124 protein-coding genes and 2 other annotated features (1 of these 126 running past the window's edge) are annotated in these 115,343 nt (G+C 39.1%); of the genes, 108 read left to right on the top strand and 16 right to left on the bottom strand.

The window, feature by feature from the left end; translation table 11 throughout:
• From M3166_RS16510 to M3166_RS16500, 3 genes are all read left to right on the top strand, one after another.
• Nucleotides 1–1,424: the 3' portion of a sulfatase-like hydrolase/transferase gene (locus tag M3166_RS16510; RefSeq protein WP_251690995.1), read on the top strand. The gene continues 373 nt to the left of window position 1, outside the view; only the last 1,424 of its 1,797 coding nucleotides appear in the window; its start codon lies off the left edge, out of view; it ends in the stop codon at nt 1,422–1,424.
• Between the two features lie 637 nt (nt 1,425–2,061).
• Nucleotides 2,062–2,364 (top strand): DUF4212 domain-containing protein, encoded by a 303-nt coding sequence (locus M3166_RS16505; RefSeq protein ID WP_251690993.1) that lies wholly within the window; start codon nt 2,062–2,064, stop codon nt 2,362–2,364.
• Nucleotides 2,365–2,380: 16 nt separating this feature from the next.
• Nucleotides 2,381–4,048 (top strand): sodium:solute symporter family protein, encoded by a 1,668-nt coding sequence (locus tag M3166_RS16500; protein ID WP_251690991.1) that lies wholly within the window; start codon nt 2,381–2,383, stop codon nt 4,046–4,048.
• A gap of 149 nt (nt 4,049–4,197) precedes the next feature.
• Here M3166_RS16500 and M3166_RS16495 read toward each other — a convergent pair whose 3' ends face one another.
• The 3 genes from M3166_RS16495 to M3166_RS16485 form a co-directional block, all read right to left on the bottom strand.
• A complete protein-coding gene (locus M3166_RS16495; protein ID WP_251690989.1) occupies nt 4,198–5,280 on the bottom strand; it encodes a DUF4179 domain-containing protein in 1,083 nt (360 codons plus the stop codon).
• The gene (locus tag M3166_RS16490) at nt 5,264–5,827 is read right to left on the bottom strand and encodes a sigma-70 family RNA polymerase sigma factor (protein WP_251690987.1); all 564 of its coding nucleotides are present in this window, start codon (nt 5,825–5,827) and stop codon (nt 5,264–5,266) included. The genes M3166_RS16495 and M3166_RS16490 overlap by 17 nt, the downstream gene beginning before the upstream one ends.
• 187 nt (nt 5,828–6,014) lie before the next feature.
• Nucleotides 6,015–7,163 (bottom strand): YhgE/Pip domain-containing protein, encoded by a 1,149-nt coding sequence (locus M3166_RS16485; protein ID WP_251690985.1) that lies wholly within the window; start codon nt 7,161–7,163, stop codon nt 6,015–6,017.
• Nucleotides 7,164–7,293: 130 nt separating this feature from the next.
• Here M3166_RS16485 and M3166_RS16480 point away from each other — a divergent pair, with 130 nt between their 5' ends.
• On the top strand, nt 7,294–7,884 hold the full coding sequence (locus tag M3166_RS16480) for a TetR/AcrR family transcriptional regulator (RefSeq protein WP_251690982.1): 591 nt from the start codon (nt 7,294–7,296) through the stop codon (nt 7,882–7,884).
• Between the two features lie 111 nt (nt 7,885–7,995).
• Here the strand turns inward: M3166_RS16480 and M3166_RS16475 are convergent, their stop codons facing one another.
• Nucleotides 7,996–8,649, bottom strand: coding sequence for a TVP38/TMEM64 family protein (locus tag M3166_RS16475; RefSeq protein WP_251690980.1), 654 nt, complete (start codon nt 8,647–8,649; stop codon nt 7,996–7,998).
• Between the two features lie 222 nt (nt 8,650–8,871).
• Between M3166_RS16475 and M3166_RS16470 the strand changes: the two genes are divergently transcribed.
• Nucleotides 8,872–9,615, top strand: coding sequence for a DUF4230 domain-containing protein (locus M3166_RS16470; protein WP_251690979.1), 744 nt, complete (start codon nt 8,872–8,874; stop codon nt 9,613–9,615).
• 329 nt (nt 9,616–9,944) lie between these two features.
• Nucleotides 9,945–11,213, top strand: a complete 1,269-nt coding sequence (locus tag M3166_RS16465; RefSeq protein WP_251690977.1) for an OFA family MFS transporter — start codon at nt 9,945–9,947, stop codon at nt 11,211–11,213.
• Between the two features lie 117 nt (nt 11,214–11,330).
• Here the strand turns inward: M3166_RS16465 and M3166_RS16460 are convergent, their stop codons facing one another.
• Nucleotides 11,331–15,119 (bottom strand): S8 family serine peptidase, encoded by a 3,789-nt coding sequence (locus M3166_RS16460; RefSeq protein ID WP_251690975.1) that lies wholly within the window; start codon nt 15,117–15,119, stop codon nt 11,331–11,333.
• A gap of 350 nt (nt 15,120–15,469) precedes the next feature.
• Here M3166_RS16460 and M3166_RS16455 point away from each other — a divergent pair, with 350 nt between their 5' ends.
• Nucleotides 15,470–15,694, top strand: coding sequence for a hypothetical protein (locus tag M3166_RS16455; RefSeq protein ID WP_251690973.1), 225 nt, complete (start codon nt 15,470–15,472; stop codon nt 15,692–15,694).
• 123 nt (nt 15,695–15,817) lie between these two features.
• On the opposite strand, the gene M3166_RS16450 is transcribed toward M3166_RS16455, so the two are convergent.
• Entirely contained in the window at nt 15,818–16,405 is a 588-nt protein-coding gene (locus M3166_RS16450) for a hypothetical protein (protein ID WP_251690970.1), read from the bottom strand.
• 356 nt (nt 16,406–16,761) lie between these two features.
• Between M3166_RS16450 and M3166_RS16445 the strand changes: the two genes are divergently transcribed.
• From M3166_RS16445 to M3166_RS16410, 8 genes are all read left to right on the top strand, one after another.
• Nucleotides 16,762–17,184 (top strand): organic hydroperoxide resistance protein, encoded by a 423-nt coding sequence (locus M3166_RS16445; protein ID WP_251690968.1) that lies wholly within the window; start codon nt 16,762–16,764, stop codon nt 17,182–17,184.
• A 383-nt stretch (nt 17,185–17,567) separates the two neighbouring features.
• On the top strand, nt 17,568–18,776 hold the full coding sequence (locus tag M3166_RS16440; RefSeq protein WP_251690966.1) for a glycosyltransferase: 1,209 nt from the start codon (nt 17,568–17,570) through the stop codon (nt 18,774–18,776).
• Nucleotides 18,742–19,485 carry an HAD-IIB family hydrolase gene (locus M3166_RS16435; RefSeq protein WP_251690964.1) on the top strand — a complete coding sequence of 248 codons (744 nt, stop codon included), beginning with the start codon at nt 18,742–18,744 and terminating at the stop codon, nt 19,483–19,485. Before M3166_RS16440 ends, M3166_RS16435 begins: the two co-directional genes overlap by 35 nt.
• A 163-nt stretch (nt 19,486–19,648) precedes the next feature.
• Nucleotides 19,649–19,990 (top strand): CotD family spore coat protein, encoded by a 342-nt coding sequence (locus tag M3166_RS16430; protein ID WP_251690962.1) that lies wholly within the window; start codon nt 19,649–19,651, stop codon nt 19,988–19,990.
• Nucleotides 19,991–20,163: 173 nt separating this feature from the next.
• Nucleotides 20,164–21,246, top strand: coding sequence for a type III polyketide synthase (locus tag M3166_RS16425; RefSeq protein WP_435368092.1), 1,083 nt, complete (start codon nt 20,164–20,166; stop codon nt 21,244–21,246).
• Between the two features lies 1 nt (nt 21,247).
• Entirely contained in the window at nt 21,248–21,790 is a 543-nt protein-coding gene (locus M3166_RS16420; protein WP_427713776.1) for an isoprenylcysteine carboxyl methyltransferase family protein, read from the top strand.
• 199 nt (nt 21,791–21,989) lie between these two features.
• Complete coding sequence (locus M3166_RS16415) at nt 21,990–23,129, top strand: zinc-dependent alcohol dehydrogenase (RefSeq protein WP_251690956.1); 1,140 nt, start codon at nt 21,990–21,992, stop codon at nt 23,127–23,129.
• A 168-nt stretch (nt 23,130–23,297) separates the two neighbouring features.
• Nucleotides 23,298–23,939 (top strand): peptidylprolyl isomerase, encoded by a 642-nt coding sequence (locus M3166_RS16410; RefSeq protein ID WP_251690955.1) that lies wholly within the window; start codon nt 23,298–23,300, stop codon nt 23,937–23,939.
• 25 nt (nt 23,940–23,964) lie between these two features.
• Here the strand turns inward: M3166_RS16410 and M3166_RS16405 are convergent, their stop codons facing one another.
• A complete protein-coding gene (locus M3166_RS16405) occupies nt 23,965–24,717 on the bottom strand; it encodes a DUF2268 domain-containing protein (protein ID WP_251690953.1) in 753 nt (250 codons plus the stop codon).
• Between the two features lie 100 nt (nt 24,718–24,817).
• Here M3166_RS16405 and M3166_RS16400 point away from each other — a divergent pair, with 100 nt between their 5' ends.
• Nucleotides 24,818–25,063, top strand: coding sequence for a hypothetical protein (locus tag M3166_RS16400; RefSeq protein WP_251690952.1), 246 nt, complete (start codon nt 24,818–24,820; stop codon nt 25,061–25,063).
• Between the two features lie 53 nt (nt 25,064–25,116).
• Here the strand turns inward: M3166_RS16400 and M3166_RS16395 are convergent, their stop codons facing one another.
• Nucleotides 25,117–25,962, bottom strand: a complete 846-nt coding sequence (locus M3166_RS16395) for a DegV family protein (RefSeq protein WP_251690950.1) — start codon at nt 25,960–25,962, stop codon at nt 25,117–25,119.
• A 523-nt stretch (nt 25,963–26,485) separates the two neighbouring features.
• Here M3166_RS16395 and mqo point away from each other — a divergent pair.
• The 8 genes from mqo (at nt 26,486) to M3166_RS16355 (ending at nt 34,036) form a co-directional block, all read left to right on the top strand.
• Nucleotides 26,486–27,970 (top strand): malate dehydrogenase (quinone), encoded by a 1,485-nt coding sequence (gene mqo / locus M3166_RS16390; protein WP_251690948.1) that lies wholly within the window; start codon nt 26,486–26,488, stop codon nt 27,968–27,970.
• Nucleotides 27,971–28,071: 101 nt separating this feature from the next.
• Nucleotides 28,072–28,551 carry a methylated-DNA--[protein]-cysteine S-methyltransferase gene (locus M3166_RS16385; protein WP_251690946.1) on the top strand — a complete coding sequence of 160 codons (480 nt, stop codon included), beginning with the start codon at nt 28,072–28,074 and terminating at the stop codon, nt 28,549–28,551.
• A gap of 42 nt (nt 28,552–28,593) precedes the next feature.
• Nucleotides 28,594–29,199: a class I SAM-dependent methyltransferase gene (locus M3166_RS16380; protein WP_251690944.1), complete on the top strand. Its 606-nt coding sequence runs from the start codon at nt 28,594–28,596 to the stop codon at nt 29,197–29,199.
• A 240-nt stretch (nt 29,200–29,439) separates the two neighbouring features.
• Entirely contained in the window at nt 29,440–30,654 is a 1,215-nt protein-coding gene (locus M3166_RS16375; protein ID WP_251690942.1) for an ABC transporter substrate-binding protein, read from the top strand.
• A 76-nt stretch (nt 30,655–30,730) separates the two neighbouring features.
• Nucleotides 30,731–31,606: a branched-chain amino acid ABC transporter permease gene (locus M3166_RS16370; protein WP_251690940.1), complete on the top strand. Its 876-nt coding sequence runs from the start codon at nt 30,731–30,733 to the stop codon at nt 31,604–31,606.
• Nucleotides 31,607–31,615: 9 nt separating this feature from the next.
• Nucleotides 31,616–32,554: a branched-chain amino acid ABC transporter permease gene (locus M3166_RS16365; protein ID WP_014822390.1), complete on the top strand. Its 939-nt coding sequence runs from the start codon at nt 31,616–31,618 to the stop codon at nt 32,552–32,554.
• Nucleotides 32,551–33,327, top strand: coding sequence for an ABC transporter ATP-binding protein (locus M3166_RS16360; RefSeq protein ID WP_251690938.1), 777 nt, complete (start codon nt 32,551–32,553; stop codon nt 33,325–33,327). Before M3166_RS16365 ends, M3166_RS16360 begins: the two co-directional genes overlap by 4 nt.
• Before the next feature lies 1 nt (nt 33,328).
• Nucleotides 33,329–34,036 carry an ABC transporter ATP-binding protein gene (locus M3166_RS16355; protein ID WP_251690936.1) on the top strand — a complete coding sequence of 236 codons (708 nt, stop codon included), beginning with the start codon at nt 33,329–33,331 and terminating at the stop codon, nt 34,034–34,036.
• Between the two features lie 150 nt (nt 34,037–34,186).
• Here M3166_RS16355 and M3166_RS16350 read toward each other — a convergent pair whose 3' ends face one another.
• Together M3166_RS16350 and rluF are read right to left on the bottom strand one after the other, a co-directional pair.
• On the bottom strand, nt 34,187–34,912 hold the full coding sequence (locus tag M3166_RS16350) for a DUF6904 family protein (RefSeq protein WP_251690934.1): 726 nt from the start codon (nt 34,910–34,912) through the stop codon (nt 34,187–34,189).
• A 51-nt stretch (nt 34,913–34,963) separates the two neighbouring features.
• Nucleotides 34,964–35,668 carry a 23S rRNA pseudouridine(2604) synthase RluF gene (gene rluF, locus M3166_RS16345; RefSeq protein ID WP_251690932.1) on the bottom strand — a complete coding sequence of 235 codons (705 nt, stop codon included), beginning with the start codon at nt 35,666–35,668 and terminating at the stop codon, nt 34,964–34,966.
• Nucleotides 35,669–36,021: 353 nt separating this feature from the next.
• On the opposite strand from rluF, the gene adh reads away from it, so the two are divergent.
• From adh to M3166_RS16320, 5 genes are all read left to right on the top strand, one after another.
• On the top strand, nt 36,022–37,548 hold the full coding sequence (adh, locus tag M3166_RS16340) for an aldehyde dehydrogenase (RefSeq protein WP_251690930.1): 1,527 nt from the start codon (nt 36,022–36,024) through the stop codon (nt 37,546–37,548).
• 17 nt (nt 37,549–37,565) lie between these two features.
• On the top strand, nt 37,566–37,922 hold the full coding sequence (locus tag M3166_RS16335) for a DUF779 domain-containing protein (RefSeq protein ID WP_079523523.1): 357 nt from the start codon (nt 37,566–37,568) through the stop codon (nt 37,920–37,922).
• A 116-nt stretch (nt 37,923–38,038) separates the two neighbouring features.
• Nucleotides 38,039–39,013 (top strand): DUF4003 family protein, encoded by a 975-nt coding sequence (locus tag M3166_RS16330; RefSeq protein WP_251690928.1) that lies wholly within the window; start codon nt 38,039–38,041, stop codon nt 39,011–39,013.
• A gap of 31 nt (nt 39,014–39,044) precedes the next feature.
• Entirely contained in the window at nt 39,045–40,475 is a 1,431-nt protein-coding gene (locus tag M3166_RS16325) for an aldehyde dehydrogenase family protein (RefSeq protein ID WP_251690926.1), read from the top strand.
• Nucleotides 40,476–40,539: 64 nt separating this feature from the next.
• On the top strand, nt 40,540–41,028 hold the full coding sequence (locus tag M3166_RS16320; protein ID WP_008407032.1) for an acyl-CoA thioesterase: 489 nt from the start codon (nt 40,540–40,542) through the stop codon (nt 41,026–41,028).
• Nucleotides 41,029–41,085: 57 nt separating this feature from the next.
• Here the strand turns inward: M3166_RS16320 and M3166_RS16315 are convergent, their stop codons facing one another.
• The gene (locus tag M3166_RS16315) at nt 41,086–42,399 is read right to left on the bottom strand and encodes a globin-coupled sensor protein (RefSeq protein WP_251690924.1); all 1,314 of its coding nucleotides are present in this window, start codon (nt 42,397–42,399) and stop codon (nt 41,086–41,088) included.
• A gap of 142 nt (nt 42,400–42,541) precedes the next feature.
• On the opposite strand from M3166_RS16315, the gene M3166_RS16310 reads away from it, so the two are divergent.
• The 7 genes from M3166_RS16310 to radA all read left to right on the top strand — a co-directional run bounded on the left by M3166_RS16310 (nt 42,542) and on the right by radA (nt 49,523).
• The gene (locus M3166_RS16310; RefSeq protein WP_251690922.1) at nt 42,542–42,772 is read left to right on the top strand and encodes an acyltransferase; all 231 of its coding nucleotides are present in this window, start codon (nt 42,542–42,544) and stop codon (nt 42,770–42,772) included.
• Between the two features lie 120 nt (nt 42,773–42,892).
• Complete coding sequence (locus M3166_RS16305; RefSeq protein WP_079523518.1) at nt 42,893–43,198, top strand: DUF4870 domain-containing protein; 306 nt, start codon at nt 42,893–42,895, stop codon at nt 43,196–43,198.
• A 201-nt stretch (nt 43,199–43,399) separates the two neighbouring features.
• A complete protein-coding gene (locus tag M3166_RS16300; protein ID WP_251690919.1) occupies nt 43,400–43,864 on the top strand; it encodes a CtsR family transcriptional regulator in 465 nt (154 codons plus the stop codon).
• A gap of 12 nt (nt 43,865–43,876) precedes the next feature.
• Entirely contained in the window at nt 43,877–44,419 is a 543-nt protein-coding gene (locus M3166_RS16295; RefSeq protein WP_251690918.1) for a UvrB/UvrC motif-containing protein, read from the top strand.
• The gene (locus M3166_RS16290) at nt 44,416–45,513 is read left to right on the top strand and encodes a protein arginine kinase (RefSeq protein ID WP_251690915.1); all 1,098 of its coding nucleotides are present in this window, start codon (nt 44,416–44,418) and stop codon (nt 45,511–45,513) included. Before M3166_RS16295 ends, M3166_RS16290 begins: the two co-directional genes overlap by 4 nt.
• Nucleotides 45,510–47,954 carry an ATP-dependent Clp protease ATP-binding subunit gene (locus tag M3166_RS16285; protein WP_251690913.1) on the top strand — a complete coding sequence of 815 codons (2,445 nt, stop codon included), beginning with the start codon at nt 45,510–45,512 and terminating at the stop codon, nt 47,952–47,954. Before M3166_RS16290 ends, M3166_RS16285 begins: the two co-directional genes overlap by 4 nt.
• Before the next feature lie 195 nt (nt 47,955–48,149).
• The gene (gene radA / locus M3166_RS16280) at nt 48,150–49,523 is read left to right on the top strand and encodes a DNA repair protein RadA (RefSeq protein WP_251690911.1); all 1,374 of its coding nucleotides are present in this window, start codon (nt 48,150–48,152) and stop codon (nt 49,521–49,523) included.
• A 69-nt stretch (nt 49,524–49,592) separates the two neighbouring features.
• On the opposite strand, the gene M3166_RS16275 is transcribed toward radA, so the two are convergent.
• Nucleotides 49,593–50,240: an acetate uptake transporter gene (locus tag M3166_RS16275; RefSeq protein ID WP_251690909.1), complete on the bottom strand. Its 648-nt coding sequence runs from the start codon at nt 50,238–50,240 to the stop codon at nt 49,593–49,595.
• A 285-nt stretch (nt 50,241–50,525) separates the two neighbouring features.
• Here M3166_RS16275 and M3166_RS16270 point away from each other — a divergent pair, with 285 nt between their 5' ends.
• The 26 genes from M3166_RS16270 (at nt 50,526) to M3166_RS19420 (ending at nt 79,403) form a co-directional block, all read left to right on the top strand.
• Nucleotides 50,526–51,599 carry a PIN/TRAM domain-containing protein gene (locus M3166_RS16270; protein WP_251690907.1) on the top strand — a complete coding sequence of 358 codons (1,074 nt, stop codon included), beginning with the start codon at nt 50,526–50,528 and terminating at the stop codon, nt 51,597–51,599.
• A gap of 13 nt (nt 51,600–51,612) precedes the next feature.
• Nucleotides 51,613–52,293, top strand: a complete 681-nt coding sequence (gene ispD, locus M3166_RS16265; protein ID WP_251690905.1) for a 2-C-methyl-D-erythritol 4-phosphate cytidylyltransferase — start codon at nt 51,613–51,615, stop codon at nt 52,291–52,293.
• Nucleotides 52,294–52,414: 121 nt separating this feature from the next.
• A complete protein-coding gene (ispF, locus tag M3166_RS16260) occupies nt 52,415–52,891 on the top strand; it encodes a 2-C-methyl-D-erythritol 2,4-cyclodiphosphate synthase (protein ID WP_251690903.1) in 477 nt (158 codons plus the stop codon).
• Between the two features lie 198 nt (nt 52,892–53,089).
• Nucleotides 53,090–54,550 (top strand): glutamate--tRNA ligase, encoded by a 1,461-nt coding sequence (gene gltX, locus M3166_RS16255; protein WP_251690901.1) that lies wholly within the window; start codon nt 53,090–53,092, stop codon nt 54,548–54,550.
• A gap of 100 nt (nt 54,551–54,650) precedes the next feature.
• Nucleotides 54,651–54,872 (top strand) — a binding site (T-box leader).
• Between the two features lie 90 nt (nt 54,873–54,962).
• A complete protein-coding gene (gene cysS, locus M3166_RS16250) occupies nt 54,963–56,366 on the top strand; it encodes a cysteine--tRNA ligase (protein WP_251690899.1) in 1,404 nt (467 codons plus the stop codon).
• On the top strand, nt 56,367–56,780 hold the full coding sequence (locus M3166_RS16245; protein ID WP_251690896.1) for a Mini-ribonuclease 3: 414 nt from the start codon (nt 56,367–56,369) through the stop codon (nt 56,778–56,780).
• A gap of 137 nt (nt 56,781–56,917) precedes the next feature.
• Nucleotides 56,918–57,646 carry a 23S rRNA (guanosine(2251)-2'-O)-methyltransferase RlmB gene (gene rlmB / locus M3166_RS16240; protein ID WP_251691065.1) on the top strand — a complete coding sequence of 243 codons (729 nt, stop codon included), beginning with the start codon at nt 56,918–56,920 and terminating at the stop codon, nt 57,644–57,646.
• A 4-nt stretch (nt 57,647–57,650) separates the two neighbouring features.
• Entirely contained in the window at nt 57,651–58,163 is a 513-nt protein-coding gene (locus M3166_RS16235) for an NYN domain-containing protein (protein WP_008407006.1), read from the top strand.
• Between the two features lie 94 nt (nt 58,164–58,257).
• Entirely contained in the window at nt 58,258–58,881 is a 624-nt protein-coding gene (gene sigH, locus M3166_RS16230) for an RNA polymerase sporulation sigma factor SigH (protein ID WP_169797433.1), read from the top strand.
• 77 nt (nt 58,882–58,958) lie between these two features.
• Entirely contained in the window at nt 58,959–59,105 is a 147-nt protein-coding gene (gene rpmG / locus M3166_RS16225; RefSeq protein WP_251690894.1) for a 50S ribosomal protein L33, read from the top strand.
• A gap of 41 nt (nt 59,106–59,146) precedes the next feature.
• Nucleotides 59,147–59,332 carry a preprotein translocase subunit SecE gene (secE, locus tag M3166_RS16220; RefSeq protein WP_008407002.1) on the top strand — a complete coding sequence of 62 codons (186 nt, stop codon included), beginning with the start codon at nt 59,147–59,149 and terminating at the stop codon, nt 59,330–59,332.
• 180 nt (nt 59,333–59,512) lie between these two features.
• Nucleotides 59,513–60,052, top strand: coding sequence for a transcription termination/antitermination protein NusG (gene nusG, locus M3166_RS16215; RefSeq protein WP_251690892.1), 540 nt, complete (start codon nt 59,513–59,515; stop codon nt 60,050–60,052).
• 180 nt (nt 60,053–60,232) lie between these two features.
• Nucleotides 60,233–60,658, top strand: a complete 426-nt coding sequence (gene rplK, locus M3166_RS16210) for a 50S ribosomal protein L11 (protein ID WP_008406998.1) — start codon at nt 60,233–60,235, stop codon at nt 60,656–60,658.
• Between the two features lie 132 nt (nt 60,659–60,790).
• On the top strand, nt 60,791–61,489 hold the full coding sequence (gene rplA, locus M3166_RS16205; RefSeq protein ID WP_251690890.1) for a 50S ribosomal protein L1: 699 nt from the start codon (nt 60,791–60,793) through the stop codon (nt 61,487–61,489).
• A 73-nt stretch (nt 61,490–61,562) separates the two neighbouring features.
• Nucleotides 61,563–61,709, top strand: a sequence feature (ribosomal protein L10 leader region).
• Between the two features lie 32 nt (nt 61,710–61,741).
• Nucleotides 61,742–62,242: a 50S ribosomal protein L10 gene (gene rplJ / locus M3166_RS16200; protein ID WP_008406995.1), complete on the top strand. Its 501-nt coding sequence runs from the start codon at nt 61,742–61,744 to the stop codon at nt 62,240–62,242.
• A 72-nt stretch (nt 62,243–62,314) separates the two neighbouring features.
• Nucleotides 62,315–62,677, top strand: a complete 363-nt coding sequence (gene rplL / locus M3166_RS16195; RefSeq protein WP_079523499.1) for a 50S ribosomal protein L7/L12 — start codon at nt 62,315–62,317, stop codon at nt 62,675–62,677.
• Nucleotides 62,678–62,870: 193 nt separating this feature from the next.
• Nucleotides 62,871–63,473, top strand: coding sequence for a class I SAM-dependent methyltransferase (locus tag M3166_RS16190; RefSeq protein ID WP_251690888.1), 603 nt, complete (start codon nt 62,871–62,873; stop codon nt 63,471–63,473).
• A gap of 243 nt (nt 63,474–63,716) precedes the next feature.
• Nucleotides 63,717–67,271, top strand: a complete 3,555-nt coding sequence (rpoB, locus tag M3166_RS16185; RefSeq protein WP_251690886.1) for a DNA-directed RNA polymerase subunit beta — start codon at nt 63,717–63,719, stop codon at nt 67,269–67,271.
• Between the two features lie 147 nt (nt 67,272–67,418).
• The gene (gene rpoC, locus M3166_RS16180; RefSeq protein WP_285848953.1) at nt 67,419–71,099 is read left to right on the top strand and encodes a DNA-directed RNA polymerase subunit beta'; all 3,681 of its coding nucleotides are present in this window, start codon (nt 67,419–67,421) and stop codon (nt 71,097–71,099) included.
• Between the two features lie 180 nt (nt 71,100–71,279).
• Entirely contained in the window at nt 71,280–71,531 is a 252-nt protein-coding gene (locus M3166_RS16175) for a ribosomal L7Ae/L30e/S12e/Gadd45 family protein (protein WP_008406985.1), read from the top strand.
• A 100-nt stretch (nt 71,532–71,631) separates the two neighbouring features.
• Complete coding sequence (gene rpsL, locus M3166_RS16170) at nt 71,632–72,051, top strand: 30S ribosomal protein S12 (RefSeq protein ID WP_008406983.1); 420 nt, start codon at nt 71,632–71,634, stop codon at nt 72,049–72,051.
• Between the two features lie 41 nt (nt 72,052–72,092).
• The gene (rpsG, locus tag M3166_RS16165; RefSeq protein ID WP_008406982.1) at nt 72,093–72,563 is read left to right on the top strand and encodes a 30S ribosomal protein S7; all 471 of its coding nucleotides are present in this window, start codon (nt 72,093–72,095) and stop codon (nt 72,561–72,563) included.
• Nucleotides 72,564–72,644: 81 nt separating this feature from the next.
• The gene (fusA, locus tag M3166_RS16160; protein ID WP_251690884.1) at nt 72,645–74,723 is read left to right on the top strand and encodes an elongation factor G; all 2,079 of its coding nucleotides are present in this window, start codon (nt 72,645–72,647) and stop codon (nt 74,721–74,723) included.
• A gap of 140 nt (nt 74,724–74,863) precedes the next feature.
• Nucleotides 74,864–76,051, top strand: a complete 1,188-nt coding sequence (gene tuf, locus M3166_RS16155) for an elongation factor Tu (RefSeq protein ID WP_079523494.1) — start codon at nt 74,864–74,866, stop codon at nt 76,049–76,051.
• A gap of 203 nt (nt 76,052–76,254) precedes the next feature.
• A complete protein-coding gene (locus tag M3166_RS16150; RefSeq protein ID WP_251690882.1) occupies nt 76,255–78,432 on the top strand; it encodes a malate synthase G in 2,178 nt (725 codons plus the stop codon).
• A gap of 149 nt (nt 78,433–78,581) precedes the next feature.
• Nucleotides 78,582–79,403: a methyl-accepting chemotaxis protein gene (locus M3166_RS19420; protein ID WP_285848950.1), complete on the top strand. Its 822-nt coding sequence runs from the start codon at nt 78,582–78,584 to the stop codon at nt 79,401–79,403.
• Between the two features lie 41 nt (nt 79,404–79,444).
• Here M3166_RS19420 and M3166_RS16140 read toward each other — a convergent pair whose 3' ends face one another.
• Nucleotides 79,445–80,332, bottom strand: a complete 888-nt coding sequence (locus M3166_RS16140; protein ID WP_251690880.1) for a LysR family transcriptional regulator — start codon at nt 80,330–80,332, stop codon at nt 79,445–79,447.
• A gap of 119 nt (nt 80,333–80,451) precedes the next feature.
• Between M3166_RS16140 and M3166_RS16135 the strand changes: the two genes are divergently transcribed.
• From M3166_RS16135 to rpsI, 40 genes are all read left to right on the top strand, one after another.
• Nucleotides 80,452–81,132, top strand: a complete 681-nt coding sequence (locus tag M3166_RS16135; protein ID WP_251690878.1) for a response regulator transcription factor — start codon at nt 80,452–80,454, stop codon at nt 81,130–81,132.
• The gene (locus M3166_RS16130; RefSeq protein ID WP_251690876.1) at nt 81,129–82,103 is read left to right on the top strand and encodes a sensor histidine kinase; all 975 of its coding nucleotides are present in this window, start codon (nt 81,129–81,131) and stop codon (nt 82,101–82,103) included. Before M3166_RS16135 ends, M3166_RS16130 begins: the two co-directional genes overlap by 4 nt.
• Before the next feature lie 97 nt (nt 82,104–82,200).
• Nucleotides 82,201–82,962: an ABC transporter ATP-binding protein gene (locus M3166_RS16125; protein WP_251690875.1), complete on the top strand. Its 762-nt coding sequence runs from the start codon at nt 82,201–82,203 to the stop codon at nt 82,960–82,962.
• Complete coding sequence (locus M3166_RS16120; RefSeq protein WP_251690873.1) at nt 82,952–84,937, top strand: ABC transporter permease; 1,986 nt, start codon at nt 82,952–82,954, stop codon at nt 84,935–84,937. The genes M3166_RS16125 and M3166_RS16120 overlap by 11 nt, the downstream gene beginning before the upstream one ends.
• 125 nt (nt 84,938–85,062) lie before the next feature.
• The gene (locus M3166_RS16115; RefSeq protein WP_251690871.1) at nt 85,063–86,382 is read left to right on the top strand and encodes a Na+/H+ antiporter family protein; all 1,320 of its coding nucleotides are present in this window, start codon (nt 85,063–85,065) and stop codon (nt 86,380–86,382) included.
• A 361-nt stretch (nt 86,383–86,743) separates the two neighbouring features.
• On the top strand, nt 86,744–87,052 hold the full coding sequence (rpsJ, locus tag M3166_RS16110) for a 30S ribosomal protein S10 (RefSeq protein ID WP_008406970.1): 309 nt from the start codon (nt 86,744–86,746) through the stop codon (nt 87,050–87,052).
• A gap of 51 nt (nt 87,053–87,103) precedes the next feature.
• A complete protein-coding gene (rplC, locus tag M3166_RS16105) occupies nt 87,104–87,733 on the top strand; it encodes a 50S ribosomal protein L3 (RefSeq protein ID WP_251690869.1) in 630 nt (209 codons plus the stop codon).
• Nucleotides 87,734–87,760: 27 nt separating this feature from the next.
• On the top strand, nt 87,761–88,384 hold the full coding sequence (gene rplD / locus M3166_RS16100; protein WP_251690867.1) for a 50S ribosomal protein L4: 624 nt from the start codon (nt 87,761–87,763) through the stop codon (nt 88,382–88,384).
• Complete coding sequence (rplW, locus tag M3166_RS16095; protein ID WP_008406966.1) at nt 88,384–88,668, top strand: 50S ribosomal protein L23; 285 nt, start codon at nt 88,384–88,386, stop codon at nt 88,666–88,668. Before rplD ends, rplW begins: the two co-directional genes overlap by 1 nt.
• Before the next feature lie 43 nt (nt 88,669–88,711).
• Complete coding sequence (gene rplB / locus M3166_RS16090) at nt 88,712–89,542, top strand: 50S ribosomal protein L2 (protein ID WP_251690865.1); 831 nt, start codon at nt 88,712–88,714, stop codon at nt 89,540–89,542.
• A gap of 60 nt (nt 89,543–89,602) precedes the next feature.
• Complete coding sequence (gene rpsS / locus M3166_RS16085) at nt 89,603–89,881, top strand: 30S ribosomal protein S19 (RefSeq protein WP_004233637.1); 279 nt, start codon at nt 89,603–89,605, stop codon at nt 89,879–89,881.
• A gap of 22 nt (nt 89,882–89,903) precedes the next feature.
• Nucleotides 89,904–90,248, top strand: coding sequence for a 50S ribosomal protein L22 (gene rplV / locus M3166_RS16080; RefSeq protein ID WP_008406963.1), 345 nt, complete (start codon nt 89,904–89,906; stop codon nt 90,246–90,248).
• A gap of 3 nt (nt 90,249–90,251) precedes the next feature.
• Nucleotides 90,252–90,908, top strand: a complete 657-nt coding sequence (rpsC, locus tag M3166_RS16075) for a 30S ribosomal protein S3 (protein ID WP_251690863.1) — start codon at nt 90,252–90,254, stop codon at nt 90,906–90,908.
• 1 nt (nt 90,909) lies between these two features.
• The gene (gene rplP, locus M3166_RS16070; protein WP_008406960.1) at nt 90,910–91,344 is read left to right on the top strand and encodes a 50S ribosomal protein L16; all 435 of its coding nucleotides are present in this window, start codon (nt 90,910–90,912) and stop codon (nt 91,342–91,344) included.
• Complete coding sequence (gene rpmC / locus M3166_RS16065; protein WP_008406958.1) at nt 91,334–91,534, top strand: 50S ribosomal protein L29; 201 nt, start codon at nt 91,334–91,336, stop codon at nt 91,532–91,534. The genes rplP and rpmC overlap by 11 nt, the downstream gene beginning before the upstream one ends.
• An 18-nt stretch (nt 91,535–91,552) precedes the next feature.
• Nucleotides 91,553–91,816 carry a 30S ribosomal protein S17 gene (rpsQ, locus tag M3166_RS16060; RefSeq protein ID WP_008406957.1) on the top strand — a complete coding sequence of 88 codons (264 nt, stop codon included), beginning with the start codon at nt 91,553–91,555 and terminating at the stop codon, nt 91,814–91,816.
• Between the two features lie 46 nt (nt 91,817–91,862).
• Entirely contained in the window at nt 91,863–92,231 is a 369-nt protein-coding gene (gene rplN, locus M3166_RS16055) for a 50S ribosomal protein L14 (protein ID WP_008406955.1), read from the top strand.
• A gap of 37 nt (nt 92,232–92,268) precedes the next feature.
• Nucleotides 92,269–92,577 (top strand): 50S ribosomal protein L24, encoded by a 309-nt coding sequence (rplX, locus tag M3166_RS16050; RefSeq protein ID WP_191701161.1) that lies wholly within the window; start codon nt 92,269–92,271, stop codon nt 92,575–92,577.
• Between the two features lie 28 nt (nt 92,578–92,605).
• Nucleotides 92,606–93,145, top strand: coding sequence for a 50S ribosomal protein L5 (rplE, locus tag M3166_RS16045; RefSeq protein WP_079523482.1), 540 nt, complete (start codon nt 92,606–92,608; stop codon nt 93,143–93,145).
• Nucleotides 93,146–93,166: 21 nt separating this feature from the next.
• Nucleotides 93,167–93,352, top strand: a complete 186-nt coding sequence (gene rpsN, locus M3166_RS16040; protein WP_008406949.1) for a 30S ribosomal protein S14 — start codon at nt 93,167–93,169, stop codon at nt 93,350–93,352.
• 30 nt (nt 93,353–93,382) lie between these two features.
• Nucleotides 93,383–93,781 carry a 30S ribosomal protein S8 gene (gene rpsH, locus M3166_RS16035; protein ID WP_008406947.1) on the top strand — a complete coding sequence of 133 codons (399 nt, stop codon included), beginning with the start codon at nt 93,383–93,385 and terminating at the stop codon, nt 93,779–93,781.
• Between the two features lie 31 nt (nt 93,782–93,812).
• Nucleotides 93,813–94,352, top strand: coding sequence for a 50S ribosomal protein L6 (gene rplF, locus M3166_RS16030; RefSeq protein WP_251690862.1), 540 nt, complete (start codon nt 93,813–93,815; stop codon nt 94,350–94,352).
• A 42-nt stretch (nt 94,353–94,394) separates the two neighbouring features.
• Nucleotides 94,395–94,754: a 50S ribosomal protein L18 gene (gene rplR / locus M3166_RS16025; RefSeq protein WP_008406944.1), complete on the top strand. Its 360-nt coding sequence runs from the start codon at nt 94,395–94,397 to the stop codon at nt 94,752–94,754.
• 21 nt (nt 94,755–94,775) lie between these two features.
• Complete coding sequence (gene rpsE / locus M3166_RS16020; RefSeq protein ID WP_251690860.1) at nt 94,776–95,276, top strand: 30S ribosomal protein S5; 501 nt, start codon at nt 94,776–94,778, stop codon at nt 95,274–95,276.
• Between the two features lie 14 nt (nt 95,277–95,290).
• Nucleotides 95,291–95,470 (top strand): 50S ribosomal protein L30, encoded by a 180-nt coding sequence (gene rpmD / locus M3166_RS16015; protein WP_008406936.1) that lies wholly within the window; start codon nt 95,291–95,293, stop codon nt 95,468–95,470.
• A gap of 33 nt (nt 95,471–95,503) precedes the next feature.
• A complete protein-coding gene (gene rplO, locus M3166_RS16010) occupies nt 95,504–95,944 on the top strand; it encodes a 50S ribosomal protein L15 (protein WP_008406935.1) in 441 nt (146 codons plus the stop codon).
• Nucleotides 95,944–97,239 (top strand): preprotein translocase subunit SecY, encoded by a 1,296-nt coding sequence (secY, locus tag M3166_RS16005; protein WP_251690858.1) that lies wholly within the window; start codon nt 95,944–95,946, stop codon nt 97,237–97,239. Before rplO ends, secY begins: the two co-directional genes overlap by 1 nt.
• A 62-nt stretch (nt 97,240–97,301) precedes the next feature.
• Nucleotides 97,302–97,955: an adenylate kinase gene (locus M3166_RS16000; RefSeq protein ID WP_251690856.1), complete on the top strand. Its 654-nt coding sequence runs from the start codon at nt 97,302–97,304 to the stop codon at nt 97,953–97,955.
• 413 nt (nt 97,956–98,368) lie between these two features.
• Nucleotides 98,369–98,587, top strand: coding sequence for a translation initiation factor IF-1 (gene infA, locus M3166_RS15995; RefSeq protein ID WP_008406932.1), 219 nt, complete (start codon nt 98,369–98,371; stop codon nt 98,585–98,587).
• 37 nt (nt 98,588–98,624) lie between these two features.
• Nucleotides 98,625–98,738, top strand: coding sequence for a 50S ribosomal protein L36 (gene rpmJ, locus M3166_RS15990; RefSeq protein ID WP_000868344.1), 114 nt, complete (start codon nt 98,625–98,627; stop codon nt 98,736–98,738).
• A 24-nt stretch (nt 98,739–98,762) separates the two neighbouring features.
• On the top strand, nt 98,763–99,128 hold the full coding sequence (gene rpsM, locus M3166_RS15985) for a 30S ribosomal protein S13 (RefSeq protein WP_008406720.1): 366 nt from the start codon (nt 98,763–98,765) through the stop codon (nt 99,126–99,128).
• A gap of 26 nt (nt 99,129–99,154) precedes the next feature.
• On the top strand, nt 99,155–99,544 hold the full coding sequence (gene rpsK, locus M3166_RS15980) for a 30S ribosomal protein S11 (protein ID WP_008406718.1): 390 nt from the start codon (nt 99,155–99,157) through the stop codon (nt 99,542–99,544).
• A gap of 145 nt (nt 99,545–99,689) precedes the next feature.
• Complete coding sequence (locus tag M3166_RS15975; protein WP_008406717.1) at nt 99,690–100,634, top strand: DNA-directed RNA polymerase subunit alpha; 945 nt, start codon at nt 99,690–99,692, stop codon at nt 100,632–100,634.
• Nucleotides 100,635–100,690: 56 nt separating this feature from the next.
• Nucleotides 100,691–101,068 carry a 50S ribosomal protein L17 gene (gene rplQ, locus M3166_RS15970; protein ID WP_108714263.1) on the top strand — a complete coding sequence of 126 codons (378 nt, stop codon included), beginning with the start codon at nt 100,691–100,693 and terminating at the stop codon, nt 101,066–101,068.
• 441 nt (nt 101,069–101,509) lie between these two features.
• Nucleotides 101,510–102,355, top strand: coding sequence for an energy-coupling factor ABC transporter ATP-binding protein (locus M3166_RS15965; protein WP_251690854.1), 846 nt, complete (start codon nt 101,510–101,512; stop codon nt 102,353–102,355).
• Nucleotides 102,331–103,203, top strand: a complete 873-nt coding sequence (locus tag M3166_RS15960) for an energy-coupling factor ABC transporter ATP-binding protein (RefSeq protein ID WP_251690852.1) — start codon at nt 102,331–102,333, stop codon at nt 103,201–103,203. The genes M3166_RS15965 and M3166_RS15960 overlap by 25 nt, the downstream gene beginning before the upstream one ends.
• A complete protein-coding gene (locus tag M3166_RS15955; protein WP_251690850.1) occupies nt 103,200–103,997 on the top strand; it encodes an energy-coupling factor transporter transmembrane component T family protein in 798 nt (265 codons plus the stop codon). Before M3166_RS15960 ends, M3166_RS15955 begins: the two co-directional genes overlap by 4 nt.
• 12 nt (nt 103,998–104,009) lie before the next feature.
• Nucleotides 104,010–104,756 carry a tRNA pseudouridine(38-40) synthase TruA gene (gene truA, locus M3166_RS15950; RefSeq protein WP_251690848.1) on the top strand — a complete coding sequence of 249 codons (747 nt, stop codon included), beginning with the start codon at nt 104,010–104,012 and terminating at the stop codon, nt 104,754–104,756.
• A 233-nt stretch (nt 104,757–104,989) separates the two neighbouring features.
• On the top strand, nt 104,990–105,427 hold the full coding sequence (gene rplM, locus M3166_RS15945; RefSeq protein ID WP_251690846.1) for a 50S ribosomal protein L13: 438 nt from the start codon (nt 104,990–104,992) through the stop codon (nt 105,425–105,427).
• Between the two features lie 29 nt (nt 105,428–105,456).
• Nucleotides 105,457–105,849, top strand: a complete 393-nt coding sequence (rpsI, locus tag M3166_RS15940) for a 30S ribosomal protein S9 (protein ID WP_251690844.1) — start codon at nt 105,457–105,459, stop codon at nt 105,847–105,849.
• Between the two features lie 70 nt (nt 105,850–105,919).
• Here the strand turns inward: rpsI and M3166_RS15935 are convergent, their stop codons facing one another.
• Nucleotides 105,920–106,957, bottom strand: a complete 1,038-nt coding sequence (locus M3166_RS15935) for a C45 family autoproteolytic acyltransferase/hydolase (RefSeq protein ID WP_251690842.1) — start codon at nt 106,955–106,957, stop codon at nt 105,920–105,922.
• Between the two features lie 166 nt (nt 106,958–107,123).
• Here M3166_RS15935 and M3166_RS15930 point away from each other — a divergent pair, with 166 nt between their 5' ends.
• From M3166_RS15930 to M3166_RS15910, 5 genes are all read left to right on the top strand, one after another.
• Nucleotides 107,124–107,408 (top strand): 2-keto-3-deoxygluconate kinase, encoded by a 285-nt coding sequence (locus tag M3166_RS15930; protein WP_251690841.1) that lies wholly within the window; start codon nt 107,124–107,126, stop codon nt 107,406–107,408.
• A 32-nt stretch (nt 107,409–107,440) separates the two neighbouring features.
• Nucleotides 107,441–109,180, top strand: coding sequence for an ABC transporter ATP-binding protein (locus M3166_RS15925; RefSeq protein WP_251690840.1), 1,740 nt, complete (start codon nt 107,441–107,443; stop codon nt 109,178–109,180).
• Complete coding sequence (locus M3166_RS15920) at nt 109,173–110,981, top strand: ABC transporter ATP-binding protein (RefSeq protein ID WP_435368086.1); 1,809 nt, start codon at nt 109,173–109,175, stop codon at nt 110,979–110,981. The genes M3166_RS15925 and M3166_RS15920 overlap by 8 nt, the downstream gene beginning before the upstream one ends.
• 58 nt (nt 110,982–111,039) lie before the next feature.
• The gene (locus M3166_RS15915) at nt 111,040–111,753 is read left to right on the top strand and encodes an N-acetylmuramoyl-L-alanine amidase (RefSeq protein ID WP_251690839.1); all 714 of its coding nucleotides are present in this window, start codon (nt 111,040–111,042) and stop codon (nt 111,751–111,753) included.
• Between the two features lie 73 nt (nt 111,754–111,826).
• Nucleotides 111,827–112,882, top strand: coding sequence for a P-loop NTPase (locus tag M3166_RS15910; protein ID WP_251690838.1), 1,056 nt, complete (start codon nt 111,827–111,829; stop codon nt 112,880–112,882).
• Nucleotides 112,883–112,926: 44 nt separating this feature from the next.
• Here the strand turns inward: M3166_RS15910 and gerD are convergent, their stop codons facing one another.
• Nucleotides 112,927–113,544, bottom strand: a complete 618-nt coding sequence (gene gerD / locus M3166_RS15905) for a spore germination lipoprotein GerD (protein ID WP_251690837.1) — start codon at nt 113,542–113,544, stop codon at nt 112,927–112,929.
• 148 nt (nt 113,545–113,692) lie between these two features.
• Between gerD and M3166_RS15900 the strand changes: the two genes are divergently transcribed.
• Nucleotides 113,693–114,373, top strand: a complete 681-nt coding sequence (locus tag M3166_RS15900; protein ID WP_251690836.1) for a KinB-signaling pathway activation protein — start codon at nt 113,693–113,695, stop codon at nt 114,371–114,373.
• Between the two features lie 71 nt (nt 114,374–114,444).
• Here M3166_RS15900 and M3166_RS15895 read toward each other — a convergent pair whose 3' ends face one another.
• Nucleotides 114,445–115,089 (bottom strand): hypothetical protein, encoded by a 645-nt coding sequence (locus M3166_RS15895; protein ID WP_251690835.1) that lies wholly within the window; start codon nt 115,087–115,089, stop codon nt 114,445–114,447.
• Nucleotides 115,090–115,343: the final 254 nt, after the last annotated feature.

Here is a 115,343-nt window from a genome sequence, read left to right as displayed (position 1 = left end):
GGAAATGGCATGTGAGTCCTCAGGACATTTTGATTCCTGGAACTCAAAATGCATTGCCTAGTTACGATCCAAATACAGGTATTCCTGACCGAAATCTTGAAAAGTTTTACTTGGAATCTGAGCGTCTAAATGAATTTGGCTTTTCAGGCTGGCTTGGTCCAGAACCTCATGGATCCAATCCTCGTAACTCTGCTTCATCTGCTGGCATTGGAACAAGTGGTCGTGATGAAGTGTACTCAAGGGAAGTAGTTGAGTTACTTCATTCACTCGAAGCGGATAGTGTTAATCAAAGTCAACCTTGGTTAATTGTATCTTCATTTTTAAATCCACATGATATTACGTTGTTCGGAGAAACAACTGAATACCATCCGTTATTCAATTTTGAAGTAGACCCTTCTGTTCCTATTATTCCACCTGCTCCTACAGCGGATGAATTATTGCACACAAAGCCAGCTGCACAACAAAGCTACAAAGAGACTTACCACAAAGCCTTCCAGCCAACAAGAGATAGTCTTTTTTATCGTCAGCTTTATTTCTCCCTTCATAAAAAAGTCGATCAAGAAATGGGGAAGGTATACAATAAACTAAAATCCAGCAAATTTTATGATAATACAATTATCATTTTTACTTCTGATCATGGAGATTTATTAGGTGCTCACGGCGGATTATTTCAAAAGTGGTATAACGCATACGAAGAAGCGACTCATGTACCATTTATCGTTCATAATCCAAAATTGTTTCCAAATAGGCAAACTGCGGATATGTTGACTAGTCATGTAGATATTCTGCCAACTCTTTTAGGATTAGCCAAAATTGACGTAAACAAAATTCAACAGGAGTTAAGGAAAAATCATACTGAAGTACATCCACCTGTAGGAAGAAATTTAACGCCGCTTCTCTATGGGGATGAAGCTTTCCTACGGGCAAATGAGCCGATTTATTTTATGACAGATGATGATGTAACGAGAGGATTATCTCAGACTAGTATTTCCGGCCAGCCTTATAATTCTGTTGTCCAGCCAAACCATATTGAATCTGTCATTGCGTATCTTCCAACAGGTCAAAATAGGGAAAGGGAGCTTTGGAAGTTTTCAAGATACTTCGATAATCCGCAATTTTGGAGTGACCCAGGAGTAGAAGATCAAGTAACAGAAATTCAAAGTCAAACTCCTGTTAATGAAGAGATCACTGTTTCTATGTCAAAAATCGTAACGAAAACAGTTTCTGTTCCTGAACAATATGAACTGTATAATCTTACGAAGGATCCTCTTGAAAGAAAAAATCTTGCAAATCCTATCCACGCAAATATTGTAACAAAATTGATTCAATCATTAATGATGAATCTCCTGGAAGAACAGCGGGAACAAAAAAGGCTGACACCAACGAACGGTACTGTTTCATGTTTGGAAAATAGCGGGGATTAATAAAAAGCCGTTGTTTATTGGTGTGAAAAAAATGACATGAAAAAGCTTAGAGGATTAGTTACTATCCTCTAAGCTTTTTAGTATGTTGATCGAATGTAAATTGTTTTGCAACAAAAAAAGGCAGCATCTCACTTGGAGATGCTGCGGTAGAATTCTTTGTTCCTGAAGAACTCTAATGGGTTTGGCACCCAATAATGCTTATTTAACAATCTTAAATTAACATTGTCGATGTCAAAAATATGTTGGTCGTTTACTACTATTCCAATATAACATAGTAAACCGTGGAATCTTTAATAATTATGTATTCTGTGTTTAATTTTTGATGCTTGTCTGTTTTAGTTATCCCTACTCAAATAATTTTTTATTCTATAGTCGTTTTATCCTGGACCTTTTTAACATACATTAAAAAAAAAACTTGGAGACATAGGGGGAATTAGTTGCTTCTATTCATTATTCTTATCTCCATTTGCTGTCTTGCTTATGGACTAATCAAAAAACGTTTCATCGCTCTCACCTTTCCTATAATAGGACTTATTATTTTAATGGTTGTTAAGGTGATTTTAGTACCGCTTCCTTTAAAGGAAACAATTCTTTTTATTTTAGATTTACGATAAAAATTTGAAGAAAGAAGGTCTAGATGAAAAAAATCGACAAAAAAGTTGCTGATGCCTATTTCCGTGAGAAAAATACGTACATGGCTATTTATTTTGCAATTTGGTTTTTAGTGTCTTTTGTTATGGTAGCGCTTGCAGACTCGTTAACTGATGTTCAATTTTTGGGATTCCCGTTCCACTATTTTATGGGGGCAATTGGAGCTTTATTTACTTTCATTGTTTTACTGTTTGTAAATGCGATCGTTGGAGACAAAATCGATAAAAAGTATGGGATCAGTGAAGCGCGAAATGAAGAAATTGGCGCAAACAATATGATAAATCACTAATGGAAGGGGGTAATTTATGGATACTCAATTTATAGTTTCAATGTTAATTATATTGGCTACATTTGCTTTATATATTTGGATTGCGGTTTATAATACTGCTAAACAAACATCTGACTTCTATGTTGCTGGTCGTGGAGTGCCACCAATTTTTAATGGGATGGCAATTGGGGCAGACTGGATGAGTGCAGCATCCTTTATCGGGATGGCTGGTACGATCATGTTACTTGGCTATGATGGATTGGCTTATATTATGGGATGGACTGGCGGATATTTATTTTTAACGATATTACTTGCACCGCAGCTGCGTAAATTTGGCCGTTATACCGTGCCTGAATTTATCGGAGACCGTTTTAATAGTAAAGCAGCACTAATAATAGCAGCTTTATGTACAATTATTATAAGCTTCACGTATTCAATCGGTCAGCTATCGGGTTCTGGTGTAGTAATCGGGCGCCTCTTTGAAATTGATGCGAAAATAGGAACAATGATCGGCGTTGTACTTATTGCATTTTATGCTGCATTTGGTGGTATGAAAGGTATCACTTGGACTCAAGTAGCACAATACATCATTTTAATTATTGCATATTTAGTACCTGTAATTTTTATGTCATTACATTTGACTAGTAACCCTTTACCATGGATTTCGTATGGTGAAATTTTAACGAAAATGGGTGAACTCGACCGGGAACTTGGAATTTCTGAGTATTTTGCACCTTTCACCAACGGAACCAAGTGGCAGTTTTTAGCTCTTATGTTTACATTAATGTGTGGTACAGCTGGACTTCCACATGTAATCGTACGATTTTATACAGTAGGTACTATGAAGGCTGCTCGTTGGTCAGGGGCTTGGGCATTAGTTTTTATCGGACTTTTATATTTTAGCGCACCAGCTTATGCAGCTTTTGCTCGTTTTATATTAATGACGGAAGTTGCTGGTAATAAAATTGCTGAACTACCTGCTTGGACTCAATCATGGATTGATACTGGAAAATTGGGAATAGCCGATGCAAATGGTGATGGCATTCTTCAATGGCCAGAACTGCAAATTGCCAACGATATTGTCGTAATGGCTACACCTGAAATCGCAAATCTAGGTGTATTCGTTATTGGACTCGTGGCGGCAGGCGCAATGGCGGCAGCGTTATCTACAGCTGGTGGTTTAATGATTTCTATATCCTCATCATTTGCACATGATATTTATTACCGCATCATCAATCCACAAGCATCTGAGCAAAAACGCCTGTTAATAGGACGTATTTCAATTGTTGTTGCAACACTATTAGCTGGGATTATTGCATTAAACCCTCCTGGTGCCATTACTCAAATTGTTGCATGGGCATTCGCGCTTGCTACTGGTACCTTCTTCCCGGCACTCGTTTTAGGTGTATGGTGGAAGCGTGCGAATGCAAAAGGAACAATAGCGGGAATGCTTGTCGGCTTAGCGGTAACACTTATTTATATCTTCAGTGCGAAATACGGTGGCTTTACGGTATTAGGCATTATTGATACTGGTGCTGGTGTTTTCGGAGCAATTGCTGCTTTCGCTACTAATATTATTGTTTCGCTTTCAACACGGGCTCCTTCACAAGAACTTCAAGATGCAGTTATAAACCTGCGTTATCCAGAACAAATGGTTTATAAAGACGGCGAAGTTTATTTAAATGACGGATCATCGAAGGAATAAAATATTGAGAGCGCAGTTCAATGTTTTATTACAAAATCACTAATATTCAAAAAGCCAAAACGTTAATTCTACGTTTTGGCTTTTCTATTGGTTGCGTTTCTCCCTAAATCCAAGGAGATCTAGGCAGGTTATTCATTTTAGATGACGTATTACTTAGGAATTTTAATAATAATATCACTAAGTTCGATTATTTCCATTTTTAAATCGCTATCAGGATTTACCCATTTTACGCCGTTTTCATCGATTTCCGCCTCCATCAATTTGAATATGGGAGTGAATATTAAAGTTTTGGCATCCGGGTGTAGTTTTTCATATGTGAATACATATTCCATAAACCCCTGCCCGTTTCCTGTGCCGCCTGTTAACCTTGATGTATACGTATTGCCTAAATTATCCTTTACATTTAAATCGGAAGAAATAACGTCCCATTTCTCTTTTAACATCTCATTTTTTTGCGTTTCTGTATAATTGACGATAAAGGAGATCGGTGTGTATATAACTTCATTTATTTTAATACCTAGATCAGCTTTTTTTGATGCAGGTGCTTCCACAATTTGAACTTTATTCTCAGTAGCTTTGGCATCTATTTCAAAATCCCAACTACCTTGAACCATTTCTTTTGTGTCCCGATTGGAAAGACTGCTAATGTGGAATTCGAAATTCGCCTGTTCCAATTGATTAGATAAGTTCAGAATTGCTGTTGTTAAGCCGGCATATTTGTTTGGTCCGACCTTTTCAATTATATGCTCTGTATGAAAGAGGGCATGCTCACGACCATCCACTTTAAATGTAGTTTCTATTTCCGGATGCTCACCTAAATCTCTGTCTGTTTCGATATAATAGCCAACTAAAAACTTTTTACTGTCAAATAAGCTTTCATTTACCGTAATCGTTGTGCCATTGCTTTCTGCTACAAGATGCTGCTGATCCGCAAACTCCTCATAGCCTGAAATTATCTTGTCCTTGGTCGAGAAGAGTTTGATAATACTGTTTACTATCGGAATATCATGAGCAAAGGTGGTATAGGACAGACCTATAAGTGATGCGGTACCGATACCGAGCGAAAGGCAGACAGCCGCAACTCCTTTCATCCACTTTCTGTTTTTTGTTTTGGATACTTGTCTTTTCAAGTCTCTTTTAAACTGAGCCTTTTCGAATTCTGTTACATCAGCTTCTTCAAATTCATTTACATCAATGTCAATATCATTAAAGTGTTTAAACAGATTTTTCAATGGGCATACCCCCTAAATCTTTTTTTAGTTTTTTTCGACCATGGTAAAGGCGGTTATCTATTGCCGATTTTGTCATCTCCAACTGACGAGCAATTTCTTCTGTATCAAAGTCTAACAAGTATCTCATTATAAAAATTTTCTGATCGACGGGCTTTAAACTAGAGATGATTACCTGAATTTCCTCCTGTTCTTCCAGGAAGGAGTTTTCATACATTATGGATTCGGCCAGTGTCAGTTCTATGTTCAAAGAAGGGCTTTCTTTTTTCTTCATTTCCATCCGGTAATAATCGATTGCTTTATATTTAGCAATAACGCAAACCCATTTCTTAAAATCAGCTGCATCGCCATGGAACTTTTTTGCATTTTTCCAAATAGATAATAGAATATCGTTACAGCATTCCTTTGGGCTTTCATTAATGTCTAGCGGACCTAAAATTTTTAAAACAACACCTTTTATTAATGGAAGATAGTGGTCGATTACGTAATCAAGAGCATGTTCTTTGCCGGCTTGAAGATATTTTATAAAATTTTGCTCATCAATCTTCATATCGTTCTCCTTTTTATAGTATTGTTACTGCAAAAGCTTTTACATTATATATAACGTATGGTGATGACCTTTTTTCGCAATAAAACCAAAAAAGTTAAAATATTGAAATATATATCGGGCTTATCTAAAAGAAGTTAAATAAAAAACGTTATTTTGCACTGAATGCAAAATAACGTTTTTTAATGTGTTAGTTCTGTTGTTTTTTTACTTTTACCGGTTTGAAGATAGAAAGTAAGAAAATTACTAACCCTGCAATACCAATTCCTAAAATTGTGTTGAAGGAAGCGCCTGTGTAGAATCCGCTGCCGAAGTAGAAAATTTCCCGTAAACCTTCAGAAGCAAAGCGAATTGGTACCCATGGACGAATGAAGTTTACGAAGAAACTTGGAAGCATTTCCTGTGGTGTCATAAGAACACCCATACCTAAAAGCATGACAACCATGAATAATGTAATAGCTGGTTTGCCAATCCATGCGGTAATTGCCGATACTAATAAATAGAAACAGAATGCTGCAAATGATACAAAGAAAGCCACCAGGAAGTAGCTTGGCATATTAATACCTGCGATCTGTGCAAGTGTTGCAACAGTGAAGCCTGAAAATAGGGCAATAATTATGCCGAATAAAACTTGCCCGCCAATTAGGCCTAATGTTTGTTTACGTGTTAACAGCTCTTTCTTAAAGATGCTTGATGTTGCTAAAAATACAATGAATCCACCGATTAACGCACCTACCCATGCAGGTACTGCCAATAAAGTTGGGGCACTACCGTTTGCAGTAGAAGCTGTAATAGGATTGTATATTTTTTCTTCAGCAACAATTGGATTTACTAAAATGGAAGCTTGCGTTGCATCAATTTTTTCAGTACCAAGCTGTGCTGAAAAGTTTGCGGAATATTGGTCGTTCACTCCAGATACAAAGCTGTTTAAAGCTGTTTTTGCAAAGTTTGCACCTGTCATATTAAAGCCTTGGTTAATATATATTTGCAGTTTGGCAGCTTGATTATTTGTTAGTGCATTTTGTAGTGTGTCATTGTAACCTTCAGGAATGACAAGTGCTGCATAATACGTTTTATCTGCAAATAGTGATTCAATATTTTCTTCTTTCTCATTTGTAAATGCTATAACTGGTTCTGAACCGTCTACACCTTTACTCATTTGTTCCACAGCCTCGAGAACCATCTCAACGTGTTGTCCCTCATCGTTAACAATAAGAGCAACCGGCAGATTTTTTACTTGCGGATTTCCTTGTGCAAATAAGTTTACCGAAAATAGTGCAATGATTAATATAACAGCAATAGGAGCAGCCCATGCTAATTTTTCTTTAAATAATCTCAAATGAATTACATCCTTTCTAAAATTTCAACATGTTGTTTATTATTACTCGTTTATTTTATAATTTAAGGGAAAATCAAAGCAATCAACAAAATAAACAGATTGTTCAATTTTGATGAAAGATGGTGTTTTTTTGAGCGTTTATACAGAAAAAAACCGAAGAACAAAAGAGCTTATTCAAAAATCATTTATGGAGATGCTGGAAAAGAAAACTTTCGATTCAATTACAGTAGGGGATATTGCGAAAACAGCCAAGATTAATCGTGGAACGTTTTATTTACACTTTATCGATAAGTTTGATTTGCTGGATCAGATTGAATTACAACTATTTGAAGAGCTAGGGGATTATATTGATGAATTGCAATCGAAGTATTCATCTACACATTCGTTTGAAAAAGGGCAGGAACAATTAGCTTCCGCATTATTTAATTCGATAAAAATGCAGGCACCACTTTTAAAAATCTTTTTAAGTGAACATGGCAGAGCGGGTTTTCATCTTCGGTTTAGAGCAGCCTTTTCAGAAAAGGTGCGAGTAAACCTGGAGGGAAATGAAAGCTTCAATGCAAATTTAAATGTCTCGATGGAATACTTTTTAGCCTTTATCACATCTGCTTTTTTAGGATTGATTGAACAATGGGTTCAAAATAATCTAGATAAGACCCCTGAAGAGATGACGGCATTATATATTAATATTATTTCCTTTATTCAAAGGAAGAATACTTAGCCTCTGTAAAGACGGTATGGTCAGGCCCTACTGTTCAGACGAGCCATACGGTATGGCCGACATATAAGCTAATAAACAAAATAAAAAAGAAGGTGCAATGCCTTCTTTTTTTTATATACTGCTTGTACGTTGCTTTTTAATGAATCGAATCGCAACGATAATGGCGACAGTTGCAATAATCACATAAAATAGTTGCCGATATTGCTGTGATACAGAGACAACTCCATAAGAAACAGAGGCTAATACAAGTCCATAAATCATGTTTCCAATTGTAGTAGCTGAGATAAAATACGATATTTTCATTTTGCTTAAGCCGGATACGATATTAATTAAATTCGTAGGAAGGAATGGCAAAATACGCCCCGACAGAACAAATAGAAAGCTGTTTTGATTTATTTGCTGCTCATACTTTTTTAGTTTTTCTGAAGAGAATAAATTAGCGAAAAAGTAGCGAATGGAAAGGAAAATTGATGTACTTCCAATAACACTGCTGAAGGTACTAAAAAAATAACCACGCCAAAATCCAAACAATGCAATATTAATCGTGATGACTAAAATTAACGGGATAAATGTAAATAGATTTTGCAGGAACATTAATAATATCATTATTAAAATAACGATAGTTAGATTGTTATGGGCAAGCTCTAAAATAAGCTGGGGTGACAGATCGGAAACAGAAATACCGCTTTTATAAAGTAAAAAGAATAAACCTGTTAAAATTGCTGCAAATAGAGTCCCTCGTATAAACAACGATTGTTTTTTCATATTGTAACCTCTCTTAATATAATTCCATTCGATAGTTTAAATGTATTTAATGAAAATTGCTATTAACAAGATTTGAAAAATATGAAAAAGGATTACACATTCTCCGATATATCTCGTAGTAACCTTTTTTAATACGGTTTATAATTTGATATGATATTCAAGTATAAATATGGAATTTATAATTTGATTTTCCTCAATAACATCAAGGAGGGGGAAGACGCCATGAGTAAAAAAGATGAAGCATTAACACAAATTGAACAAGTATTGCAGGAGTTGAAAAAGGGTGAGGAAGAAAGTGCTGCCACCGCGGTTATAGGTCAACGCAGTGGAAACACCAATATTTCCGGAGCAATATTCAAGGTTATATTTAAACTTTGGGGATTTAAGATTTTATTAATTGCATTGCTTCTTATCCTTTTCACATTTGGGGGTACTTGGTTATTTTTCGGTAATACATTTAAAAAAGAAAGTACAGTATTTGTAGAACAGGTTCAAGAATTAGCAATGCTTGCAACAGCTGAAGCACATATGAAAGTAATCATTGAGCAAGAGGATAATAAGTTGTTTGGAAATGATATTTCAGTTAATTTACCAGGTACAAAAAGAGAGTTATTATTAATAGTCCCTGCTACAGTCATTGCCGGCGTTAATCTTAAAGAAGTGACATCGGATGATATTAAAATCAATGAAGATGACAAAGAGTTAGAGATCGCCCTGCCCCGAGCAACTTTTATACAGGATCCTGCTATTCAGATGGAAGATGTCAAAACTTTTTCAGATGAAGGGTTATTCCGTGGGGAAGTGAAATGGGATGAGGGATTTGACCTGGCAACGGAAGCGCAGGAAAAGATCAAAGATGAGGCCATTGAAATAGGTTTGTTGGAATCAGCAGAAAAAAGTGCCGAGAAAGTTCTCGCAGGTTTTTACAGAAATTTAGGCTATACTGTGAAAATAACATTTAAATAGATTTTAAATGTATCCGTCAAATAAGAAGGTATATTTTGCTGCTTCAAAACAGTCTAATTACTATGATTAGGCTGTTTTTATTTGCTTATGTACAGAGTAATTTGAATAACTTATGAAACTTTTCTATAAATAAAAAAATTATATTAAAATTATTATTCATTTATTATGAATATTATTATATAATCACTTTGATAATGTTCGTGAAAATAAAATATTTAATCTATAAATTACTAATTATTAATAATAATATAGTTAATATACGAACCATATTTGTTTATTTTTAATTAAAGTTCGTGTTTTGGATTAAATGAATAATGAGGAGTTTTAAAGTGGGGAAGTTTGAAAACAAGTGGATGCGTGCGGTCATTCCAGCTTTATTGATTCACTGTAGTATTGGTACTGTTTATTGCTGGTCGTTGTTTAAGGGAGATATTGCCTCTTATATCGGAAAACCGGTCAGTGAAGTGGAATGGGCATTCAGTATCGCTATTTTTGTTCTTGGTATGTCTGCGGCTTTTGGAGGGAAATTTGTTGAAAAGGATATTCATAAGTCATCCTTGCTTGCGGCAATATTCTTTGTTGCAGGGATGGCAGCAACAGGTTTCTTTATTTATCAAAAATCATTGATCGGTATTTATATTTCTTATGGAGTTGTGATGGGGATTGGCCTTGGAATTGGCTATTTAACGCCTGTAAAAACACTGATGCTTTGGTTTAAAGAACAAAAGGGATTGGCAACGGGTCTTGCTGTTGCGGGCTTTGGCTTAGCAAAAGTTATTGCAAGTCCTTTAATGGAAAAGTTACTCGGTAATCGAAATAGTGAAGGGATTTTAGTAAACCCTACAAATATCTATACAATGTTTTATATTTTAGCAGTGATCTATTTAGTAATGATGGTTGTCGGACACTTAATTTTAAAGAAACCGGCTGGACATGAAGAAGAAAGTATTGGAATGCATAGCTTTAGTTATAGAGAAGTATTGACGAATAAAACGTTTATCGGTATTTGGCTAATGTTCTATATTAATATTACATGTGGGTTAGCCTTAATCTCACAAGAAAAAGGTATTTTAGCTTTCATTGGATTTGGAGCGATTGGTTTAGTTAGTTCGCTCACGGCAATTTTCAATGCAGGCGGGCGAATTGCATTTTCTGCATGGGGGGATCGTTTAAAAGATCGTAACTCCATTTATAAAATTATTTTTATTTCTTCTATTAGCATTATTTTATGTACCGTTGTATTTGATGGTATAAATAATTCTATGGCAATTCTTATCATTGCCTTACTTTGTATTGTAAATGCAGGTTACGGGGGAGGATTCTCATCTTTACCGCCGCTATTATCAGACCGATTTGGTATCGATAGTATTTCAACTGTGCATGGTTTAGCTTTATCTGCCTGGGCATTTGCAGGTTTGACGGGTAATCAGCTAAGTGCAATTATTCTGGAAAAGACACAATCTTATGACATGGTATTATACGTAATTGCAGCTTTGTTCACGATTGCGACTTTAATTAGTATCTTCGTTGTTAAGCCTGAAAAAGTGAACTTGGAAAATAAAGAGTTTAATAAGAAAAAAGAAATAGTAATCGGATAAGTTTTGAAAGGGTGCTTTGATAAAAGGCATCCTTTTTCTTAAGGATAAAAAAAGGCTAAGTTTAAGCTCCATCGGGGGATGAAGTTTTAAACTTAGCAATACTAGCTAAAATATTAATTAAATTTCATATTCTGTAACTTCATTATTATTTTTAGGACCTTTGCCGTTGCCGTTGCCATTGCCATTGCCATTGCCGTTGCCATTGCCGTTGCCGTTGCCATTGCCATTGCCATTGCCATTGCCGTTGCCATTGCCATTGCCGTTACCATTGCCATTACCAGGCTTTACAACATTGACATCGAACGTAAGAGTATGTTCACCATATGTTACTGTAACAGAAGTAGTACCTTGGCCTTTTCCTTTTACAGTGCCTTCTTTTACAGTAGCAATCTTACCGTTTTCTACTTGGTAGTTTGCAAGTTTTGTAACATCTTTTTCTGTTGTTTCACCATTTAAAGTTGTTACTTCAGTAATTTTAACCGTAACTTCCTTACCGACTCTTGTCTCAACTTGAGCTTGGTCGACTTCCAGAGTTACAACTGGTTGTTCCACTACAGGAGCTTTAACTGTAACCGTTACTGTAGCTTCATTTTCACCATGTGATACAGTAATTGTCGTTTTGCCTTCTGCTCCTGCAGTTACTAAACCATTTACAACTGTAGCAACATTCTCATCTGCCACAATATAAGCAGCTTTTGAAGTTACGTCTTCTTCTGTTGCATCACCTTCAGCAGGTGTCGTTGTTTCTGTAACCGCAAGCTGTGCAGTTTCTCCAGCTGTCAGGTCCAGTTCAGTCGGATTTACAGAAAGCGTTACAACAGGTTCTACTACTTCTTTTTCAAAGATAATCGCTTCTCCAACATTACCAGCAGCATCTGTAATAACTACTGTTACAGCATTTGTTTCTGCTGTTACCGGGAAATTGAAGCTGCCGTCCTGATTTAAATTGAATGCAACTGGTGCTTGTACTTCTCCGTTTACAGTCGCAACATATGAAGCTTTTAATTTGTCATTTAAGTTGTAGTCTAAACCGTATAAATACAATTCTTCATTGTAGTCGATGTATTTATCAGTTACTTGTCCTGATACTACACCCTCAGCTTCTGAACCTGTAATTTCAGGTTTTGTCGTTTTTACAACAATCGGTCCTACATAATCCGAAACTACTCCTGTAGCTGCAAGTCCAGTAAAGTCAATTGTATATAGACCATCCGGAATCGTAGTTGCAGGCGCACTGCCCCAAGGTTTATACTGCCCGCCAACATTCAGCGTATAAGAGCCTTTACCTAATGCGGTACCTGAATGCAGATAACCGATGTAGCCGTCCCCATATTCTCCGCCTTCAGGATTCATAATATCCCAAAGCTCGATATAGTTCGTTGTAACATCACCAGTTAATGTGAATGAAAGTACACCAGAGTCTTTAATACCGTCACCGTTAAATGACAGGTCTGTTTCCGTAATGTTTAAATCTTTAATTTCAGTTACTGCTGCGCTGCCGAAATCAGCCGCGAATGGCAATGACGCTTCTGTAGATCCACCATTAATGTGGATAAAACCTAAAATTTCAGAGCCGTTTGGTGCTACAGCTTGTGAAGCAGTTAGTGTAATGTTTAAAAGCTGCTCTCCAGCTAAAGTAAATGTTGGCTGATCCACTGTAACAGCAGCATCGCCAAATGTTTTATTCACATCTACGGATACGTTGTAATTACCGCCGTTTCCTTTAATGTCTTTTACTAATACTTGTTTCGTTACAGAAATGTTACCGTCTTTCAATGATTGAGGACCAAAAGTAACCGTCCCTTTTTTGTTTTCTACAATTTCACCATTGCCGTCTAAAACTGCTGTATCAAGTGCATATGCAAGAATATCAGGGTGAGCTGCCGCATAAGCATTTACCCGTCCAGCACCTTGAGAGAACACATCATATTTTGCTGTATCCAATACTTTTGCTGTATTTGAAAGTGCCACTTTTACATCGAACGCATCCCAATCAGGATTTGCCTGTTTTACTAAAGCTACGATACCAGCAATATGCGGTGTTGCCATAGATGTTCCTGTTTTACGAGCATATGCTTCATCGTAAACTGCATCAGGGAAGTCCGATTTATACATAGGAATCGTTGACATAATATTTGTTCCAGGCGCTGTTACGTCCGGTTTAATATCAAAGTTTGGTGTTGAAGGTCCACGTGAACTGGAAGAGTTTACATCATCTCCAGTTGTTGTAGTTGAAGCAAATTTACCAAAGCTTACTTTTCCAGTTCCACCAGCCAATGCAGCACGGATTGCAGCGCCGTCCGTTACAGACATATCAAATGTTGGCAGGAACTCAAATGAATCACCAAGGAATGTGCCTGAAATGTTCGGTGCATTCGATCCACCGGCAAAGTTATGGATAATTGTAGCTACTGCACCATTTGCTTTTGCATTTGCAATTTTATCAACAAAAGCGATACTTCCGCGTGAAATTAATGCCACTTTACCATCAACATCAATTCCTTCAAAATCTTTCACTTCTCCGTTTCCAGGAATCGCAACTAAATCAAATTCACCTTGAAGCTGTGTTGATAAGTTTTTACCAAAAGTTGTTCCCATTAAAGGAAGCTGTTTTGTAAAGTTATAGTCGCCTACTGTAATGTTCACTTCTCCGTTATACATTGTTTCCGGATTTGTTGTGTTACCGACTGCAATCCCTAAGCGGGCAGTTGCAGGTGTGCCCATTGTTCCACGGTTTGGACCTGAGTTACCTGTTGCAACGACTCCGATTGTTCCAGCCATCATTGCGTTATTGATAGCGAATGATCCTGCATCTGTTTCAGAGTTAGCACCTCCGCCAAGTGAAAGGTTAATAACATCCATTTCTTCTAAAACAGCTGTTTCAATTGCTTTAACAATACCTGATGTCGCACCGCTTCCGTATGCTCCAAGAACGCGGTAAGCATAAAGGTCTACTTTTGGAGCAATCCCTTTAATGCCGAATTCGTTAGCGCCAATTGCCGCAATTGTTCCGGCAACATGCGTACCGTGAGAAGTATAGAAAGAGCTTCCGTTAGCATTGAATTCAGGTGTTCCTGCCGGACGCTCTGAAGGTAATGTTTCCGATGCATCGTCATCTGCACGAGGTTTAGTGTAGGTTGATGAGTTAGGAATAAAGTTTTTTCCGCCTTTATAAATGTCAGCAAATTCAGGGTGGTCTGCATCAATACCTGTATCAAGTACTGCCACTTTTACCCCTTGTCCTTCAATTCCTTCTTTCCAAAGCTTTTCGATACCAAGGAAAGAAACACTTGTATTCATTTGTGCTTCCACTGGCACATCTTTAATAAGTTCTGAAGGTTTTTTTGATTTTAGTGATTTTGTTGTAATCTCTTCTGATGCGTATACCGTTGCATCCGGTTCGATCAAAGTGATTCCCTCTACTGAAAGCAGTTTTGGAATGTCATTTGCTTTAATTGTTGCGGCAAATCCGTTTAGTACCGTATCAAAAGTGTATCCTTGTGTCATTTGCACCTGTTTGGCAGTTAATTCTTTTTTAACCTTCGCCTGTTGTGCTTTTATATTTGAACGTACTTCATTTGCGCGGGCATTAGAAAACTTTTTGCCTTTAACTTGGCTGATTCCTTGCTCCAATGCTACCGGTTTTTCTGATAAATGAACGATGACTGCAACCTCTTGATTGCCTGAAATATTTTGCAGGCTTTCATGAAGGGTTGGCCCATCTTTAGATAAGCTAAGCTGTTCAGCAATCGCTGCTTTTAGCTCTATGATGCTTTCACTTTGCCCATCCTGCTTGAATGGTTTTGATTCTTCAGCACTTGCAGTCGAGAATGGAACTAATAATGAGAGCACCATAACAAAAGCTAGAATACTGCTAAAGAATCTCGTAAACTTAAACTTTTTCAATTCTCATTTCCCCTTTGTATTAAATTTTCGCACTATTCAGTTTAATGCGGTATTACCAATTTATCACAATGGAATTTATCCGAATATCGAAATTTCTATTTTTTCCAAAAGATTGATAAATAGTATTAGTTTGTAAGGGATAGGATAAATCTATCTTCCTAATTATTTAGTAAAATAGTAGAACTTTCTTATGAGAATAAGTAATTTGGAGGACCTAATTCACTAATAAGGGAAATGAGATTGTATATATCTTTAATAAAAGGAGTTAATAGTGGTTAAACTTTTTAATGAAAAGTTTAAAGTTGAAAAAACTCTTATACTTTTCAAATAAAAATCAATGGAGGATGGCTATGTCAAATATGAATTTTAAACGCAACAATGCAAAAGTAAGAGGAGAGCAAAGTGCGAATAAGCTAGAAGTAAATCAAAATCGTAAAAACTCCCAGCAAGAAGAGTTTGTATCAGAACTTGATTTTATTTTTAATGCAGCTCCAGCAAAAGAGAACAACGTTTCCCCAACAAGAAATAAAACAGGCATGAACGAGCCTGAAAGTGAACGGACTGCCTGGAACTAATTTATATTTGACATCTATTCAGCACATTGAGGTAAGAACTAAGGCTTAGGCCTTGGTTCTTTTTTCTGACCGGAACGGTTATATCATTTAACAGTTGGTTCGGAAATTAAATTGCTGATCGGATTAGTCATTATTATCCTTATACACCTTCTTTTCATTTTCTTCAATCTCTTTCATGTATTCCTGATATTCTTTCTCCACATCTGATGTTGAGGGGAGAATGTGTTCTTTTGACGAGTCGATCCGTTGTCCATGGCGAATCATTTTATAAATTATCATCCCGTTATTTGGTTTTCCGTTAAACGTGGTCATCGGAACCGCATCGAATAATACATAATAAAATGCATAAAAAACAAAGCGATCCCAAAATGTTTTATATTCTTCAATTACCCCGTTGGCAATTAGAAAATTGATTGTAAGACCGAATACAAGATTGATTAAAATCGGTCCGGAATAAATAGTAATATAGGCAAATTTATTTTCATGCTTTAATCTGTCATACGAAAACCAGCTATAAAAATGATAGTATCTGCGAACATCGAACATACCAAACTTAAAAACTCTACGTCCAGATCCAATCGTTACTCTTGGCTCAATGACTCCGAACAGCCAGCTGACAATTACGTAACCCATCTCCCGAAGAAATACGACAGCAGGCAAAATAATAAATGCAGAAATGACTAATGAAATGAGATCGGATATGCCAAACATATTACTATCCCCTCCCAACGAATACTTGTAAGTTGATACCCCTCATCAACATTTCAAAACATAAGCAATTGTTCGATTACCTACACTTGCATTGATTTCACTACAGCTGTTGTTACGAAAAAAACAATATATAAAAATAGTAAATAGAAGGGCTTAATGACACAACTTCCGCCTGTCAGCCACAGCCTCCAATCAGCTCTTCCCAGCAAATAGATCGACCGGTAAAAACTTTTAAATGAATAATTTATTGCTTTCTAATAATGAATTTAACAATTAATTAACATAAAACACTTTTGAAAAAAGGGAAAAACGGGTAAAGGTATGTTGTATCTAAAATTGAAAGGTGTGGAAGTGGAATGTCTGAAAAATTATTTACTGCTATTGCAACTGCTTCAGGAGGACGTGAAGGGAAAGTACAGTCGGATGATGGGGTAATAAAATTTGAAACAGCAATGCCAGGTACACCGCGAGCGAAAAAAATTGAAAATGCAACCAATCCGGAACAATTATTTGCTTCAGGGTATGCTGCTTGTTTTGATAGTGCCCTTCAATTAACTGCAAGTAAGGCCCGTGTTAAATTTACATCGGAAGTTACAGCTAACGTCAGCTTATTAAAAGATGAACAAGATCAAGGATTTAAACTTGGTGTTGTGCTTCAGGTGAAAGGGACAGATATAGAGCGCGAACAATTAGAAGAGCTGGTGCATAAAGCGCATGAAGTATGTCCTTATTCAAAAGCAACAAGAGGCAATATTGAGGTCACGCTTGAAGTTATTTAAATAAGCCTTTACTGATATATGACTGCTGCAAAATAGGAAATTTAAACTAATTTTAATTTTTTACTATGATAGTAAAGTTTCATATTTACTATTTTTTAGAATATTTTGTTTAATTGTTATTATATGGGGTACGTATTAATCGAGCCTATTTTATAAAAATATTTAAATCAATACCCTTAATCTCTCTTCTATTATTTGCTAGGTAGTGTGAGGGTGTTTGAATCAATCGAGAATAAAGGACAGCTTAAGAAGTTATAAATTCTACCTAGCTAATGAAGAGTAATTTATTAAAAGTTACCATCATTTCAATAAAAATCAGCAAGACAGCAGTAAAGTTTTACAGCTATGATTTTCTGCTTAAGAACGAAAGGATGAGATTTCATTTGAGAAAGATATTATTTATTTCTGATCATGGCGACCCTTTAATTCCGCTTGGAAGTAAACAAGCAGGTGGACAAAACAACTATGTAAAACATTTAGCCCTGCAGCTTGACGGTCTTGGTTACAGTGTTGATATTGTTACACATTGGAGTGACGAGCAAAAGCCAGCTGTTGAACAGTTGGGTGAGCGTAGTAAAGTTTACCGCTTTGCAGGTGGTCAAAAAGGCTTTGTTGATAAGCGGCAGATGTTTACTTTACTTCCTCGTTTATATGAAGAAATGACAGAAGGACTGGATATTAGCAGTTATGATGTTGTTCATACCCATTACTGGTTGTCAGGAGTACTTGCATATAATCTGCAGAAAGAATATTCATTTTACTGGTGCCACACAAATCACTCCCTTGCAATTGCAAAAGAGCAAGGTACAGGGTTTATAGAAAGTAAGCGTAAGCACTTTGAGAAACTGATTATGGAACAAGCGGATGTAGTTATTGCTACTACTCCAAATGAAAAGAAGCAGATTGAAGTTTTTACAAAGAAAAAAAGCGCGGTATCCGTTGTGCCGGTAGGAGTTTCACCAGTGTATCTGGCATCTACCGAAGAAGAGAAACAAATTTCATTTCCGTACTATTTTTATGCCGGCCGTTTAGAAACGTCAAAAGGGATTTTTGATCTTTTAAAAGGATTCAGACAGATGCTGGAAATGCATGAAGTCCCTGATAACGTGAAGCTGCTTATTGCAGGTGGATGTCCGGAATCAGTTGATGTAAAGAACTATTGCCCTATAAGCGAACCGCTAAAGGAAGCAATCAAAGGAATGGAAGATCGAGTGTTATTCCTTGGCCCCAAAAAAGAAAAACAGTTAAAGAGTCTTTATTCAGGTGCATTAGCAACTATTATGCCTTCACATTATGAATCGTTTGGTATGGTAGCTGCAGAAGCACAGGCTTGTGGTTGTCCTGTAATTGCGACACATGTAGGTGGACTAAAAGATGTCGTTAAATCCGGAGTGACAGGTCTTCATGTACCTAAAGCTAATGTGCAAGAACTAAGCGATAGCATGGCGTATTTCTTAAAGAGCTCGCCTAAATTATTAAAAATGCGTCGTGATGCAAAACAATATGCGTTAAAAGAATTTAACTGGTCTCTTATTTCCCGCAAAGTAAAGGAGCTGTATGAACGAAAAAATGCTTACATTTCCTTACCTTAAACCTCGTGTTTTAGCAACTGATTTAGATAATACGATTGTTAGTGAAAAGGTTCCGCATACTGAATTGTGGGAAACGCTGGCACTTGAAAACACATCTCTTATATATATTACAGGAAGATATAGACAGTCCGCGATTGATTTAATCGAACGTGAACAACTGCCAAAACCGGACATTTTAATATGTGATGTTGGAGCTTCGATTTACCTTGGTCCCTCATATGAGCTTGATCAGGAATGGGCAGGCAACATTAAGCAGGAAGACTTTGAACAGGTAAAAACGATAGCAAAATCCATCGACATTGCCAGACAGCCAATAGATACACCATGGCGATTGGCCTATTTTGCAAGTAAAACGCAAGTTCAAATACTTAAGCAAGCAATCAATCAACATAATTTAGCAGTTGATCTTATTTTCAGCAGTGAAAGAGATGTAGATATTTTGCCTGCAAATATTAATAAAGGTGCTGCTCTGAAATATGTACTTAACAAATGTCAGTATGATGGGGAGGTTGTTGTAGCCGGAGATTCCGAAAATGATCTCAGTCTTTTCAATCTCGGTTATCCTGCGATTGCAGTTGGAAATGCATGTGACGCAATATTGGCATTATCGGAAAATGAGCATATCCATTATGCAAAAGGACATGCATCAGCCGGTGTAAAAGAAATATGGGAAAAACTTTCCACGCCACTATCACAAAAGATTCAATAGGTTTTTACTAGACAATTACTTTCCCGACGTTACTTCACTATTTTTATAGATAACTGCATAATTTTTAAAATTTGTTTCTTAACAATAGGCAAGTAAATAGGTTATTCCGAATTCCTTTCATAAGTTAGTAGAGATACATCAAGATGAAGGAAGGAGGATAAAATTGGCTAATAGAAACTGGTTTAATTCATTTAATGATGAAAGAGGTCAATCGTTTTTCAATAATGCACAGCAATTGCCAACGCAAACAGGACCAACTCAATATGCATCACCGCAAATTTCACCAACGAGACAATATGTTCAAAGAAACGTATCAAACACGGTGGTACCACATGTACATCCATCACATTTAACAACGGTCAACCAACATTATATTAACAACCAACACTATTTCCCTCATACACAATCTGTTGTGAATGAGTGTTTCGAAACTAATACGATGTGTGGAACACCGTTTAGACCGCATGGCGGCGGATGTGGTTGTTCAAAACGAAGAGGCTGGTAAGTCATTTTTCAATCGTTATGGCTAATGTTAATAAAAATGATAGTAGCACCGTCCAGTTAATGGATAGTGCTATTATTCATGGGCAAAAACACAAAATTTCCAGCTATTTCAGTATATTTTTTGGGCTTTATCAATACATTGAAAGAAAATAACTCATATAAGGAGAAATTACTATTCCAAAAATCGCTTCAGTAAGTACTCATACACCGCCTTTCACATTAGCTCAGACGAACATTGAGCAATTGACGAAAGAGCTTTTCCAACATAAAATTCCAAAGTTAGAACGGTTATTAAAAGTTTTTGAGAATGGTGAAATAAAGACACGTAATTTATGTGTTTCACCGGACTGGTATCGCGAAGACCATACATTTGAAGAACGCAATGAACTCTATATAAAACTGGCTACCGAATATAGTGTTGAAGTTATAAAAAAGTGTTTAACAAACCGATCCTTTTTACAACAAGATCTATCTACCGAAGACATAGATGCCATTATATTTATTAGTAGTACAGGCATTTCTACGCCAAGCATTGATGCTCGTGTTATGAATATTCTTCCCTTTTCCAATGAAATAGTTAGAATCCCAATATGGGGGCTAGGCTGTGCAGGGGGAGCGGCAGGTATTAGTAGGGCGTATGACTATTGCAAAGCACAACCTAACGCAAAGGTGCTTGTCGTGTGTGTTGAGCTATGCAGTCTTACATTCCAGAAAGATGATTATTCTAAAAGTAATCTTGTAGGCACTTCATTATTTGCTGATGGAGCTGCTTGTGCCCTTGTATGCGGCGATGAAGTTGAGCTAGAGCAAAATGTACCGGTACCATATATTAAGGGGCATGGCTCAAAGTGGATGCCGGATTCTGAAGATGTTATGGGCTGGGATGTAAAGAATAGTGGTTTGCACGTTGTATTTTCAAAGAGCATTCCAGTCATTATTTCAAAGTGGCTTGGACCGTTTATTTATGAATTTTTAAATAAGCATGATGTATCTCCTGAGCAAATTGAGAATTTTGTAGCACATCCTGGTGGAAAAAAAGTGTTACAAGCTTATGAGGAAACATTGAATTTAACAACGGAACATACAGATGTTTCACGTGAAATATTGCAAAAAAATGGAAATATGTCTTCTCCGACAGTTCTGTATGTTTTGGAACAATTTATGCTAAATGAAAATAGAGCGGATACTTTAGGGCTATTGGTTGCGTTAGGGCCTGGTTTTAGCGGAGAAGTAGTATTATTGGAATGGAGGGAGTAAGCTGGTTTTTTATATTGTACTAGCTTTTGTAATTATTCAAAGATTAGTAGAGCTGGTTGTAGCAAAGAGAAATGAAAAATTAATGCTTGCTAAAGGAGCATATGAAGTAGGTGCTTCTCATTATCCATTCATGATATTACTGCATACGAGCTTTTTTGTAAGCCTCCTTATTGAAGTAGTATTTTTCAGTGAACAATTTACACCGCATTATATTTGGCTCGTTTTATTTTTATTGTTGCAGATGTTAAGGGTTTGGTGTCTAGTTTCATTAGGATCTTTCTGGAATACGAAAATTATTATTTTACCGGGAGCAAATGTAGTAGCGAAGGGGCCGTATTCTTTTATCCGTCACCCAAATTATTTAGTTGTATGTTTAGAAATTGCTGTACTGCCTCTTATGTTTCAGGCATACTTTACAGCTATTTGTTTCACTATTTTAAATTTCATTATCCTGTCTATTCGCATTCCGATGGAGGAAAAAGCGCTAAAAGAAGGGACAGACTATACAGCTTATTTGCAACGAAATAATGTTAAACAGCCGTAATATAAAGGGCACTAATCCAATTTGAACTGCTCCCCAATTGTTAGACACACCTAACAATTGGGGAGCAGTTTTTTCTGTCCGTCGATCGGCTAAGCAATAGTTGGTTTTATGTATATTTTTTGTGCTGGGGGGTATATAACCTACAGAATTACTTTACCGAAGTTTAATTCTAATACTTTATCCAACAGGAGGGGTCTTTTTGAAAGCAGTAACGTATCAAGGTGCCAAAAAAGTAGAAGTAAAAGAAGTTCCGGATGCAAAAATTGAAAAGCCAGATGACATTATTGTACGTATTACCTCAACGGCAATTTGTGGGTCAGATCTCCATATTTACCGCGGGGCAATGCCAGCAAGGGAGGATTTTGTAATTGGACATGAACCAATGGGAATCGTGGAAGAAGTCGGACCTGACGTAACGAAAGTTAAAAAAGGGGATCGTGTTGTAATTCCTTTTAATGTCGCTTGTGGCGAATGCTTTTATTGTCAAAATCAGTTGGAAAGCCAATGCGATAATGCAAACGAAAATCCGTCGATTGATTCGGGTGCATACTTTGGATTTACTGAGCGCTACGGTGACTTCCCGGGCGGACAAGCGGAATATTTACGTGTACCGTACGGGAACTTCATACCATTTAAAGTACCAGACAACTGTGAACTAGAAGATGAGGCATTACTGTTTATATCTGATGTATTGCCGACTGCCTATTGGAGTGTAGAAAATGCGGGGGTTAAAAAAGGCGATACGGTCATTGTGCTAGGTTCAGGACCAATCGGCTTAATGGTACAGAAATTTGCATGGATGAAAGGTGCGAAGCGTGTAATGGTAGTAGACCCTTTAAGCTATCGTTTAGAGCATGCGAAACGCACAAACAATGTAGAAATATTTAATTTCGATGATTTTGATGATGTAGGTAATCATCTACATGAAATTACCCATGGCGGAGCGGATGTAGTTATTGACTGTGTGGGTATGGACGGGAAAATGTCTCTTGTAGAAAAGGCACAGCAAAAGCTGAAACTTCAGGGGGGGACACTGAGCGCAATTGATGTTGGTATAAAATCGGTTCGAAAGTTTGGTACCATCCAGCTGACAGGTGTGTACGGTTCAGTATACAATATGTTCCCGCTAGGCAATATTTTTGAGCGTAATGTAACCGTGAAAATGGGTCAGGCACCAGCGATTCATTACAGTCAAATGCTTTATGATATGGTTGCTGAAGGGAAGATTGATCCAACTGAAATCATTACCCATAAAGTACCGCTATCTGAGGCAAGTGAAGCTTATAAGAAATTCCATGATCATGAAGATCAGAGTATTAAATTTATTTTAAAACCATAGTATTTCCTTTCCTGTGGAAATTTGAATAATAACGTTCTCTACAACACCTAAAACATTGCAGTTGCAATGGATTAGGTGTTTTTTATTGAAAACACTGCTTCCAATTGATGCTCTTATTTATACTTCCGTAGTATGATGGAATTATGTTGGAAAAGGAGATGAATTTGAGTGAAGAAGTTTTATCAAATAGTTTTATTTACAGTGCTAATCGTCATTTTAGCTGCATGTGGTAAGGAAACGGCGGAAAACGAAGAACAGGAAACCACTGTAAATTATGCTGAAAAAGTTACAGAAAATCCAATTGTTACGATCACAATGGAAAATGATGAAAAGATTGCTATTGAGTTAGAGCCAAGAACAGCTCCTAATACAGTGGCCAATTTTATCTCCCTTGTAGAAAATGGGTTTTATGATGGACTAATTTTCCATCGTGTCATTCCCGGTTTCATGATACAAGGTGGAGACCCGGATGGTACAGGTATGGGTGGACCTGATTATGCAATTAAAGGAGAATTTACCTCAAACGGATTTGAAAATACGTTAACACACGAGCGAGGTGTAATCTCGATGGCTCGTTCCCAAGATCCGGACTCGGCAGGCTCACAATTCTTTATAATGACGGAGCAAGCCACGCATTTGGATGGTGACTATGCAGCATTCGGCAAGGTAACTGAAGGAATGGAAACAGTTGATGAGATTGTTGCTGCTGAACGCGCGAAAAATGATAAACCGCTGGAAGATCAAAAGATAAAAACAGTTGAAGTTGACACGAAAGGCTTTGAATATCCGGAGCCAGTCGTTCAAAAATAATATGTAAGGGAGTAACCGTAAATAATTATTCGGTTACTCCCTTTTTCCATCCTGCACCTTCTAATAAATAAAGTGAAGGCATAGAGAGCAGTTGTTTTACATCATAAGGACCTTTCTTTTGTAAAAAGGCTTCAACTAATCGATACCCGGTACAATACCCAATCCAAGGGGGTAAATTTAATGCCGAGTCCCCGAATAAAAAGGCTTGATGTTCATGCAAACCTGACACATGCAATGCTTGGGTGAAATGAGTATCCCAATAACTTAATACTTCCTCCATGGAATACCGTTTCGTCCATGAACTTAAAGCATACTCTCCATATAAGCTTTCCACCGCATGCTCGGCCAGTCCCTCCATAAGCAATGAATCAAGTAATGTAGGGGGTTCTATTAAAAACCTGCGCCTGCAAATATGATGATATTCATGGGTAAACAGTGCATGAAGTTCTTTTATTGTGACGCGAGGGGATACATACAAACAAATGCCATAAGGGTAGGCAACACCATTTTTTACAAATCCGTTTTTTATTGGCAAAATGGCAACAGGTATATCCGGACCGTTCCATAAAAGTATTAATTCCTCTAAAAGTCTTTTTGATATTTGCCAAACATCCAATGTTAAGCGGAGTTCCTCATGTTGAAGCAGCCCCTGCTGTAAAAGTTCAAATTGAACGGCCTCAGGTGGAAATCGAGGGAAAATGGATTGGATGATTGGATAGGCTGCCAGCTCACGATGCTCCGTTTTTTCAAACAATAATTTTGTATCCAGAATGGGCATAATTTTCTCCTTTTTCTTAGTGTATGAATTAGACGAAGCGCTCGTATGTGCGAATTGCTTGAACATATAGTAGAAAAAAGTAAGGAAAGGAGTGAAATAGATGCATCCAAAAGAGGCGTATGATTTATGCTGCAAATATCAGGGGAAGCGGGTAAGGATTACAGATAATCAAGGTAATCTGCATGTAGGTAGGATTACACAAGTCGATAATCGCCAAGTATGGATTATGCCCGATAGAAATGGTTATGGTATTGGATTTTGGGGCTTTGGCGGGGCTGGATTTGGTTATGGCATTGCTTTAGGAGCGATTACCGGTATTGCACTTGCAGGGCTTTTTTTCTTTTAAGTAAAAAAAGCTGTCTAGAAAGTAATTTTCTAGGCAGCTTTTACAATGTATACTTATTGTCCCGTAAAGAAAATAGCAATTGTTCCTCGACCGACATGTGCACCGATTACCGCACCAATTGTTGTGGTTTCAATTGCTTTCGGGTGTAATGAGTCTGCAATTGCGGCTTTTATTTCTAGCATTAATTCCTCATCATTACTGTGGGAAATACCGACAACTTTATTCGAAAAGTCTCCTCCACGTTCTTTCATAAGGGCAATCATACGTTGCGTAGCCTTTTTAAATCCACGTGTTTTTTCTATTGGTACAAGCTTGCCATCATCCATATTTAAAATAGGCTTAATATTAAGTAATCCACCCATAAAAGCACTCGCTTTTGAAACACGGCCACCTTTTGCTAAGTGGTTTAAATCGCCTACTGTAAACAGATGTTCCATTGAATTGGCCATTGTTGTAAGTTTTTCAACGGCTTCATTAAACTCAATATCAAATTTATTTAAACGTACGGCTTCTTTTACTACTAAGCCTTGACCATAGGAAGCACATTTCGTATCAATAACTTCTAATTTCAAGTTCGGATAACTTTCCAATACTTGATTTTTTGCCAAAATTGCTGTTTGGCATGTACCAGACAGTTCTGATGAAAAGGCAATATAAACTCCTTCTTCACCGGATTTTGCTAGTTCCTCAAAAGCGTTAATAAATACTTCTAATGAAACTTGTGATGTTTTAAGTTGCTCACCTTCAGCAATTGCCGCGTATACTTGGTCAGTTGTGATGCCAATAATGTCATCATACTCAACACCCTTCACTAATACGCGTAACGGAAAAAGATGTACTTCTTCATTATCAAAAAATGATTTCGGTAAGTCAGAACCACTATCCGTATAAATTTTCATAAACATCCCCCTTATCTCACTCAGATTTGATTTTAGTTTTAATTTAAATTATGAACTATTTACATTTGTCATGTATTTCTTATGATAACTGTACTTATAATATAGTTTATGCAAAGAGCGATGCCTACTATTCTTACAAAATATTGCCGATATTTCAAGTTGATATTAATAGAAATTCCATTTAATGAAAAGTAGAGGCTTCTCATTGTAGCATAACTTAAAATAGACGAAATAGTTAGAAAAAAGTTGTTAGAAAATAAGGAAAACATAAATAAATGATTTTAAGCTTCTGCAAAATATGCTCATAAATGTTTTACCTTTGCTCGCTAAGGACAACCTTTTCACTTGCTGGCGAAGTCGCAGTTTGTATATATTTTAATCTTTTCACAATTGTGTTACACTACAATAAGGTAATAAATGATATAGAATCAATGGAATCGTCTCCTATATAGGGTTGTCGATAATAGAATAGAGCGCTTACATTATTCTAAAAATCTTAATATATATGTAAGGGAAGGTAAAAATGAGTAACAAGCATATCAAATCAGACGTTATCTTAATTGGTGCCGGAATTATGAGTGCTACTTTAGGTACAATGCTTAAAGAATTAGCACCGGATTGGAAGATCAAAGTATTTGAGAACTTAGCTAAAGCTGGTGAAGAAAGCTCTCACGAATTAAACAATGCCGGAACTGGGCATGCCGCTTTATGTGAGCTTAACTACACAAGCGAGAAAAAAGACGGAACAATCGATATTACTAAAGCGATTAACGTTAACACACAATTCCAAGATTCACTACAATTTTGGACACACTTAGTTAACACAAAGCAAATCGAGAAACCGGAAGAATTCATTATGCCACTGCCACATATGAGTATGGTACAAGGTGCTAGCAATGTCGAGTATCTTAAAAAGCGTCATGCAGCAATGACAGCGAACCCATTATTCGAAGGTATGGAATTCTCAGATGATCCTGATACACTTAAACAATGGATTCCTTTAATTATGAATGAACGTACTTCAAGTGAACCAATTGCTGCAACAAAAATCGATTCTGGTACGGATGTTAACTTCGGGGCGTTAACTCGTACGTTAATCTCGAACTTACAAAAGCAAGATGTAGATGTAAACTACAACCATAATGTTTTAGATGTTAAACGTTTAAAAGATGGTTCTTGGGAAGTAAAAGTTCATAACAAAGAAAACAGTAAAGTTGAATATCACACTGCGAAATTTGTATTCCTTGGAGCTGGTGGTGGTAGCCTTGAGTTACTACAAAAATCTGGTATCCCTGAATCAAAACATATCGGTGGATTCCCGATCTCTGGTTTATTCTTAGTTTGTAACAATGAAGAAGTAGTGAACCAACACCATGCGAAAGTATATGGTAAAGCAGCGGTTGGTGCACCACCGATGTCAGTACCACACTTGGATACTCGTTATATCGATGGTAAAAAATCATTATTATTCGGACCATTTGCAGGCTTCTCTCCGAAGTTCTTAAAAACAGGTTCAAATATGGATTTATTTGCTTCAATTAAACCACATAACTTATTGACATTACTTGCTTGTGGTGTGAAAGAAATGTCATTGAGCAAATATCTAGTTTCTCAATTAGTTCTTTCAAAAGAAGCACGTATGGAGGAATTACGTCAATTCATTCCTACTGCTAAGTCAGATGACTGGGAAATCAGTGTTGCAGGTCAACGTGTTCAAGTTATTAAGGACACAGACGCTGGTAAAGGTACACTACAATTCGGTACTGAAGTTGTAACTGCACATGACGGTTCTATTGCAGCATTATTAGGTGCATCTCCAGGTGCTTCTACAGCTGTATCTGTTATGTTAAAAGTAATCAACCAATGCTTCCCAGAAGAAATGAAAGCTTGGGAGCCTAAGATTAAGGAAATGATTCCATCTTACGGTGAAAACTTAGTTGAAAATACAGAACTTCTAAAAGAAGTACATGAAACAACAACGAAAGCTTTAGGTTTAAACAAAGCATAATTGTTAATAGGAAGAACCTTTAATCATTGTCGGATTAAAGGTTCTTTTTTTAATAAAGAAATTACGCTATAGTAAATTTGGAGAAAGGAAGGAGGCATATGATGTATAAATTAGATTATGTTTCACCAATAGGTGTTATTGAAATTGCAGGAAGCGAACATTTTATAGCATCGGTATTATTTGCAGAGCGAGAAGAAATTCTAAACTTCCCAACTAATGATACCCCTCAGCTTTTATTAGACTGCAGAATAGAACTGGAAGAATATTTTAAAGGCCAACGTAAAGATTTTTCGGTACTTTATAAATTACAGGGAACAATGTTTCAAACATCAGTATGGCAAGCATTAACAACCGTTCCTTACGGGAAAACCGCTTCTTATAAAGAAATTGCCCAACAAATTGCAAATGAAAAGGCGGTCCGCGCTGTTGGGATGACAAATAGCAAAAATGTCATAAGTATTATCGTTCCATGCCACCGGGTTATCGGTCAAAATGGAAAACTTACAGGGTATGCAGGCGGTTTATGGAGAAAACAGTGGTTACTTGAACATGAGCTTAAATACAGCTTCAATTTAAATTAACGTTATAGTAACATAAAATTTTGAAACTAGTGAGGTGAACGAATGAACGAACAGCAATATGATCATATGCTAAACATCCAAACGACCGGTTATCAATACGGTTTTCCTAAATTAGCAAAGTACCATCGCTATGAACCAACACCATACAGCGGACTGGAGCAATTATTCGAATGCTACGAACTGCCAGCTAATCCACGTTTTCTAGATATCGGCTGCGGGAAAGGGCGAGTGCCTATTTATATATATCATCGCTTCCATATTCCCGTTATAGGTATTGAAATGGATCAGAAGTTTTTTACGGAAGCCGAGCATAATGCAGAGCAGTATTTAAAAAAAGTAAAGAAGAAGCAAGCACCGATTCAATTTTTGAATATCATTGCCGAAACATATGAAATTACAAAGCACGATAATGTCTTTTTCTTCTTCAACCCCTTCTCAATACATGTGTTTCGTGAGTTTATAAAGCATGTTATGGACTCCATCATGTCATATCCGCGCATGGTAGATATTATTTTATATTATCCATCCCCTGACTATATGGATTATTTACAACAAGAGCAGTCACTTCATTGCTATTTAGATATAAAATTACGACATGAAAAAAATGAAAATGAACGTATCGTCGTTTTTCGGATTCCGGAGAAATAAACGGCGTTTTTTATTATCAGAAAATAGTAGACTGTAAATTTAAAATACATAAAATTAACAGAATAATCGTACTAGACTAATAATTGGTATTCGATTACAATACAGAAGTTGGAATAATTGTTTATATTATTCTCGTAGATTTATTCTGAATATTGAAATTTAGATTGTGCGAATGTAGGGTATTGGTTATAATTATCAGAAATATCAAACATTTGTAGTATGACTAAGGGGGAAATGATGATGACAAATCACAAAAAGACAAAAAAGTATGGTTCATTATTCATGGCAACAGCTTTATTAACAGGGGTGTTAGCTGGATGCGGTGATGATACCTCTAGTTCTTCAGGATCAGGTGGTGGCGGCAGTAATGCAGCAGGCGACACAATTAAAATCGGAGCCAACTTAGAATTATCAGGTGCTGTAGCTTCATACGGATCATCGATTAATGATGGAGCAAAATTGGCGATTGAAGAAATTAATGCAGCAGGCGGTATAGATGGAAAAAAACTGGAGTACATTCCAGTCGACAATAAATCAGAAACTGCGGAAGCAACTTCTGCTGCCATGAAATTAGCAGAACAGGAAAAAGTAGTGGCAATGTTAGCGCCGGCTACTTCAGGGAACTCCGTTGCAACAGTACAAATCGCAAGTCAGCATAAAGTTCCGATGGTGACAGGGTCAGGTACTGCACCAAATGTAACAGTAAACGATGACGGAACAGTAAATGAATATGCATTCCGTACTTGTTTCATCGACCCATTCCAAGGGACGGTAGCAGCAAATTTTGCGACAAATGAACTACAAGCTAAAAATGTGGCAATTTTCGCGGATAATGCTTCAGATTACGCAAAAGGTTTAGCCGCATCATTTAAGGAAACTATTTCTGCAAATGGTGGTTCGGTAGTCGCAGAAGAGGCGTATGTTGCAAAGGACGTAGACTTTAAATCTCAATTAACTAATATTAAAGGGAAAAATCCTGATTTCATTTTCATCCCTGGCTACTATGAAGAAGTAGGGATTATCGTAAAACAAGCACGTGAATTAGGTATTACCGTTCCGTTAATGGGTGCTGATGGTTGGGACTCGCCAACACTAATTGAATTAGCGGGTGCTGATGCGTTAAATAATACATTTATTACTAACCACTACTCATCTGAAGATCCGGATTCAAAGATTCAGGACTTCGTTACAGCATTTAATGATGAGTACAGCAAATCACCGAATGCTTTCCATGCACTAGGTTATGATTCGATTTACTTTATCGTTGATGCGATTAAGCGTGTAGATGGAGACATTACAGGCGAAGCAATTCAAAAGCAGCTTGCAGCAACGAAAGATTTAAGCTTAGTAACAGGTACTTTCACAGTTGACGAAAACCACAACCCAGTAAAATCAGCAACAGTTCTAGAATTCGTAGACGGCAAACAACAGTTCAACTCTAAAGTTAATCCTTAATTTTTTACGAGTAAGGGGGGCGGAACTAGCCTCCCTTTTTTTTCATACATTAATAGAGAAAAAAGGAGTGAACTGTATGGAATGGATCCAACAATTAGTGAATGGTATTTCGCTAGGTAGTATTTATGCACTAATCGCACTAGGCTATACGATGGTATACGGAATTATTAAGCTCATCAACTTTGCCCATGGTGATGTTTTCATGCTTGGTGCTTTTATCGGCTTTTATGCCATTGCACGTTGGGAAATGAATGTCTTTTTAGCCCTTATTATCGCGATGATATTATGTGCTGTCATTGGAGTAATAATCGAGCGTGTCGCTTATAAACGACTGCGTAATGCAACTCGGATCGCAGCCCTTATTACGGCAATTGGTGTCTCACTGTTAATCGAGTATACGGTAATTTTCTTTAGAGGCCCTTCTCCAGAGGCGTATCCGAATGTATTTACAACGAAGAATATTGAAATTTTCGGTGCACAGATCAGTACACTGGCGATATTCATCTTATCTGTTTCGATTTTCTTAATGATCTTATTACAATTCATTGTTCATAAAACAAAAATCGGTAAGGCGATGCGCGCCGTATCCCATGATGCAGATGCAGCTCGCTTAATGGGCATTAACGTAGATAATACAATTTCAGCCACATTCGCAATTGGTTCTGCACTGGCAGGAGCTGCGGGCGTAATTTTTGGTATTTACTATACACGTATCGATCCGCTAATGGGGATTATGCCTGGTATTAAAGCATTCATTGCCGCTGTTTTAGGTGGTATTGGTATTATTCCGGGAGCAATGGTAGGCGGTCTTGTACTAGGGGTTGTTGAAACAGTTGTTTCGGCACTCGGATATTCATTATGGCGAGATGCAGCCGCATTTGTCATCCTGATTTTAATTCTAATATTACGTCCAGCGGGTATTTTCGGTAAAAATACGCGCGAGAAAGTGTAGGTGAACAGCATGAAAAAATCGAAAATCTTTTGGGGTTATGCCGTCCTAGCACTTGTGATTTATGCAGTTGTTCAATTATTGATTTCCAACGGTGTTATCCAGTTCTACTATCAAAACATGTTCATCGCAATGTGTATTAATGTTATTTTGGCGGTAAGTTTACATGTCATTATCGGGGTTACAGGTCAGTTCTCAATAGGGCATGCAGGTTTCCTGGCTGTCGGAGCTTACATATCGGCTATTTGTACAATGAAATTTGGCATGCCATTTATCACAGCCATTTTAATTGGCGCTATTGTCGCAGCACTTGCCGGATTGCTTGTAGGAATTCCTTCACTTCGTTTAAAAGGCGACTACTTGGCGATTGCTACGCTAGGGTTTGCTGAAATTATTCGAATTGTATTTGTGAATACGGACTATGTAGGTGGTGCAGCAGGCTTGCAAGTTGCCCATCAGTCAACATGGACATATGCATTTTTTGCGACATTCATTACAATTCTCGTCATCTCGAACTTTACGAATTCACGGCATGGTCGTGCGTGTATTTCCATACGTGAAGATGAAATTGCGGCTGACGCAATGGGCATTAACACAACCTATTACAAAGTTGTCGCATTTGCAATCGGTTCGTTCTTCGCTGGAGTGGCGGGTGCTATCTATGCACATAACTATTATATTATTCAGCCGACAGCATTCGGGTTTTTAAAGTCATTTGATATTTTAATATTCGTCGTATTGGGCGGTTTGGGCAGCTTATCCGGTTCTGTAATTGCTGCGGTATTGCTAACATTCGTTTCTACGTATTTACAGGACTTCCCGGAAACGCGGATGATCATTTACTCACTGATTTTAATATTAGTTATGCTTTATCGACCTACAGGTTTATTAGGTTCAAAAGAAATCACAGCATACTTCAAGTTTGGTAAAAAAGGAGGTACTCGCGTATGAGCAGTGCACTTCTAAAAGTAGAAAAGCTAGGTATTCAGTTTGGGGGTTTAAAGGCTGTTCAAAATGTAGAAATGCATTTGAATCAAGGAGAGTTGATAGGTTTAATCGGCCCGAATGGCGCAGGGAAAACAACCACATTTAATATGCTGACAGGGGTATATACACCAACGGAAGGGACAATTCTATTCAACGGAAAAGCAATTGGCGGCCTGGATCCATATAAGGTGACACGCCAAGGTATTAGCCGGACATTCCAAAATATTCGCCTATTTAAAGAGTTATCTGTACTGGATAATGTAAAGGTCGCTAACCATGGATTGGCAAAACATAATTTAGTTTCAAGCATTTTCCGTTTACCGAGTCACTTTAGTGGCGAAGAGAAAATGGAACAGGAGTCCTTGGCATTCTTGAAAATTTTTGGACTTGATGTATACCGGGATGAGCTTGCGAAAAACTTGCCTTACGGAATGCAGCGTCGCCTGGAAATTGCCCGGGCATTGGCTGCTGCACCAAAGCTATTATTGCTGGATGAGCCTGCAGCCGGAATGAATGCAAAGGAAACACATGATTTAATGGAGCTTATCGCCTTCATTCGGAAAGAATTTGATTTAACAATTTTATTAATCGAACATGATATGAACTTAGTTATGGGTATTTGCGAACGGATTTACGTGCTTGACCACGGACAATTAATTGCTGATGGGACACCTGAAGAAATACGTTCAAACCCTAAAGTAATTGAAGCGTACTTAGGTGAGGAGGTTACAGAATAATATGCTAATAATCAATGATATCGATGTTTTCTATGGTAATATCCAAGCATTAAAAGGAATCTCCCTCGAAGTAAAAGAAGGTGAAATTGTTACACTGATTGGTGCCAATGGAGCAGGGAAAAGCACATTACTAAAAACAATTTCAGGTTTACTGAAACCAAAGCGCGGTTCAATTGAATATTTAGGTGCGGCAATTGATGGAAAGCCGGCACAATCGATTGTAAAGGCAGGAATCTCACATGTACCTGAAGGTCGTCGTGTATTCTCAAATATGACAGTGGAAGAAAATCTGGAATTGGGTGCCTATTTACGAAATGACAAAGAGGCTATAAAAAAGGATTTAAATCATGTATTTGAATTATTCCCTCGTCTGTTAGAACGACGCAAGCAGCTTTCAGGTACGTTGTCAGGCGGTGAACAGCAGATGCTTGCGATGGGCCGGGCTCTAATGGCTAAGCCAAAGCTGATTATCATGGATGAGCCATCAATGGGTCTTGCTCCGCTCATGGTAAAAAACATCTTCAACATTATCGAAATGGTCAACAAAGAAGGCGTGACCGTACTGCTTGTAGAGCAAAATGCACATATGGCATTATCCGTTGCCCACCGTGCCTATGTTTTGGAAACAGGCAAAATCGTACTGACAGGTTCAGCAAAAGAACTACAGGAAAGCGATGAAGTAAGAGCCGCTTATTTAGGCGGATTATAAATTAGGATGGGGAAAGAAGCAGTTTCTTCCCTGGGAAAAGTGAAGAGAAACAATAAGAGACGGGTTACAGCAAAAAACCACCATTTTCCTCTCAAAGGGAAATGGTGGTTTTGGTTTTAGATGCGGTATCTTTATAGGCCCCTACAAAGGCTACCAAACGATTGTATCCTCTTCTGGATATTTAAATGTAAGCTCGACTTCATGGAAAGATTGCTTTGAAATACTTGTCACCCCTAAAAGCTGCTGAATGAGTACTTTATACGTCTCATCCTCTGTTAAAAAGCGTAAAGCAAACGATGTAATATGTGTTGCACGTTCCTCTTTAGTTAATGATAAATACTCCAAATTTAAAATATCAACATACTGTGTTGCATACTGATGGAACAAAGGTGATTTTGTATGAAGCCTCGTTAAAAATGCTGCGTAATGCTCCTTTGTCATGAAAGAGGCGATCGCGTCAGCAACAAGTGCTTGGAATTTACGAACCGATGTAACAGCGATGCTCCACTCTGAATTATTAATAGTCTGTTTATAAAGAGAAATGAAATCATTTAATGCCAGTGCTGCAAAAACAAGCTCAGGTAATAAAAAATTTACCCCGTAATAAATATTTCGCTCAGGGATAATGGCATTCATTTTCTTTTTCGTCTCTTTATTCATACCATTTGGCACGAAATCAATATGGTGTTCACCTTTGGAAGCCTGGCGCATTTTCAAACAAAATGATAATAAGCGCTGTCTTACACCCTCATAATGAAAGTAGCGCTTTTCTTCCCCAATCACTTCATAAATTGCATGAATAATATCATCTAAATCCCAATAATCTCCACTTACCGTTAATCCTGTTAAGTTTTCAGTTGGTTTAATTGTCAGCATGATGATACCCCCTTTGCATATAAAGGAATGTTCACAATAGGAGAACATTCCTTATTGCTTTGGTGTGTAGCTCAGTAATTGGAACAGTTCATTTCTTTCTTTATCTGTAAGGTCACGCCACTGTCCGACTTTTAAATTCCCGATATGAATATTCATAATACGAATGCGCTGTAATCGCTGTACAGAATAGCCAAGAGCAGAACACATACGGCGAATTTGACGATTTAATCCTTGCTCTAAAATAATTTTAAATACTTTTGAGGAAACCTTTTCTACTCGGCAAGGTAATGTCGTTGTATCTAAAATTTCCACGCCCGAGCTCATGTCACGAATAAATTGATCGGTAATCGGCTTGTCTACCTGCACAACATATTCCTTTTCATGGTGGTTTTCTGCTCGTAAAATTTCGTTGACGATATCTCCATCATTCGTAAGAAGCAGTAATCCTTCTGAATCCTTATCCAGTCGTCCGATATGGAAAATACGGAGCGGGTGGTTTATAAAATCCACAACATTTCCTTCGATATGCTTTTCCGTTGTACTCGTAATTCCAACAGGCTTGTTCAGTACAATGTAGACTAATTCTTCCTGTCTTTTTACAGGCTTGCCATCAACTAATACTTCATCGCCTGTTTCAACTTGGCTGCCGTTTGTCGCAACAACCCCATTAATTTTTACACGGCCGTCTTCTACCCATTTATCTGCACCGCGACGGGACACGATGCCTGTTTCTGCTAAAAATTTATTGATTCTCATAATTTTTCACCTACTAATAGAATATCTTCAGTATACATGAGTTTATCTGTAATTTTGTAATACTTCGTTCAAAATGACGCTTGATTATATAATGAACAAACTTATCTTTACTGGAATTTACCCATTTTATACATTTTTATTATAGTATTCTCTTCATTTTCAGTATAACAGAGTAGAGAATAATAAAATAATCAGAAAATTGTAGTTTAATATTTGAAATGATTCCACTTTTCTGACAATATAATAGATGAAGATACCTCTCACAGAAGAGTGAGCTTTACAGCATGAATTTCAGCACTCCTTTTAACGAGAAGGTATGGTCACCATAATTTGTGCAAAGGGGAGAGATTTCAATGGCAGCAGTGTATCAAAATCCAAACACGGATGGCGCATTAGTAAATTTCAAGGAGCGTTACGACAACTTTATCGGTGGTAAATGGACACCGCCAGTAAAAGGGGAGTACTTCGACAATATTACCCCTGTAACTGGTAAAGTATTTACCCAAGTGGCGCGTTCTACGGAAGAAGATATCGAGCTTGCTTTAGATGCAGCACATGCAGCAAAGGATGCCTGGGGTAAGACATCAGCAACTGAGCGCTCGAATATTTTACTTAAAATTGCAGATCGTATGGAACAAAATTTAGAAATGCTGGCCGTTGCAGAAACATGGGATAACGGTAAGGCAGTACGTGAAACATTGAATGCAGATTTACCTTTGGGCATTGATCACTTCCGCTACTTTGCGGGTGCTTTACGCGCACAGGAAGGGTCTCTTAGTCAGATTGATGAAAATACAGTGGCATATCACTTCCATGAGCCGATCGGTGTAGTTGGGCAAATTATTCCATGGAACTTCCCGTTATTGATGGCTGTCTGGAAATTGGCACCTGCTTTAGCTGCAGGAAACTGTGTCGTATTAAAGCCGGCTGAGCAAACACCAGCATCCATTTTAGTGCTTGTTGAGCTGATTGAAGATTTACTCCCGCCAGGTGTGCTGAATGTTGTGAATGGCTTCGGTTTAGAAGCAGGAAAGCCGTTAGCTTCAAATCCGCGCATTGGTAAAATTGCGTTTACCGGTGAGACGACGACAGGTCGCCTTATTATGCAATATGCATCACAAAATCTAATTCCGGTTACTCTTGAATTGGGCGGTAAATCACCGAACATTTTCTTTGAAGATATTATGGATGCAGACGATGCATTCTTGGATAAAGCAGTGGAAGGCTTCGTATTATTTGCTTTAAACCAAGGCGAAGTATGTACATGTCCTTCTCGTGCACTTATTCAGGAGTCGATTTACGAGAAATTTATGGAGCGCGTATTAAAGCGTGTAGAAGCAATTAAAACAGGTAACCCTTTAGATACAGATACAATGATGGGTGCTCAAGCATCATCAGAACAAATGGAGAAAATCCAATCTTATTTACAAATCGGTAAAGAAGAGGGCGCGGAATGCTTAATCGGCGGCGAGAAAAATGATTTAGGCGGCGACTATGCAGAAGGCTACTATATTAAACCGACTGTATTTAAAGGTCATAATAAAATGCGTATTTTCCAAGAGGAAATCTTCGGTCCGGTTGTTGCTGTAACAACATTTAAAACGAAAGAAGAAGCTTTGGAAATCGCAAATGATACATTATACGGATTGGGATCAGGTGTTTGGACACGTGATATGAATACCGCTTACCGCTTCGGCCGCGGCATTCAGGCAGGACGTGTATGGACGAACTGCTACCATGCATATCCGGCACATGCGGCGTTTGGCGGCTACAAGATGAGTGGTGTAGGACGCGAAAACCATAAAATGATGTTAAGCCACTATCAACAAACGAAAAACCTTTTAGTAAGCTATGATGAAAACCGCTTAGGCTTCTTCTAAGAGAGGGGGTGCAAAATTTGGTTGAACGTGTTATAGCAACCGATGCAGCACTGCAATTAATCGAGAAGTTGAAAGAACGCCACGGACCGGTTATGTTCCATCAATCCGGAGGCTGCTGTGATGGTTCGTCCCCAATGTGTTATCCTGATGGCGATTTAATTATCGGCAACCAGGATATATTGCTTGGTCATATTGGCGGAAGTCCGTTTTATATGCACAAAAACCAATATGATTATTGGAAGCATACACAGATTATTATTGATGTCGTCGATGGACGTGGTGGAATGTTTTCGTTGGAAGGCGTCGAAGGGAAGCGCTTTTTATCTAGATCAAGGGCCTTCACAAAAGAAGAGCTTGATGAGCTTCAAGTATAACGTTGAAAAAGGGAATGCTGGTTCGACAAACAGCATTCTCTTTTTGTTATGGGGAAAGGCAAAATTTTTTCACTTCAAAAATTTAGGCGTATAATTATAAGTAGGAGTGTGAACTGATGGATCAAACAGCCTTTATACAATTACTTAAAAACAATAATGAGCGGATGGAGCTATTTTTCGGAGCGGATGTTCAAAGCAATGCCCGAATACCGTTAGCTGTCCAATTTACATTTTCACGTGAAACATTTAATGGCCCTTTATTTGAGAAAAAAGTAAAAGATATACATAGTCAAAAGTCCAAGCAATCCTTCCTCGAGTTTTTCTCTACGCCGTCGAATAAATCGGTTTTAACGTATAAAATGTTAGCCCATTTCGTATTGCATCCGCAGCCTGAACAGGAGCTTCAGCGAGTAAGATTAAATGAAAAGGCGCTATTGAATGCAGGGTTTAAAAGCAGTGGCTATCAACGAATTGCAGCCCTATTTTTAATGGATGAAGCACATGCAAAAAAAGCAAAAATCTTACATGATGAAATGAAAAGGTATCATTTCTTCCTGACGGGTAAAGATGATATCCCATATGCAGTTTTACTGATGAAGAAGCAAAGTGACCCGGTTAAACTCGCTGAAACAATGCGGAAATACTATGATGCTTTACACGGTAAAGGGTTTAAAAATGGAGATGCCCTACAGGCAATGACACAGCTATTGCCATTGTATGATGAGGAATTTCAGCCTGTATTGGTTGATTATGTAGTTGCGATGAAGCAGTCATTTATCAATAATGGCGTGAAAGTGAAGAAAAGGTTTTATCCATATCTAGCTTTGCTAGCTTTAGCGGGAGCTACATCAGAAGTTGTCGGTGAAATTGTAGAAATGGAACGGTCACTCGTCAAGCTTCCGATGTTTATGGATATGCAGGCGTATGCTTTAATGACCGCTGCCCAGTATGTGCTGAAAAGTTTCATCGAAAATGATATGTTATCCGATTTCAACGATAGTTTATTATTTATGCAGGCTCTTGCGATGAGCGATTATATAGGTGATATTCCATTTTTATTAGCATTCGATATTCTCGATATATTTTTTTAGTTTGGGTAAACAATAGTGAGGAGTGAATTAAATGAAACAGACAAAATTATGGATTAATGGCCAATGGGAAAGTACGAATGAAACGACTGAGTTAACAGCACCTTATACGGGAGAAGTCCTTGCAAATGTAGCAAAAGCGACAGCAGCGGACGTGGAGCGTGCAATTGAAGGCGCACATCAAACATTCCAGTCATTCAAAAAAACGACTGCGTATGAACGTGCGGAAATTTTATACAAAGTTGTGACGATCATGCGGGAACGTAAACAAGAACTTGCAAAAATATTGGCGGATGAAGCGGCAAAACCGATATCAGCAGGTATTGCCGAAATAGACCGTACGATTGCGACTTATCAATTTGCAGCAGAAGCGGCAAAACAAAGTACAGGCGAAACGATTCCGATGGATGCAGCACCAGGTGTAAAAGACCGTATCGGTTATACAAAACGAGTTCCATTAGGCGTAGTTTCTGCGATTACACCGTTTAATTTTCCATTTAATCTCGTAGCCCATAAATTAGGTCCAGCCTTTGCTGTAGGGAATACAGTTGTATTAAAGCCTGCATCCCAAACCCCGTTAAGTGCACTTGTAATGGCTGAAATTTTCAAAGAAGCAGGTTTACCGGATGGCGCATTGCAAATTGTAACTGGCAGTGGTGGGGAATTGAGCGAAACACTTGTCACACATCCACTTGTAAAAAAAGTGACATTTACAGGTAGTGGTGCGGTAGGCCTAAAAATTAAAGAAAAAATCGGCTTGCGAAAAATTACATTAGAGCTTGGTTCAAATGCGGCACTCATTGTAGAACCTTCAACACCGCTTGAAAAAATTATGAAGCGTGGTGTTGGCGGCGCTTTTGGATTTGCCGGACAAGTATGTATTTCATTGCAACGTATTTATGTTCATACTTCAATTTATGACGCATTTACAAAATTATTTGTTGAAGAGACTAAGAAATTGATTGTAGGGGATCCGCATGATGAAAAAACGGATGTGAGTGCAATGATTCATCCGGATGAAGTTAGCCGTATAAAAAACTGGATTGAAGAGGCGAAACAGCAAGGTGCAACGGTTGCAACGGGAGCTGAATTTACAGAGCGTACTTGCTCCCCAACTGTCATGACGAATGTGAAGCCCGATATGAAAATTGTTTGCCAAGAGACTTTTGCACCGATTGTATCCATTGTGCCATATGATACGCTGGACGAAGCAATTGCTTTTGTAAATGAATCGGAGCTTGCGTTAAATGCGGGTATTTACACAAATGTATTAACAGATGCGATGAAAGCCGCTGAAGAGATTGAAGCAGGCGCGGTAATCATTAACGATATTCCGACATTCCGTGTAGACAATATGCCGTATGGGGGCGTCAAAATGAGCGGCTACGGTAAAGAAGGCATTAAGTATGCAGTGGAAGAAATGACCGATTTAAAATTTATTACGATGAAGTTGAATTATGAATAGTTTGTACTAGCACTTCCATCTTCCGAATAGTAACATGGAGTGTAGTCTAGAAAGGAGGAAGATTATGAAAAATACTCTGCCAATGAGCTTTTCAAAATCTATCCAAACACGATTAGTACTGCCTCCTGATACAAATCATCATCAGTCGATATTTGGAGGGAAAGTGTTAGCATATATTGATGAAATTGCTGCGATTGCAGCAATGAAACATTGTCAAGGTGAAGTCGTTACTGCTTCTTTTGACTCAGTAGACTTCGTTTCCTCTGCCTATGCAGGCGATATGATTGAGTTGGAAGCTGTTGTATCTGGAACAGGTCGTACTTCGATGGAAGTATATGTACGAGTTGTATCAAGAAATATTAAAACAGGTGCAAAGAAACTGACGACGGAATCATTCGTAACGATGGTAGCGATTGACGAAAACGGCAAGCCGAAAGAAGTACCGGGTGTTGAACCGGAGACGGATTTCGAACGTCATTTATTTGAAACAGGCCCAATTCGTCAGGAACATCGAAAACAAAAGCGAGCATTATCAAAAAAGCGCCGTGCATAAAAAAAGGGATATCAAATGCAAAATGCCATTTGATATCCCTTTAGTATTTAAGCGAAATTAATCATGCAGTTCCTGAACAATGTGGAGCAGTGAATCGGATGATGTCATGACATCATTTGTTGTATGTGTCAAACCGGTAATAACAGAAGAAATGGCATGAATGTCCTCATTCGTGTTTTCATATTGCGTTTTAATTCCATGTACTGCTTCCGTTATGGATGTAAAAGAATCTGCCAAGCTTTTTTGTGTATCCACGCTCATTTTTACCTGCTCATCAACACTTGAAACAGAATCGGACATTTGTGAAATGCTAAGTTCTGTTTCTTTAATTAAATGAGAAACGTTTTGTACCGCATTTTTAGTTTCCTCAGCAAGCTTTCGGACTTCATCAGCTACAACGGCAAATCCTTTCCCATGTTCACCTGCACGTGCTGCTTCAATAGATGCATTTAATGCAAGCAAGTTTGTCTGATCGGCAATCCCTGTTACTAATCCTACAATTTCAGCAATTTTTTTAGATGATTGACGCAGTTTAACCATTGATGACTCAAGTATGTCCACACGGTCTAAAATGTTTGTCATAATTGCTGTCTGGTTAACTAAATATGTAGTACCTGTCGTTGATTTATTTTCGGTTTCCGCGACTAAATTTAATCCTTGTTTTGTGTTGGAAGCAATTTCTTCAGATTGACTCGCAATTTCCTGTAATGAGGCATTTGTCTGATCACTAATATGCGTTAACTCTTGTGCAGTATGTTGAATTCGCTCTACGATTCGGTATTTCATTTCCAAACTTTCAGTACGAATGCGCTGCTCTTCTTTTTCATATGCTTCAATCACAAGCTGCTGCTCGAAGTTGATTAGTTTTGAAAAAGCATTAATTGCTTTAGCCATCTCTTCATTCGGCATTTCAATTTTACTGATAAAGTCGATAAACGTTGTCATTAGCGATTGAAATGATGCAATATACCACTTTGATTGCAGGCCGATTTTGACATGGACATGCGCAATCGTTTGTCGTTCTTCAATATAACGTGAATCGATATTACAGTTGAACATTGCTTCTAAATGCCTTGTTAGTGTACCTTTAAGACGCTCCATTCGAGCTGAACTTCCTATAATATCTACAAGCTCCGAACTTAAGCTGATTGCACCATAAAACTTTTCCACCATAACTGGAACAACTTGTTGAGCAAAAGGTTCTAGCTGTTTAATTACGGCTAAATCCTCTTTCGTCAATTTTAGCAATTGAAGCTGTTTATGTAAGTTAGGATAGTTTGATACATCCAGATTTACTTGCTGTGCATAATTTGCAATATCAAAATAAGGCTTGTTTGAAACTTTTGTTGCTCTTGAAAACAGAATACCCATGTTCTTCCTCGATTCATGTATTATTAAATAATACTATTTTACTGTTTATATCGGATTAAATCATTAATATTTCTATAAAGATTAAAAATTTACATTAATTTGTATTTGAGGTATATAACTATTAAAATGGATGCAGTAAATAATGAAAGGCGTTGTAATGATGAAGTTTCATAAAGGGCGTTTGAAATTTGTTTTACCATTGTCGCTTGGGGTGGCAATCGCATCGTATATTATGCTCGTAAACAATTATGCAGAAGTAGGTGACCGCGATCGGATTTTAATAGTTATTGGAGCAACCATCTTAACCGCGGTTATTTCCTACTTTTTATTTCCTCAAGAAGGGGACAACCCGAAAGATAGAGGCCCATATTGATTAAATTTAGACATCACAAGAATCTCGAAATAAAAATTCGGGATTTTTTGTCCTCTCTATGAAACTTTTATGAATATTATCCGTAAATAAGCTAATAAACTAAAGTGAGGTTGATAACAAATGGAATCTAAATGGTCGAAAATCATCATTCATGCCAGTGCATTCTTTGCACCGTTCCTTGTACCGATTCTGTTTTTCTTAATAAGTTCTGAAGATGAAGTGAAGCGTACAGCAATCCAAGCATTACTATTCCAGGTCGTATTCGGAATTTTAATAGCGATAGCAGGAGTCCTTTCTGTATTGTTAATAGGTTTACCATTCCTATTAGTATTTTTACTCATCTTCTGGATTGCCCCGGTCATCGGTATTGTAAAAGCATTATCGGATCAGCACTGGAATTATCCAATTGTCGGACGCTGGGTATAATTTACCCTCATTCTGGCAAAGTTCATAAAAGCGGTAAGGTTTGTTTAAAAACACCTTATCGCTTTTTTACATAAAAAGGGATTTATTAATGTAAAAATAGGGAAACCTAAAACAAGAGTGATTAGTTGCATTTCAAAAAATAAATATTGTATATTTAAGTCAAAGATAGTCAAAGTCAGTTGATGAGAGGTGAGAGACAGCATGAGGAATATATCTGACATAATTGAAGGGTATTTGAAGGAAGTTATTGAATTAGAGGGACAGGGACTTATTGAAATAAAACGAAATGAATTGGCAAAGCAATTTGCCTGTGCCCCTTCTCAAATCAATTACGTTATCAATACGCGTTTCACGACCGAGCATGGCTACTATGTAGAGAGTAAGCGGGGTGGTGGCGGTTATATTCGGATTTTGCGTGTAACAATCCACTCGAAGAAAAATTTACTTGACGAAATGGAAACACAAATAGGTAACGCCATTGCCCAGACTAATGCTGAGCGTATTATTTTCCGTTTATTGGATGAGGATATCATTACAGAACGAGAAGCAAGCATTATGAAGGCCGCTTTAGATCGTGTCACATTACAGGTAGCTTTGCCGCTGCGTGATCAGCTAAGAGCACGCATTATGCACGCAATGCTACAAACGATTTCTTTTGAAAAGTAGAGGTGGATTATTATGATATGTGAGCATTGTAAACAGCGTCACGCCAATGTTACCGTTACTCAAGTTCACAATGGTCAAAAAGTAGAGCGTCACTACTGTGAAGTATGTGCCACTCAATTTCATCCATTTCAATTTGACGTAAATGAAGAGCCTGCATCTCTTCAGCAGCTTATTTCAAATTGGTTCAATTTTGTACCTGTGAATGCAAAGAAAGAAAGCACGACAACTAATACAAACAGCCCAAAATCCTGTCCTTCCTGCGGGTTTACGTACCGACAGTTTTTAAAGCAAGGCAAATTCGGATGCGGTCAATGTTACGAAACATTTAGCGAGCAATTACCCCAGCTGCTTGAACGTCTTCAGGCAGGTACTCAGCATGTAGGGTATATGGAAGAAGGACCTTCAAAGGAAAAGGTAGAACAACAAATCCAAGAGCTCCGAACATCACTGCAGCAAGCAATTGCGGAAGAGCGATTTGAAGATGCAGCTTCCATACGTGATGAAGTAAGGGAATTGGAAAGTAAAATAAGACAGGAAGGTGAGGGGAACGCATGAACATCGAGCATTTTTTAACGAATGCCAGTCCCAGCTGGATGCAGCACGAAAGCGATTCAGATATCGTCATTAGCACACGCATTCGGCTTGCTCGTAATATTGCCAATACTCGATTTCCGATTAGTTTTACAGAACAGGAAGCCCAATTAATCGAAGAAAAAATGATGCAGTCATTATTGTCTTCATATGATAATCCGTATCAGTTTTCCTATTTCCAAATAAAAGATATGCCGGTTTTACAACGCCAAATTTTAGTGGAGAAGCATTTGATCAGTCCGAATTTGGCAAGAAGAAAAAAAATTGGATCATTTTTTTTAACAAAAGATGAATCCATTAGCATATTAGTAAATGAAGAGGATCATATTCGCATACAGAGTCTTACGCAAGGGATGAATTTAAAAGAAGCATTTGATAAGGCTCGTAATATTGACCGCTACTTAAGTAAGTCAATCGCGTATGCATATGAAGACCGCTATGGTTATTTGACAAGTTGCCCAACAAATGTCGGAACAGGACTTCGAGCTTCTGTCATGCTCCATTTACCAGCACTCACAATGATGAAACAGATGAATCCATTAATTCAGATGATGACAAGATTAGGAATGGTTGTGAGGGGTATATATGGGGAAGGCAGTGAAAATTTAGGGAATATTTATCAAATATCAAACCAGATTACATTAGGTAAATCAGAAGAAACGATTTTACAGGAGCTGCAGGAAGTTGTGGAGCAAGTAATCAAAAAGGAAGAGCTTGCACGTAAAAATTTATTGATGCGTGCTCCCTCGGTGTTGGAAGACCGCTTAAGCCGTTCACTTGGTACATTGAAGTACGCGAAAATTTTAACGAGTGAAGAAGCGGCTAGCTGTTTATCAAATGTGCGTCTTGGGGTAAGTTTAGGATTATTAGAAGCAATTTCACAGCGTAAACTAAATGAGTGCATGCTTATTATGCAACCTGGACTCATTCAGCAATATATTGGTACTACGTTACAACCGGCAGAACGCGATATGTATCGTGCGAAGCTGTTGCAAGAAAAGTTAAACGAGCAAGATGAAGCTACAAACAATGGGGAAAAAGGAGAGGATTTTCTATGATGTTTAATCGATTCACACAACGTGCTCAGAAGGTATTACAACTTGCTCAGGAAGAGGCAATTCGTCTTAAGCATAAAGAAATCGGAACTGAACATATTTTACTTGGCTTAATTCGTGAAGGTGGCGGAATTGCCGCTAAAGCTTTAGAAGCAATTAATATTAGCCCTCAAATGATTGAAACTGGCATTGAGGAACTCGTTGGAAAAGGTACTGAAGATGTAGGTCCAATCGTACATTACACACCACGTGCTAAAAAGGTAATCGAACTTTCATTGGATGAATCACGTAAATTAGGGCATGCATATGTCGGAACAGAGCATATTTTATTAGCTTTAATTCGTGAAGGTGAAGGGGTTGCTGCCCGCGTATTGGCGAATACAGGTGTAAGCATCAATAAAGCACGCCAGCAAGTTTTACTGTTATTAGGCAATAATGATTCTAACAATAGCGGTAACTCCAGCATGACGCAAACAGTAAATACACCAACACTTGATAGTTTAGCCCGCGATTTAACAGCGGTAGCGCGTGAAGGTTCACTTGACCCGGTTATCGGCCGCTCAAAAGAAATTACACGTGTTGTAGAAGTACTGTCACGCCGTACAAAAAACAACCCGGTACTGATCGGGGAACCAGGTGTCGGTAAAACAGCTATTGCAGAAGGATTGGCACAGCAAATTATCAATAATGAAGTTCCGGAAACACTGCGCGATAAACGTGTAATGACGCTTGATATGGGTACAGTTGTTGCAGGTACTAAATATCGTGGGGAATTTGAAGACCGTCTGAAAAAAGTAATGGATGAAATTCGCCAGGCTGGCAATATTATTTTATTCATCGATGAGCTTCATACATTGATTGGTGCAGGTGGCGCGGAAGGTGCAATTGATGCATCGAACATTTTAAAACCATCATTGGCTCGTGGCGAACTGCAATGTATCGGTGCAACAACATTGGATGAATACCGCAAATATATCGAAAAGGACGCGGCATTAGAGCGTCGTTTCCAACCAATCCAAGTTGATGAGCCATCTGTTGAAGAAACAATCCAAATCATTAATGGTTTACGTGACCGCTATGAAGCACATCACCGTGTGAAAATTTCGGATGAAGCGGTAGAAGCAGCTGCCAAATTATCAGATCGCTACATTTCAGATCGTTTCTTACCGGATAAGGCAATTGACTTAATCGATGAAGCTGGTTCAAAAGTGCGCTTACGCTCTTATACTGTTCCACCTAATTTAAAAGAGTTGGAAGATAAATTGGAAGGCATTAAGTCTGAAAAGAATGCCGCAGTTTCAGGACAGGAATTTGAAAAAGCTGCTGCATTGCGTGATACAGAGCAGAAGCTGAAACAAGAGCTTGAACAACTGAAAAAAGAGTGGAAAGAAAAACAAGGCAAAGAAGAGTCTACAGTATATGTTGACGACATCGCGCAAGTGGTAGCGATGTGGACGGGAATTCCGGTTTCAAAAATCGCACAGGCAGAATCTGCGAAGTTATTAAACCTTGAGGAAGAGTTACACAAACGCGTAGTTGGTCAAGGTGAAGCGGTAGAGGCAATTTCCCGTGCAATCCGCCGTGCACGTGCAGGCTTAAAAGATCCAAAACGTCCAATCGGTTCATTTATCTTCCTTGGTCCTACAGGTGTCGGTAAAACAGAACTTGCGCGAGCACTTGCTGAAGTAATGTTCGGTGATGAAGATGCGATGATCCGTGTAGATATGTCAGAGTATATGGAGAAACATTCGACTTCTCGTTTAGTCGGTTCGCCTCCGGGCTATGTAGGATTTGAAGATGGAGGCCAATTAACAGAGAAAGTCCGTCGTAAACCATATTCGGTTGTACTGTTGGATGAAATCGAAAAGGCGCATCCGGATGTGTTCAACATCTTATTACAAGTGCTGGAAGACGGCCGCTTAACTGATTCAAAAGGTCGTGTTGTCGATTTCCGCAATACAGTTGTCATTATGACATCGAATGTTGGGGCAGATGCACTGAAATATCGCAAGCATGTAGGATTCAGTGCTGGTCTAAATGCATCGAAAGATAAAGACATGAAGAGCACAATGCTGGAAGAACTGAAAAAAGCGTTCCGCCCAGAGTTCTTAAACCGTATTGATGAAATGATCGTGTTCCATTCATTAGAAAAGGATCACTTAAAAGAAATCGTATCATTAATGGCGAACTCTTTAACGAAGCGTCTAAAAGAGCAGGATATCGAACTGCAGCTTACGGATGCAGCGCTTGTTAAAATTTCGGAAGAAGGCTATGATCCGCAATATGGTGCGCGTCCATTGCGCCGTGCATTACAAAAACATGTAGAAGACCGCTTATCCGAAGAACTTTTAAAAGGTACATTGGATAAGACGCAAACAGTCGTACTTGATTATGCAGATGATGAGTTTATCGTACGAACACAAGAAAAAGTAGCAACGAATTAATTAAACAGACGAGGCGGGTAATTCCTGCTTCGTCTGTTTTTTATACTATCGTCGTTAGGAATCGGAGAGTTCTCGCTAAACCGAAATTATTTTTGTAGGAACGCTAACCGAAAAAGAATTTTGCGGCAGATTAGTGGGTATTCGATTTTGTTTCGTGTACAATTATAGGAACACACATTCGAAGGAGCTAGCAAAATGGCAAAAAAGAAGTCTAAATTTATGTGCAGCAGCTGTGGCTATGAGGCGGCAAAATGGATGGGGCGCTGTCCTGGCTGTGGTGAATGGAATACGATGAATGAAGAAGTCGAAGTCATCACAAAAGGTCCGCGTGGTGCGTTCCAGCATTCTACAACAGCTACAAAGGCAACACCTATTATTCATGTGGAGGTACAGGAAGAAACACGTATCGCCACAGAAATGAATGAGTTCAACCGTGTACTCGGAGGCGGTATCGTACCAGGTTCACTTGTATTGATAGGCGGTGATCCAGGTATCGGAAAATCGACTTTATTACTGCAAGTATCAGCGCTTCTTTCCAATCAGGGAAAACGTGTTTTATATATTTCCGGTGAAGAATCTGTACGTCAGACGAAGCTGCGTGCTGAACGATTAGGTGTACATACGCCGGAGCTTTATATTTACTCGGAAACGAATCTGGAGTTTTTAAATCAGACAATTGATGAAGTACAACCGAAATTTGTTATTGTCGATTCGATTCAAACGGTACACCACCCGGAAATAACAAGTGCACCGGGCAGTGTGTCGCAAGTACGTGAATGTACAGCGGAACTGATGCGCATTGCAAAAACAAAAAATATTGCTATCTTCCTTGTTGGTCATGTTACAAAAGAAGGTCAGATTGCCGGACCGCGTATTTTAGAACATATGGTAGACACGGTGCTTTACTTTGAAGGGGAACGCCACCATAACCACCGAATTTTACGAAGCCAGAAAAACCGTTTTGGTTCTACAAATGAAATTGCGATTTTTGAAATGCTTCATGGAGGGTTAAAGGAAGTATTGAATCCCTCTGAGCTGTTTTTACAGGAACGCTCGCAAGGTGCCCCTGGCTCAACGATCGTTGCATCGATGGAAGGGACACGTCCGATTTTGGTAGAAATCCAGTCTCTTGTTACACCAACGAGTTTCAATTATCCGAAGCGTATGGCAACAGGGGTTGATCAAAACCGTGTCCAGCTTTTAATGGCGGTATTGGAAAAACGCATGGGCATGATGCTTCAGGCACAGGATGCGTATATTAAAGTTGCGGGTGGCGTGAAATTGGATGAGCCGGCAATTGATTTAGCTGTATTAACAAGTATTGTTTCAAGCTTTAAAGACCAGACAGTACGTCCGACAGACTGCTTTATCGGGGAAGTAGGGTTAACTGGTGAAGTACGCCGCGTTTCGAGAATTGAACAGCGTGTACAGGAAGCAGCAAAGTTAGGATTTAAACGCGCCTTTATTCCAGCTTCTAATATTGGTGGGTGGGAATTCCCGCCGGACATTCAAGTCGTTGGCGTCGAAACAATCAGTGATGCACTGCGGGAATCTTTCCAAAATTTATAGAGAATATATTTTTGGTAATATGTTCAAAAAAGGCATGAAAAGTGAAAATACTTTTCATGCCTTTTTTCTTTATGCTTTTACTGTTTTTTCCTTCTTTAAAAATGCTTCTCTTGTGAAAATGCCAAAAGGCTTTCCAATCGGCAGGAAGTTGAAGCCGAAATGCTTGTTCAATACATTAGCACCCGCACCGTAAAGTGATAACAGAGCAATGATTAACTCAGAGTAGGCTGCAAGTAAATGCATGCCGTGCTCCATAATTCCAAATGAGCTTAATGCCAGGCCGATAAATAAGAAGTCGATCATTACGAAGATGGCGAATAGAACTTTATTTGTTTCAGCTGCACCAATCGTCATAAATAGGGTAAAGATTAAATAACCTAAATACACAACACCGAGCTGAGTTGTATCAGCAGACGCCTGTAATGTTGCACCAAATACACCGGCTTGAACGAACCAGCTCATGCCTACACCCATCCAGAACAAACCATATGCGCCGAATGCCGTCGTACCGAATGTATTATTATGCCTTGAATCTAATACTGATGCATAAAATTGTGCAATACCTCCTAAAAATATTGCCCAAGGAATAACCAAACCTAAGCCATCTGTCCAGCCTAATTTTTGAGTGGAAGCAACAAATGTTACAATCGCCAAACCGAACAAACCAATTGCAGACGGGTCAGCAGTAGAAATTTTTACTTCTTTTGCAGTATTCAAAACGTATTCTCCTCTTCTAAGTTTAATTTTTCTATTATACTAAAATAGTATATGCATTAATTTAACTAAACTACTGGTAGTGGGAATTTAGAATGAAGTATGTCATTTTTGAATTAATATCGCGTAAATTTAACTAAAAAAAATAGGGAATAAACTTAAAAAATGGGTAAAATCCTAATATTGGAATGTAATTGCATTTTGTTGATTATTTGCCCTTGCTTTTGGTACCTGGACTTCGCATGAATGAAACTTTAGATGTATAATTATTAACTGGAGGTGAAACAAATGTTGAAGAAAATAATTCAAGTAGCATTTTTATTTATCGGTGGAGCATTAGGCCTTATTTTCTTACCGCCCTTATATGCATTCATGAACTTATCATCCAATCCTTGGCTTAATAATCCATACTTCAGTGTTGCGATAGGTGCTGCTTTATTATTCGTTTTATCGTTTGCATTATCTGATTACTTTGTAAAATTAATTACTTGGTTAGAGGAAGTATTATTCAAATTGCCTGCAGCAGATTTACTGTTTGGTACACTCGGTTTAATCGTAGGACTATGTGTAGCAACATTGGTCGGGGTCGCAATCAATCAAATGAACATTCCCGTTATTACCGCTGTTGTTCCTGCTATTTTATCCATTGTTCTGGGCTATCTCGGTTTCCGGTTAGGTTTCAGTAAACGGGATGAGCTATTGCAGATCTTTTCCGGGAAATCCACGAAAAAGCGTCAAAGTGACGGATCTGTCAAGGAAGTTCAGGAGCAGTATAAATTACTTGATACGAGTGTCATCATTGATGGGCGTATTGCCGATATTTCAACAACAGGTTTTGTTGAAGGGATTTTAGTCGTACCTCAGTTTGTATTAACAGAACTCCAGCATATTGCGGATTCATCTGATACATTGAAGCGTACGCGTGGTCGCAGAGGTCTCGATATTTTAAAACGTCTTCAGGACGAACGTGCTTCGAAGGTACTTATTACGGAAGTTGATTTTGATGATGTGTCCGAAGTGGACTTAAAGCTGGTTCGCTTAGCAAAAAACATGAGTGCTCAAATATTGACGAATGATTTCAACTTAAATAAAGTTTGTGAACTGCACCGTGTACAAGTATTGAATATTAATGATTTGGCAAATGCGGTGAAACCGGTCGTTATTCCGGGTGAAGATATGCAAGTCGTTGTCATTAAAGACGGGAAAGAACACAATCAAGGTGTCGCCTATTTAGATGACGGAACAATGATTGTAGTAGAAGGTGGCCGAAGCTATATTGGCCAGGCGATTACTGTTACGGTAACGAGCGTACTTCAAACGTCGGCAGGGCGAATGATTTTTGCCAAGCCAAAAGAGGATTAGGATGTGAAGCATTTTGCGTTATGAAGTTGTTTTACCGGCAGCAGGAAGCGGAAAGCGCATGGGTGCCGGGCAAAATAAATTATTTTTAAACTTAGCGGATAAACCGATTTTAGTTCATACACTTCTTGTTTTTGAACAAGATGAAAACTGTACGGGTATTTGGCTTGCCGTAAAAGATGAGGAACGTCCATTTATCCAGTCGCTCATCAAAAAGTATAATATTGCAAAAGTAAAAGGTATGCCTACAGGTGGTGAGGAACGCCAACACTCAGTGCATGCATGCATTAAAGAAATGAGTGCAGTGGATGTTGTCCTTGTTCATGACGCTGCAAGACCTTTTATTACGATTTCAAAGATTGCCGAACTTGCAAAAGTCGCTTATGAAAAAGGAGCGGCTATTGCAGGGGTTCGTGCAAAGGATACAATGAAGGTCGTCCATAACGGCCTAATTAAAGAAACTGTTGACCGCGATTCTTTATGGATGGTTCAAACACCGCAAGCGTTCCGTTACGATTTATTGGCAGAAGCTGAAGACGAAGCCGAAAAGGCAGATTTTTTAGGAACGGATGAAGCAATGCTTGTGGAACGTTTAGGACATGATATTCATATCGTGGAATGCAGTTATGAAAATGTAAAAATGACAACGCAGGAAGATCTGATTTTTGGGGAAGCTATTTTAAAACAACGAAAATAGAAGATACCTTGAAAAGAAAATAGGTTTGCGAGGCTTTTTCCGGACAAGTTGATTATACTAATGATAATGAGATTAGCAGAAAGAAGGTGAAGGCTAGTTTACTTTGTAGGCTAGCAACGATATGTTTCGAATTGGACAAGGATTTGACGTTCATGAATTTGCAGAAGGACGTCCATTAATTTTAGGTGGTATTACAATACCGCATGAGCGCGGCTTAGTAGGTCATTCGGATGCCGATGTACTTTTACATACAGTGACAGACGCGGCATTAGGTGCAATTGGAGAAGGGGATATTGGCCGTCACTTCCCTGATACAGATCCGGAGTGGAAAGATGCAGATTCAGCGAAGTTACTTGAATATATTTGGAAGATGGTAGAAGAACGTGGATATAAATTAGGCAATGTGGATTGTACAATTATGGCACAGCGTCCGAAAATGGCTCCATATATCTCACAAATGCAAAACCGTATCGCACAATTACTGAATGCGGAACCTTCGCAAGTAAATGTAAAAGCGACAACAACGGAGAAGTTAGGTTTTGTTGGCCGTGAAGAAGGAATTGCAGCAATGGCAACGATTCTTTTAGTAAAAGCTTAAAAATGAGGGCGTGTGTCAAAAATCGACACACGCTACTTTAATTTAATAACTTACAGTGGTAGAATGGTTAAAGTTTAAAAGACATCTATTGTGCCGATATTGGACAATATAATGTCCGTTCATATACATATAAAAGTAAACTTTTTTATATGCGAAAAAGGTCGAGCGTTTTAACGCTAAAATTAGGAGGCAAATTTTATGACGAAAACAGTTCGCGTTCGTTATGCACCATCGCCAACAGGATTTTTACATATCGGTGGCGCACGTACAGCTTTATTCAACTATTTATATGCAAAACATCACAACGGTACTTTTGTAGTACGTATTGAAGATACAGATATTGAACGTAATGTAGAGGGTGGAGAAGCTTCTCAACTTGATAACTTACGCTGGTTAGGCATTATGCCGGATGAGTCAATTGATATCGGAGGTCCATATGCACCTTACCGTCAAATGGAGCGTCTTGATATTTATAAAGAGCATGCAGAAAAAATGCTGGAAAACGGACAAGCTTATAAATGTTTCTGTACTTCAGAAGAGCTTGAAGCATCACGCGAAAAACAAAAAGCACAAGGTGTTGCTGCACCTGCATATGATGGGAAATGCCGTCATTTAACAGCCGAGGAAGTTGCTGAAAAAGAAGCTGCTGGTATCCCGCACACAATTCGTATGCGTGTTCCTGAAAATGTTACGTATCAGTTCACTGACTTAGTTCGCGGTGAAGTATCGTTCGAATCAAAAGATATCGGCGACTGGGTACTTGTAAAAGCAAACGGTATCCCAACTTACAATTATGCGGTAGTGCTGGATGACCACTTTATGGAAATTACACATGTATTCCGTGGGGAAGAGCATTTATCAAATACTCCAAAACAAATGATGATTTTTGACGCATTCGGATGGGAATATCCGCAATATGGTCATATGACATTAATCGTAAATGAAGATCGTAAAAAATTATCAAAACGTGATGAGTCAATCATCCAGTTCGTTACACAATACAAGGACCTAGGCTACTTACCGGAAGCGATGTTTAACTTCTTTGCATTACTTGGCTGGTCACCTGAGGGAGAAGAAGAAATCTTCTCACATGACGAATTTGTAAAGCTGTTTGATGAAAAACGCTTGTCAAAATCACCATCAATGTTCGATAAAACAAAATTAACATGGATGAACAACCAATATATTAAAAAAATGTCTCATGAAGAGGTAGTTGCTTTAGCATTGCCACATTTACAAAAAGCAGGTTTACTTCCAGAAGAGTTATCGGAAGAGCAACATGCATGGGCTTCTGATTTAATCGCTCTTTACCATGAGCAAATGAGCTTCGGGGCAGAAATCGTAGAATTATCGAGCCTATTTTTCACAGAAGAAATTGCATATGATGAAGAAGCAAATGAAGTGTTAACTGGTGAAACTGTGCCGGCTGTTATGGCTTCATTTAAAACTCAATTAGAGGCTTTAGAATCTTTTGATGCCGCTTCAATTAAAGCAGCGATTAAAGCTGTGCAAAAAGAAACAGGCGTAAAAGGTAAGAATCTGTTTATGCCAATCCGCGTTGTGACAACTGGTCAAACACATGGTCCGGAATTGCCGAATGCCATCGCTTTAATCGGCAAGGAAAAAACAATTGCTCGTGTTGAAAAATTTGCAGAGTAATTCATTTTCTATAATTTGGAAATAACTACAGAATTCTTTGAATGGATATAATGATTGATTTTTCTGAAAATAGATGTAAAATGAATGTAAATTCCATAATGATAGCACGTTGAGAAGGAGAAGTACGCTGCGCACCCCTTATTAGAGAGGATCACCACCGGCTGAAAGTGATCCAGGTTAAGGCAAAGCTGAAATGCACCTTTGAGTATTTAACTGAACTTGAAGTAGGTTAAATCGATTTGTCCACGTTACAGGACTTTAAGCGGAAAAAGTATGGATACTTTTTCAACCAGAGTGGAACCGCGCATCTAGCGTCTCTGTCACCTTCTTGAGGTGATGGAGGCGTTTTTTATTTAAATTACAAATTAACCCAATGAATATTTAAAGAGTACAATGAAAAAGGAGAGGCAATATGACGATTCAAATTTTCAATTCGTTGACAAGACAAAAAGAACCATTTATTCCGTTGGAGGAAGGTAAAGTAAAAATGTATGTATGCGGACCAACTGTATACAATTACATTCATATTGGAAATTCCCGCCCGGTAATCGTCTATGATACAGTACGCCGCTATTTACAATATGCAGGTTATGAAGTGAAATTCGTTTCGAACTTTACCGATGTAGATGACAAAATTATTAAAGCAGCGAATGAGTTAGGCGAAGAAACTTCTGTATTAACAAATCGTTTTATTGCTGCTTATTTTGAAGATATTACAGCACTGGGATGCCAAAAGGCGGATGCGCACCCTCGTGTAACAGAGCATATGGATGATATTATCGCGTTTATTAAAGTGCTGATCGACAAAGGCTATGCATATGAATCCCAAGGCGATGTTTATTACCGTACACGTAAATTTAATGGCTACGGAAAGTTAAGTCACCAATCAATTGATGATTTAAAAGTTGGAGCGCGTATTGAAGCGGGCGAGAAAAAAGAAGACCCATTGGATTTCGCGTTATGGAAAGCTGCAAAAGCAGGAGAAATTAAGTGGGCATCACCATGGGGAGAAGGACGTCCGGGATGGCATATTGAATGTTCTGTAATGGCACGTGAGCACTTAGGTGATACAATCGATATTCACGCAGGCGGACAGGATTTAACATTCCCTCACCACGAAAACGAAATTGCCCAATCCGAAGCGCATAATGATAAAACGTTTGCACGTTATTGGATGCATAATGGCTATATTAATATTGATAATGAAAAAATGTCGAAATCATTGGGTAACTTTATATTAGTGAATGATATCCGCAAGCAAATCGACCCGCAAGTGTTGCGTTTCTTTATGCTGTCAGTTCATTACCGTAACCCGATTAACTTCGCTCAGGATTTAGTGGAAGCAGCGAAAAGCGGTTTGGACCGTATTCGTACATCCTATACGAATGTCGAGCACCGTCTAACATCTTCGGCAAGTTTAGGGGATAACAGCGAGCAGTGGCTTGAAAAAATCAGTCAGATAAAAGTTGATTTCGAAAATGCGATGAACGATGACTTTAATACAGCAAATGCGGTTTCAGCATTATTTGAACTTTCCCATATCGCCAATGTGTATTTAAACGAAGCCAATACGGATAAAGAAGTATTACAGGCAATTTTAACGATGTTTGATACAATTGGAAATGTACTAGGTATTCATATAAAAGTAGAAGCAGGATTACTCGATGAAGAAATCGAGGCATTAATCGAAGAACGTAACCAAGCCCGTAAAGATCGTGATTTCGCTCGTTCAGATGAAATCCGCGACCAACTGCTGGGCATGGATATTGTTCTTGAGGATACTCGTCAAGGTACACGCTGGAAACGAGGTCAGTAAATGCAAAATTTAACACCACATGATGTCATACAGCTAAATGCACTGGCGCTCGCTTATATGGGCGACGCCGTGCTTGAGCAAAGAATTCGGGAACATTTAATATTGTCGGGCCGTGCAAAGCCTAACACATTGCATAAAGAAGCGACGAAATACGTTTCGGCCAAGTCCCAGTCCAATATTGTACATCGCATGATTGATGAGAATTATTTAACAGAAGAAGAGCAAGCTGTTTTCCGTAGAGGACGCAATGCCAAATCAGGATCTGTTCCGAAAAATACAGATGTCCGAACATATCGTAATAGCTCTGGATTTGAAGCGGTTTTAGGCTTCTTATTCCTTAGCAAAGAACATCATCGCGCAAATGAAATAATCGATTACGCAATCGAAATTGTCGAACAGGCAAAAGGAGTGTAACTATGGCAGAGAAAAGACAGCAAAATCGTAAACCAAAAGATTTTAAAGGTCGCGATAAAAAAGCAGATACTTTTAAAACTCAGGAGAAAAAGCAACAAGAAAAGCCGCAATCTGCCCAGGAAGAACTATCAGGAGAAATGATTGCAGGAAAAAATCCGGTACTTGAGGCACTTCGCGCAGGCCGAGAAATCAATAAGTTATGGATTGCTGAAGGCGTTAAGAAAACAGGTGTGCAGGAGCTAATGGACTTAGCGAAAGAACAAGGTGTCCTCGTACAGTTTGTACCAAAGCAAAAAGTCGATAAACTTGCAGAAAACCATCAGGGAATCGTGGCATCAGTCGCGGCATATGACTATGCAGAATTGGACGATCTATTTGCCGCAGCGAAGGCAAAAAGCGAAGACCCGTTCTTTTTAATACTGGACGAGTTGGAAGATCCGCATAACTTAGGTTCGATTATGCGTACAGCAGATGCGATCGGTGCACATGGTATCATTATTCCGAAGCGTCGCGCAGTCGGTTTAACAGCAGTTGTTGCTAAAGCTTCAACAGGTGCTATCGAGCATGTACCTGTTGTACGTGTAACCAATTTAGCCCAAACGGTGGATGAGCTAAAAGAACGCGGTGTATGGATTGCCGGAACAGATGCAAAAGGTTCTGCAGATTATCGTAAAATGGATGCAACATTACCGCTTGCATTAATTATTGGTAGTGAAGGTAAGGGAATGAGCCGTCTTTTGAAAGATAAATGTGACTTCTTATATCACTTGCCAATGGTTGGTCATGTAACATCATTGAATGCTTCCGTAGCAGCGGCATTACTTATGTATGAAGTGTACCGCAAACGACAAGAAGCTAACGGATGAGGTCATGCAAAACATATTGCTAGTAGACGGCTATAACATGATCGGTGCATGGAGTGAGCTACGTCCTTTACGCGAGCCTCACTTTGAAGATGCACGTGATCGGTTAATTGAACGAATGGCGGAGTATAAAGCACATACAGGCTGGCGTGTTATCGTTGTATTTGACGCCCATCTTGTACCAGGCACTGAGCAACTTTATATTCAGCATGCTGTGGAAGTGCTTTATACACGTAAAAACGAAACAGCGGACGAGCGCATTGAAAAATTATCGAACGAATTAAAAGGACGAAAAATCCAAATACACGTCGCAACATCCGATATGACTGAACAAAACGTTGTATTTGGTCATGGTGCATTAAGAAAATCGGCACGTGAGCTTGAAATTGAAATGCAAATTATTCAGTCTAAAATTTCATCCAAAGTAAAAGAATCGACCGACGAAAAACCGGCCTCAAGAATTAAGCTATCAAAAGAAGTAGAACTACAATTTGAAAAATGGAGAAGAGGGCTCAAGTAATAGATTGCCCGCAATTTCCAATTAAGTTATACTATTCCTAATTATTCTAGCGTAACTGAGGTGATTTTCATTGCTTAAAAGTGAGAAGTTACAAATGGTACTACGTTTTGAACATTTGACAGATGAAGAGCTTGTAGAACAAGTGCATCTTGGCAATACAGATGCGCTAGATTTTTTAATTTCAAAATACCGATTGTTTGTTAAGGCAAAAGCACGGTCGTATTTTTTAATTGGTGCGGACAAAGAAGATATTATCCAAGAAGGAATGATTGGCTTATATAAGGCGATTCGTGATTTTAAAGAGGACAAGCTGGCGTCATTCCGTGCCTTTGCAGAACTTTGCATTACACGGCAAATTATTACGGCGATTAAAACAGCTACTAGACAAAAGCATATTCCGCTAAATTCATATGTTTCTTTAGATAAGCCAATTTACGATGAAGAATCAGAGCGCACGTTGATGGATATTATTACGAGTCCGATTTCGGACGACCCTGAGTATTTGATGATCAATCGTGAAGATTATCTTTATTTGGAAGAGAAGATGGGCGAAGTGTTAAGCGAACTCGAACAGCAAGTATTGGTTCGTTATTTGGAAGGACAATCCTATAATGAAATTTCTGAAGAATTGGACCGCCATGTGAAATCCATCGATAATGCATTACAGCGGGTGAAGCGCAAATTGGAGCGTCATCTTGAATTAAAAGAAATGACTTAAACACCACGAGCCTTTATTGACAGTGGGAAATTTAGGTGTTAGTCTTTAAAGGACAAACTGCCGAAAAGGTGATAAACATGGCAAAGAAAGTCGTTTTAAGTTGTGAAAAATGCGGTTCAAGAAACTACAACGTCCCGAAAAAAGAAGGGTCAACCGAGCGTTTAGAACTGAAGAAATTTTGCTCTCATTGCAATGAGCATACAATGCATAAACAAACGTTATAAATGAAATATAGATTAATTCGTTGTTCGGAGGTTAGGCAAAGATGAGTAAAGTAACAAACTTTCTACAAGAAGTCGGCTCGGAAATGCGCAAAACAAGTTGGCCGAAAAGTAAAGAGTTAACGAAGTATACGGTAGTAGTTGTTTCAACAGTTATCGTGATGGCGTTATTCTTTACAGCAATAGATTTAGGAATCTCAGAATTGTTCCGTTGGTTCTTGTCTCTGTAAGCAATATCATGTTAATATTTCGAAATAGCCCGTCCATGCCATATAACGGGTTTTTTCATTTGTTAAAAAATGCTGACAGCTTAATTTAAAGAAATAGATTATTGAAGTTTTGTGAACAGGGAAATATATACCCTAACACACTTAATGTAAAGGAGGGACGGACGATTTAGTCCTACCTATATGGAGAAAAATTGGTATGTAGTTCATACGTATTCTGGTTATGAGAACCGAGTAAAAGCAAATCTTGAAAAACGCGTGGAAACGATGGGGATGCAAGATAAAATTTTCCGTGTAATCGTAGCTGAGCATGAAGAAATCGATGTAAAAGAAGACGGTAAGAAAAAAGCAGTAATGCGTAAAATCTTCCCTGGTTACGTTTTAGTAGAATTGATTATGACAGACGATGCTTGGTATGTCGTTCGTAATACACCTGGTGTTACAGGATTTATCGGTTCTTCAGGCGGTGGTGTAAAACCGACCCCATTATTACCGGAAGAAGCGGAACGTCTGCTTGAACAAATGGGTATGAATGAAACATTATTAGGTGAAGTTGAAATTTCTGTTGGTGAAGTTGTAGAAGTTCTTGAAGGGCCATTTGCACATTTCCAAGGCCGCGTAGAAGAAGTAGATGTCGACAAAGCAAAATTAAAAGTTCTTGTTGATATGTTCGGTCGCGAAACGGTAATGGAGCTAGACTTTAACCAAGTTCAAAAAATATAGAATTATTTACACTTGATTAAGTAATTTAAAAGTGTTATCATTTCAAAGGTCAGACTGTCCAAGTTTTGGGCGTGTGATTATAATTAGTTTTAATGTTATCGGCAAGTTAGCTGACGAACAGATATTTGAGTGGGAGGGGCAACCCAGTTACCACATCACGGACTTAAGGAGGTGTGTCTCGTGGCTAAAAAAGTTATTAAAGTTGTAAAACTTCAAATCCCTGCTGGTAAAGCAAACCCAGCGCCACCGGTTGGTCCTGCATTAGGTCAAGCAGGTGTAAACATTATGGGATTCTGTAAAGAATTTAACGCTCGTACTGCTGATCAAGCTGGTCTTATCATTCCAGTTGAAATTTCAGTATTTGAAGACCGTTCATTCACTTTTATTACGAAAACTCCGCCAGCTGCAGTATTACTTAAAGTAGCTGCTGGTATCCAATCTGGATCTGGTGAACCAAATCGTAAAAAAGTTGCAACGGTTAAACGTGATAAAGTTCGCGAAATCGCTGAACAAAAAATGCCAGACCTTAACGCTGCTTCAGTTGAAGCTGCTATGTTAATGGTTGAAGGTACTGCGCGAAGCATGGGTATTACGATCGAAGACTAATCCCATCTTCAACACTTGATGATGTTTTTGTTTTTGGAAGGTTGCTGCACTCGGATACTTGTTTGATGAGTGCGCAACCTTTATTCGTGGGAGGTCAAATCCGTTACAACCACAATCAAGGAGGAAATTATAATGGCTAAAAAAGGTAAAAAACTGCAAGAAGCAGCTAAATTAATCGACCGCGCAACTTTATACTCTGTTGAAGAAGCAGTAGCGTTAGCGCAAAAAACAAGCACTGTAAACTTTGATGCAACTGTAGAAGTAGCATTCAAATTAGGTATCGATACTCGTAAAAACGACCAACAAATCCGTGGTGCGGTAGTATTACCACACGGTACTGGTAAAACTCAACGCGTATTAGTTTTCGCTAAAGGCGATAAACTTAAAGAAGCAGAAGCTGCTGGCGCTGACTATGTAGGCGATGCAGAATACATCCAAAAAATCCAACAAGGTTGGTTTGATTTCGATGTAATCGTTGCAACTCCTGACATGATGGGTGAAGTTGGTAAATTAGGTCGTGTATTAGGTCCTAAAGGTTTAATGCCAAACCCTAAAACAGGTACAGTTACATTTGACGTAACAAAAGCAATCGAAGAAATTAAAGCTGGTAAAGTAGAATACCGTGCTGAAAAAGCTGGTATCATCCACGCGCCAATCGGTAAAGTTTCTTTCGAAACAGAAAAATTAGTAGAAAACTTCTTAGCTGTATTTGAAGTAATTCAAAAAGCTAAGCCAGCTGCCTCAAAAGGTACTTTCATGAAGTCTGTAAACCTTACAACTACAATGGGTCCTGCTGTAAAAGTTGACGCTGCTAACGTAACAGTTAAATAATTTCCGGTTTTTAAAAGCCGTAAAATAAAATTTGTTGACAACGCGCTTCTTACTTGGTAAGATGAATGCTGTTGTGAATCATCCATTTGTACCGTAGACAGTAGGGGTGCCATATGCACTTAATGATCCTACCGAGGACATAGGAGTTCGGATTCTTTTTAAGATGATGTACTTTCAGCCTCTATGTCTATTATTGATATAGAGGCTTTTCTTTGTCGGTATAAATGACTCATTCTAATAGGAGGTGTCATCATGAGCAAAGCAATCGAAACTAAAAAAGTTCAAGTTCAAGAAATCGCTGATAAATTCTCTGCTGCTGGTTCTATAGTAGTTGTAGACTACCGTGGTTTAACTGTAGCGCAAGTTACTGAATTACGTAAGCAATTACGTGAAGCAGGTGTTGAGTTCAAAGTTTACAAAAACACTTTAACTCGCCGTGCTGCTGAAGCTGCTGGTTTAGAAGGAATCAATGAATTCTTAACTGGTCCTAACGCTATCGCATTCTCTAACGAGGACGTAGTAGCTCCTGCTAAAATTATTAACGAGTTCGCTAAGAAAAACGAAGCGTTAGAAATTAAAGCTGGTATCATCGAAGGTACTGTGGCATCAGTTGAAGACGTTAAAGCTCTTGCAGAACTTCCATCTCGCGAAGGTCTATTATCAATGCTTTTATCTGTACTTCAAGCTCCAGTGCGCAACTTCGCACTTGCAACAAAAGCTGTTGCAGAACAAAAAGAAGAGCAAGGCGCTTAATAGTAGCCGCATAACTTCAAAAATCAGGCAAACTGCCTAAAACTAATAAACATTCCATAGGAGGAAATTAAAATGAACAATGAGCAAATCTTAGAAGCTATCAAAGCTATGACAGTTCTAGAATTAAACGATTTAGTAAAAGCAATCGAAGAAGAATTCGGTGTAACAGCTGCTGCTCCAGTAGCAGTAGTTGCTGGTGGTGCTGCAGGCGCTGCTGAAGAAAAAACTGAGTTTGACGTAGTATTAGCTTCTGCTGGTGGAGAAAAAATCAAAGTAATCAAAGTGGTTCGTGAAATCACTGGTTTAGGCTTAAAAGAAGCTAAAGAAGTTGTAGATAACGCTCCTAAAGCTCTTAAAGAAGGCGTTTCTAAAGATGAAGCTGAAGCTATCAAAGCTAAACTTGAAGAAGTTGGCGCTTCAGTAGAAGTTAAATAATTTCATTTTAACTTTAATTACTAGGCTCTGAGCTTAGTTTAATAAGGAAAGCTCGTCACAATTTTGCGGCGGGCTTTTCTTTATTTAACTTTTGTGGATATGAAAATATTAATTTTTTATAGTAATCCACATGAAAAGACATCATTTTGCACAAATTACCGCAAAATGTATTTTTTCTAAGGAGGCGTGTTGCATGTCTGAACATTATTATTCAAATAAGCCTCAAACTGAGAGTAAACCACGCCAATGGAAATTCACTTTATTAGGCAATACATTTACGTTTGAAACGGATACGGGTGTATTCAGTAAAAGCGAAGTAGATTTTGGTTCCCGTGTACTAATCGATGTGTTTGAAATGCCTAAAATTGATGGTGTTTTGCTTGATGTAGGTTGTGGCTATGGACCGATCGGATTATCGATTGCAAAAAACAACCCTGACCGTGAAGTTTACATGATGGATATTAATTCACGAGCAGTTAGTTTGTCTCAAAAAAATGCCCAGCTTAACGGGGTTCAAAATGTACGTATTTTTGAAAGCGATGGATTAGCCGCTGTAGAACCTGGAACGAAAGTAGCTGCTGTATTAACCAACCCTCCAATTCGTGCCGGTAAAGAAACAATCTTCAAGTTTTATGACGGTGCATATGAATTGTTAGTGGAAAATGGTGAGCTGTGGATTGTTATTCAGAAGAAGCAAGGCGCTCCATCAACTATAAGTCATTTAGAAGGAATGTTTTCAGAAGTAGATGTCGTTGAGAAGAAAAAAGGATATTGGATTATTCGTGCAAAAAAATAAGTAAGATTAGTTTCCAATATTGACTTGACAAATCGAGTATGATAACATAATAAAATGCAAAATTATTATTTTGAGGTAGTATGCCCTTTTGCATTAAATATTCAAAGTTACGGGTATACTGCTAAGAATAAGTTAAGTTTAACCGAAAATGAGGTTTAAAAAAAGTCTCGTTTTCTTTTTGTCTTTCGAAATCATACACTATTTGTATGTTTTTGCAAAGACCTATTATCGCTTTATTGAGGGGTGAATGAGTTGACAGGTCAACTAGTTCAGTACGGACAACACCGCCAGCGTAGAAGCTTTGCGCGTATTAGTGAGGTGCTGGAACTTCCGAATCTAATCGAAATCCAAACAGCATCTTATGAGTGGTTCCTTGAAGAAGGGTTGCGCGAGATGTTCCACGACATTTCTCCAATCGAAGATTTTACAGGTAATCTTTCATTAGAATTCGTCGACTATACTTTAGGAGATCCTAAGTATAATGTGGATGAATGTAAAGAGCGTGACGTTACTTATGCTGCACCATTACGTGTAAAAGTACGTTTGCACAACAAAGAAACAAACGAAGTGAAAGAGCAAGACGTCTTTATGGGTGATTTCCCATTAATGACAGAAACAGGTACGTTTATTATTAACGGTGCTGAGCGTGTTATCGTTTCACAGTTAGTTCGTTCTCCAAGTGTATACTTCCACGAAAAAACGGATAAAAACGGTAAAAAAGGCTTTGGTGCAACGGTTATTCCTAACCGTGGTGCATGGCTTGAATATGAAACAGACGCTAAAGACGTTGTATATGTACGTATCGATCGTACACGTAAATTACCGGTAACAGTACTTTTACGTGCATTAGGTTTTGGCTCGGATCAAGAAATTTTAGATATCATTGGCGACAATGAATATTTACGTAATACGTTAGAAAAAGATAATACGGAAGGTACTGAAAAGGCCCTTCTTGAAATCTATGAACGTTTACGTCCAGGTGAACCACCAACAGTTGAATCTGCGAAGAACTTATTATATTCTCGCTTCTTTGACGCAAAACGCTATGATTTAGCGAATGTTGGTCGTTACAAAATGAACAAAAAGCTTCACATCAAAAATCGTTTATTCAACCAAACGATTGCAGAAACGTTAGTGGATCCTGACACAGGAGAAATTATCGTAGAAGCAGGTACATTATTAGACCGCCGTAATTTGGATAAGTTAATTCCTTATTTAGAAAGTGGTGTTGGATTCCGTACATTAAACCAAGTTGGTGGTGTATTGGAAGATGATATTACAATTCAGTCGGTTAAAATCTTTGCACCAAATGATGAAGCACAAAAAGAAATCAATGTTATTTCAAACGCCTATGTAGATGAAGAAGTGAAAAATATTACTCCAGCCGACGTATTGGCTTCTGTATCATACTTCTTCAACTTATTATATGACGTTGGTAACACAGATGATATTGACCATTTAGGTAACCGTCGTTTACGTTCTGTTGGTGAATTACTACAAAATCAATTCCGTATCGGTTTATCTCGTATGGAGCGTGTAGTACGTGAGCGTATGTCAATTAACGACACAGCTGCAATCGTACCACAGCAATTAATCAATATCCGTCCTGTTATCGCTTCAATTAAAGAGTTCTTCGGTAGCTCTCAATTGTCTCAATTCATGGACCAAACAAACCCGTTAGCAGAGTTAACGCATAAGCGTCGTCTATCTGCATTAGGGCCTGGTGGTTTAACACGTGAGCGTGCTGGTATGGAAGTACGTGACGTTCACTATTCTCACTATGGTCGTATGTGTCCAATCGAGACTCCTGAGGGACCAAACATCGGTCTTATCAACTCGTTATCATCATTCGCAAAAGTTAACAAGTTTGGCTTCATCGAAACTCCTTACCGCCGTGTCGATCCAGAAACAGGTGCTGTAACGAGTGAGATCCATTACTTAACTGCTGACGAAGAGGATAACTATGTAGTTGCACAAGCGAACTCAATCTTAAATGAAGACGGTACTTTCGCGAATGAAGAAGTTGTTGGACGTTTCCGTGGTGACAACACTGTATTCTCTAAAGACCGCATCGACTACATGGATGTATCTCCTAAACAAGTAGTATCTGCTGCGACAGCGTGTATTCCGTTCTTAGAAAACGACGACTCAAACCGTGCGTTAATGGGAGCGAACATGCAACGTCAAGCTGTTCCATTACTATATCCAAACGCACCATTCGTTGGTACGGGTATGGAGCACGTAGATGCACGTGATTCTGGTGCTGCTGTAGTAGCGAAATTCGATGGTATTGTTGAACATGTAGAAGCACGTTCAATTCACGTACGTCGTATTGAAGTAGTAGATGGTAAAGAAGTAAAAGGCGATTTAACAAAGTATAAATTACAAAAATTCATTCGTTCTAACCAAGGTACTTCTTATAACCAACGTCCAATCGTAAAAGTTGGCGACCGTGTAAAACCTCGTGATATTTTAGCTGATGGTCCATCTATGGAAAAAGGCGAATTAGCACTTGGTCAAAACGTACTTGTTGCGTTCATGACATGGGACGGCTTCAACTACGAGGATGCTGTAATTATGAGCGAACGCCTTGTTAAAGACGATGTATATACTTCTGTTCATATTGAAGAATATGAATCAGAGTCTCGTGATACTAAGCTTGGACCTGAAGAGATCACACGTGATATTCCAAACGTGGGTGAAGATGCACTTCGTAACTTGGACGACCGCGGAATTATCCGTATCGGTGCAGAAGTTCGCGATGGTGACATTCTAGTAGGTAAAGTTACGCCTAAAGGAGTTACAGAGTTAACTGCGGAAGAGCGTTTATTACATGCTATCTTCGGTGAAAAAGCGCGTGAAGTACGTGATACTTCTCTACGTGTACCACACGGAGCTGGCGGTATCATTTTAGATGTAAAAGTATTCAACCGTGAAGACGGCGATGAATTACCACCAGGTGTAAACCAATTAGTTCGTGCTTATATTGTTCAAAAACGTAAAATCCGCGTTGGTGACAAAATGGCCGGACGTCACGGTAACAAAGGTGTAATTTCACGTATCTTACCGGAAGAGGATATGCCGTTCATGCCGGACGGAACACCAGTAGATATCATGCTTAACCCACTAGGGGTACCTTCTCGTATGAACATCGGACAAGTGCTTGAGCTACACTTAGGTATGGCTTCTCGTTACTTAGGCATTCATATGGCGTCACCAGTATTCGATGGTGCCAACGAAGCCGATGTTTGGGAAACGATGGAAGAAGCTGGTATGAACCGTGACGGTAAAACAATTCTTTATGATGGACGTTCAGGTGAGCCATTCGATAGCCGCGTTTCTGTTGGTATCATGTACATGATCAAACTAGCACACATGGTTGACGATAAACTTCATGCACGTTCAACTGGACCTTACTCATTAGTAACGCAACAGCCGCTTGGTGGTAAAGCACAATTCGGTGGTCAGCGCTTCGGTGAGATGGAGGTTTGGGCACTTGAAGCATACGGTGCTGCTTACACGTTACAAGAGATTTTAACTGTAAAATCGGATGACGTTGTAGGTCGTGTGAAAACATACGAAGCAATCGTAAAAGGTGAAAGTGTCCCAGAACCAGGTGTTCCAGAATCATTTAAAGTATTAATTAAAGAACTTCAATCATTAGGTATGGATGTGAAGATGCTTACAATCAACGACGAGGAAGTGGAATTACGCGACCTTGACGATGAAGATGAAGTAGCTGCACCTGTCGAACGATCTAATGATAAAGAAGAAGACCCAGTAGAATCATTTGAATAACTTCAATTGAATCGGGCAGGTATATGCCCTGCCCGATTTTTCTTATATTTTAGATACAAGTTTCATTATAGCCTAATATGAAATTTTGTAAGTGTAGAGCTACATTAAAAGTCATTTACGACTTATAACTAAAGGGAGGTAGGCTCCTTGATCGATGTTAATGAATTTGAATATATGAAAATTGGTTTAGCTTCACCTGACAAGATCCGTTCTTGGTCATACGGAGAAGTAAAAAAACCAGAAACAATTAACTACCGTACATTAAAACCAGAAAAAGATGGTTTATTCTGTGAACGTATCTTTGGACCAACAAAAGACTGGGAATGTCACTGTGGTAAATATAAACGTGTACGTTATAAAGGTGTCGTTTGTGACCGTTGTGGAGTAGAAGTAACGCGTTCGAAAGTTCGCCGTGAACGTCAAGGACATATCGAACTAGCAGCACCTGTATCACATATTTGGTACTTCAAAGGTATTCCAAGCCGTATGGGTCTTATTTTAGATATGTCTCCACGTGCATTGGAAGAAGTAATTTACTTTGCTTCATATGTAGTAGTCGACCCAGGTCAAACGTCTTTAGGCTATAAAGACTTACTTTCTGAAAAAGAATACCGTGCATACCGTGAAAAGTATGGTAACGAATTCGAAGCAGCAATGGGTGCTGAAGCGATTAAACGTCTTTTAGAGAAAATTGACTTAGAAGATGAAACACAAGTTTTAAAAGAAGAGTTGAAATCTGCACAAGGCCAACGCCGTACACGTGCGATTAAACGTTTAGAAGTAGTGGAATCATTCCGTAACTCAGGCAACAAACCAGAGTGGATGATTTTAGATGTACTACCGGTAATTCCACCAGAGCTTCGTCCGATGGTGCAATTAGATGGTGGACGTTTTGCTACATCTGACTTAAATGACCTTTACCGTCGTGTTATTAACCGTAACAACCGTTTAAAACGTTTACTTGACCTTGGTGCACCAAGCATTATCGTACAAAACGAAAAACGTATGTTACAAGAAGCGGTTGACGCATTAATCGATAATGGTCGTCGTGGTCGTCCTGTAACAGGTCCTGGTAACCGTCCTTTAAAATCACTTTCACACATGCTGAAAGGGAAACAAGGTCGTTTCCGTCAAAACTTACTTGGTAAACGTGTAGACTATTCTGGTCGTTCGGTTATCGTAGTAGGTCCTAACTTAAAAATGTACCAATGTGGTCTTCCAAAAGAAATGGCAATCGAACTATTCAAACCTTTCGTAATGAAAGAATTAGTAGAACGTGGCCTTGCTCATAACATTAAGAGTGCAAAACGTAAAATTGAGCGTTTACACAACGAAGTTTGGGATGTATTAGAAGATGTAATTCGTGAGCATCCGGTATTACTTAACCGTGCACCGACATTACACCGACTTGGTATCCAAGCATTCGAGCCTACACTAGTAGAAGGCCGTGCAATTCGTCTTCACCCATTAGTATGTACAGCTTATAACGCTGACTTCGATGGTGACCAAATGGCGGTTCACGTTCCATTATCAGCTGAAGCACAAGCAGAAGCTCGCTTACTTATGTTAGCAGCACAAAACATCCTTAACCCGAAAGACGGGAAACCGGTAGTAACTCCATCTCAAGATATGGTATTAGGTAACTATTACTTAACACTTGAGCGTGAAGGTGCTCGTGGTGAAGGAGCAATATTTAATGATTCAAACGAAGTGTTAATCGCCTACCAAAACGGTCATGTACATTTACACTCTCGTATTGCGATTAAAGCAAGCTCATTAAATAACCCGACATTTACAGAAGAACAAAATAAAATGTTCTTGTTATCGACTGTAGGTAAAGTAATCTTCAATGAAATTTTACCACGCTCATTCCCTTATATTAATGAGCCTACTTCAGTCAACTTAGAGCAAAAAACACCTGAAAAATACTTCGTGAACTTAACAATTGACGAAGAGTTACTGAAAGAAATCGAAGCAACAGAAGGCTATGCTGATTTATCTGAATCAGAAAAAGTTGAAGCACAACGCCGCGCTATTTTAGCGAAGCACTTCACAAATATGCCTGTTGTAGATCCTTTCCGTAAAAAATTCTTAGGAAATGTTATTGCTGAAGTATTCAAAGAGTTCCACATTACAGAAACTTCTAAGATGCTTGACCGCATGAAAAACTTAGGTTTCAAATATTCTACTCGTGCTGGTATTACAGTAGGTGTATCTGACATCGTCGTATTACCGGATAAAGGTGTAATCTTAGATGAAGCCCAAAGCAAAGTAGATAAAGTAATGATCCAGTTCCGCCGCGGTTTAATTACTGAGGAAGAGCGTTATAACCGAGTTATTAACGTATGGACAGCTGCCAAAGATGAAATTCAAGGCAAGCTGATGAAATCTTTACAAAAAACTAACCCGATCTTCATGATGTCTGACTCTGGTGCCCGTGGTAACGCATCGAACTTTACACAGTTAGCTGGTATGCGTGGTCTGATGGCCAACCCGGCTGGTCGTATTATCGAATTACCAATCAAGTCTTCATTCCGTGAAGGTTTAACAGTATTAGAGTACTTCATCTCTACACATGGTGCGCGTAAAGGTCTTGCCGATACAGCACTAAAAACTGCCGATTCAGGTTACTTAACTCGTCGTTTAGTAGACGTAGCACAAGATGTTATCGTTCGTGAAGACGACTGTGGTACTGACCGCGGTTTATTAATCGGTTCATTAATGGAAGGAAACGAATTGATCGAAGCGTTAGACGAACGTATTGTTGGTCGTTACGTGAAGAAAACAGTTCGCCATCCAGAAACAGGAGCGGTTATCGTAGAGCGTGATGGTTTAATTACACAGGATATTGCTCGCGTTATCGAAGATGCAAATATCGAAGAAATTACAATCCGTTCTGCATTTACATGTAATACAAAACACGGCGTATGTAAAAAATGTTACGGTATGAACTTAGCTACTGGTGAAGAGGTAGAAGTTGGTGAAGCAGTTGGTATTATTGCTGCACAATCTATCGGTGAGCCAGGTACACAGTTAACGATGCGTACATTCCATACAGGTGGGGTAGCCGGTAACGATATTACACAAGGTCTTCCACGTATCCAGGAAATTTTCGAGGCGCGTAACCCTAAAGGTCAAGCAGTCATTTCTGAAATTACTGGTACAGTAATCGAAATCGAAGAAATTCGAGAAGGTCTTAAAGAAGTAACGATCCAAGGTGATGTGGAGACACGTAAATACCAAGCACCTTACAATGCACGTCTAAAAGTAGCAGAAGGCGACACAATTGTAGCGGGTCAAACATTGTCTGAAGGTTCTATCGATCCGAAGCAATTATTAAAAGTTAAAGATGTATCGACAGTTCAAGAATATTTATTAAAAGAAGTTCAGAAAGTATACCGTATGCAAGGGGTAGAAATCGGAGACAAACACATCGAAGTAATGGTTCGCCAAATGCTTCGTAAAGTGCGCGTGATTGAAGCAGGTGACACAGAGCTATTACCAGGGTCACTTCTTGATATCCACCAATTCTCTGAGGCAAATGCTGAAGCCGTACTTAGCGGAAAAACTCCAGCAACTTGCCGTCCTGTCATCTTAGGTATTACAAAAGCTTCTCTTGAAACAGAATCATTCTTATCAGCTGCATCATTCCAGGAAACAACACGTGTGTTAACGGATGCTGCAATTAAAGGTAAACGTGATGAGCTTCTAGGTCTGAAGGAAAACGTAATTATCGGTAAACTAGTTCCGGCTGGTACAGGTATGCAACGTTACCGTCAAATCCGTATGGAGCAAGAAGAATCAGCAGAAGTAATTACAGCTGAATAGCAGTATATAATGAAGAAATCCCGACAGAGACCATTCTCTGCCGGGAGATTTTCTTGGAAATTTCCTTGGATAAAATATTAACCAACATACTTTCATAAGAAATCTGTTGACAGTGTAAGTTTGGAATGATAATATATTGAAGGTTGATAGTTAACTGTCTGTACTTAGGAGGATATGAAAGTGTCTTACGATCAAGTAAAACAGGCCAGTAAAACAATCATAGGTATAAAGCAAGCAGTGAAAGCAATGTATGCTGGACAAGTAACAGCTCTTTTTGTCGCAATCGATGCAGACAAATGGGTAACCGATCCGGCCATTCTTCTCGCGAAAGAAATCGGTGTACCAGTCAATTACGTCGATTCAAAGAAAGAACTTGGTAAAGCTTGCGGCATTCATGTTGGAGCTGCAGTTGTTGCGATTACTGCGATGTAGTTTTTGTGTAAAGTACACAAAGACTTTGTTTTTACCCAAAAAATGAACCACCTGGATGTGTGGTATTGAAACAAGGAAAAAATGAAGGGAGGACAAATCGATGCCTACAATTAACCAATTAGTACGTAAGCCTCGTCAATCTAAAAGCACGAAATCAAAATCTCCAGCGTTAAACAAAGGATATAACTCATTTAAAAAATCTTTAACTGACGTTAAGTCTCCTCAAAAACGCGGAGTTTGTACTCGTGTAGGTACAATGACACCACGTAAACCGAACTCGGCTTTACGTAAATATGCTCGTGTACGCTTAACTAACCAACTTGAGGTTACTGCGTATATCCCAGGTGAAGGTCACAACTTACAAGAGCACAGTGTAGTTCTTATCCGTGGCGGACGCGTAAAAGACTTAGCTGGAGTACGTTACCACATCGTTCGTGGTGCACTTGATACAGCTGGTGTTAACGGTCGTTTACAATCTCGTTCTAAATACGGTACTAAACGCCCTAAAGAAAAAAAATAATTTAAGTTTAAATATACAACGATTTGAAAGGAGGAAAACACATGCCTCGTAAAGGTCCTGTTTCCAAACGTGACGTGTTACCAGATCCACTTTATAATTCAAAACTAGTAACTCGTTTAATCAACAAAATGATGATTGATGGTAAAAGAGGTACTTCTCAAAAGATTTTATACGGAGCTTTTGAATTAGTTCAAGAGCGTTCGGGTCAAAATGCTTTAGAAGTATTTGAAGCTGCTTTAAACAACGTAATGCCTGTACTAGAAGTACGTGCTCGTCGTGTTGGTGGTTCTAACTACCAAGTACCTGTAGAAGTTCGTCCAGAACGTCGTACAACTTTAGGTTTACGTTATTTAGTAAACTACGCTCGTCTTCGTGGAGAAAAAACGATGGAAGAGCGCTTAGCTAACGAAATCTTAGATGCATCTAACAACACAGGTGCTTCAGTTAAGAAACGTGAAGATATGCACAAAATGGCAGAAGCGAACAAAGCATTCGCTCACTACCGTTGGTAATTTGATCTTTGCTCTAGCATTGCTGGGGCTAAGATTTTTACCATCTATACAGTTAACCCAATATGGAAGGAGAAATTTCCTATGAAACGCGAATTCTCTCTAGAGAATACACGTAATATTGGGATCATGGCTCACATTGATGCTGGTAAAACAACAACTACTGAGCGTATCCTTTATTACACTGGTAAGATTCACAAAATCGGTGAAACACATGATGGCGGTTCTCAAATGGACTGGATGGAGCAAGAACAAGAGCGTGGTATCACAATCACTTCTGCTGCAACAACAGCTCAATGGAATGGTCACCGTATTAACATCATCGATACTCCAGGACACGTAGACTTCACTGTTGAAGTTGAACGTTCTTTACGCGTACTTGATGGTGCTGTAACAGTATTAGATGCTCAATCTGGTGTTGAGCCTCAAACTGAAACAGTATGGCGTCAAGCTACAACATACGGAGTTCCTCGTATCGTATTCATTAACAAAATGGATAAAATGGGAGCTGACTTCCTATATTCTGTAGGTACATTACATGAGCGTTTACAAGCTAATGCTCACCCAGTGCAATTACCAATCGGTGCTGAAGACGAGTTCAAAGGAATTATCGATTTAATCGAAATGAACGCTACTTTCTACGGCAACGATGAAGGTACAGACGTAACTGTAGGAGAAATCCCTGCAGAATTCATGGATCAAGCTGAAGAGTACCGTGAGAAGCTAATCGACGCTGTTGCAAGTGTTGATGAAGAACTTATGGAGAAATACTTAGAAGGCGAAGAAATTACTAAAGAAGAATTAAAAGCAGCAATCCGTAAAGCTACTATCGCGGTAGAATTCTACCCAGTACTTTGTGGTACAGCATTCAAACACAAAGGTGTTCGTAAAATGTTAGATGCTGCTGTTGATTACTTACCAGCTCCAACTGACGTAGAAGCTATTAAAGGTACTGACGTTGACGGTGAAGAAGAAATCATCCGCCATTCTTCTGATGATGAGCCGTTCTCAGCTCTTGCATTCAAAGTAATGACAGACCCATTCGTAGGTAAGTTAACATTCTTCCGTGTGTACTCAGGTACATTAGAAGCTGGTTCTTACGTACAAAACTCTTCTAAAGGTAAACGTGAGCGTGTAGGACGTATCCTACAAATGCACGCTAACTCTCGTGAAGAGATCGCAAAAGTATACTCTGGTGATATCGCTGCTGCTGTAGGTCTTAAAGATACTACAACAGGTGATACTCTATGTGACGAGAAAAACCTTGTTATCTTAGAGTCAATGGAATTCCCAGAACCAGTTATCTCTCTTTCTGTAGAACCAAAATCAAAAGCTGACCAAGATAAAATGGGTCAAGCTTTACAAAAACTACAAGAAGAAGATCCAACATTCCGTGCACATACTGACACTGAAACAGGTCAAACAATCATCTCTGGTATGGGTGAACTTCACCTTGATATCTTAGTTGACCGTATGAAACGTGAATTTAAAGTTGAAGCTAACGTGGGTGCTCCAATGGTATCTTACCGTGAAACATTCCGTAGCGAAGCTAAAGTTCAAGGTAAATTCTCTCGTCAATCTGGTGGTCGCGGTCAATACGGTGACGTAACGATCGAGTTCTCTCCAAACGAAGAGGGTAAAGGTTTCGAATTCGAAAACGCTATCGTTGGTGGTGTTGTACCTCGTGAATACATCCCTGCAGTAGAAGCGGGTCTACGTGACTCTCTTGACCGCGGTGTTGTTGCTGGTTACCCACTAATCGACATTAAAGCGAAATTAGTATTCGGTTCTTACCATGATGTTGACTCAAGTGAAATGGCGTTCAAAATCGCTGCATCTATGGCTTTAAAAGAAGCAGCTAAAAAATGTAACCCAGTTATCTTAGAGCCAATGATGAAAGTAGAAGTTGTAATTCCAGAAGAGTACCTTGGTGATATTATGGGTAACATTACTGCTCGTCGCGGTCGCGTAGAGGGTATGGAAGCTCGTGGTAACTCTCAAGTAGTACGTTCTATGGTTCCACTATCTGAAATGTTCGGATATGCTACAACTTTACGTTCTGCAACTCAAGGTCGCGGTGTATTCTCAATGACGTTCGATCACTATGAAGAAGTACCAAAATCAATTGCAGAAGATATCATCAAAAAAAATAAAGGTGAATAATTGAAATTTCACCTTGCATCAAGTATAAATAATTTGTAAGCTATGATTGACTGACTATAGATGGGGCCCGTTTATAGTCGGCATCTTAGAATAAATAATTTTTAAAAAAATAAAACCTATCTCTGAGGAGGCATTTTCTAATGGCTAAAGAAAAATTTGACCGTTCAAAAACGCATGCTAACGTTGGTACAATCGGACACGTTGACCATGGTAAAACAACTTTAACTGCTGCTATCGCAACAGTTCTTTCTAAAAAAATGGGTGGTGCAGCTAAATCTTACGCTGACATCGACAACGCTCCAGAAGAAAAAGAGCGCGGTATCACAATCAATACTTCTCACGTAGAATATGAAACTGCAACTCGTCACTATGCACACGTTGACTGCCCAGGTCACGCTGACTATGTTAAAAACATGATCACTGGTGCTGCACAAATGGACGGCGGTATCTTAGTAGTATCTGCTGCTGACGGCCCAATGCCACAAACTCGTGAGCACATCTTACTTTCTAAACAAGTAGGTGTTCCTTACTTAGTAGTATTCATGAACAAATGTGATATGGTTGACGACGAAGAATTATTAGAGTTAGTAGAAATGGAAATCCGTGACTTACTATCTGAATATGACTTCCCAGGCGACGATGTTCCAGTAATCAAAGGTTCTGCATTAAAAGCTTTAGAAGGCGAAGCAGAATGGGAAGAAAAAATCGTTGAATTAATGGACGCTGTAGATTCTTACATCCCAACTCCAGAACGTCAAACTGACAAACCATTCATGATGCCAGTAGAGGACGTATTCTCTATCACTGGTCGTGGTACAGTAGCAACTGGCCGTGTTGAACGTGGTCAAGTTAAAGTTGGTGACGTTGTAGAAGTTATCGGTATCGAAGAAGAAGCTAAAACTACAACTGTAACTGGTGTAGAAATGTTCCGTAAATTATTAGATTACGCTGAAGCTGGTGACAACATCGGTGCTTTATTACGTGGTATTGCTCGTGAAGATATCCAACGTGGTCAAGTATTAGCTAAACCAGGTTCAATCACTCCACACACTAACTTCAAAGCTGAAGTTTATGTATTATCAAAAGAAGAGGGTGGACGTCATACTCCATTCTTCTCTAACTACCGTCCTCAGTTCTACTTCCGTACAACTGACGTAACTGGTATCTGCATGTTACCAGAAGGCGTAGAAATGGTTATGCCTGGCGACAACATCGAAATGACTGTTGAATTAATCGCTCCAATCGCTTTAGAAGAAGGTACTAAATTCTCTATCCGTGAGGGTGGCCGTACTGTAGGCGCTGGCGTAGTAGCATCTATCCAAAAATAATTTTAGCTAATCGCTAATTTTCTAAAAACACCTTGCAGGGACGCTTGCAAGGTGTTTTTTTTATACCCTTTATAGCGTAAAAGCATAATGTTTATTCAATATATGTATTTCATATATATATCATGCCTCTTGTATAATGAAATGTAAGAACAGGGGATTCTAATTAATTATTAGAAATGTTCATTTAAAAGGGGGATTTAATAGTGACAAATTATGTGCAAGTGGGGAACTTACAAGTAGCGGAAGTATTATTTCAGTTTATTAATGAACAAGTATTGCCAAATAGCGGAGTAGAGCAAACGGCATTTTGGAACGGCTTTGATCAGCTGGTTCATGAGCTGGCACCTGAAAATAAGGCATTACTTGCTCATCGGGATACACTGCAGGCTCATATTAATGAATGGCATAAAGGAAATAAGGGGAATTTCCAATTTGCTGACTATAAAGCATTTTTAGAAGAAATCGGTTATGTAGAAATAAAAGTAGAAGATTTTCAAGTGGAAACTGAAAATGTGGATGCAGAAATTGCATATCAGGCAGGTCCGCAATTAGTTGTACCTGTAAGCAATGCACGTTATGCGATTAATGCTGCCAATGCACGTTGGGGAAGTTTCTATGATGCACTTTATGGTACAGATGCCATCAGTGATGAAGATGGTGCTGAAGCAGGTAAGGGTTATAATCCGATCCGTGGTAACAAAGTAATCGATTATGCGAAACTATTTTTAGATCAAGCAGCTCCTTTAACATCAGCCTCACATAAAGAAGCGACAACTTATAAAATTGCAGAAAGCCAATTAGTAGTGACACTTGCAAATGGTGAAACAGCGACATTGACGGAACCTGAAAAGTTAGTGGGCTATAAAGGAACAGCAGAACAGCCGACTGCAATTTTACTTAAAAATAATGATTTACACATTGAAATTCAAATCGACCGCAATCATCCAATCGGTAAAGACGATGCAGCTGGTGTAAAAGATATTTATTTAGAGTCCGCAATTACAACAATTATGGACTGCGAGGACTCGGTAGCAGCAGTAGATGCAGAAGATAAAGTTGAAGTATATTCGAACTGGTTAGGGCTAATGAAAGGCGACTTGACGGCAACCTTTGAAAAAGGCTCAAAAACGGTAACGCGTACACTAAATCCTGACCGTGTATATACGGGAGTCAATGGTGATGAGGTAACATTAAACGGACGCTCATTAATGTTTATCCGCAATGTAGGTCACTTAATGACAAATCCGGCTATTTTAGATAAAGATGGTAGTGAAGTGCCTGAAGGAATAATCGATGGTGTCATAACGAGCTTAATAGCGAAGCATGAAGTAATCGGTAATGGCCAGTATAAAAACTCACAAAAAGGTTCTATTTATATTGTAAAACCGAAAATGCACGGCTCAAAAGAAGTAGCGTTTGCAAATAAGCTATTTGAGCGTGTAGAAGATTTAATCGGGTTGGAACGTTTCACGTTAAAGATCGGTGTCATGGATGAAGAGCGTCGTACATCACTTAACTTAAAAGCATGTATTCGTGAAGTGAAAAACCGTATCGTATTTATTAATACTGGATTCCTGGATCGTACAGGTGATGAAATCCATACATCGATGGAAGCAGGTCCAATGATTCGCAAAGGCGAAATGAAAACATCAACATGGTTAACTTCTTATGAAAAATCCAATGTCGTTGTTGGGTTAAATGCGGGCTTACAAGGCCGTGCACAAATTGGTAAAGGTATGTGGGCAATGCCGGACTTAATGGCGGATATGATTGAGCAAAAAATCAACCACCCGAAAGCAGGAGCGAATACTGCCTGGGTACCTTCGCCGACAGCAGCCACTTTACATGCCACTCACTACCATGAAGTAAATGTTAAAGATGTTCAAAAAGGTATTGTGACATCGGAAGATTTACAGGATGCGATTTTGGAAATTCCTGTTGCTGCAAATACAGACTGGTCACCGGAAGAAATTCAACATGAGCTTGATAATAATGTACAAGGAATTCTAGGCTATGTTGTTCGCTGGGTGGAACATGGTGTGGGCTGTTCGAAAGTGCCGGATATTAATGATATCGGCTTAATGGAAGACCGCGCAACGTTGCGTATTTCAAGTCAGCATGTAGCGAACTGGCTGCATCACGGTATTTGTACGAAAGAACAAGTAGAGGAATCGTTGAACCGTATGGCAAAAGTTGTAGACGAGCAAAATGCCGATGATCCGGAATACTTGCCAATGTCAGCAAACTACGGGGAATCCGTAGCTTTCCAAGCGGCAAGCGAATTGATATTTAAAGGTTATGATCAGCCAAATGGATACACAGAGCCAATTTTACACAAAAAGCGTATTGAAGCTAAAGCCAAACAAAAAGTAAACGCATAAGATTTTCTAAGTGACTGCTATTTCTTCTGAAATAGTAGTCTTTTTTGTTTAAGCATTAAAAGTTGACGGAAATTCGCTCGATTTATAGAAAAAATGGTATAATAGTAACAATATAGTAATTTTAGTGATAGGAAAGAAGAGAGTTAAATATGCTAAATAAAATTGAATCATTAGATGCGCTTATTTCATTGATACCGATCGTGAAAGATGCTATTCCAACAGACGTATCGATTGGGGTATGTGATATCGAAAAGTTTGTAGCCTATTTCCCGGCTAAAGACTTAGACTTGAAGATCCGAATAGGCCAAAAATTACATTCTGAAGAGCCGTTAATGATTGCATTAAAGAAAAGCCGTCGTTTAGAAGCAGTTGTACCAGCCGATTATTATGGTTTTGAATTTATCGGGACTGCAACGCCATTATACGATAAAACAGGTAAAACAATTGGAGGAATTGCTGTCCAAGTAAGAAAGCATTCGGAATTAATAGAAATTTCCCAAGCAATAACAGGTTCTTTAACACATGCGAACGAACAGATTGGCAGTATTGCGGATGGTTCTACAAGCTTGAGGGAGGCGGCAAACGAGCTACTGCAACAATCAAAGCAGGCTGAAAGGAATGTTCAACAGACTTCCGACATTTTAACATTATTGAAACGTATGGCGGACCAAACGAATTTGCTTGGATTAAATGCAGCGATCGAAGCTGCCCGAGCAGGTGAAAAAGGGAGAGGCTTTGAAGTCGTAGCGACGGAAATCCGCAAATTTTCGAAGGAAACAATTGAATCAACACAAAAAATTAGAGAAACGATGAACCAAATTAATGAGGCTACACAAAATATTACGAAGTCTATTGCTCAAATTTCCACTATCGGAACATTACAGAGCGAGTCTATTCAACAAGTTTCCGATTTTGTGAAGGAAATTCAAATGATGTCTTCGCAGTTAAATGAATATGCCAATAAATTATAAAATGGTTGCCTAGAGGTACTGAAACTTTCTAGGCAACTTTTTTATTGGGCAACAAATTCCCGGGCAAGTTTAATAAATTCCCGTACAGCAAAAGGCAAGTATTTATTTTTCTTCCACGTAACCCCCAGTTCAAGATAGATTGATTCTTCCTGAAAAGGGATGCATTTAATCGAATTGTACGGAATTTTTTCGGCAAGTTTTTTCGGAAGCAGCGCAATCCCCAATTTTGCCTGAACCATTTCGATAAATAGATCTTTCTGAGTCGTTTCACAGGCAATTGTAGGGAAGAAACCTTGTTTGGAGCACTCCTCGATAATACGGTCATACAAAATAAAATCTTTCCGGTAAATAATAAAAGTCTCATTCGCTAGTTCACTTAGCTGTATCGTTTCGTTTGCAGCTAAAGGATGACTTTCATGGACGATTAACATCAAAGGGTCTTTTAAAAAACGTATTGTTTCCAAAGATTCGTTCGAGGAAGTTACACTGCATACTAATCCGACATCCAGTTCACCAGCTTCAATTTCCTGGCGTATGCGCTTCGTTCCGACTTCCGTTAATAAAATTTCGATATATGGATTAAGCTCTTTATAATAGCTAATCAATTTTGAAAAAAACTCGGCCCCAACGATCGGTGGAATGCCGATACGGATTTGTCCTTTCTTTAGTTCCATCAAATCTGTTAATTCCGAACGCAGATTTTGAAATGATTCAAGTACTTGCATTGAATTCACAAGAACGGCCTGACCGGCATCCGTCAGCTCAAGCTGTTTGGATGAACGGTAAAACAGCGGTACACCTAGCTCTGACTCAAAGTTTTGGATTGCTTTACTAATAGATGGCTGTGACACATGTAATGTTGCTGCTGCCTTTGTAAAACTTAAATGCTTGGCTACTTCAACAAAATATTTGATTTGGCGTAGATCCATTTTTCTTTCCCCACCTCTTCACCTATAATTCCTGTAATTGAATTGATTATAGCAAAGTTTGTAAGGGTTGGACTGTTAGTTTTTTGTATAATGGAAGTATATAGAAGGAGTGGTGTTCTTTGAAGGTATTATTAATAGAGGATGATGTCTCCATATTTGAACTCATAGGTGAACGATTAGCACAATGGAATATTCAAGTAATTGGACCGAAAGACTTTCAACACATAATGGTGACATTTAAAGAAGAAGAGCCTCAGCTTGTTATTATTGATATTCAGTTGCCTGCATTTGACGGCTTCCATTGGTGTCGTGAAATAAGGGCGGTATCGAATGTCCCTATTTTATTTCTTTCTTCACGCGATCACCCGATGGACATGATCATGGCGATGCAAATGGGAGCAGATGACTTTGTGCAAAAACCTTTCCATACAGAAGTATTAGTCGCAAAAGTACAAGCATTGCTTCGTCGTGCATATAATTACCAGGAAGCACAGCAAAGTGATATTGAAAAATGGTATGGAGCTGAAATTCATTATGACCGCGCAATTGTTCATTATAAAGATAAACAGGTAGAGTTGACAAAAAATGAGTTGTTTATTTTAAAGGTGCTGGTCAAGGCAAAAGGGCAAATCGTCTCCCGGGATGAACTAATGCGTAAATTATGGGATGATGAACGCTTTGTAAACGACAATACATTAACGGTCAATGTAAACCGCTTACGCCAACGTTTAGAGGATATTGGGCTAATCAATGTGATTATGACGAAAAAAGGCCTTGGCTATTTGGCGGTGGATGCATGATCCGCTTGTTTATAAGACAATATATTTCTATGATGCTATTTGTCATCATTCTTCAGCTGCTATTGAATTTAATACTATTTCTAGATAAAGGCTTCCACGATGTTTCACTACTCTATTTAAACATCATTTGGTTTACGCTCGTTGCCGGTTATTTCAGCTTACGCTATATGAAAGACAGGAAATTGATGAAGCCGTATGCGAAGTTTTTTAATGGAACTTACTATGATGTTATCCATGAAGATTATAAAGAGCAGCTGGCTGATATGAATGGAAAAGTACAGGAACAGAAGCAGATCGTACTAGAACGGCAGGATGAACTTTTAGCATGGGTACACGAAATGAAATCCCCATTAACGGCAATGCAGCTGTTGATGGAAAAAGTAGAGAAAAGCGAAGTAAAGGAACGTATTGAAAATGAATGGCTGCGCCTTTATTTATTATTAGACCAGCAGCTTCATGCAACACGTCTTATGACAATCGAGCTAGATAACCGAATAGAAAAAGTAAAGGTGAAGGACGTACTTATCCAAGAAATTAAAGCATTGCGCAGCTGGTGTTTTGAAAAGCAAATCGCCATTGATCTGGAAGTGGATGACCTCACTGTACAATCAGACGCAAAGTGGCTAGGTTTTATCGTACGGCAAATTTTATCGAATGCGGTAAAGTATAGTGATGTCGGGGGGGAAATCAGAATATCCGCTCATATGGTTAATGAGCAGGCAGTTCTCATCATTCAAGATGACGGAATCGGTATAAAGCGTGAAGATTTGCCGCGTGTATTCCGCAAATCCTACACGGGAACAATTGGTCGTGAAACGAGTGCTGCAACAGGGATGGGGCTGTATCTTGCTAAACAGGCGGCACAATCACTGCATATTCTTCTGGCAATCGAATCAACAGAAGGGGTAGGTACTTCAGTAAAAATTACTTTCCCTAAAATGAATGAATATCAAAAAACGCTTGGAATGTGACGAACTTGTCACTTACCACGCGTTTTTGTCATGTAAATCAAACGATTCCCATTAACGGAACATGTAGAATAAAGTTAACAAGAAAGGATGGGAAACAATGAGCATTTTAATCGCACGTAAAGTTCGAAAAACATATGGTAAGCGCTCGCTTGCACAGGAAGTATTAAAGGGCATAGATTTGGAAGTAGAAAAAGGCGAATTTATCGGTATTATGGGCGCTTCTGGTTCAGGAAAAACAACATTATTAAATGTACTGTGCTCCATAGACCAAGTGACAGACGGATTTGTCGAAATTAATGGGCAAAAGCTTCAAGGGATGAAGGAGCGTACATTAGCGAAGTTTAGACGTGATGAGCTCGGCTTCATCTTCCAGGACTATAATTTACTGGATACGTTGACGGTAAAGGAAAATATTCTGTTGCCGTTATCGCTTAGTTCCATTCCAAAAGCAGCAGCGGAGCAACGTTTAAAGGAGCTTGTATCGATTTTAGGGATTGCGGATATTTTAACAAAATACCCGAATGAAATATCCGGTGGTCAAAAGCAGCGTACATCTGCAGCTCGAGCCCTAGTAACTAATCCATCACTTGTATTTGCAGATGAGCCAACAGGTGCACTTGATTCAAAAGCCGCAACTGCACTGCTCGATAATTTAGCAAAAATTAATCAAGCAAAAAACGCAACGATTATGATGGTTACACATGATGCCATTGCCGCAAGTTTCTGTTCGCGTGTACTGTTCTTAAAAGACGGCCAAATTTATACGGAACTGTATAAGGGCGATAAATCGCGCAATGAGTTTTTCCAGCAAATTTTGAATACGCAAAGTGTTTTAGGCGGTGAGCAGAGTGAAGCTTAGACAGCTCGTTATTAAAAGCATGATAAAAAATATGCGTCACTATTATTTATACTTTTTCGCACTCATTTTCAGTGTGACGCTGTTTTTCTCGTTTGTAACACTGCAGTATAATGAGTCGGTTATTGAAGCGACAAAAGCGAGCGGAACCGCAGCTTCAGGATTTGAAGCGGCTTCGTATATGCTGTATTTTATCGTACTGTTCTTCGTACTGTATGCCAATCACTTATTTATTAAGCGCCGCAGCAAGGAAATCGGTTTGTATCAATTGGTCGGCATGACAAAAGGGCTTGTGACACGCCTAATCGCTTTTGAAAACATCCTATTATTTGCTGGTGCGGTAAGCGCCGGAATTTTATTAGGCTTTTTAAGCTCACGTCTATTTGCGATGATTTTACTGAAGCTATTAAAATTTGATGCGGTTGTAACGTTGAGTATTAGTAAAGTTGCCGTTGTGAATACGCTAATTGTATTTGGCATTCTGTTAGTAATCATTTTAGTGCAAATGGCATTTATGGTATACAGAACAACATTGCTTTCGTTATTTAATGCATCCAAACAGGCGGACGAGCGTGTAAAACGCTTTAGTGTATTCCCGATGTTGATGGGTGCGATTGGGTTGGCTTTGATTATTTATGGCTACTATAAAAGTACGGTATTATTTTCAGGGCAAACAACGAACTTATTTTTAAGTATGATTATTATTTTAGCTACGACAATCGGCGGGACTTACTTTGTATTCCGCTATTCGGTTGCATTCATATTAAATCTGTTTCGTATAAGAAAGAAAGGGCATTTGAACCTGACTGATGTTCTGGCGCTGACACCGATTATGCACCGGATGAAAGGCAATGCTAAATCTCTTACACTCATTACTGTGATTACAGCAGTGTCTCTTGCAATTACCACCCTTTCCTACATTAGCTATTATTCAGCAAATAGTACGGCGGAAAACTCAATTCCAGCAGATTATATAATAGTAGATGGACGTGAAGAGGCATTCATTGATGCGCTAGAGGAGAATGAATTAGCATTTGAGGAAAAGACATTTAGACTAACAAGCGCACAGTTTGATATGACAGATTTCTTTTCTGGTGAAATAATAGATATGCTTCAAGGTAATACATTAGCGGATGTATTAATGATTCCGCTTTCGGACTACCAACAGCTTGACTCAGATGTAAAGCTTTCAGAGGGCGAAGCAATTATTGCAGGGTATAACGGCTTTCAGGCAAAGATAATGCCGCTTGAAGCACCTTTGGATTTAACATTTTTGCATCAAGAACACCAATTTCCTTTAAAAGTTAAGGAAGTAAATGATACATCGGTTGTAGCTTGGCGTATTACGGCAGGTGGCTTTGTTGTTATCGTTGAAGATACGGTTTTTGAACAGTTGCAGCAACTAAATAAAGAACATGCAATTGGTTATACAACAAAAGAGCAAACATCAATTAACTTAATTGATGCTGATGATGAAACATATCAAATTGTAGAAAAACTATATAAACAAACAGGTGCCAATATACTGTATGAAGATGGTGAAGCAAACCGAGGAGTCAATAAACTGAGTTCTCAACGATCAACTGTTGAATACAATTTAAACCTTTACGGGACAACAATATTTACTACTGCGTTTCTAGGTTTAGCATTTTTACTGGCAACGGGCAGCATTTTATACTTTAAGCAAATGTCTGAAGCGGATGAAGAGATGGAATCCTACAAGATTCTTCGGAAAATCGGTTTTACACAAGAGGAATTAACGCGCGGTATAATGATGAAACAGTTATTTAACTTTGGTGTACCGTTACTGATCGGACTATTGCACAGCTACTTCGCAGTGAAATCCGGATGGTTTTTATTCGGTACAGAATTGACAACGCCTCTACTTGTCACAATGGCATTATATATCGTCATGTATATCATATTTGCCGCATTAACAATCAATTATTACAGAAAAATAATAAAACAGGCTTTATAATACTTCAAACCGTCAATTTTCTCTTATTTGACGGTTTTATTTTATCTATATCCGTTGACTCACATTCAATTTTCTTGTAACTTTAACACATTAGTAATTTAGCAGACGAAAGTGAAGTGTACAACATGAATGCTGTTTTAATAGCGGTAGGGGTCATGCTTATTTTAAGCCTACTGCGTATAAATGTCGTTTTATCCCTGACTATTGGGGCAATTATTGGCGGCCTTGCCGGCGGATTAGATATAACAGAGACGATTAAGGCCTTTGTAGACGGTCTTGGCGGGGGTGCAACCATTGCGCTAAGCTATGCATTGCTAGGCGGATTTGCACTTGCAATATCTCGTACTGGTATCCCTGAAATATTAGTAAAAGCAATTTTAAAAATTGTACAGCGTGAAGGTGACACTCAAAAGAAAGGTGCTGCCAAAGCATTAATCTTCTTAGTATTGCTGGCAATGGCAATCATGTCGCAAAACTTGATTCCGGTGCATATTGCATTTATTCCTTTAATCGTACCGCCAATGATCAAAATTATGAACATGCTGCAAATTGACCGCCGTTTAATCGCATGTATTTTAACGTTCGGTTTAGTTATGCCTTATATGTTCATACCTGCAGGGTTCGGTTTAATCTATCAGGGTATTATAGTCGATCAAATGGCCATAGCAGGGCTAGACGTTGTTTTGAGTGATGTTCCTAAGGCAATGGCTATTGTAGCGCTAGGGATGGCTGTAGGTCTTGTAGGAGCCTTTGTTGCCTACCGTAAACCTAGACAATATGAAAATATCGAACTGGATACAACGAATGACTTAAATAAAGATGTAAATACATTACACATTATTTTTGCTGCCGTAGCGTTAATTACTTCTGTGGTAGTACAAGTAATGACGGATTCAATGATTGTCGGGTCGATTGCCGGTATTATCATTTTATATATTACAGGCGCACTAAAAGCAAAAGAAGCAGATAAAGTTCTATCGGATGGAATGCGTATGATGGCATTTGTCGGGTTCGTTATGATTTCAGCAAACGGATTTTCAGCTGTTATAAATGCTACAGGCGATGTTGAAACACTAGTATCAGGTGCAATGGACATTTTTAACGGGAATGTAAGTATAGCCGTTTTAGTTATGTTAATTGTCGGTTTAATTGTCACAATGGGAATTGGTTCTTCATTTGCAACGATTCCAATCATTGCAGCAATCTTTGTTCCAATCGCAATTGAACTGGGACTAAGTGAATTAGCGATCATCTGTTTAATTGGAACAGCGGGTGTACTCGGTGATGCTGGCTCTCCGGCATCCGATTCTACTCTAGGTCCGACAGCGGGGCTAAATGTCGATGGACAGCACAATCATATTTGGGAAACATGTGTACCAACATTTATCTTCTATAATATTCCCCAGATTATTTTCGGCTGGATTGCAGTCGTTTTCTTCCTATAATAATAGTCGTCGCTTTCAGCAAATAGAAAGCGGCGATTTTTTCGTTTTCTGAACCGTTAGTTTTCAGAATAATATATTTAAAGCATATTACTCCCTTTTCAGTTGCTTTCACCGTCAGAAACTTATATACTAGAAAACGGCTCAAAAAGAGCGAACCTATTTATAAAGAATAAAACATTATGAAAAGAATTTTGCTAAAAGACTTGCGAACTTCTTTTTTATTGTATATAATGTTGAATGTTGGTCTTTGACTGCGATGAAGCGAGAGGTTGCCGACACACCCGGCCGCTTTGCCATGGCGGTGTGTAGGAGAAATTTTCGTGGAGAATGTCTAGAAAATAGGCGAGAAGGAGGGAAAGTAATGGCAAAACAAAAAATTCGTATTCGTTTAAAAGCATATGATCACCGTATCCTTGATCAATCTGCTGAGAAAATCGTTGAAACTGCGAAACGTTCAGGTGCTGGAGTATCGGGTCCGATCCCACTACCAACTGAAAGATCTGTATACACGATCTTACGTGCGGTTCATAAGTACAAAGATTCTCGTGAGCAATTTGAAATGCGCACACATAAACGTCTTATCGACATCGTTAACCCGACACCACAAACTGTTGATGCGTTAATGAAGCTTGATTTACCATCTGGCGTTGATATCGAAATCAAACTTTAATGGTAAAAACAAATATAAAACTTTTTCTAAAATTTACAGGAGGTGTGACAAATGACTAAAGGAATCTTAGGTAGAAAAATTGGTATGACTCAAGTTTTCGCTGAAAACGGAGATCTTATCCCAGTAACAGTAATCGAAGCTACTCCAAACGTAGTTTTACAAAAGAAATCTGTTGAAACTGATGGCTACGAAGCGATCCAATTAGGTTTTGAAGACAAGCGCGTTAAGCTTTCTAACAAACCTGCACAAGGTCACGTAGCAAAAGCAAATACTGCTCCTAAGCGCTTCATCCGTGAGTTCCGCAACTTAGAAGCTGCGACTTACGAAGTTGGTCAAGAAGTCAAGGTTGAAATTTTCGCTGAAGGCGATGTAATCGATGTAACAGGTGTAACAAAAGGTAAAGGTTTCCAAGGTGTTATTAAACGTCATGGTCAATCTCGCGGCCCTATGTCTCACGGTTCTCGTTACCACCGTCGTCCTGGTTCAATGGGTCCAGTTGCCCCGAACCGCGTATTCAAGCAAAAGAAATTACCTGGTCAAATGGGTGGCACAGTTGTTACTATTCAAAACCTTGAAATCGTTAAGGTTGATGTAGAGCGCAACTTACTACTTGTTAAAGGTAATGTTCCTGGTTCTAAAAAAGCATTAGTAACAGTTAAAACTGCTATTAAATCAAAATAATTCTCTTAAAGAAAGGAGGAAACAGGAATGACAAAGGTTTCAGTACTTAGTCAAACAGGTGCTTCAGTTGGTGAAATCGAATTAAACGATGCGATTTTCGGAATCGAGCCAAACGAAGCTGTATTATTCGACGCTGTAGTTGCACAACGTGCTTCTTTACGTCAAGGTAATCACAAAGTTAAAAACCGTTCTGCAGTTGCTGGTGGTGGTCGTAAACCATGGCGTCAAAAAGGAACTGGTCGTGCTCGTCAAGGTTCGATCCGCTCTCCACAATGGCGTGGTGGTGGTGTTGTATTCGGTCCTACTCCACGTAGCTACGCTTACAAACTACCTAAGAAAGTTCGTCGCTTAGCGATTAAGTCTGCTTTATCTACAAAAGTATTAGAGCAAAACTTAGTAGTACTTGATGCATTATCATTTGATGCACCAAAAACAAAAGATTTCAAATCAGTATTAGCTGCTTTAGAAATCAGCAAAAAAGCATTATTCGTAACTGCTGAAGTTAACGAAAACGCTATTTTATCTGCTCGTAACATCCCTGGTGTTACAGTGTTAACAGCTGAAGGAATCAACGTATTAGACCTATTAGGTCACGATAAAGTTGTATTCACTCAAGATGCTGTAAAAAAAGTTGAGGAGGTGCTTGGATAATGGAAGCACGTGATATCTTAAAACGTCCGGTCATTACTGAGCGTTCTTCAGAAATTATGGCAGAGAAAAAGTATACTTTCGAAGTAGACACTCGCGCTAACAAAACTCAAGTTAAAGACGCTGTTGAAGAAATCTTCGGTGTTAAAGTTGAGAAAGTAAACGTAATGAACTACAAAGGTAAGTTCAAACGCGTTGGTAAATTTGGCGGCTACACTAACAAACGTCGTAAAGCGATTGTTAAATTAACTGCTGATTCAAAAGAAATCGAGTTATTCGAAATCTAATTTCAAATTTATATAAGTAACCTTAAAGAAGGAGGGAAAACAAATGGCGATTAAAAAGTATAAGCCAACCACAAATGGTCGTCGTAATATGACGTCATCTGACTTTGCGGAAATTACAACTAATAAACCAGAGAAATCTTTATTATTACCAATTAAACGCAAAGCTGGTCGTAACAACCAGGGTAAAATTACTGTTCGTCATCACGGTGGCGGTCACAAGAAACAATACCGTGTTATCGATTTTAAACGTCTTAAAGACGGCATTCCAGGACGAGTTGCTACGATCGAATACGATCCAAACCGTTCTGCGAACATCGCTTTAATTAACTATGCTGACGGTGAAAAACGTTACATCTTAGCTGCGAAAGGTCTTGAAGTAGGTCAAACTATTTATTCAGGTCCAGAAGCGGATATCAAAGTAGGTAACGCATTACCATTAGCAAACATTCCAATGGGTACAACAATCCATAACATCGAAATGAAACCTGGTAAAGGTGGACAATTAGTACGTTCAGCTGGTACTTCTGCGCAAGTATTAGGTCGTGAAGGTAAGTATGTAATCGTTCGTTTACAATCTGGTGAAGTTCGTTTAATTCTTGCTACTTGCCGTGCAACAATCGGTCAAGTTGGTAACCAAGAACATGAACTTATCAACATCGGTAAAGCAGGTCGTTCTCGCTGGTTAGGTAAACGCCCAACTGTACGTGGTTCTGTAATGAACCCTAACGATCACCCACACGGTGGTGGTGAAGGACGTTCTCCAATTGGACGTAAATCTCCAATGACACCATGGGGTAAACCAACTCTTGGTTACAAAACTCGTAACAAGAAAAATAAATCATCTAAATTTATTATTCGTGGACGTAAAAAATAATGTGGTAAAACTACGGTTCAGTTCGAGAGCCGTGGTCGTATCACGGAGGGAGGTTCCTAAATGGGTCGCAGCTTAAAGAAAGGACCTTTTGTTGATGACCACCTAATGAAAAAGGTGGAAGCACAAGAGGCTTCTGAGAAAAAACAGGTTATTAAAACTTGGTCTCGCCGTTCTACTATCTTCCCTAACTTCATCGGTTTAACAATCGCTGTATATGATGGACGTAAACACGTTCCTGTATACGTAACTGAAGATATGGTAGGTCATAAACTTGGTGAGTTCGCACCAACTCGTACTTATAAAGGTCACGGTGCAGATGACAAGAAAACAAGACGCTAATTTTGAGAGGAGGTAAATCCTAATGACACAAGCTAAAGCTATCGCTCGTACAGTTCGTATCGCTCCTCGTAAAGTACGTCTAGTAGTAGACTTAATCCGAGGCAAGCAAATTGGTGAAGCAGTTGCAATTTTACGTCATACTCCAAAAGCGGCGTCTCCAGTCGTTGAGAAAGTATTAAAATCTGCAGTTGCTAACGCTGAACATAACTATGAGTTAGATGTTAATAACTTAGTTGTATCTGAAATCTTTGTTGATGAAGGTCCAACATTAAAACGTTTCCGTCCACGTGCACAAGGTCGTGCGTCGGCAATCAACAAACGTACTAGCCACATTACAATCGTGGTATCTGAGAAGAAGGAGGTTTAATCCGTGGGTCAAAAAGTACATCCAATAGGACTACGTGTTGGTATTATTCGTGACTGGGAGTCAAAGTGGTTCGCTGAGAAAGACTACGCTAACTTATTACACGAAGACATCAAAGTACGTAAATATATCGAAACTAAACTTAAAGATGCATCTGTATCTAAAGTAGAAATCGAACGCGCTGCAAATCGCGTAAACATCACTATTCACACTGCGAAACCAGGTATGGTTATCGGTAAAGGTGGTACGGAAGTAGAAAACTTACGTAAACACTTAACTGAATTAACTGGTAAACGTGTGCATATCAACATTATTGAAATCAAACGTGCAGATCTTGACGCTAAATTAGTAGCTGAAAACATCGCTCGTCAACTTGAGAACCGCGTATCATTCCGTCGTGCTCAAAAACAATCAATCCAACGCACAATGCGCGCTGGTGCAAAAGGTATTAAAACACAAGTATCTGGTCGTTTAGGTGGCGCTGATATCGCGCGTGCTGAACACTATAGCGAAGGAACTGTTCCGCTTCATACATTACGTGCTGACATTGATTATGCACATGCTGAAGCTGATACTACTTACGGTAAACTAGGCGTTAAAGTTTGGATCTACCGTGGTGAAGTCCTTCCTACTAAAAAGAACTCTGTGGAAGGAGGCAAATAAAATGTTATTACCTAAACGCGTAAAATATCGTCGTGAACACCGTGGTAACATGCGTGGAGAAGCGAAAGGCGGTAAAGAAGTATCTTTCGGTGAGTTTGGCTTACAAGCTACAACAGCATCTTGGATTACAAACCGTCAAATCGAATCTGCTCGTATCGCAATGACTCGTTACATGAAACGTGGCGGTAAAGTTTGGATCAAAATCTTCCCACATAAACCTTACACGAAAAAGCCTCTAGAAGTCCGAATGGGTTCTGGTAAAGGTTCTCCTGAAGGTTGGGTAGCAGTAGTAAAACCAGGAAAAGTAATGTTCGAAATTGCTGGTGTATCTGAAGAGGTAGCACGTGAAGCACTTCGTTTAGCATCACACAAACTTCCTGTTAAATGTAAGATTGTAAAACGTCAAGAAACTGGTGGTGAATCTAATGAAAGCTAATGAAATCCGTGACCTTGCCACTAATGAAATCGAATTAAAAGTGAAATCACTGAAAGAAGAGCTTTTCAACCTTCGCTTCCAATTGGCGACTGGTCAATTAGAAAACACAGCTCGCATCCGTGAAGTTCGCAAAGCGATCGCACGTATGAAAACTGTGATTCGTGAAAGAGAAATCAGTGCAAATAACTGATAAAGGAGGGTTTTAAGTATGACTGAGCGTAACCAACGCAAAGTTTACACGGGCCGTGTTGTTTCTGACAAAATGGATAAAACAATTTCTGTTTTAGTTGAAACTCATAAAAAGCACAAGCTTTATGGCAAGCGTGTAAAATACTCGAAAAAGTTTAAAGCTCATGATGAGCTAAACACTGCGAATATCGGTGATATCGTACGTATCATGGAAACTCGCCCGCTATCAGCTACTAAACGCTTCCGTTTAGTTGAAGTTGTAGAAAAAGCGGTTATTATTTAATAACACATTTCGGAATAAAATATATTTCCGAAGGGAGGTAACCTAAGTGATTCAACAAGAAAGTCGTATGAAAGTTGCTGACAACTCAGGTGCACGTGAAGTTTTAACGATTAAAGTACTTGGTGGTTCTGGACGTAAAACTGCAAACATCGGTGATATCGTTGTTTGTACAGTTAAGAAAGCAACACCAGGTGGCGTTGTCAAGAAAGGTGACGTTGTTAAGGCTGTTATCGTTCGCACAAAATCAGGTGCTCGTCGTAAAGACGGTACTTACATTAAGTTTGATGAGAATGCTTGCGTAATTATCAAAGATGATAAATCACCACGCGGAACTCGTATTTTCGGACCAGTTGCACGTGAATTACGTGATGGCAACTTCATGAAAATCGTTTCTCTAGCTCCAGAAGTTCTTTAATTTCATGACAGTACCAATCAAGGAGGTGCGACACATAATGCATGTTAAAAAGGGCGATAAAGTAAAGGTAATTACTGGTAAAGACAAAGGTAAAGAAGGCGTAATCTTAGCTGCTTTCCCTAAACAAGACCGTGTTCTTGTTGAAGGTGTAAACATCGTTAAGAAACACGTTAAACCTAACCAACTTAACCCACAAGGTGGAATTGTATCTCAAGAAGCTGCAATCCACGTTTCGAACGTAATGCTAATCGATCCTAAATCTGGCGAGCCGACTCGTGTAGGTATTGAGATCAAAGATGGCAAAAAAGTTCGTGTTGCAAAAAAATCAGGTGTAGTAATCGACTAATAAGTAAATTGAGAAGGGAGGTACACACATGAGCCGCCTAAAAGAAAAGTATTTAAACGAAGTTTCACCTGCTCTTATGAGCAAGTTCGAATATAAATCAGTAATGCAAGTTCCAAAAGTGGAGAAAATCGTAATCAACATGGGTGTTGGTGACGCTGTTCAAAACTCAAAAGCTCTTGATGTAGCTGTTGAAGAATTAACAACAATTACTGGTCAAAAACCAGTAGTAACTAAAGCGAAAAAATCTATCGCAGGTTTCCGTTTACGTGAAGGTCAAGCGATCGGTGCTAAAGTTACACTACGCGGTGAGCGTATGTATGAATTCCTGGATAAATTAATCTCTATCGCACTTCCACGTGTACGTGACTTCCGTGGTGTTTCTAAAAAAGCATTCGACGGTCGCGGTAACTATACATTAGGTGTTAAAGAACAATTAATTTTCCCAGAAATCGATTACGATAAAGTTTCAAAAGTACGCGGTATGGACATCGTGATCGTAACTACTGCGAATTCTGACGAAGAAGCTCGCGAGTTATTAACACAGTTCGGTATGCCGTTCCAAAAGTAATAAAATAAGGAGGGCGAAGACGTGGCAAAAAAATCAATGATCGTTAAACAACAACGCACGCAAAAATTTAAAGTTCAAGAATATACACGTTGTGAACGCTGTGGCCGTCCACACTCTGTATACCGCAAATTTAAACTTTGCCGTATTTGTTTCCGTGAACTTGCATATAAGGGACAAATTCCTGGCGTTAAAAAAGCCAGCTGGTAATCCCCTAATTTGGGAAGGAGGTAAATTTTCATGACAATGACTGATCCGATTGCAGATATGCTTACACGCATTCGTAATGCGAACATGGTTCGTCACGAGAAGTTAGAAGTTCCTGCTTCTAACGTAAAGAAAGAGATCGCTGAAATTTTAAAGCGTGAAGGTTTCGTACGTGATGTAGAATATGTAGAAGACAACAAGCAAGGTATCATCCGTATTTTCTTAAAATACGGTAAAGAGAACGAGCGTGTTATCACTGGTCTAAAACGTATTTCTAAACCAGGTTTACGTGTATATGCTAAAACAAACGAAGTACCTAAAGTATTAAACGGTCTTGGTATCGCTTTAGTATCTACTTCAAACGGTTTATTAACTGACAAAGAAGCTCGCGCTAAACAAGTTGGCGGAGAGATCTTAGCATACATTTGGTAATTAGTAAGAAAAGAACGGAGGTGCAATATAAATGTCTCGCGTAGGTAAAAAAGTTATCGAAGTACCTGCTAACGTAACAATCGAAGTCGCTGCTGACAACGTTGTTACTGTTAAAGGTCCTAAAGGCGAATTAACTCGTCAATTCAACCAAGATATGAAAATCGAGCAAGAAGGCAACACACTTTCAGTTGTTCGTCCTTCTGATTCTAAAGAACACCGTACAAACCACGGTACAACTCGTGCGTTACTAGCTAACATGGTAACAGGTGTTTCTGAAGGCTTCACTCGTACTCTAGAACTTGTCGGTGTAGGTTACCGTGCACAGTTACAAGGTACTAAGCTTGTACTAAACGTTGGTTACTCTCACCCAGTTGAGTTTACACCTGAGCAAGGATTAGAGGTCGAAGTTCCTTCGAACACGAAGATCATCGTTAAAGGTATTTCTAAAGAGCGTGTTGGTGCATTAGCATCTAACATCCGTGACGTACGTCCACCAGAGCCATACAAAGGTAAAGGGATCCGTTACGAAGGTGAATTCGTTCGCCGTAAAGAAGGTAAAACAGGTAAATAATGCGGCATAAAACCGCATTAAATTTTGAAAGGAGTGACCACTGTGATTACGAAACAAGATAAAAATCAAGTTCGTAAAAAACGTCATGGGCGTGTTCGTTCTAAAATTTCGGGTACTGCACAACGTCCACGTTTAAACGTATTCCGTTCTAACAAGAACATTTATGCACAACTAATCGATGACGTAGCTGGCGTAACTTTAGTTTCTGCTAATACTCAAGAAAAAGCTTTCGAAGGTATGGGCGCAAACGTAGAAGCTGCTGCTAAAATCGGTGAAACAATCGCTAAACGCGCTGCTGAAAAAAATATTACTACAGTAGTATTTGACCGTAGCGGTTACTTATATCACGGACGTGTAAAAGCTTTAGCAGAAGCTGCACGTGAAAACGGCTTAGAATTTTAATAAGAAGGAGGGACATACTTCATGAGTCGCATTGACGCAAACAAATTAGAACTTGAAGAACGCGTAGTTACAATTAACCGTGTTGCTAAAGTTGTTAAAGGTGGTCGTCGCTTCCGCTTCTCTGCTCTAGTAGTAGTAGGAGATAAAAATGGTCATGTAGGATTTGGTACTGGTAAAGCCCAAGAGGTTCCAGATGCAATCCGTAAGGCTGTTGAAGACGCGAAGAAAAACTTAATCGAAGTACCACGCGTGGGTGGAACTACTCCACACTTAGTGCAAGGTCGCTTCGGTGCAGGTTCAATCTTAATCAAACCTGCAGCTCCTGGTACAGGAGTTATCGCTGGTGGTCCGGTACGTGCCGTACTGGAATTAGCTGGTATTACTGATATTCTTTCAAAATCTCTTGGTTCAAACACACCAATCAACATGGTGCGTGCAACTGTAGCAGGTTTAACTGAATTAAAACGCGCAGAAGAAGTTGCAAAACTACGCGGTAAATCAGTGGAAGAGTTATTAGGATAAGGGGGGGAATTATAATGGCTAAATTACAAATTACCCTTAATAAATCTGTCATCGGTACTAAACCAAACCAACGTAAAGTTGTTGAGGCTTTAGGATTACGTAAATTAAACCAAACTGTGGAACAAGCTGATAACGCTGCAATCCGCGGGATGATTACAAAAGTAGCTCACTTAGTTACTGTTAAAGAAATTTAATTTCAATTATACGAACAAGGAGGTGCCACCCAAATGAAACTTCATGAGTTAAAACCAGCAGAAGGTTCACGTAAAGTACGTAACCGCGTTGGTCGTGGTATCGGTTCTGGTAACGGTAAAACTTCTGGTAAAGGTCATAAAGGTCAAAACGCTCGTTCTGGCGGCGGCGTTCGCCCAGGATTTGAGGGGGGTCAAAACCCACTTTTCCGTCGTTTACCTAAACGTGGCTTTACGAACATTAACCGTAAAGAATACGCTATCGTTAACCTTGACGCGTTAAACCGTTTTGAAGATGGTGCAGAAGTAACACCTGCATTATTATTAGAAACTGGTATCGTGAGCAACGAAAAAGCTGGAATCAAAATTCTAGGTCATGGAACGTTAAGCGTTAAGCTTAATGTTAAGGCTCACAAATTCTCAGCTTCTGCAAAAGAAGCAATTGAGAACGCTGGCGGAACAACTGAGGTGATCTAATGTTTCAGACAATCTCTAACTTTATGCGCGTTCGAGATATACGAAATAAAATCATCTTCACACTTTTAATGTTAATCATTTTTCGTCTCGGGACATTCATCCCGGTACCAAATGTTAACGCAGATGTATTAAAGGCAACTGATGAGTTCAGCTTAGTAGGTTTCCTTAATACGTTTGGCGGTGGTGCATTGGCAAACTTCTCGATCTTTGCGATGGGGATTATGCCGTACATCACAGCCTCAATTATTGTCCAGTTACTTCAAATGGATGTTGTTCCTAAGTTTGCAGAATGGGCGAAACAAGGTGATGTAGGTCGACGCAAGTTGGCTCAATTCACTCGTTACTTTACGATTGTATTAGCATTCATTCAATCTTTCGCAATGAGCTTTGGGTTTAACCAATTTTATGGCGGATCATTGATTACGGATACTAGTATTCAATCGTACTTAACGATTTCAATCGTATTAACTGCAGGTACTGCATTCCTATTGTGGTTATCTGAACAAATTACTGCATATGGTGTTGGTAACGGTATTTCTATCATTATCTTTGCTGGTATCGTAGCTGCGATTCCTAACGCAGTAAACCAAATCTATGCACAACAAATTGATGGAGCCGGCGATCAATTGTTTATCAATATTGCCATTTTAGTTCTATTAGTTCTAGTGCTGCTTGCTGTTGTCGTTGGAGTTATTTATATTCAACAAGCGTTGCGTAAAATTCCAATCCAATATGCAAAACGAGTTGCTGGGAATTCACCTAAAGTTGGTGCACAGCAAACGCATTTACCGTTAAAAGTAAATGCTGCAGGGGTTATTCCGGTAATCTTTGCGGTAGCGTTTATTGTTACACCTCAAACTTTAGCAACATTCTTTGGAGATAATAATGTAACAGCGTTTATTACGAACACGTTTGACTATACTAAACCTGTTGGTATGTTAATCTATGTTGCTTTAATTATCGCCTTCACATATTTCTATGCATTCATTCAGGTGAATCCGGAAAATGTGGCAGACAACTTGAAAAAGCAAGGTGCTTATATCCCGGGTATCCGCCCAGGTAATGACACTCAAGCTTACTTAACAAAAGTTCTTTATCGTTTGACATTAGTTGGTGCTTTATTCTTAGTTGCTATTTCAGTAATGCCGATTTTATTCATTAACTTTATGAACCTGCCAGCTTCGGCTCAAATCGGGGGAACAAGTATGATTATCGTAGTCGGTGTGGCACTTGAAACGATGAAACAGTTAGAGTCTCAATTAGTGAAGCGTCATTATAAAGGCTTTATGAAATAATGCAGGTTTAGGAAACATTCTCGTTTCCTTACCGGCTTATGCTATAAAGGGGAGTATTACGTATGAATATCGTTTTAATGGGTCTTCCAGGTGCCGGTAAAGGTACTCAGGCTGACAAAATTGTTGAGAAGTACGCAATCCCTCATATTTCTACAGGCGATATGTTCCGTGCCGCTATTAAAGAAGGTACAGAATTAGGTTTACAGGCCAAATCATTTATGGATCAAGGTGCATTGGTACCTGATGAAGTAACGATTGGTATTGTTCGTGAACGTCTTTCACAACCAGACTGCGAAAAAGGTTTCTTATTAGACGGATTCCCGCGTACAGTTCCTCAAGCTGAAGCTTTAGATAGCATCCTTGAAGAATTAGGGCGCCCAGTTGAGCATACAATTAATGTTCAAGTTGAAAAAGAAGAATTAATCGCACGTTTAAGTGGTCGTCGTATTTGTAAGACTTGTGGTACATCATATCATTTAGTGTTCAACCCACCAAAAGTGGATGGCATTTGTGATAAAGATGGCGGCGAGTTATACACGCGTGCAGATGATAATCCTGAAACTGTTACAAACCGTCTGGAAGTAAATATGAACCAAGCGCAACCTTTACTTGATTTTTATAAAGCAAAGGGAGTACTTACAAATATTAATGGACAGCAAGAAATTTCAAAAGTATTTGCTGATCTTGATGCTCTATTGCAGGGCAGCCGCAGCTGATATCCGTCCGGGCGCTAGACAGCTTCCGCGGTAGTCATGCGGAGGCAACAACGAAACATAATTTTTTGAGAGTTGCAAAAGCATATTGTGCCCGGTATATACTATAAAGGTTGAGCACTAAATTAGTGTGATGACATCTTTGTAACGTATAATGGGTTTCGTGGAAGCATCTGTGTAACGGGTATGAATCTCTCATCAAGACATTCCGGCTATCGTGTTAACATAAGGATGCGGTTCCTTATAGGATACTGTTTCCATGGATTGTGTGAAGCGAAACCAGACGAGCGTCTTATTCTACATCTCTCATGCAATCCAAACCATATGTTGAAACGAGTTGCTTCTTAATTAGGAGAAACAGTTGCAAGAGCTCGCATGAGTTTTTTGATATAAGCATATAGAAGGGAGTCGAGAAGATGGCGAAAGACGATGTAATTGAAGTCGAAGGGACAGTTCTTGAGACTTTGCCAAACGCGATGTTTAAGGTAGAATTAGAAAATGGGCACACTGTGCTTGCACACGTATCTGGAAAGATCCGTATGCACTTTATCCGTATCCTACCTGGAGATAAGGTTACTATTGAGTTATCCCCTTATGATTTAACTCGCGGTCGTATCACATACCGTTTTAAATAATCTTTTGCACTCCGGACTATTAAGGAGGTTAGGTTAGATGAAAGTGAGACCATCTGTGAAACCGATCTGCGAAAAATGTAAAGTAATTCGCCGACGCGGTAAAGTAATGGTAATCTGTGAAAATCCTAAACACAAACAAAAACAAGGATAATTAATCAAGGAGGTGCACTAACGAATGGCACGTATTGCTGGTGTTGATATTCCTCGCGACAAACGCGTTGTAATTTCATTAACATACATTTACGGTATTGGTAAAACTACTTCTCAAAAAGTATTAGCAGGTGCAGGTATTGACGAAAATACTCGCGTTAAAGACTTAACAGAAGATCAATTAAACCAAATTCGTGAACAATTAGATTCATACAAAACTGAAGGTGACTTACGTCGTGAAGTTTCTTTAAACATCAAACGTTTAATGGAAATTGCTTCAAACCGTGGTATCCGTCACCGTCGTGGTTTACCTGTTCGTGGTCAAAATACGAAAAACAATGCGCGTACGCGTAAAGGTCCACGTAAGACTGTAGCGAACAAGAAAAAATAATTAAGTAAAGGAGGTTCCTTCTTAACATGGCTCGTAAACAACAAACTCGTAAACGTCGTGTGAAAAAGAACATCGAATCTGGTGTTGCTCACATCCGTTCTACATTCAACAATACAATCGTAACGATCACTGATATGCAAGGTAACGCATTATCTTGGTCTTCAGCTGGTGCTTTAGGTTTCCGTGGTTCACGTAAATCAACTCCATTCGCAGCTCAAATGGCTGCTGAAACAGCTGCAAAAACTTCAATGGAACATGGTTTAAAAAACATTGAAGTAACAGTTAAAGGTCCTGGTTCAGGTCGTGAAGCTGCAGTACGTGCACTTCAAGCTGCTGGATTAGAAGTAACTGCTATTAAAGACGTTACTCCAGTTCCTCATAACGGTTGCCGTCCGCCAAAACGTCGTCGTGTGTAATGGGTGCAGCTTAGAAGTATAATTACTTCTACGTACATCATGTTACTTTGTACAAAAGTCTTGTGCATTTTATAGTCTAACTCAGATTAACAACTATGATGATAAGAACCTATACATTAGATGTTTTGAAGGAGGGTAAATTGGAATGATCGAAATTGAAAAACCAAAGATTGAAACAGTGGAGATTAGCGAAGATGCCAAATACGGCAAGTTTGTTGTAGAACCGCTTGAACGCGGTTATGGTAATACTTTGGGGAATTCTCTACGTCGTATCCTTCTGTCTTCATTACCTGGAGCTGCTGTTACGTCAATTCAAATTGACGGCGTATTACACGAATTCTCAACTGTAGAAGGCGTTGTAGAAGATGTCGCTTCGATTATCTTAAACGTGAAAAAGCTGGCTTTAAAAATCTACTCTGACGAAGAAAAAGTTATTGAGATTGATGTAAAAGGTGACGGAACGGTTACTGCAGCTGACATTACACATGACAGTGATGTAGAAATTTTAAACCCAGATCTATATATCGCAACAATCGCTAAGAACGGTCATTTACGTATGCGTATGTACGCACAACGTGGCCGTGGTTATACTCCTGCTGATCAAAACAAACGTGAGGATCTTCCTATCGGCGTGATCCCGATCGACTCTATTTACACTCCAGTTTCACGCGTCAACTTCCAAGTAGAGAACACTCGTGTTGGACAAAACTCTGACTACGACAAGTTATCACTTGATGTATGGACAGATGGAAGCATCGGTCCTAAAGAGGCGATTTCACTTGGAGCGAAAATTTTAACTGAACACTTAAATATCTTCGTTGGCATGACGAACGAGGCACAAACTGCTGAAATCATGGTCGAAAAAGAAGAAGACCAAAAAGAAAAAGTATTAGAGATGACTATCGAAGAACTTGATCTTTCTGTTCGTTCTTACAACTGCTTGAAGCGTGCTGGTATCAATACTGTACTAGAATTAGCTAACAAGTCAGAAGACGATATGATGAAAGTACGTAATCTTGGTCGTAAGTCTCTTGAAGAAGTTAAGCATAAGTTAGAAGAGCTTGGTTTAGGATTACGTAAAGAAGACTAAGCGAAAAATTATAAAATTTAGCTAGATCAGATATATTTAAAAGGAGGGAAACGTCCATGGGTTACAGAAAACTTGGTCGTACAAGTTCTCAACGTAAAGCATTATTACGCGACTTAGCTACTGATTTAATCATCAACGAGCGCATCGAAACTACTGAAGCGCGCGCTAAAGAAACTCGTAAAGCTGTTGAGAAAATGATTACTTTAGGTAAACGCGGAGATTTACACGCTCGTCGTCAGGCAGCAGCATTCATCCGTCGTGAGCTAGTAACAGTTGGAGAAGGCGAAGAAGAAAAAACTGTTTTCGCACTTCAAAAATTATTTGACGATATCGCACCTCGTTATGCGGAGCGTCAAGGTGGTTACACTCGTATTCTTAAAGTAGGTCCTCGTCGTGGAGACGGCGCACCAGTAGTAATTATCGAATTAGTTTAATTCTTAATAACATACAGGTGGAAAAGGGGTGTCCGGTTCACCGGTTGAACCCGCACCCCTTTTTTATATAAACAAATTGATTTATACGACATAATTAAGCTGAGCGTTATGATGAGCGGGGTAGTAAATACTGGCGTCTCGTTTAGCTCTCCGCACCTCATTCAACGAATTTTCGGGCTTGAGCACCCGTAAATTTTGTAAATGTAACGACAAGCGCATTTCTCTGAATGAGGTGCGCGCTTTTTTATTTATGGAATTAAGGGTTGAGCCCCTAAATTCCCTATACATATGCAAACATAAAGTACGTTTAAATAGGTAGCCGTTCGCGCAAAACTTGTTTGAAAACGTGCTTTATTTTTATATAGGTATCATTTCCTGGGAAATTTAAGTTAACTAATAATATGTCATACTATAGCGAAGCAGAGGGGAGATTAGCTGCGTATGAGTGAAATTTTATCATTTAATCAAGTAACCTACTCCTATACACCGGAAGAGCCTCAAACACGCAATGCGGTAGAGGATGTTTCCTTTGTCATTAATAAAGGGGAATGGATTACGATTGTCGGTCATAACGGCTCCGGAAAATCGACAATGGCTAAATTGATGAGTGGATTACTAATGCCACAGCAAGGGGAAGTCCGTATTAAACGTGAGATCCTCACTGAAGAGAATATATGGGATATTCGTTCGCAGATAGGTATTGTCTTTCAAAATCCTGATAATCAGTTTGTAGGGGCTACTGTGCAGGATGATGTTGCCTTCTCGCTTGAAAACAATGGTGTGCCGCATGAAGAGATGGTTAAACGTGTCCATAATGCACTCAGACAAGTGAAGATGGAAGACTTTATCAACCACGAGCCTCATCATTTATCAGGCGGACAGAAACAGCGTGTTGCTATTGCTGGGGCATTGGCAATGCATCCGCAAATATTAATATTGGATGAAGCAACATCTATGCTGGATCCTCAAGGCCGTGAAGAAGTGCTAACAATCGTGGAAGCACTACGTAAAGAAATTGGTCTTACAGTACTGGCGATAACACATGACCTTGAAGAAGCTTTACTGGCAGACCGTATTATTTTTATGAATGCCGGTAAAAAATACGCAGAAGGAACGCCTGAAGAGATCTTTGCATTGGGTAATGATCTCGTACAGTTTGGTTTGGATATGCCATTTGCGATGAAAATGACGAAGCTGCTGCAAGCACAAGGTGTACATCTTGTAGGACAACATATGACAGAAGAAGAGCTGGTGAATGACTTATGGACATCCAACTTCAACAAGTAAGCTATGCCTATGCAAAAGGCACTCCATTTGAAAAACAAGCTTTACATGAGGTTGACTTAACAATTAAAAGTGGAACTTTTCAGGCGATTATCGGACATACCGGTTCAGGAAAATCCACAATCCTCCTTCACTTCAACGGTTTATTAAAACCTTCGAGCGGTACCGTAAAAATCGGAGACCGAATGATTGAAGCCGGAAAAAAGGCAAAGGACTTAAAAGCAGTACGTCAAAAGGTAGGCATCGTATTTCAGTTTCCTGAGCACCAGCTTTTTGAGGAGACCGTATTAAAGGATATTATGTTTGGTCCGATGAATTTTGGGGTGTCTGAAGAAGAAGCGGAAAAACGGGCGCGTGAGCTAATCCCATTAGTAGGGTTGCCGGAAGAAATATTGGACAAGTCCCCATTTGACCTATCTGGTGGTCAAATGCGCCGTGTTGCCATTGCTGGGGTATTGGCAATGGATCCTGAAGTGATCGTTTTAGATGAGCCAACAGCGGGTCTTGATCCACGTGGCCAAAAGGAAATTATGGACTTATTTTATAAGCTACATAAAGAGCGCGGTTTAACTACGATCCTTGTTACACATAGTATGGAAGATGCAGCACGCTATGCAGATGCGGTTGCTATTATGCATGAGGGACGCTGTGTGTTAACTGGAGATCCGCGTACTATTTTCAGCGATCATCAAACGCTTGCCCAATTCCGTCTGGAGCCGCCACGTATTGTTCGCTTTCAGCATCAGATCGAGAAGATGATGGGGAAACCGTTAGCGAAAGTATGCTTAACTGAAGAAGAGTTTGCCGTAGAAATTGGACAGGCAATTCCAAAGGGGCGTGAACAGCAATGATGGAAAAAATGATTTTTGGGCGCTATATACCCGGTAATTCATTTGTGCATAAGCTTGATCCGCGTTCAAAGCTGCTTTTTGTTTTTGCATTTATTATCGTAGTCTTTTTTGCTAATAATGTAGTGACCTATGCGCTGCTTTTGGCGTTTACATTACTCGTTATTTTACTATCGAGAATCCGCCTTTATTTCTTAATCAACGGTTTAAAACCCGTCATATTTTTAATGCTTTTCACTTTGATTTTGCATTTGTTTATGACGAGGGAAGGACCTGTATTAGTTGATCTTGGCTTTATGAAAATATACGAAGAAGGTTTACGACAAGGGATGTTCATATCAATGCGCTTTTTAATGCTTGTATTTATGACATCGATCTTAACGTTAACTACTTCCCCTATATCAATTACGGACGGTCTGGAAGTACTGCTCAATCCGTTTAAAAAGTTAAAGCTGCCTGTTCACGAGCTTGCATTAATGATGTCGATTTCTTTACGTTTCATTCCAACATTAATGGATGAGACGGATAAGATTATGAAAGCGCAGATGGCCCGTGGTTCGGATTTAAGTGCAGGACCAATAAAAGATCGTTTAAAGGCGGTCGTACCATTGTTAGTACCGCTCTTTGTCAGTGCATTTAAACGTGCGGAAGATTTAGCTACTGCGATGGAAGTGCGAGGCTACCGCGGGGGTGAAGGACGCACGAAATACCGTCAGTTAAAATGGATGGGAAGAGATACGGCTATTTTGGTCGTACTTGTATTATTGGGCTTCCTGTTATGGATGCTGCGCAGTTAGAGGAGTAAAGATATGGTGAGATTAAAAGCAACGATTAGCTATGACGGTACTGGTTTTGCCGGCTATCAAGTACAGCCGGGTGAGCGTACAGTACAGCTTGAAATCGAAAAAGTATTAACAACAATGCATAAAGGGACACACGTTAAAATTACAGCAAGCGGCCGTACAGATGCGCGGGTTCATGCAACTGGACAGGTTATACATTTTGATACCGCTCTTGCAATCCCACCTGAAAAATTTCAAAAAGCATTAAATGTCCAATTGCCGCGTGATATTCGTGTACTTCATATGGAGCAAGTAAGGGAAGACTTTCATGCCCGCTATGATGTATCAGGCAAGCGTTATCGGTATATTTGGGATTGCAGCGCTGTTCAAAGCCCGTTTAGAAGGCATTATACAGTCGAGACAGGTGGAGTGAAGCCGAATGTAGAGGCAATGCGTGAAGCAGCACAAGCAATTGTCGGGACACATGACTTCAGCTGCTTTTGCGCGGCAAATACGAGTGTTGTAGATAAAGTGCGTACGGTTGAAGCACTGGAGCTTTCCTGGCAGGGGGAAGAATTGCATATGACTATCAGCGGCAACGGCTTTTTATATAATATGGTACGGATTATTGCAGGGACATTGTGGGAAGTAGGCATCGGTCGAAGAGAAGCATCATCACTGGAAAAAACGATTGCTTCGATGGACCGTGCACAAGCAGGTAAAACAGCACCAGCACATGGTCTATATTTAGAACAAGTTTTTTATCAAGATTAATAAAATTTTTTTGGGAAAGTTTCTCTTTTCACTTCAAAATCCTAGAGAAATAGGCTTGTGAAAAGGGTTAACAACCTCTCCTGGTGTTCAATTAAATATCTTGACTTTAAACGCGATCCAGTATATGATGATGTATGGTATTTTCATTACCACCACAATAATAAGCCCCGAAACTTATAAAGTGTATATAATGAAAAATAACGGTAATTCATATCGATTAGGAGGATACAAACATGCGCACAACTTTCATGGCTAAAGGTCAAGAAGTAGAACGTAAATGGTTAGTAGTTGACGCAGAAGGCCAAACGTTAGGTCGTTTAGCTTCTGAAGTAGCTTCTATCTTACGCGGTAAACATAAACCAACTTTCACACCAAACGTTGATACAGGAGATCATGTGATCATCATCAACGCTGATAAAATTGAGTTAACAGGTAACAAATTACAAAAGAAAATTTACTACCGTCACACTCAATTCTCTGGTGGTTTAAAACAACGTACAGCTGGTGAAATGAAGGAAAAATACCCAACTCAAATGCTTGAGTTAGCAATTAAAGGTATGCTTCCAAAGAACTCTTTAGGTCGTCAAATGTTCTCTAAATTGAACGTTTACACTGGTTCTGAACACCCACATGCTGCACAAAAACCAGAAGCTTACGAGTTACGTGGTTAATCAATAAACTATAATAGGAGGAAATAACTTTGGCACAAGTACAATACATCGGCACAGGTCGCCGTAAAAGCTCAACTGCTCGCGTACGTTTAGTACCAGGCGAAGGTAAAGTAGTAATCAACAACCGTGATGTTTCAGATTACCTACCATACGAAACTTTACACTTAATTATCAACCAACCATTAGTAGCTACAGAAACTAAAGGTTCATATGACGTTCACGTTAACGTAAACGGTGGTGGATTCACAGGTCAAGCTGGAGCAATCCGTCACGGTATCGCACGTGCATTATTACAAGTTGATCCAGACTTCCGCCCAGCTTTAAAATCAGCGGGTCTATTAACTCGTGATTCACGTATGAAAGAGCGTAAAAAACCAGGTCTACGCGGCGCTCGTCGTGCACCTCAGTTCTCAAAACGTTAATCTTTACGATTACTATTTTGCGAAATTACAAAACCCTTTCTTGGAATTTTTCCGAGAAAGGGTTTTTTCATTATTCATTTGCAAAGCCGTTTGTTGCATGAAGTTTGCCTTTAATTTTTGAGAGAGGCAGGTGAGTTCCACTTAGCCACGCTTTAAAATCAAACACTACAGGCAACGCATCCCCACCTAAAGCAAAAATACATTTACCTTCAGCTGGTATATAGCCAACCGTATGAAGTGTACCATCCCATGCTCCGTATTTTGTCGCAAAGACACCATTTTCGATACCATTCATTAATTTAAACGCACTTTCAAAAGTAAGCGGATTTGCCTGGGCATTCGAAATAATGTATTCACGCGATAAGGAATCCTCCGTTCGATACCGATTTTCGTCTGTCAGGACTTTAAAGTGATTCGTGCAGGCAGTTGCGTCCCGTACGGCTACATTGCGTGGAGATGCTTCTACTGCCACCATCGTTTGCTCCGCATCCAGTAATACATAATTAAATGAATGCTTATGGGGAATATTTTTTAGTAATGAAATTCCCTCTTCAACAGTTGCGCAACGCTCCAGTAAAAGACGCCCGATCATATTGCATACAAAGCCATCCGCACTGTTTTTCGTATTTACAAAGTTATAACCAACAACGAGTCCTTTTTCATTCATTCCATCCATGCGCCCTGTAATTTGCATGGAAGGTCCGAGTGTCGCGTAGCCACCGTCAGTTGGTTCATATAACACAAAACGTCCATCATAGCTTTCGGGGTCATTGTCATAGTTGCGGATCATATAAGAAGGACTTGTCGTAATAGAACATCCGCTTTTTTTGTGTGCGGCATAATATCCACCATAATGAAGTAAAGCCTGTTCTTCCTTATAACCAAGTGTATAAGCGAGGCCTTCAATTTCCTCTTCAATTCCTGGACCGAAACGTGCTAAAAGTTGTTTAACATATGATTTATCTATAGAAAATCTATGATCCAATTTTTTATAAAGTTCTTCTCTATTAGAAAGCAGAGGAGAATTCTTTAAAAGCTCTCCCTGATATATACCAAACTCATAATGCGATCCTCTAAATTGTATAATATCGCTCGTCACATTTTTCATTTTATGTACCCCTTTAATAAAACTGCTTTTTTTCATAGTAACGATAATTAATGGACAAACAAAATAAAAGGGTTTGAGAAAAGTACTTCTCCTAAATACTTTGTCCACAGTAGTATTTTTGTATACATTAGTATACAATAGTATTCAAAAAGGGTGGGTGAAAAATGTGAGATCAGAAGGTAGAGGGAGACCTCGAGGAGAAGGAGAGCATGGTAATCGCCGTTCAAAGGGTGCCCAAACTTTCAGGCGCGGGCGTGCGCTGGAGTTTTACCGTCAACTCGAAACGAAACGTTCAACATTGAAACAACAGCTGGAGTCTGCCGAGTTGCAATCGATTCATCCTGTAATTGTTGGAGAACTGAAAGCGACCGAAGCAATTATGAATGATTTTGTAGGCTTGTTTCAGTTGAATGAATTATTGGAAGAAACACAGGCAACAGAAGAGGAATAATTTTTCACAATATAAGGAAGTGAACTTGTTTAATGCAGGCAGTATGGAAACTCTCAAAATATATTAAGCCATATATACTATTTGCGATCATCGCTCCCGTAATGATGGTTATTGAGGTAAGCATGGATTTACTGCAGCCTACAATATTACAGCATATTATCGATGAGGGGATTGCTCAAAATGATACGTCATATATTGTGAAAATGTTTGGGCTAATGATAGCGACATCCGTAATCGGCTTAATTGGCGGGATAGGGTGTTCGATTTATGCATCACGGACGGCCGTTAACTTTTCAACCGATCTACGTCATGATTTATATGAAACGATTACGTATTTTTCAAATAGCAGTAAAGATAAATTTACGCTCGGAAAGCTTGTTACGAATTTAACAAGTGATATGGAAATGCTTCAGCGTGCACTAACGATGTTATTAAAAATATTTGTCCGTGGACCAATGATGTTTATCGGGGCCATTGTCATTGTCTTTATTACAGCGCGCGAGTTATTTCCGATTTTGTTGATCGTTGTGCCGATTTTGGCATTTTGCATGTACTATTTTACAGCACTATCCGGCAAGCTTTTTCATAAAGTGCAAAAGGTTGTCGATGTTGTAAACACGAAAGTCCAGGAAAACTTGGCAGGTATTCGGGTCATTAAGGCTTACAACCGGAAAAATCATCAAATTGAGCAGTTTACCGGAGTAAACACACAGCTGATGAAGCGCAGTATGGCAGCCGATCAAATTATAGGCGTACTTGGGCCGCTTACGATGTTTGTCGTGAATTTAGGTATTGTAGCAGCACTTTGGATGGGTGCGATCAAAGTAGATAACAATACCTTACAAGTGGGGGTTATTCTTGCCTTTATCAACTATTTAATGATGGTCATGCAAGGGCTGATGAGTTCTTCAATGGTACTTGTACAGCTGGCACGTGCGATACCAAGCGCGGGGCGAATCGTAGAAGTGCTGGAAGAGAAAACAGACTTAACAAGTCCATCTGAACCAGAGACGAAAGAAATTCAGGGAAGTATTAGTTTCGAAAATGTAAACTTCTCCTATTTAAAAGAAACAGAATCGGTATTGAAAAACATTAGCTTCCACGCGAATGCGGGAGAAACGGTCGGCATTATCGGAATGACAGGTAGCGGGAAATCGACATTAGTTAAAATGATTCCCCGCCTGTTTGATCCTGACAGTGGTGTCGTAAAAATTGACGGGTTACCGATCGAGAACTATTCATTGGAACATTTACGCCAGTCGATCGGTTTTGCGCCACAAAAAGCGACATTGTTTTCGAAAACGATTGCCGACAACTTACGCTACGGAAAATCCGATGCAACGTCAGAGGAAATTTTACAGGCATTGCAATCAGCAAACGCGAAGGAATTTATCGACAAACTGGATGCAGGGACAGAACATTTGCTCACACAAGGGGCGACAAACTTGTCCGGTGGGCAAAAGCAGCGTTTGGCAATGGCGAGATCCTTTATCCGGAAACCGAGTATTTTAATTTTAGATGATGTGACAAGTGCGGTTGACAGTATTTCTGAAAAAACAATTCAACGTGCGATTGAAGAACAGTTCAGTGATGCCACAAAAGTAATTGTTTCGTCCAAAATCTCTTCCATTCGTCATGCCAATCAAATACTTGTAATGGACGACGGGAAAATTGCTGCACAAGGAACACATGAGCAACTATTGCAGGAAAGTATATTGTATCAAGAAATGGCAAAAACACAGGCAGAAAAAGGGGTGACCTTAAGTGAATAAACAACAAGGGGAACCGCCTGTACCAATGAGACATCCAGGGGGGCGCTTTACAGGTCCGGTTGTGAAGCCAAAAAATCAAAAAGAAACATTGCTTCGTATTTGGAGCTATTTACGCGTGCAAAAGGTAGAACTGATTAGTGTTGTTATTTTCGTTATTATTAGTACATTGTTAAGCTTAGTCGGCCCATTTTTAATCGGGAAAATAATCGATGATTATATTGTGAAGCTTGATGTTCCAGGGGCGATTCGGATGGCACTTATTTTAGCCGGTGTCTATATCGCGTCGTCTGTACTCACTTGGCTTCAAACCTTTGTCATGATACGTGTTTCACAGAAGACAATTCGCCGGTTGCGACAACAGCTGTTTGAGCAGTATCAGTCATTGCCGCTCGCCTTTTACGATAAAAAGCAGCAAGGCGATTTAATGAGCCGGATGACAAATGATATCGAAAATTTAAATGCGGCATTGTCACAAAGTGTTATACAAATTGTTTCAAGTTTTTTAACGATAATCGGAACGGCCTTTGCACTCTTTTATTTAGATTGGCGATTAGCGCTAGTAACGCTCATCATTATCCCGCTCATCGTATATGCGACAAAGCAGATTATTAAGCGAAGCAGCGTAAACTATAAGGCGCGTCAACGGGATTTGGGTAATTTGAATGGTTATATTGAAGAAACCATTTCGAACGCGGATATTATCACACTTTTCGGTCAGGAAAATACAACGCTCGCGGAGTTTAAAGAAGCCAATGAGCGATTGCGCGGTTCAGCAATGCGAGCCGATATTATTTCTGGTTTCATGGGTCCAATCAATAACTTTATGAACAACTTAGGTTTAAGTCTTGTAATAGGTGTTGGTGCAATCATGGCTATAACAAGCGGACTTACAATCGGTGTAATTGCATCATTTGTTACGTATACCCGTCAGTTTTTCCGACCGATCAATCAGCTATCGAACTTGCTCAATACATTCCAATCGGCTATTGCGGGTTCCGAACGTGTTTTTGAAGTGCTGGATGAAGCAAAAGAAGTAGCGGATATTGAAAATGCAAAAGAGAAAGAACAGTATAGTGGTGATGTAAAGTTCGAAAACGTTCAGTTTGCTTATGAAACGGGCAAGACTGTATTACACGGAATTGATTTTGAAGCAAAAACGGGAGAGACAATTGCCATTGTTGGTCCGACTGGTTCAGGGAAGACGACAATCATTCAGCTATTAACCCGATTTTATGATGCGACAGGCGGCCGGATTTTATTGGACGGCGAACCAATTGAACATTACAAGATGACGAATGTTCGGGATCATGTCGGAGTCGTACTGCAGGATACGTACTTGTTTTCAGGAACAGTACGTGAGAATATTCGTTTCGGTAAGCTCCATGCAACGGATGATGAAGTTGAACAAGCGGCAAAAATTGCATATGCACATAATTTTATAAAGTATTTGCCTGAACAGTACGATACTGTGCTGACAAGCGGGGGCTTAAATTTAAGTCAGGGGCAGCGTCAGCTTATAGCGATTGCCCGTGCCATTCTAGAAGATCCCGACATCTTAATTTTGGATGAAGCAACTTCAAGTGTTGATACGATGACAGAAGTGCATATTCAAAAAGGCTTGAACAACTTGATGGAAGGGCGTACGAGTTTTGTCATTGCACACCGTCTTAAAACGATTGAAAATGCAGACCAGATTCTTGTCATTAAAGATGGCCGGATTTTAGAACAAGGAAATCATCATTCTTTAATGAATAAACAAGGTTTTTATGCAACATTACAACGTCAGCTTTTGTCTCAATGATGAGGTGAATATTCCACCGTCCTTTTGCGTATAGTAGGCAAAAAGGACGGTGTTTTTTTTGAAACGTTGGCTTGCACTCATATTCGTAATTTTTTGTTCGATGCTTGTCGTTGTATATGAAACGAACGCATCCGACCGGCGATTTTTTTTACCCGAGCCATTAGGTGGGGTAAAGATTGTATTAGATGCTGGTCATGGAGGAGTTGATGGTGGTGCTTCAAATGGAGAGGTAATCGAAAAAGATGTGACACTGGCAATTACAAAAAAAGTAGCTCGTCAATTGACACGTTTAGGGGCAGAAGTAGTATTAACACGTTCAACAGATGGGGATGTATTAAGTGAACATGCACCAAGTGAGACATTTCCTACACTTCGTGAGCGTAAAAAACAGGACATTTTTTTACGTGAAACGTTAGTAGAATCACAGGAACCGGATCTATTCATTACGATTCATGCAAATGCAATCCCAAATAGCAAGTGGAGAGGCGCGCAAGTGTTTTACCATCACACTGGACACGAGAAAAGCCAGGCACTCGCACAGGCTGTTCAGCAATCAATTCGAGAGACGATGGAAAATACTGAACGCGAAGCTCTGGCAATTAAAAATGTTTATTTATTAAAGAAAATCGAAAAACCGGCTGTATTGGTAGAAACAGGTTTCTTAAGCAATGAGGAAGAGCGTGATTTACTGGCAAATGACAGCTATCAGGAAAAAATGGCATTTGCGATTGCGCGCGGCATTGAAAATTATATTCATGTAAAATACGAGTAGGCAACATGTAATAACAATACGAATCGATTATGATATACTAACAATTGTAATTTCATTCAGGGGAGTGTTTGATATGTTAAATGAGGAACAAGTCCGAGAACTATTAGGAGAACTACAAGATCCGTTTTTACATAAATCACTAGCAGAAACAAAAGGTGTAACAAACGTTTCGATTAAAGCAGAAAAAGCGCACGTAAGTGTTCGTATTGCAATTGCAAAAACTAATACGCCTGAACAAATGACACTTCAAATGAAAATTGTTGAAGTGTTAAAAGAAAATGGCGCGGCTTCCGTTGGGATTCGTTTTGAAGAGCTACCGGCAGAAGTACTGCAATCATTCCGTGGACAAGCGACCGAAGCAGAAGCACAAGATATTTTATCACCTTTATCAAGCGTACAATTTATTTCAATTGCATCAGGTAAAGGCGGAGTAGGGAAATCGACGGTATCTGTAAATATGGCAGTTGCACTAGCACGCCTAGGCAAAAAAGTAGGTTTAATCGATGCTGATATTTATGGTTTCTCTGTACCGGACATGATGGGTGTAACAGAAATGCCGGTCGTAAAGGATGACCGTATTTATCCGGTGGAGCGTCTTGGTGTAAAAGTTATCTCTATGGGATTCTTCGTTGAAAACAATGCACCAATCGTATGGCGCGGACCGATGCTTGGGAAAGTATTGGACCAGTTCTTCCGCGATGTAGATTGGGGCGATTTAGACTATTTACTATTAGATTTACCACCAGGAACAGGAGACGTAGCTCTTGATATTCACCAAATGCTGCCGTCTTCAAAAGAGATTGTTGTGACAACACCTCACCCGACAGCCGCTTTCGTAGCAGCCCGTGCAGGTGCGATGGCATTACAAACAAATCATGAAATCCTAGGTGTTATTGAGAATATGGCTTGGTATGAAAGCAAATCAGGCGAAAAAGAATTTGTATTTGGTCAAGGCGGCGGTCCGAAGCTAGCTGATGAACTGCGCACAAAATTACTTGGTCAAATTCCGTTAGGACAACCAGATTGGACAGAGGAAGACTTCGCACCTTCTGTATATGCAGAATCGCATCCAACAGGTAAAATCTATTTACAAATTGCTGAAGAAATTATTTCAGAATTAAATAAATAACAAAAAAACAACCAGTTGTCCCAATGAGACGACTGGTTGTTTTTTTATGAGCCTCCACCGCTGTCTTTACCGCCGCCGCTATCCTTCCCTGAGCCAGATCCGGATTCAGACCCCGAACCAGAATCCTTTTCGGATGAAGCTTCACCGCTTTTCTTAATGAGCTCCTGCCATTTTGTCTGCATAAGCGGATTTTCGATTGTTTCCATTACGATTTTCTCCAGCTCTTTTCGCATAACAGCACCTTTCATAATGTTTTCAAGCTGCTTTTGCATATCCGGCTGACCGAAGAAAGACGTAAGAGATTCTTGGTAACTCGCGTCATTCAGTAGGTTTTTCATTAAATCTTCCTGCTGATCCTGCATACTTTTTGCGAATGTTTCTTTAAATTTCGGGTCTTCGAATGTTTTAATCCAAAAATCCATTGCATCTTTTGATAACATTGTCTCTTCAGTCGCTTTTTTAACTTCTTCGGTATTTAAAATAAGCAACTCCCGAAAATTCTTATCTTCAAACATTTGGCGAATTGCTTTTTTCCCATCCTCTGTCTGAATGGCATCGACCATAATTTTCTTTACTTCATCATAAGATAATGTCGTCGATTTGGCATCATTACAACCGGCAAGGAGAATGAGGGAAAAGGCTAATATGATTAAACGTTTCACTTTTCTCACGTCCTTTCTTCATTTATGCGCTTTCGCTTATTGTTCACAATTTTACTGATTATATGTAACATCTTTTAAGAGAGGTCGCTTTTTTCAAATCAAATTGATAAAATATACAAGATATATTAAAAAATGGGGGAATTTGTTCGTGACGATACGAAACTGGGTGAAGTTTGCTTTTTGGGCATTAGTAATCGGTGGTTTAGTTAATGCAGTTGCCTCGTTAATTATTCGTTGGGACTTTTACCAGCCATACTTAGCGAATGGGGAAATCTCAGAATTTCTTGCTGCATTAGTTTGGAATATCGTATTAGGGATGACGATGAGTGTAATGGCACAAGCAGGCTTTTTCGCTTATTTAACATTACATCAAGTCGGGGTCAATATATTTAGAACGTTAACACTTTGGAATTGGATTCAAATCTTATTAATAATTATCGTGTTAGTGGATATTATTGTTTTCCGTTTTGCACCAGGAGCAAATGCGGCTGGAGATTGGGTTTTTTATGGCTTCTTGCTTGCAGTATTAGTCGGTACGGCTATATGGACAGCAATTAAAAAAATTAAAATGACACAAAAACCGCATGTGTTGATCTCAACATTGTTTTTCATGATTGTTATTACATCATTGGAATGGATCATTGCTTTAATGGGAAGACAAGATAATATTGATGTATATGTCGCACTATTATTATTCCCATTAGTAGCCGTTAATGCGTACCAAATTTTAATGCTGCCAAAATACAATGCACAATCAGAAGAAGATCGAAAACGATTGGAAGAGCGTCGCAAAGCGCGAAAAGAAACAACTAAAACTGTAAAAGCATAAAAAAAGGGCGATCACAGAAATGAAAAATTTCGTGTCAGCCCTTTTTTAGTTATATAGTAGATTCCTCAAACTTAAGGATAACGCTTTGTAGAAATTTCATAGCCAAATATATTTTGTTCAATAGATAGGAAATTATGCGCTTTTATAAATTTATTAATATCTTCAAAAGAAACTTCCTTGTCTCGATGGAGAGGAATACTTACAAATGAACCTTCAGGAATTTTGCTTTCTTCTATAGGAAACGTATAAGTCGGAGCAACGATGTTGATTCCCAGCTCATGCAAAGCAGTTTGCATGGAAGTATCGACTTTATAATCGGCGGTCGCAAACCAAAGTGGTTTTTTGTAAAACGTTTTCTCATAGATTGCAATTTCTTTTTTTAATAGATTCTTATCTTCGTATTGATCACTATTAGAACCAAGCAATCCGACACGAATATTTTTTTCCCTCAGCATCTTTACCAATTCGGGACTTCGTAACAACCAGTCACTATCAGCCAAGATTAGCGGATATGGTTCACGAAGATTTGTAACCCAGTCCTCAAAACCTTTATGGGAATAACTTAACTCAATGATTAAACTTTGCCCAAACTGACCTTTTGTGATGACTGCAGGGGCTTCTGTTAATTGAAATACAGGGGAAATACTATTTTTATCATCAAAATAAATAAAAACTAAAAATAAGCATAAAACCAGTGATACCAACGTTTTGTACATGCTTTACTACCCACTTTCAATTAGTTTTAAACAAGATTATATAAAAAACTTATGAAAAAGTGTTGACGGATATAACAAGGGGGTGATACTATAAGTAGGTCGCCAAGAGATGAAGCGACAAACGAAACACAATGAACCTTGAAAACTGAACAAGCAACGTTAATGAAACAAGCTTCTTAAATGAAGCAAACAATAGATTTCAACTTCTAACGAAGTTGGATCGCTAGCAAAGCAAATGAGCTTTCAAACTACTT

Origin of the sequence: Solibacillus isronensis (assembly GCF_023715405.1) — a bacterium.
GTDB classification, from domain to species: Bacteria; Bacillota; Bacilli; order Bacillales_A; family Planococcaceae; genus Solibacillus; species Solibacillus isronensis_B.
Note: the sequence above shows the minus strand (reverse complement) of the source record. Positions and strands in the feature narration are given on the sequence as shown.

Excerpts from the sequence above, each read along its gene's own strand:
- M3166_RS16505 (WP_251690993.1), top strand. The coding sequence starts at position 2,062 with ATGAAAAAAATCGACAAAAAAGTTGCTGATGCCTATTTCCGTGAGAAA.
- M3166_RS16500 (WP_251690991.1), top strand. The coding sequence starts at position 2,381 with ATGGATACTCAATTTATAGTTTCAATGTTAATTATATTGGCTACATTT.
- M3166_RS16490 (WP_251690987.1), bottom strand. The coding sequence starts at position 5,827 with ATGAAGATTGATGAGCAAAATTTTATAAAATATCTTCAAGCCGGCAAA.
- M3166_RS16475 (WP_251690980.1), bottom strand. The coding sequence starts at position 8,649 with ATGAAAAAACAATCGTTGTTTATACGAGGGACTCTATTTGCAGCAATT.
- M3166_RS16470 (WP_251690979.1), top strand. The coding sequence starts at position 8,872 with ATGAGTAAAAAAGATGAAGCATTAACACAAATTGAACAAGTATTGCAG.
- M3166_RS16455 (WP_251690973.1), top strand. The coding sequence starts at position 15,470 with ATGTCAAATATGAATTTTAAACGCAACAATGCAAAAGTAAGAGGAGAG.
- M3166_RS16450 (WP_251690970.1), bottom strand. The coding sequence starts at position 16,405 with ATGTTTGGCATATCCGATCTCATTTCATTAGTCATTTCTGCATTTATT.
- M3166_RS16445 (WP_251690968.1), top strand. The coding sequence starts at position 16,762 with ATGTCTGAAAAATTATTTACTGCTATTGCAACTGCTTCAGGAGGACGT.
- M3166_RS16435 (WP_251690964.1), top strand. The coding sequence starts at position 18,742 with ATGAACGAAAAAATGCTTACATTTCCTTACCTTAAACCTCGTGTTTTA.
- M3166_RS16405 (WP_251690953.1), bottom strand. The coding sequence starts at position 24,717 with ATGCCCATTCTGGATACAAAATTATTGTTTGAAAAAACGGAGCATCGT.
- M3166_RS16400 (WP_251690952.1), top strand. The coding sequence starts at position 24,818 with ATGCATCCAAAAGAGGCGTATGATTTATGCTGCAAATATCAGGGGAAG.
- M3166_RS16395 (WP_251690950.1), bottom strand. The coding sequence starts at position 25,962 with ATGAAAATTTATACGGATAGTGGTTCTGACTTACCGAAATCATTTTTT.
- mqo (WP_251690948.1), top strand. The coding sequence starts at position 26,486 with ATGAGTAACAAGCATATCAAATCAGACGTTATCTTAATTGGTGCCGGA.
- M3166_RS16385 (WP_251690946.1), top strand. The coding sequence starts at position 28,072 with ATGTATAAATTAGATTATGTTTCACCAATAGGTGTTATTGAAATTGCA.
- M3166_RS16380 (WP_251690944.1), top strand. The coding sequence starts at position 28,594 with ATGAACGAACAGCAATATGATCATATGCTAAACATCCAAACGACCGGT.
- M3166_RS16375 (WP_251690942.1), top strand. The coding sequence starts at position 29,440 with ATGACAAATCACAAAAAGACAAAAAAGTATGGTTCATTATTCATGGCA.
- M3166_RS16370 (WP_251690940.1), top strand. The coding sequence starts at position 30,731 with ATGGAATGGATCCAACAATTAGTGAATGGTATTTCGCTAGGTAGTATT.
- M3166_RS16365 (WP_014822390.1), top strand. The coding sequence starts at position 31,616 with ATGAAAAAATCGAAAATCTTTTGGGGTTATGCCGTCCTAGCACTTGTG.
- M3166_RS16360 (WP_251690938.1), top strand. The coding sequence starts at position 32,551 with ATGAGCAGTGCACTTCTAAAAGTAGAAAAGCTAGGTATTCAGTTTGGG.
- M3166_RS16355 (WP_251690936.1), top strand. The coding sequence starts at position 33,329 with ATGCTAATAATCAATGATATCGATGTTTTCTATGGTAATATCCAAGCA.
- M3166_RS16350 (WP_251690934.1), bottom strand. The coding sequence starts at position 34,912 with ATGCTGACAATTAAACCAACTGAAAACTTAACAGGATTAACGGTAAGT.
- rluF (WP_251690932.1), bottom strand. The coding sequence starts at position 35,668 with ATGAGAATCAATAAATTTTTAGCAGAAACAGGCATCGTGTCCCGTCGC.
- adh (WP_251690930.1), top strand. The coding sequence starts at position 36,022 with ATGGCAGCAGTGTATCAAAATCCAAACACGGATGGCGCATTAGTAAAT.
- M3166_RS16330 (WP_251690928.1), top strand. The coding sequence starts at position 38,039 with ATGGATCAAACAGCCTTTATACAATTACTTAAAAACAATAATGAGCGG.
- M3166_RS16325 (WP_251690926.1), top strand. The coding sequence starts at position 39,045 with ATGAAACAGACAAAATTATGGATTAATGGCCAATGGGAAAGTACGAAT.
- M3166_RS16320 (WP_008407032.1), top strand. The coding sequence starts at position 40,540 with ATGAAAAATACTCTGCCAATGAGCTTTTCAAAATCTATCCAAACACGA.
- M3166_RS16315 (WP_251690924.1), bottom strand. The coding sequence starts at position 42,399 with ATGGGTATTCTGTTTTCAAGAGCAACAAAAGTTTCAAACAAGCCTTAT.
- M3166_RS16310 (WP_251690922.1), top strand. The coding sequence starts at position 42,542 with ATGAAAGGCGTTGTAATGATGAAGTTTCATAAAGGGCGTTTGAAATTT.
- M3166_RS16305 (WP_079523518.1), top strand. The coding sequence starts at position 42,893 with ATGGAATCTAAATGGTCGAAAATCATCATTCATGCCAGTGCATTCTTT.
- M3166_RS16300 (WP_251690919.1), top strand. The coding sequence starts at position 43,400 with ATGAGGAATATATCTGACATAATTGAAGGGTATTTGAAGGAAGTTATT.
- M3166_RS16295 (WP_251690918.1), top strand. The coding sequence starts at position 43,877 with ATGATATGTGAGCATTGTAAACAGCGTCACGCCAATGTTACCGTTACT.
- M3166_RS16290 (WP_251690915.1), top strand. The coding sequence starts at position 44,416 with ATGAACATCGAGCATTTTTTAACGAATGCCAGTCCCAGCTGGATGCAG.
- M3166_RS16285 (WP_251690913.1), top strand. The coding sequence starts at position 45,510 with ATGATGTTTAATCGATTCACACAACGTGCTCAGAAGGTATTACAACTT.
- radA (WP_251690911.1), top strand. The coding sequence starts at position 48,150 with ATGGCAAAAAAGAAGTCTAAATTTATGTGCAGCAGCTGTGGCTATGAG.
- M3166_RS16270 (WP_251690907.1), top strand. The coding sequence starts at position 50,526 with ATGTTGAAGAAAATAATTCAAGTAGCATTTTTATTTATCGGTGGAGCA.
- ispF (WP_251690903.1), top strand. The coding sequence starts at position 52,415 with ATGTTTCGAATTGGACAAGGATTTGACGTTCATGAATTTGCAGAAGGA.
- gltX (WP_251690901.1), top strand. The coding sequence starts at position 53,090 with ATGACGAAAACAGTTCGCGTTCGTTATGCACCATCGCCAACAGGATTT.
- cysS (WP_251690899.1), top strand. The coding sequence starts at position 54,963 with ATGACGATTCAAATTTTCAATTCGTTGACAAGACAAAAAGAACCATTT.
- M3166_RS16245 (WP_251690896.1), top strand. The coding sequence starts at position 56,367 with ATGCAAAATTTAACACCACATGATGTCATACAGCTAAATGCACTGGCG.
- rlmB (WP_251691065.1), top strand. The coding sequence starts at position 56,918 with ATGATTGCAGGAAAAAATCCGGTACTTGAGGCACTTCGCGCAGGCCGA.
- M3166_RS16235 (WP_008407006.1), top strand. The coding sequence starts at position 57,651 with ATGCAAAACATATTGCTAGTAGACGGCTATAACATGATCGGTGCATGG.
- sigH (WP_169797433.1), top strand. The coding sequence starts at position 58,258 with ATGGTACTACGTTTTGAACATTTGACAGATGAAGAGCTTGTAGAACAA.
- rpmG (WP_251690894.1), top strand. The coding sequence starts at position 58,959 with ATGGCAAAGAAAGTCGTTTTAAGTTGTGAAAAATGCGGTTCAAGAAAC.
- secE (WP_008407002.1), top strand. The coding sequence starts at position 59,147 with ATGAGTAAAGTAACAAACTTTCTACAAGAAGTCGGCTCGGAAATGCGC.
- nusG (WP_251690892.1), top strand. The coding sequence starts at position 59,513 with ATGGAGAAAAATTGGTATGTAGTTCATACGTATTCTGGTTATGAGAAC.
- rplA (WP_251690890.1), top strand. The coding sequence starts at position 60,791 with ATGGCTAAAAAAGGTAAAAAACTGCAAGAAGCAGCTAAATTAATCGAC.
- rplJ (WP_008406995.1), top strand. The coding sequence starts at position 61,742 with ATGAGCAAAGCAATCGAAACTAAAAAAGTTCAAGTTCAAGAAATCGCT.
- rplL (WP_079523499.1), top strand. The coding sequence starts at position 62,315 with ATGAACAATGAGCAAATCTTAGAAGCTATCAAAGCTATGACAGTTCTA.
- M3166_RS16190 (WP_251690888.1), top strand. The coding sequence starts at position 62,871 with ATGTCTGAACATTATTATTCAAATAAGCCTCAAACTGAGAGTAAACCA.
- rpsL (WP_008406983.1), top strand. The coding sequence starts at position 71,632 with ATGCCTACAATTAACCAATTAGTACGTAAGCCTCGTCAATCTAAAAGC.
- rpsG (WP_008406982.1), top strand. The coding sequence starts at position 72,093 with ATGCCTCGTAAAGGTCCTGTTTCCAAACGTGACGTGTTACCAGATCCA.
- fusA (WP_251690884.1), top strand. The coding sequence starts at position 72,645 with ATGAAACGCGAATTCTCTCTAGAGAATACACGTAATATTGGGATCATG.
- tuf (WP_079523494.1), top strand. The coding sequence starts at position 74,864 with ATGGCTAAAGAAAAATTTGACCGTTCAAAAACGCATGCTAACGTTGGT.
- M3166_RS19420 (WP_285848950.1), top strand. The coding sequence starts at position 78,582 with ATGCTAAATAAAATTGAATCATTAGATGCGCTTATTTCATTGATACCG.
- M3166_RS16140 (WP_251690880.1), bottom strand. The coding sequence starts at position 80,332 with ATGGATCTACGCCAAATCAAATATTTTGTTGAAGTAGCCAAGCATTTA.
- M3166_RS16130 (WP_251690876.1), top strand. The coding sequence starts at position 81,129 with ATGATCCGCTTGTTTATAAGACAATATATTTCTATGATGCTATTTGTC.
- M3166_RS16125 (WP_251690875.1), top strand. The coding sequence starts at position 82,201 with ATGAGCATTTTAATCGCACGTAAAGTTCGAAAAACATATGGTAAGCGC.
- M3166_RS16115 (WP_251690871.1), top strand. The coding sequence starts at position 85,063 with ATGAATGCTGTTTTAATAGCGGTAGGGGTCATGCTTATTTTAAGCCTA.
- rpsJ (WP_008406970.1), top strand. The coding sequence starts at position 86,744 with ATGGCAAAACAAAAAATTCGTATTCGTTTAAAAGCATATGATCACCGT.
- rplC (WP_251690869.1), top strand. The coding sequence starts at position 87,104 with ATGACTAAAGGAATCTTAGGTAGAAAAATTGGTATGACTCAAGTTTTC.
- rplD (WP_251690867.1), top strand. The coding sequence starts at position 87,761 with ATGACAAAGGTTTCAGTACTTAGTCAAACAGGTGCTTCAGTTGGTGAA.
- rplW (WP_008406966.1), top strand. The coding sequence starts at position 88,384 with ATGGAAGCACGTGATATCTTAAAACGTCCGGTCATTACTGAGCGTTCT.
- rplB (WP_251690865.1), top strand. The coding sequence starts at position 88,712 with ATGGCGATTAAAAAGTATAAGCCAACCACAAATGGTCGTCGTAATATG.
- rpsS (WP_004233637.1), top strand. The coding sequence starts at position 89,603 with ATGGGTCGCAGCTTAAAGAAAGGACCTTTTGTTGATGACCACCTAATG.
- rplV (WP_008406963.1), top strand. The coding sequence starts at position 89,904 with ATGACACAAGCTAAAGCTATCGCTCGTACAGTTCGTATCGCTCCTCGT.
- rplP (WP_008406960.1), top strand. The coding sequence starts at position 90,910 with ATGTTATTACCTAAACGCGTAAAATATCGTCGTGAACACCGTGGTAAC.
- rpmC (WP_008406958.1), top strand. The coding sequence starts at position 91,334 with ATGAAAGCTAATGAAATCCGTGACCTTGCCACTAATGAAATCGAATTA.
- rpsQ (WP_008406957.1), top strand. The coding sequence starts at position 91,553 with ATGACTGAGCGTAACCAACGCAAAGTTTACACGGGCCGTGTTGTTTCT.
- rplX (WP_191701161.1), top strand. The coding sequence starts at position 92,269 with ATGCATGTTAAAAAGGGCGATAAAGTAAAGGTAATTACTGGTAAAGAC.
- rplE (WP_079523482.1), top strand. The coding sequence starts at position 92,606 with ATGAGCCGCCTAAAAGAAAAGTATTTAAACGAAGTTTCACCTGCTCTT.
- rpsH (WP_008406947.1), top strand. The coding sequence starts at position 93,383 with ATGACAATGACTGATCCGATTGCAGATATGCTTACACGCATTCGTAAT.
- rplF (WP_251690862.1), top strand. The coding sequence starts at position 93,813 with ATGTCTCGCGTAGGTAAAAAAGTTATCGAAGTACCTGCTAACGTAACA.
- rpsE (WP_251690860.1), top strand. The coding sequence starts at position 94,776 with ATGAGTCGCATTGACGCAAACAAATTAGAACTTGAAGAACGCGTAGTT.
- rpmD (WP_008406936.1), top strand. The coding sequence starts at position 95,291 with ATGGCTAAATTACAAATTACCCTTAATAAATCTGTCATCGGTACTAAA.
- rplO (WP_008406935.1), top strand. The coding sequence starts at position 95,504 with ATGAAACTTCATGAGTTAAAACCAGCAGAAGGTTCACGTAAAGTACGT.
- secY (WP_251690858.1), top strand. The coding sequence starts at position 95,944 with ATGTTTCAGACAATCTCTAACTTTATGCGCGTTCGAGATATACGAAAT.
- M3166_RS16000 (WP_251690856.1), top strand. The coding sequence starts at position 97,302 with ATGAATATCGTTTTAATGGGTCTTCCAGGTGCCGGTAAAGGTACTCAG.
- infA (WP_008406932.1), top strand. The coding sequence starts at position 98,369 with ATGGCGAAAGACGATGTAATTGAAGTCGAAGGGACAGTTCTTGAGACT.
- rpmJ (WP_000868344.1), top strand. The coding sequence starts at position 98,625 with ATGAAAGTGAGACCATCTGTGAAACCGATCTGCGAAAAATGTAAAGTA.
- rpsM (WP_008406720.1), top strand. The coding sequence starts at position 98,763 with ATGGCACGTATTGCTGGTGTTGATATTCCTCGCGACAAACGCGTTGTA.
- rpsK (WP_008406718.1), top strand. The coding sequence starts at position 99,155 with ATGGCTCGTAAACAACAAACTCGTAAACGTCGTGTGAAAAAGAACATC.
- M3166_RS15975 (WP_008406717.1), top strand. The coding sequence starts at position 99,690 with ATGATCGAAATTGAAAAACCAAAGATTGAAACAGTGGAGATTAGCGAA.
- rplQ (WP_108714263.1), top strand. The coding sequence starts at position 100,691 with ATGGGTTACAGAAAACTTGGTCGTACAAGTTCTCAACGTAAAGCATTA.
- M3166_RS15965 (WP_251690854.1), top strand. The coding sequence starts at position 101,510 with ATGAGTGAAATTTTATCATTTAATCAAGTAACCTACTCCTATACACCG.
- M3166_RS15960 (WP_251690852.1), top strand. The coding sequence starts at position 102,331 with ATGGACATCCAACTTCAACAAGTAAGCTATGCCTATGCAAAAGGCACT.
- M3166_RS15955 (WP_251690850.1), top strand. The coding sequence starts at position 103,200 with ATGATGGAAAAAATGATTTTTGGGCGCTATATACCCGGTAATTCATTT.
- truA (WP_251690848.1), top strand. The coding sequence starts at position 104,010 with ATGGTGAGATTAAAAGCAACGATTAGCTATGACGGTACTGGTTTTGCC.
- rplM (WP_251690846.1), top strand. The coding sequence starts at position 104,990 with ATGCGCACAACTTTCATGGCTAAAGGTCAAGAAGTAGAACGTAAATGG.
- M3166_RS15935 (WP_251690842.1), bottom strand. The coding sequence starts at position 106,957 with ATGAAAAATGTGACGAGCGATATTATACAATTTAGAGGATCGCATTAT.
- M3166_RS15925 (WP_251690840.1), top strand. The coding sequence starts at position 107,441 with ATGCAGGCAGTATGGAAACTCTCAAAATATATTAAGCCATATATACTA.
- M3166_RS15910 (WP_251690838.1), top strand. The coding sequence starts at position 111,827 with ATGTTAAATGAGGAACAAGTCCGAGAACTATTAGGAGAACTACAAGAT.
- M3166_RS15895 (WP_251690835.1), bottom strand. The coding sequence starts at position 115,089 with ATGTACAAAACGTTGGTATCACTGGTTTTATGCTTATTTTTAGTTTTT.